General features: G+C 62.9%; 91 protein-coding genes, 1 tRNA gene and 1 pseudogene (1 of these 93 running past the window's edge). 52 read left to right on the top strand and 41 right to left on the bottom strand.

Going from position 1 to position 88,179, the window contains the following annotated elements; translation table 11 throughout:
* Window positions 1–430, bottom strand: a 430-nt coding sequence (locus NKH98_RS08795) for a DUF2628 domain-containing protein (protein WP_352897686.1), incomplete at its 3' end; no start/stop codon positions are given.
* A gap of 4 nt (window positions 431–434) precedes the next feature.
* Complete coding sequence (gene hisB / locus NKH98_RS08790) at window positions 435–1,034, bottom strand: imidazoleglycerol-phosphate dehydratase HisB (protein ID WP_352647742.1); 600 nt, start codon at window positions 1,032–1,034, stop codon at window positions 435–437.
* Between the two features lie 223 nt (window positions 1,035–1,257).
* Between hisB and hslV the strand changes: the two genes are divergently transcribed.
* From hslV to NKH98_RS08765, 5 genes are all read left to right on the top strand, one after another.
* A complete protein-coding gene (hslV, locus tag NKH98_RS08785) occupies window positions 1,258–1,809 on the top strand; it encodes an ATP-dependent protease subunit HslV (RefSeq protein ID WP_254815927.1) in 552 nt (183 codons plus the stop codon).
* The gene (locus NKH98_RS08780; RefSeq protein ID WP_352477085.1) at window positions 1,799–2,341 is read left to right on the top strand and encodes a GNAT family N-acetyltransferase; all 543 of its coding nucleotides are present in this window, start codon (window positions 1,799–1,801) and stop codon (window positions 2,339–2,341) included. Before hslV ends, NKH98_RS08780 begins: the two co-directional genes overlap by 11 nt.
* 4 nt (window positions 2,342–2,345) lie before the next feature.
* Window positions 2,346–2,942 carry a DUF2585 domain-containing protein gene (locus tag NKH98_RS08775; protein ID WP_352897684.1) on the top strand — a complete coding sequence of 199 codons (597 nt, stop codon included), beginning with the start codon at window positions 2,346–2,348 and terminating at the stop codon, window positions 2,940–2,942.
* Window positions 2,943–2,946: 4 nt separating this feature from the next.
* Window positions 2,947–4,260: an ATP-dependent protease ATPase subunit HslU gene (hslU, locus tag NKH98_RS08770; RefSeq protein WP_352477083.1), complete on the top strand. Its 1,314-nt coding sequence runs from the start codon at window positions 2,947–2,949 to the stop codon at window positions 4,258–4,260.
* Between the two features lie 183 nt (window positions 4,261–4,443).
* Complete coding sequence (locus NKH98_RS08765) at window positions 4,444–5,403, top strand: DUF1402 family protein (RefSeq protein WP_352897682.1); 960 nt, start codon at window positions 4,444–4,446, stop codon at window positions 5,401–5,403.
* A gap of 35 nt (window positions 5,404–5,438) precedes the next feature.
* On the opposite strand, the gene NKH98_RS08760 is transcribed toward NKH98_RS08765, so the two are convergent.
* Genes NKH98_RS08760 through NKH98_RS08750 form a run of 3 tightly spaced genes read right to left on the bottom strand, consistent with a single transcriptional unit; the run spans window position 5,439 to window position 8,156 of the window.
* Window positions 5,439–6,668: an NAD(P)/FAD-dependent oxidoreductase gene (locus NKH98_RS08760; RefSeq protein WP_352897711.1), complete on the bottom strand. Its 1,230-nt coding sequence runs from the start codon at window positions 6,666–6,668 to the stop codon at window positions 5,439–5,441.
* A gap of 2 nt (window positions 6,669–6,670) precedes the next feature.
* Window positions 6,671–6,985: a MocE family 2Fe-2S type ferredoxin gene (locus NKH98_RS08755; RefSeq protein ID WP_352897680.1), complete on the bottom strand. Its 315-nt coding sequence runs from the start codon at window positions 6,983–6,985 to the stop codon at window positions 6,671–6,673.
* Between the two features lie 40 nt (window positions 6,986–7,025).
* Window positions 7,026–8,156: a fatty acid desaturase family protein gene (locus tag NKH98_RS08750; protein ID WP_352897709.1), complete on the bottom strand. Its 1,131-nt coding sequence runs from the start codon at window positions 8,154–8,156 to the stop codon at window positions 7,026–7,028.
* Window positions 8,157–8,287: 131 nt separating this feature from the next.
* Here NKH98_RS08750 and NKH98_RS08745 point away from each other — a divergent pair, with 131 nt between their 5' ends.
* The 7 genes from NKH98_RS08745 (at window position 8,288) to NKH98_RS08715 (ending at window position 16,066) form a co-directional block, all read left to right on the top strand.
* Window positions 8,288–9,319 (top strand): LacI family DNA-binding transcriptional regulator, encoded by a 1,032-nt coding sequence (locus NKH98_RS08745; protein ID WP_352897678.1) that lies wholly within the window; start codon window positions 8,288–8,290, stop codon window positions 9,317–9,319.
* A 308-nt stretch (window positions 9,320–9,627) separates the two neighbouring features.
* Window positions 9,628–10,569, top strand: coding sequence for a sugar ABC transporter substrate-binding protein (locus tag NKH98_RS08740; protein ID WP_352897676.1), 942 nt, complete (start codon window positions 9,628–9,630; stop codon window positions 10,567–10,569).
* 95 nt (window positions 10,570–10,664) lie between these two features.
* Window positions 10,665–11,741 (top strand): ABC transporter permease, encoded by a 1,077-nt coding sequence (locus NKH98_RS08735; RefSeq protein ID WP_292655972.1) that lies wholly within the window; start codon window positions 10,665–10,667, stop codon window positions 11,739–11,741.
* A gap of 2 nt (window positions 11,742–11,743) precedes the next feature.
* Entirely contained in the window at window positions 11,744–12,511 is a 768-nt protein-coding gene (locus NKH98_RS08730) for an ATP-binding cassette domain-containing protein (RefSeq protein ID WP_254815918.1), read from the top strand.
* A 65-nt stretch (window positions 12,512–12,576) separates the two neighbouring features.
* Window positions 12,577–13,578, top strand: coding sequence for an inositol 2-dehydrogenase (iolG, locus tag NKH98_RS08725; RefSeq protein ID WP_352897674.1), 1,002 nt, complete (start codon window positions 12,577–12,579; stop codon window positions 13,576–13,578).
* Window positions 13,579–13,601: 23 nt separating this feature from the next.
* Window positions 13,602–14,396, top strand: coding sequence for an SDR family oxidoreductase (locus NKH98_RS08720; RefSeq protein ID WP_352897672.1), 795 nt, complete (start codon window positions 13,602–13,604; stop codon window positions 14,394–14,396).
* Window positions 14,397–14,974: 578 nt separating this feature from the next.
* Entirely contained in the window at window positions 14,975–16,066 is a 1,092-nt protein-coding gene (locus NKH98_RS08715; protein WP_352897670.1) for a 3-deoxy-7-phosphoheptulonate synthase, read from the top strand.
* Between the two features lie 46 nt (window positions 16,067–16,112).
* On the opposite strand, the gene NKH98_RS08710 is transcribed toward NKH98_RS08715, so the two are convergent.
* Window positions 16,113–16,748, bottom strand: a complete 636-nt coding sequence (locus NKH98_RS08710) for a LysE family translocator (RefSeq protein ID WP_352897669.1) — start codon at window positions 16,746–16,748, stop codon at window positions 16,113–16,115.
* 127 nt (window positions 16,749–16,875) lie between these two features.
* On the opposite strand from NKH98_RS08710, the gene NKH98_RS08705 reads away from it, so the two are divergent.
* The 3 genes from NKH98_RS08705 to NKH98_RS08695 all read left to right on the top strand — a co-directional run bounded on the left by NKH98_RS08705 (window position 16,876) and on the right by NKH98_RS08695 (window position 19,720).
* The gene (locus NKH98_RS08705) at window positions 16,876–17,511 is read left to right on the top strand and encodes a helix-turn-helix transcriptional regulator (protein WP_502894216.1); all 636 of its coding nucleotides are present in this window, start codon (window positions 16,876–16,878) and stop codon (window positions 17,509–17,511) included.
* Entirely contained in the window at window positions 17,393–18,763 is a 1,371-nt protein-coding gene (locus tag NKH98_RS32985; RefSeq protein WP_502894217.1) for a hypothetical protein, read from the top strand. The genes NKH98_RS08705 and NKH98_RS32985 overlap by 119 nt, the downstream gene beginning before the upstream one ends.
* Before the next feature lie 111 nt (window positions 18,764–18,874).
* On the top strand, window positions 18,875–19,720 hold the full coding sequence (locus NKH98_RS08695; protein ID WP_352897707.1) for a MurR/RpiR family transcriptional regulator: 846 nt from the start codon (window positions 18,875–18,877) through the stop codon (window positions 19,718–19,720).
* On the opposite strand, the gene NKH98_RS08690 is transcribed toward NKH98_RS08695, so the two are convergent.
* Window positions 19,717–20,607: an AraC family transcriptional regulator gene (locus tag NKH98_RS08690; RefSeq protein WP_352897665.1), complete on the bottom strand. Its 891-nt coding sequence runs from the start codon at window positions 20,605–20,607 to the stop codon at window positions 19,717–19,719. The two genes, NKH98_RS08695 and NKH98_RS08690, sit on opposite strands and share 4 nt — an antisense overlap.
* Window positions 20,608–20,743: 136 nt before the next feature.
* On the opposite strand from NKH98_RS08690, the gene NKH98_RS08685 reads away from it, so the two are divergent.
* The 9 genes from NKH98_RS08685 to phnN all read left to right on the top strand — a co-directional run bounded on the left by NKH98_RS08685 (window position 20,744) and on the right by phnN (window position 30,223).
* Window positions 20,744–21,472: an SDR family oxidoreductase gene (locus NKH98_RS08685; RefSeq protein WP_352808088.1), complete on the top strand. Its 729-nt coding sequence runs from the start codon at window positions 20,744–20,746 to the stop codon at window positions 21,470–21,472.
* A 199-nt stretch (window positions 21,473–21,671) separates the two neighbouring features.
* Window positions 21,672–23,606, top strand: a complete 1,935-nt coding sequence (locus NKH98_RS08680) for a bifunctional 5-dehydro-2-deoxygluconokinase/5-dehydro-2-deoxyphosphogluconate aldolase (protein WP_352808089.1) — start codon at window positions 21,672–21,674, stop codon at window positions 23,604–23,606.
* 34 nt (window positions 23,607–23,640) lie between these two features.
* Window positions 23,641–25,485, top strand: coding sequence for a 3D-(3,5/4)-trihydroxycyclohexane-1,2-dione acylhydrolase (decyclizing) (gene iolD / locus NKH98_RS08675; RefSeq protein ID WP_352808090.1), 1,845 nt, complete (start codon window positions 23,641–23,643; stop codon window positions 25,483–25,485).
* A 46-nt stretch (window positions 25,486–25,531) separates the two neighbouring features.
* Window positions 25,532–26,449, top strand: a complete 918-nt coding sequence (gene iolE, locus NKH98_RS08670) for a myo-inosose-2 dehydratase (RefSeq protein ID WP_352808091.1) — start codon at window positions 25,532–25,534, stop codon at window positions 26,447–26,449.
* Window positions 26,450–26,490: 41 nt separating this feature from the next.
* Entirely contained in the window at window positions 26,491–26,709 is a 219-nt protein-coding gene (locus tag NKH98_RS08665) for a DUF3329 domain-containing protein (RefSeq protein ID WP_254815905.1), read from the top strand.
* A 2-nt stretch (window positions 26,710–26,711) separates the two neighbouring features.
* Complete coding sequence (gene iolB / locus NKH98_RS08660) at window positions 26,712–27,524, top strand: 5-deoxy-glucuronate isomerase (RefSeq protein WP_352897663.1); 813 nt, start codon at window positions 26,712–26,714, stop codon at window positions 27,522–27,524.
* A 147-nt stretch (window positions 27,525–27,671) separates the two neighbouring features.
* Window positions 27,672–28,379 (top strand): DUF1045 domain-containing protein, encoded by a 708-nt coding sequence (locus tag NKH98_RS08655; protein ID WP_352477065.1) that lies wholly within the window; start codon window positions 27,672–27,674, stop codon window positions 28,377–28,379.
* 78 nt (window positions 28,380–28,457) lie between these two features.
* A complete protein-coding gene (locus NKH98_RS08650; protein WP_352477064.1) occupies window positions 28,458–29,597 on the top strand; it encodes an alpha-D-ribose 1-methylphosphonate 5-triphosphate diphosphatase in 1,140 nt (379 codons plus the stop codon).
* Window positions 29,594–30,223: a phosphonate metabolism protein/1,5-bisphosphokinase (PRPP-forming) PhnN gene (gene phnN / locus NKH98_RS08645; RefSeq protein ID WP_352477063.1), complete on the top strand. Its 630-nt coding sequence runs from the start codon at window positions 29,594–29,596 to the stop codon at window positions 30,221–30,223. The genes NKH98_RS08650 and phnN overlap by 4 nt, the downstream gene beginning before the upstream one ends.
* Before the next feature lie 89 nt (window positions 30,224–30,312).
* Here the strand turns inward: phnN and NKH98_RS08640 are convergent, their stop codons facing one another.
* The 4 genes from NKH98_RS08640 to NKH98_RS08625 all read right to left on the bottom strand — a co-directional run bounded on the left by NKH98_RS08640 (window position 30,313) and on the right by NKH98_RS08625 (window position 34,633).
* Window positions 30,313–30,843 (bottom strand): DUF2231 domain-containing protein, encoded by a 531-nt coding sequence (locus NKH98_RS08640; protein WP_352647785.1) that lies wholly within the window; start codon window positions 30,841–30,843, stop codon window positions 30,313–30,315.
* A 151-nt stretch (window positions 30,844–30,994) separates the two neighbouring features.
* The gene (locus NKH98_RS08635; RefSeq protein WP_254815901.1) at window positions 30,995–31,990 is read right to left on the bottom strand and encodes an ABC transporter permease; all 996 of its coding nucleotides are present in this window, start codon (window positions 31,988–31,990) and stop codon (window positions 30,995–30,997) included.
* Window positions 31,991–32,013: 23 nt separating this feature from the next.
* Window positions 32,014–33,558, bottom strand: coding sequence for a sugar ABC transporter ATP-binding protein (locus NKH98_RS08630; RefSeq protein WP_352477104.1), 1,545 nt, complete (start codon window positions 33,556–33,558; stop codon window positions 32,014–32,016).
* A gap of 112 nt (window positions 33,559–33,670) precedes the next feature.
* Window positions 33,671–34,633 (bottom strand): sugar-binding protein, encoded by a 963-nt coding sequence (locus tag NKH98_RS08625; RefSeq protein WP_352477060.1) that lies wholly within the window; start codon window positions 34,631–34,633, stop codon window positions 33,671–33,673.
* A gap of 544 nt (window positions 34,634–35,177) precedes the next feature.
* On the opposite strand from NKH98_RS08625, the gene NKH98_RS08620 reads away from it, so the two are divergent.
* On the top strand, window positions 35,178–36,200 hold the full coding sequence (locus NKH98_RS08620; RefSeq protein WP_502894215.1) for a LacI family DNA-binding transcriptional regulator: 1,023 nt from the start codon (window positions 35,178–35,180) through the stop codon (window positions 36,198–36,200).
* Between the two features lie 61 nt (window positions 36,201–36,261).
* Window positions 36,262–37,403, top strand: a pseudogene (locus NKH98_RS08615) (alpha-hydroxy acid oxidase).
* 197 nt (window positions 37,404–37,600) lie between these two features.
* Here NKH98_RS08615 and NKH98_RS08610 read toward each other — a convergent pair.
* The 3 genes from NKH98_RS08610 to NKH98_RS08600 all read right to left on the bottom strand — a co-directional run bounded on the left by NKH98_RS08610 (window position 37,601) and on the right by NKH98_RS08600 (window position 39,877).
* Entirely contained in the window at window positions 37,601–37,756 is a 156-nt protein-coding gene (locus NKH98_RS08610; protein WP_352897659.1) for a hypothetical protein, read from the bottom strand.
* 249 nt (window positions 37,757–38,005) lie between these two features.
* Window positions 38,006–38,082, bottom strand: a tRNA-Arg gene (locus tag NKH98_RS08605).
* Window positions 38,083–38,389: 307 nt separating this feature from the next.
* A complete protein-coding gene (locus NKH98_RS08600; RefSeq protein ID WP_023677495.1) occupies window positions 38,390–39,877 on the bottom strand; it encodes an ATP-binding protein in 1,488 nt (495 codons plus the stop codon).
* 335 nt (window positions 39,878–40,212) lie between these two features.
* On the opposite strand from NKH98_RS08600, the gene rpmH reads away from it, so the two are divergent.
* The 5 genes from rpmH (at window position 40,213) to yihA (ending at window position 44,000) form a co-directional block, all read left to right on the top strand.
* Window positions 40,213–40,347, top strand: coding sequence for a 50S ribosomal protein L34 (gene rpmH / locus NKH98_RS08595; protein ID WP_008833937.1), 135 nt, complete (start codon window positions 40,213–40,215; stop codon window positions 40,345–40,347).
* A gap of 23 nt (window positions 40,348–40,370) precedes the next feature.
* Entirely contained in the window at window positions 40,371–40,724 is a 354-nt protein-coding gene (gene rnpA / locus NKH98_RS08590) for a ribonuclease P protein component (protein WP_352897657.1), read from the top strand.
* 13 nt (window positions 40,725–40,737) lie between these two features.
* Window positions 40,738–42,561, top strand: a complete 1,824-nt coding sequence (gene yidC, locus NKH98_RS08585) for a membrane protein insertase YidC (RefSeq protein WP_352897655.1) — start codon at window positions 40,738–40,740, stop codon at window positions 42,559–42,561.
* Between the two features lie 144 nt (window positions 42,562–42,705).
* Window positions 42,706–43,344 carry a CatB-related O-acetyltransferase gene (locus NKH98_RS08580; RefSeq protein ID WP_352897653.1) on the top strand — a complete coding sequence of 213 codons (639 nt, stop codon included), beginning with the start codon at window positions 42,706–42,708 and terminating at the stop codon, window positions 43,342–43,344.
* A complete protein-coding gene (gene yihA, locus NKH98_RS08575) occupies window positions 43,341–44,000 on the top strand; it encodes a ribosome biogenesis GTP-binding protein YihA/YsxC (protein WP_352472343.1) in 660 nt (219 codons plus the stop codon). The genes NKH98_RS08580 and yihA overlap by 4 nt, the downstream gene beginning before the upstream one ends.
* Before the next feature lie 21 nt (window positions 44,001–44,021).
* On the opposite strand, the gene NKH98_RS08570 is transcribed toward yihA, so the two are convergent.
* Window positions 44,022–44,771 carry a TetR/AcrR family transcriptional regulator gene (locus tag NKH98_RS08570; RefSeq protein ID WP_352897652.1) on the bottom strand — a complete coding sequence of 250 codons (750 nt, stop codon included), beginning with the start codon at window positions 44,769–44,771 and terminating at the stop codon, window positions 44,022–44,024.
* Window positions 44,772–44,914: 143 nt separating this feature from the next.
* Here NKH98_RS08570 and NKH98_RS08565 point away from each other — a divergent pair, with 143 nt between their 5' ends.
* Window positions 44,915–46,093: an HlyD family secretion protein gene (locus tag NKH98_RS08565; protein WP_352897651.1), complete on the top strand. Its 1,179-nt coding sequence runs from the start codon at window positions 44,915–44,917 to the stop codon at window positions 46,091–46,093.
* 79 nt (window positions 46,094–46,172) lie between these two features.
* Window positions 46,173–47,705, top strand: coding sequence for a DHA2 family efflux MFS transporter permease subunit (locus NKH98_RS08560; protein ID WP_352897706.1), 1,533 nt, complete (start codon window positions 46,173–46,175; stop codon window positions 47,703–47,705).
* Window positions 47,706–47,897: 192 nt separating this feature from the next.
* Here NKH98_RS08560 and NKH98_RS08555 read toward each other — a convergent pair.
* The 5 genes from NKH98_RS08555 to NKH98_RS08535 form a co-directional block, all read right to left on the bottom strand.
* Window positions 47,898–48,841, bottom strand: a protein-coding gene (locus NKH98_RS08555) for an IS630 family transposase (protein WP_352897649.1) whose coding sequence is annotated in 2 segments (ribosomal slippage) — window positions 47,898–48,505 and window positions 48,505–48,841 — 945 coding nt in all. Because the reading frame shifts where the segments join, the coding sequence is not laid out codon by codon here.
* Between the two features lie 122 nt (window positions 48,842–48,963).
* A complete protein-coding gene (msrB, locus tag NKH98_RS08550; RefSeq protein ID WP_352477048.1) occupies window positions 48,964–49,464 on the bottom strand; it encodes a peptide-methionine (R)-S-oxide reductase MsrB in 501 nt (166 codons plus the stop codon).
* Window positions 49,465–49,636: 172 nt separating this feature from the next.
* A complete protein-coding gene (locus NKH98_RS08545) occupies window positions 49,637–50,194 on the bottom strand; it encodes a fasciclin domain-containing protein (protein ID WP_352897648.1) in 558 nt (185 codons plus the stop codon).
* Between the two features lie 204 nt (window positions 50,195–50,398).
* Window positions 50,399–51,103, bottom strand: coding sequence for an anti-sigma factor (locus tag NKH98_RS08540; RefSeq protein WP_352897705.1), 705 nt, complete (start codon window positions 51,101–51,103; stop codon window positions 50,399–50,401).
* Window positions 51,100–51,639 carry a sigma-70 family RNA polymerase sigma factor gene (locus NKH98_RS08535; RefSeq protein ID WP_352897646.1) on the bottom strand — a complete coding sequence of 180 codons (540 nt, stop codon included), beginning with the start codon at window positions 51,637–51,639 and terminating at the stop codon, window positions 51,100–51,102. The genes NKH98_RS08540 and NKH98_RS08535 overlap by 4 nt, the downstream gene beginning before the upstream one ends.
* Before the next feature lie 126 nt (window positions 51,640–51,765).
* Here NKH98_RS08535 and NKH98_RS08530 point away from each other — a divergent pair, with 126 nt between their 5' ends.
* Complete coding sequence (locus NKH98_RS08530; RefSeq protein ID WP_352897644.1) at window positions 51,766–53,262, top strand: amidase; 1,497 nt, start codon at window positions 51,766–51,768, stop codon at window positions 53,260–53,262.
* 156 nt (window positions 53,263–53,418) lie between these two features.
* The gene (gene argB / locus NKH98_RS08525; RefSeq protein WP_023677482.1) at window positions 53,419–54,312 is read left to right on the top strand and encodes an acetylglutamate kinase; all 894 of its coding nucleotides are present in this window, start codon (window positions 53,419–53,421) and stop codon (window positions 54,310–54,312) included.
* A 19-nt stretch (window positions 54,313–54,331) separates the two neighbouring features.
* On the opposite strand, the gene bchE is transcribed toward argB, so the two are convergent.
* Together bchE and NKH98_RS08515 are read right to left on the bottom strand one after the other, a co-directional pair.
* Complete coding sequence (gene bchE, locus NKH98_RS08520) at window positions 54,332–55,870, bottom strand: magnesium-protoporphyrin IX monomethyl ester anaerobic oxidative cyclase (protein WP_352897642.1); 1,539 nt, start codon at window positions 55,868–55,870, stop codon at window positions 54,332–54,334.
* A gap of 102 nt (window positions 55,871–55,972) precedes the next feature.
* A complete protein-coding gene (locus NKH98_RS08515; protein WP_352897641.1) occupies window positions 55,973–56,449 on the bottom strand; it encodes an Lrp/AsnC family transcriptional regulator in 477 nt (158 codons plus the stop codon).
* A gap of 140 nt (window positions 56,450–56,589) precedes the next feature.
* Between NKH98_RS08515 and phhA the strand changes: the two genes are divergently transcribed.
* The gene (phhA, locus tag NKH98_RS08510) at window positions 56,590–57,423 is read left to right on the top strand and encodes a phenylalanine 4-monooxygenase (RefSeq protein WP_352897639.1); all 834 of its coding nucleotides are present in this window, start codon (window positions 56,590–56,592) and stop codon (window positions 57,421–57,423) included.
* Here phhA and NKH98_RS08505 read toward each other — a convergent pair.
* Window positions 57,418–57,918: a MarR family winged helix-turn-helix transcriptional regulator gene (locus NKH98_RS08505; protein WP_352686442.1), complete on the bottom strand. Its 501-nt coding sequence runs from the start codon at window positions 57,916–57,918 to the stop codon at window positions 57,418–57,420. The genes phhA and NKH98_RS08505 overlap by 6 nt on opposite strands.
* Before the next feature lie 93 nt (window positions 57,919–58,011).
* Here NKH98_RS08505 and NKH98_RS08500 point away from each other — a divergent pair, with 93 nt between their 5' ends.
* Window positions 58,012–58,179, top strand: coding sequence for a hypothetical protein (locus NKH98_RS08500; protein ID WP_352897636.1), 168 nt, complete (start codon window positions 58,012–58,014; stop codon window positions 58,177–58,179).
* A gap of 69 nt (window positions 58,180–58,248) precedes the next feature.
* Here the strand turns inward: NKH98_RS08500 and NKH98_RS08495 are convergent, their stop codons facing one another.
* Window positions 58,249–59,010 carry a GGDEF domain-containing protein gene (locus tag NKH98_RS08495; protein WP_352897634.1) on the bottom strand — a complete coding sequence of 254 codons (762 nt, stop codon included), beginning with the start codon at window positions 59,008–59,010 and terminating at the stop codon, window positions 58,249–58,251.
* A gap of 161 nt (window positions 59,011–59,171) precedes the next feature.
* On the opposite strand from NKH98_RS08495, the gene NKH98_RS08490 reads away from it, so the two are divergent.
* Window positions 59,172–59,879: a pyrimidine 5'-nucleotidase gene (locus NKH98_RS08490; RefSeq protein ID WP_254815882.1), complete on the top strand. Its 708-nt coding sequence runs from the start codon at window positions 59,172–59,174 to the stop codon at window positions 59,877–59,879.
* Between the two features lie 33 nt (window positions 59,880–59,912).
* Here NKH98_RS08490 and NKH98_RS08485 read toward each other — a convergent pair whose 3' ends face one another.
* Window positions 59,913–60,752: an LOG family protein gene (locus tag NKH98_RS08485; RefSeq protein WP_352506025.1), complete on the bottom strand. Its 840-nt coding sequence runs from the start codon at window positions 60,750–60,752 to the stop codon at window positions 59,913–59,915.
* 145 nt (window positions 60,753–60,897) lie between these two features.
* Here NKH98_RS08485 and dapD point away from each other — a divergent pair, with 145 nt between their 5' ends.
* The 4 genes from dapD (at window position 60,898) to NKH98_RS08465 (ending at window position 64,304) form a co-directional block, all read left to right on the top strand.
* Complete coding sequence (gene dapD / locus NKH98_RS08480) at window positions 60,898–61,752, top strand: 2,3,4,5-tetrahydropyridine-2,6-dicarboxylate N-succinyltransferase (protein ID WP_352506026.1); 855 nt, start codon at window positions 60,898–60,900, stop codon at window positions 61,750–61,752.
* 30 nt (window positions 61,753–61,782) lie between these two features.
* Window positions 61,783–62,160, top strand: a complete 378-nt coding sequence (locus NKH98_RS08475) for a DUF805 domain-containing protein (protein ID WP_352455974.1) — start codon at window positions 61,783–61,785, stop codon at window positions 62,158–62,160.
* A gap of 21 nt (window positions 62,161–62,181) precedes the next feature.
* Window positions 62,182–62,970, top strand: coding sequence for a hypothetical protein (locus tag NKH98_RS08470; RefSeq protein WP_352897632.1), 789 nt, complete (start codon window positions 62,182–62,184; stop codon window positions 62,968–62,970).
* A gap of 233 nt (window positions 62,971–63,203) precedes the next feature.
* Window positions 63,204–64,304, top strand: coding sequence for a GGDEF domain-containing protein (locus NKH98_RS08465; RefSeq protein ID WP_352897630.1), 1,101 nt, complete (start codon window positions 63,204–63,206; stop codon window positions 64,302–64,304).
* Here the strand turns inward: NKH98_RS08465 and NKH98_RS08460 are convergent.
* Complete coding sequence (locus tag NKH98_RS08460) at window positions 64,274–64,525, bottom strand: hypothetical protein (RefSeq protein WP_352477031.1); 252 nt, start codon at window positions 64,523–64,525, stop codon at window positions 64,274–64,276. The genes NKH98_RS08465 and NKH98_RS08460 overlap by 31 nt on opposite strands.
* A 129-nt stretch (window positions 64,526–64,654) precedes the next feature.
* Here NKH98_RS08460 and dapE point away from each other — a divergent pair, with 129 nt between their 5' ends.
* Together dapE and NKH98_RS08450 are read left to right on the top strand one after the other, a co-directional pair.
* Complete coding sequence (gene dapE, locus NKH98_RS08455; protein WP_352800848.1) at window positions 64,655–65,854, top strand: succinyl-diaminopimelate desuccinylase; 1,200 nt, start codon at window positions 64,655–64,657, stop codon at window positions 65,852–65,854.
* Between the two features lie 2 nt (window positions 65,855–65,856).
* Complete coding sequence (locus NKH98_RS08450; protein WP_254815875.1) at window positions 65,857–66,465, top strand: transporter; 609 nt, start codon at window positions 65,857–65,859, stop codon at window positions 66,463–66,465.
* Here the strand turns inward: NKH98_RS08450 and truA are convergent.
* From truA to def, 4 genes are read right to left on the bottom strand one after another with little or no spacing between them, the layout of a single operon-like run.
* Entirely contained in the window at window positions 66,447–67,202 is a 756-nt protein-coding gene (gene truA / locus NKH98_RS08445; RefSeq protein WP_352897627.1) for a tRNA pseudouridine(38-40) synthase TruA, read from the bottom strand. The two genes, NKH98_RS08450 and truA, sit on opposite strands and share 19 nt — an antisense overlap.
* Window positions 67,203–67,220: 18 nt before the next feature.
* Window positions 67,221–67,730: a GNAT family N-acetyltransferase gene (locus NKH98_RS08440; protein ID WP_254815873.1), complete on the bottom strand. Its 510-nt coding sequence runs from the start codon at window positions 67,728–67,730 to the stop codon at window positions 67,221–67,223.
* Window positions 67,727–68,656: a methionyl-tRNA formyltransferase gene (gene fmt / locus NKH98_RS08435; protein WP_352897703.1), complete on the bottom strand. Its 930-nt coding sequence runs from the start codon at window positions 68,654–68,656 to the stop codon at window positions 67,727–67,729. Before fmt ends, NKH98_RS08440 begins: the two co-directional genes overlap by 4 nt.
* Window positions 68,657–68,672: 16 nt before the next feature.
* Window positions 68,673–69,203: a peptide deformylase gene (gene def, locus NKH98_RS08430; protein WP_352477028.1), complete on the bottom strand. Its 531-nt coding sequence runs from the start codon at window positions 69,201–69,203 to the stop codon at window positions 68,673–68,675.
* A 103-nt stretch (window positions 69,204–69,306) separates the two neighbouring features.
* Here def and NKH98_RS08425 point away from each other — a divergent pair, with 103 nt between their 5' ends.
* Window positions 69,307–70,569 (top strand): DNA recombination protein RmuC, encoded by a 1,263-nt coding sequence (locus NKH98_RS08425; RefSeq protein ID WP_352897625.1) that lies wholly within the window; start codon window positions 69,307–69,309, stop codon window positions 70,567–70,569.
* Between the two features lie 39 nt (window positions 70,570–70,608).
* Here the strand turns inward: NKH98_RS08425 and NKH98_RS08420 are convergent, their stop codons facing one another.
* The 3 genes from NKH98_RS08420 to NKH98_RS08410 all read right to left on the bottom strand — a co-directional run bounded on the left by NKH98_RS08420 (window position 70,609) and on the right by NKH98_RS08410 (window position 72,990).
* The gene (locus NKH98_RS08420; protein WP_352897624.1) at window positions 70,609–71,013 is read right to left on the bottom strand and encodes a GFA family protein; all 405 of its coding nucleotides are present in this window, start codon (window positions 71,011–71,013) and stop codon (window positions 70,609–70,611) included.
* Window positions 71,014–71,092: 79 nt separating this feature from the next.
* Window positions 71,093–72,058 carry a cation diffusion facilitator family transporter gene (locus NKH98_RS08415; RefSeq protein ID WP_352897622.1) on the bottom strand — a complete coding sequence of 322 codons (966 nt, stop codon included), beginning with the start codon at window positions 72,056–72,058 and terminating at the stop codon, window positions 71,093–71,095.
* 122 nt (window positions 72,059–72,180) lie between these two features.
* The gene (locus NKH98_RS08410; protein WP_254815869.1) at window positions 72,181–72,990 is read right to left on the bottom strand and encodes a transglutaminase-like domain-containing protein; all 810 of its coding nucleotides are present in this window, start codon (window positions 72,988–72,990) and stop codon (window positions 72,181–72,183) included.
* Between the two features lie 215 nt (window positions 72,991–73,205).
* Here NKH98_RS08410 and NKH98_RS08405 point away from each other — a divergent pair, with 215 nt between their 5' ends.
* Window positions 73,206–73,331: a hypothetical protein gene (locus NKH98_RS08405; protein WP_013528464.1), complete on the top strand. Its 126-nt coding sequence runs from the start codon at window positions 73,206–73,208 to the stop codon at window positions 73,329–73,331.
* A 178-nt stretch (window positions 73,332–73,509) separates the two neighbouring features.
* Here NKH98_RS08405 and NKH98_RS08400 read toward each other — a convergent pair whose 3' ends face one another.
* Window positions 73,510–73,938 carry a DUF6481 family protein gene (locus tag NKH98_RS08400; protein ID WP_023718183.1) on the bottom strand — a complete coding sequence of 143 codons (429 nt, stop codon included), beginning with the start codon at window positions 73,936–73,938 and terminating at the stop codon, window positions 73,510–73,512.
* A gap of 229 nt (window positions 73,939–74,167) precedes the next feature.
* Here NKH98_RS08400 and NKH98_RS08395 point away from each other — a divergent pair, with 229 nt between their 5' ends.
* From NKH98_RS08395 to NKH98_RS08385, 3 genes are all read left to right on the top strand, one after another.
* The gene (locus NKH98_RS08395) at window positions 74,168–75,229 is read left to right on the top strand and encodes an LLM class flavin-dependent oxidoreductase (protein WP_352897621.1); all 1,062 of its coding nucleotides are present in this window, start codon (window positions 74,168–74,170) and stop codon (window positions 75,227–75,229) included.
* Between the two features lie 133 nt (window positions 75,230–75,362).
* Window positions 75,363–76,523: an AI-2E family transporter gene (locus NKH98_RS08390; RefSeq protein WP_352477022.1), complete on the top strand. Its 1,161-nt coding sequence runs from the start codon at window positions 75,363–75,365 to the stop codon at window positions 76,521–76,523.
* A gap of 155 nt (window positions 76,524–76,678) precedes the next feature.
* Complete coding sequence (locus tag NKH98_RS08385; RefSeq protein WP_254815866.1) at window positions 76,679–77,680, top strand: LLM class flavin-dependent oxidoreductase; 1,002 nt, start codon at window positions 76,679–76,681, stop codon at window positions 77,678–77,680.
* 155 nt (window positions 77,681–77,835) lie between these two features.
* Here NKH98_RS08385 and NKH98_RS08380 read toward each other — a convergent pair whose 3' ends face one another.
* Window positions 77,836–78,459 carry a L,D-transpeptidase gene (locus NKH98_RS08380; protein WP_352897619.1) on the bottom strand — a complete coding sequence of 208 codons (624 nt, stop codon included), beginning with the start codon at window positions 78,457–78,459 and terminating at the stop codon, window positions 77,836–77,838.
* Between the two features lie 247 nt (window positions 78,460–78,706).
* Complete coding sequence (locus tag NKH98_RS08375) at window positions 78,707–79,726, bottom strand: LacI family DNA-binding transcriptional regulator (protein WP_352897701.1); 1,020 nt, start codon at window positions 79,724–79,726, stop codon at window positions 78,707–78,709.
* Window positions 79,727–79,943: 217 nt separating this feature from the next.
* Between NKH98_RS08375 and NKH98_RS08370 the strand changes: the two genes are divergently transcribed.
* From NKH98_RS08370 to NKH98_RS08360, 3 genes are read left to right on the top strand one after another with little or no spacing between them, the layout of a single operon-like run.
* Window positions 79,944–81,527, top strand: coding sequence for a sugar ABC transporter ATP-binding protein (locus NKH98_RS08370; protein WP_352897699.1), 1,584 nt, complete (start codon window positions 79,944–79,946; stop codon window positions 81,525–81,527).
* On the top strand, window positions 81,524–82,837 hold the full coding sequence (locus NKH98_RS08365; protein ID WP_352477019.1) for an ABC transporter permease: 1,314 nt from the start codon (window positions 81,524–81,526) through the stop codon (window positions 82,835–82,837). The genes NKH98_RS08370 and NKH98_RS08365 overlap by 4 nt, the downstream gene beginning before the upstream one ends.
* Window positions 82,834–83,799 (top strand): substrate-binding domain-containing protein, encoded by a 966-nt coding sequence (locus NKH98_RS08360; RefSeq protein WP_254815861.1) that lies wholly within the window; start codon window positions 82,834–82,836, stop codon window positions 83,797–83,799. The genes NKH98_RS08365 and NKH98_RS08360 overlap by 4 nt, the downstream gene beginning before the upstream one ends.
* Window positions 83,800–83,867: 68 nt before the next feature.
* Here the strand turns inward: NKH98_RS08360 and NKH98_RS08355 are convergent, their stop codons facing one another.
* The 5 genes in view from NKH98_RS08355 to NKH98_RS08335 are tightly spaced (each overlapping or abutting the next) and all read right to left on the bottom strand, a layout consistent with a single transcriptional unit that may run on beyond the window.
* Window positions 83,868–84,344, bottom strand: a complete 477-nt coding sequence (locus NKH98_RS08355) for a MarR family winged helix-turn-helix transcriptional regulator (protein ID WP_502894214.1) — start codon at window positions 84,342–84,344, stop codon at window positions 83,868–83,870.
* The gene (locus NKH98_RS08350; RefSeq protein WP_352467809.1) at window positions 84,326–84,910 is read right to left on the bottom strand and encodes an amino acid synthesis family protein; all 585 of its coding nucleotides are present in this window, start codon (window positions 84,908–84,910) and stop codon (window positions 84,326–84,328) included. The genes NKH98_RS08355 and NKH98_RS08350 overlap by 19 nt, the downstream gene beginning before the upstream one ends.
* Window positions 84,903–85,778: a UPF0280 family protein gene (locus NKH98_RS08345; protein WP_352897618.1), complete on the bottom strand. Its 876-nt coding sequence runs from the start codon at window positions 85,776–85,778 to the stop codon at window positions 84,903–84,905. The genes NKH98_RS08350 and NKH98_RS08345 overlap by 8 nt, the downstream gene beginning before the upstream one ends.
* On the bottom strand, window positions 85,775–87,319 hold the full coding sequence (locus NKH98_RS08340) for a 6-hydroxynicotinate reductase (RefSeq protein ID WP_352647835.1): 1,545 nt from the start codon (window positions 87,317–87,319) through the stop codon (window positions 85,775–85,777). The genes NKH98_RS08345 and NKH98_RS08340 overlap by 4 nt, the downstream gene beginning before the upstream one ends.
* Window positions 87,316–88,179, bottom strand: partial view of a molybdopterin-dependent oxidoreductase gene (locus NKH98_RS08335; protein ID WP_352897616.1) — the final stretch only. It continues 1,890 nt past the right edge of the window; the window shows 864 of its 2,754 coding nt (coding positions 1,891–2,754); its start codon lies off the right edge, out of view — the gene reads right to left on this strand; its stop codon occupies window positions 87,316–87,318. Before NKH98_RS08335 ends, NKH98_RS08340 begins: the two co-directional genes overlap by 4 nt.

Raw genomic sequence — 88,179 nt, 5'->3', positions numbered from 1 at the left:
GGGGGCGGGGGTGTTTTGTGGGTGTGGGTGTACCATCCGGGCTGGTTGTTTTGCGTACCCCACCCCCGCCGGGCACAAAAACCCTTCGGGTGCGGGGGGGGCCGGCGGGGCGGGCGCCCCCCCCCCCGCCCCATTCATGCCAGCCGCGACGGCGCAGGGCTGCAATTCGCAAGCCTTGTCCCTCCAGCCCGACAAAGAGCATGACAAGGAAGGATAAAAGCGAGCCGGCTGTTTCCAGGTCCAGCCTTTCGCCCAGTATCGAGAGCAGGCCCATGGCGACAAACGCCAATGCCGCCTCGACCCACAGCCGGTGCCAGGCCAGCCACAGCGGCGGCACCAGGAAGCCGAGCCAGGCAAAGCCGTCACGGATAAAGGTGGTGTCCACGCTTTCACCGCGGCCTGGCGGCTCCATCACGACATAGATGGCCATGGCGTTACCCTTTCAGGGATCCCTTGGTGGAGGGAACCGCGTCCGGCTGGCGCAGGTCGCGCTCAAGTGCCGAACGCAACACACGCGCCACGGCCTTGAAGCAGGTCTCGGCGATGTGGTGGTTGTTGGCGCCGTAATGATTGGTGATATGCAGCGTGATGCCGGCATTCTGCGCCAGCGCGTGGAAGAATTCGCGCACCAGCTCGGTGTCGAACGTACCGATCTTCGGCGACGAGAACGAAACATTCCAGACCAGAAAAGGCCGGCCGGAGACATCGATTGCCGCCCGCGTCAGTGTCTCGTCCATGGCGAGGTCGATCGAGGCGTAGCGCATGATGCCGCGCCGCTCGCCCAATGCCTTGGCCAGCGCCTGGCCGAGCGCGATGCCCGTATCCTCGACGGTGTGGTGGTCGTCTATATGCAGGTCGCCCTTGGCCTTCACGGTCATGTCGATCAGCGAATGGCGCGACAACTGGTCCAGCATATGGTCGAAGAAGCCGACGCCCGTCGAAATGTCGGATTTGCCCGAGCCGTCGACTTGAACCGACACGGAGATGTCGGTTTCCCTGGTCTTGCGGCTTATCTCGGCGGAACGGGGCGCCATGACCTCATCCTTGTTTCAGATTTGCACGTCAGGCGTTCACAGGCCTGAAAACGAAAGCCTTCTAGCAGCATGATCCGGCGATTGCCAGTTACCGCTGCGGAGCACTATCCGGCCCGGCGGATGGCCGGTTTGCAATCGTCCGGCCTATGCATACATATGGCCGATCAAGTCACTCGTAACGCACCGATCGCCTCGATGGGATCGGTGCTTGTCGGAGCAGGAAATGTCGAATGAACTCACCATGCATGCCACGACCATCCTGACCGTGCGCAAGGGCGGCAAGGTGGTGATCGCCGGCGACGGCCAGGTCAGCCTCGGCCAGACGATCATGAAAGGCAACGCCAAGAAGGTGCGCCGCATCGGCAAGGGCGGCAACGTCATCGCCGGTTTCGCTGGCGCCACCGCCGATGCCTTCACTCTGCTCGAGCGGCTCGAAGCCAAGCTCGAACAATATCCCGACCAGCTGACACGCGCCTGCGTCGAGCTTGCCAAGGACTGGCGCACCGACCGCTATTTGCGGCGGCTGGAAGCGATGATGCTGGTGGCCGACAAGTCGGTGTCGCTGGCGCTGACCGGCACCGGCGACGTGCTGGAGCCCGAATTTGGCGTCATGGCCATCGGCTCCGGCGGCAATTACGCGCTGGCAGCGGCACGCGCGCTGATGGACAGCGACAAGGGCGCAGAGGAGATCGCCCGCAAGGCGATGCAGATCGCGTCAGACATTTGCGTCTACACAAACAACAACTTCGTCGTCGAAACCCTCGATGCCGCCTGAGCGGAGCCTCCGCTATGGTTTTCGGCCGGTGACCCAGAGGGACCTGCCGATGATCGCCGGCTGGCTTGCCGAGCCGCATGTCGCCGAGTGGTGGGACGACCCAGAGACCGAGATTGCGGAGATCCGCGAGCATATCGACAGCATTTCGGTCGAGCCGCTGATCATCGAGCTGGACGGAAAGCCCATCGGCTATTTGCAGAGCTACGATCCGCATCTGGAGGACGGCCATCCCTATAGCGACCAGCCGTTCGGCACGCTCGGCATCGATCTGTCGATCGGCGTGCCCGAGCTTGTCGGGGTCGGCCACGGCTCCGCGATCGTCCGGCAGTTCGTCGAGCAGCTTTTCGAGGAAGGTACGCCGCGCGTCATCATCGACCCGGACCCCGCCAATGCACGGGCTATCCGTGCCTATGAAAAGGCCGGTTTTACGGCTATCGATCGCAGGAAGTCGGAATATGGCGATGCCGTGCTGATGGCCATTGATGCCCCAGAGGGTGATGCCGGACAGGGTGACGCAGAAGAGGGGCAATAGCAGCATGAGCGTATCCAGCGACAAAACCGTCTCGGCCTACGAAGACAGTTGGCGAATGGGGCTCCTGCTGGTTCTCGGCCTGGTCATCTTCCAGGCCGGGTTCCTCTACGGCATGGGGCGGACGCCGATCTGTACCTGCGGCTATGTCAAGCTGTGGCACGGCATCGTGCAAAGCTCCGAGAATTCCCAGCATATTTCCGACTGGTACAGCTTCTCGCACATCATTCACGGCTTCCTGTTCTATGCGCTGGCGTGGTTCCTTTTCCCGCGCTCGCCGATCGGGCTCAGGCTGGCGTTTGCGGTCGTCATCGAGGGCGGCTGGGAGCTGCTCGAGAACAGTCCTTTCATCATCGACCGCTACCGCGCTGGCACGATCTCGCTCGATTATTATGGAGACAGCATTGTCAATTCGGTGTCGGACACGCTGGCCATGGTGCTGGGGTTTGTCATGGCGCGAAGGCTTCCTATATGGGTGATCGTCACCCTCGCCCTCATCTTCGAATTCGGTGTCGGCTATCTCATCCGGGACAATCTGACACTCAACGTGATCATGCTGCTGCATCCATTCGAGTCCATTCGGCAGTGGCAAAGTGGAATTTAGTGATATGAGCACCTTCTCTCCCCGCGAAATCGTTTCGGAACTCGACCGCTTCATCATCGGCCAGAAAGATGCCAAGCGTGCGGTGGCGATTGCCTTGCGCAACCGTTGGCGCCGCCAGCAGCTCGAGGGCCAGATGCGCGAAGAGGTGATGCCGAAGAATATCCTGATGATCGGCCCGACCGGTGTCGGCAAGACCGAGATTTCACGCCGCCTGGCGCGCCTTGCCGGTGCGCCTTTCGTTAAGGTCGAGGCCACCAAGTTCACCGAGGTCGGTTACGTCGGCCGCGACGTCGAGCAGATCATCCGCGATCTGGTCGAGATCGCCATCGGGCTGGTGCGCGAGAAGATGCGCGAGGACGTCAAGGCGCGTGCCCACGTCAACGCCGAGGAACGGGTGCTCGAAGCGCTCGTCGGCAAGACGGCGAGCCCGGCCACCCGCGACAGTTTCCGCAAGAAGCTGCGCGACGGCGAGCTCGACGACAAGGAGATCGAGATCGAAGTGGCCGATACCGGCAATGGCGGCATGCCTGGCTTCGAGATCCCCGGCATGCCGGGCGCCAATATCGGCGTGCTCAACATCAACGACATGCTGTCGAAGGCGATGGGCGGCAAGAAGACCAAGTTGCGCAAGACGACCGTCAAGGAGTCCTACGGGCTGTTGATCAGCGACGAGTCCGACAAGCTGCTCGATCAGGACGAAGTGGTGCGCAGGGCTCTCGAATCGACCGAGAATGACGGCATCGTCTTCCTTGACGAGATCGACAAGATCGCCTCGCGCGAAGGCGGCATCGGTGCTGGTGTTTCGCGTGAAGGTGTGCAGCGAGACCTGCTGCCGCTGGTCGAAGGCACCACGGTTGCGACCAAATATGGACCGGTGAAGACCGACCATATCCTGTTCATCGCCTCGGGCGCGTTCCACGTCGCCAAGCCCTCCGACCTGCTGCCGGAATTGCAGGGCCGCCTGCCGATCCGCGTCGAGCTGCGGGCGCTGGAGAAGGACGATTTCGTCCGCATCCTCACCGAGACCGAAGCCAGCCTGATCAAGCAATATATCGCGCTGATGAAGACCGAAGGCGTCGACCTGGTCTTCACCGATGACGCGATCGATTCGTTGGCCGGCATCGCCGTCGACCTTAACGCCAGCGTCGAGAATATCGGCGCCAGGCGGCTGCAGACGGTGATGGAACGGGTGCTGGACGACATCTCCTATGACGCGCCGGACCGTAACGGCACCTCGGTGACAATCGATGCCGCCTATGTCGAGAAGCATGTCGGCGACCTCTCCAGAAACACGGACTTGTCGCGTTTCATCTTGTAGGAGACTCTTGATTCTCCAAGAGGCCGGGGAATTACTCCCGGCCTCCGTCAAATTCAGCCCGGCATTCCGGAGGTGTGGCCAAATGGAAGCATCCGGCAAGCTTTCGTGCCGTCCGGTGCAGGCGTCTCTCGACTCCCGGTGGAGCATTACCTAGTTTGCCGCCGATTATTTGGGCGGTGGCGCATGAAAAAACTGATCCTCGTCATTTTGGGGCTGACGCTGGCGACAGCCATGTTCGCCGCGCAAGCGGCAACGATGGTGCCGCCGGGCAACCGCAACACCGAGCAGCCTGACATACCGGGCGCATCGAGCCGGCGCACCCAGGCGACCAACACCACCTTCCAGGCGAAATACCGCAAAGTCTTTGCGCTGCTCCAGAACGATGCCGCGCTGCGCGGCAAGATCAAGCAGGCAGCCGCGGCCTATGGCATCGACCCAATGCATATCGTCGGCGCCATCGTCGGCGAGCACACCTACAATGTCGATGCCTACGACCGGCTGCAGACCTACTACGTCAAGGCGATCTCGTATTTATCGAGCAAGCTCTCCTTCGCCTATGACGGCGAGGACATCACCGATTTCGTGCTGCGGCCGCAATTCGCCAAATGCGCCGGGAAGTCCGATAGCTACGACCTATGGGAGTGCCGCGAGCAGGTGTGGAACCGGTCGTTCCGCGGCAAGACCGTCAACGGCGAGAGCTTCCCCGACGACCGCTTCGGTGCCACTTTCTTCCAACCTTATTATGCCGGCCAGACTTTTGGCCTTGGCCAGCTCAATCCGTTGACGGCGCTGGAAATGAGCGACCTCGTGCACAAGGTTTCCGGCCTGCCGGAACTCGACGTCAGCGACCCCAACGCGGTCTACAAGACCATCATGGATCCTGACCTGACACTGCCTTATGTCGCAGCAACGATCCGGAAATCGATCGACGCCTATAGAAGCATTGCCGGCTTCGACATCTCAGGCAATCCCGGCCTCACGTCGACGCTCTACAATGTCGGCAGCCCCGAACAGCGCGCCTATGCGCTGAAGGCCGAGAACGACAAGCGCCGCGCTGCGGGCGAGCCGGAAAAACTGCCTGAGGAAAATTACTATGGCTGGCTGATCAACGACAAGCTGCCGGAGCTGAAAGCGCTGTTTTAGCCAAACGCGTTCGGCCAACTATCCACGCCCTCAGCTCACGCCGCCAGCAGCGACTTCAGCTTGACCGTTTGCGAGCCTAGCGCTTCCGGCGCCGGCTTTGCCTGCTTTGCAATCAGCATCTCTGCCAGCCTGATGTCGCGGGCGACCGCGTTGCCGGGGCCGATGCCGCTTGCCGCAACCAGCCTGCCGTCCTCGGCCAGATGAAACAGGATGAAGGCGCCGTCGCCAACGTCGCGGCGAACGATGCTGCGGCCTTCGTCCGACAGGCCGGCGATCTGCAGGGTCAATCCGTACTGATCTGACCAGAACCAAGGCACCGCCGAATGCGCCTCGCCGGCGCCAAGCATGTTCCTTGCGGCGAGTGCGCCCTGCTCCTGCGCATTGCGCCAGGCTTCCAGCCGCACGCGCCGGCCGCCATAGATAGCGAGCGGAAACGAACAGCAATCGCCGGCTGCAAAGATATCCCGGTCGCTGGTGCGAAGCTCGGCGTCGACGGCGACACCATTGTCGATGGTCAGCCCCGCCTCCGCGGCAAGTCCGGTCACCGGCACGGCGCCGATACCGATCACGGCAAGATCGGCGACAATGTCGTGCCCACCGGCAAGCGCGATGCGCACTTCGGCGCCGTCATCGGCAATGGCCGCGATGCCCTCGCCGCACAGGATTTTTACGCCTTCGGCTTCATGCGCCTGATGGATGACCTGCGCGATCTCGGCCGGCACGCCCCGCATCAGAATGCGCGGCTGCGCCTCGATGACGGTGACCGCGGCACCCAGCCTGCGCGCCGCCGCGGCGAGCTCGAGCCCGATGAAGCCGCCGCCGACTATGGTGATGCGATTGCCGGCGTTGAGATGGGCACGAATGGCCAGCGCGTCGTTGAAGGTTCGGAGGTAGACGCAGCGCCCGCCAAGGCCCGGCATAGGTAGTTTGCGCGGCACCGAACCGGTCGCCAGCAGGAGCTTGTCGTAGGCCAGGGCGGAACCGTCTGACAGGCGCACGACATGCGCCGTGCGGTCGATCGCCACAGCCAGAACCGAATGGATATGCCGGATAGAGCGCTCGGCGAGGATCGCGTCGCTGGCGATCGCCTTGATCAGGGGCGCGTCGGCGACCATCGCGTCTTTCGACAGTGGTGGGCGCTCATAGGGAAGATGCGGCTCGTCGCCGACCAAGGTTACGGGGCCATTATAGCCGAGCTCGCGCAGCGCAAGGGCGGCGCGCCCGCCGCATTCGCCGGCGCCGATGACGACCATTCCCTTCGTCATCATCAACCGATCCGGACAAGGACTTTGCCGGCGTCGACTTTGACCGGATAAGTTCTTAGATCGACGCAGACCGGCGCGCCCCTGGCGGTCCCTGTCTTGTAGTTGAAGCGGCCATTGTGCTTCGGGCACTCGATGATGTCGTCCATGACCAGCCCGTCGGCCAGATGCACCTTCTCATGCGTGCAAAGCCCGTCGGTGGCGAAATACTCGTCGTCGGGGCTGCGATAGATAGCAAAGGTGCGGCCGCCATGGTCGAAGCGCATCACGTCCTCTTCGTCGATGTCCTCGGCGTCACAGGCCTCGACCCAGTCGGTCATTTACGGGTCCCTCGATTTTTGGTGCCTCGGCATGGGCTTGTCATTCGGCAGCCACCGCAGCGGTAGCGTTGTCGTTGTGGAAGTCCTCGCGATAGGGCCTCGCCGTCGGCGGCAGTTCGCGCTTGATGAAATAATCCTCATTGCGCAGCTGCCGCAGGAAGGTCGGTATCATCTCGCGGTAGCCGGCCAGGATGGACGGTGTCGGCGCCGGCAGATCGTGCTTGATCAGCTCATGCAGCCTGGGCAGCGCATGATAGGGCACCATGGGAAACATGTGATGCTCGACGTGGTAGTTCATGTTCCAGTAAATGAAGCGGCTTATCGGGTTCATGTAGACGGTGCGGCTGTTGAGCCGGTGATCGGTGACGTTTTCGGCCAGGCCGCCATGTTGCAGCAGGCCGACCATGACATGGTGCCACGCGCCGTAAAGCCTGGGCAGCCCGACCAGCATCAGCGGCAGGAACGAGCCCGTGTAGAGCGCCAGCGCAATGGTCGCGGCATAGACTGTCGTCCAGATGCGGGCAATGCGAATTGCCTTCGGCTGCTCCTGGTCGGGAATGAAGGTTCTTTCGGCCGGACTGACGATACCGGCTGCATTGCGCAGCATGTCGCTCATCGCATGCCAGGCGTCGAGAATGCCGACGAAGTTGAGCACGACGCGCAGCAGATCGGGCGGACGCATCACGGAGATCTCCGGATCGCGGCCGACGATGATGGTATCGGTATGGTGGCGCGTATGGCTCCAGCGCCAGGTCACCGGGTTGCGCATGATCATGAAGCAGGCGATCTGATAGATCACGTCGTTCATCCACTGCGTCCTGAAGGCGGTGCCGTGGCCGCATTCGTGCCAGCGTGAATCGGTGGAGGAGCCGTAGAGGACGCCGTAGACGAAGAAGAACGGCACGCACCACCAGCTGCCCCAGAACCAGACGCCGCCGGCTCCGCTCAGGATTAAGGCGCCGAGCCAGATGACCGTATCGCGGATCGCCGGGCCGTCGGAGCGCTGCATCAGCTCCTTCATCTGCTTGCGTGGCACGTCCGTGTGATACCACTCGGCCGCCGCCAGCCCGCTCTCGATGGCGAGCTTCGCGTCGCGGCCGATCAGGCTGTAGTCACGCCGGGACGCTGCTGTGGCGATCGTGTTCCCGGTTCGGAGTCCAATATCCACCATGGCGGAGGCCTCGATCATAGTCGGTCCGCATTCAAATAACGCCGAAGCCTGATAGGCTCAATATCACAAAGATAGTTTCTATCATTTTCCATCATAATAGTGTAAAAGCCGGACAATAGAGCGAGGCAGCGATGGCGAAACGGCCGACGATTACCGACCTGGCACGCATTTCGGGGGTTAGCGTTGCCACCGTCGACCGGGTGCTGAACAACCGGTTGCCGGTGCGCGAGGAAACCGCGCGACGCGTCTATGAAGCGGCGACCAGCATTGGCTATCACGCAGCCGGGCTGATCAAGCAGCGGATGCGCCATGAATTGCCGGAGTATCGGCTCGGGTTCCTGCTGTTGCGGCGGGAGGACGTCTTCTACAGCGAATTTGCCCGCGAGCTTGAACTGGCGGTGTCGCAGTCGCCGCGCTTTCGCGGCGTGGCGACCATCGACTTCGCCGGCTCGCTGGCGCCGGACGAGATCGTCGAGCGGATGCGCAAGCTGGCCGCCAAATCCAGGGCCGTCGCCCTGGTCGGGCCTGATCACCCGACGCTGACGGTCGCCGTCGAGGCTCTCAAGGCCAATGGCCTACCGGTGTTCTCCCTGCTTTCCGACTTTGCGTCCGGCATTCGCGAGGGCTATGTCGGCCTGGACAATCGCAAGGTCGGCCGCACCGCTGCCTGGATGATCTCGAAGGCTGCGAAGAGGCCTGGCAAGGTTGCCCTCTTCGTCGGCAGCCATCGCTTCCATGGCCATGAGCTTCGCGAGATCGGTTTTCGCTCCTTCTTTCGCGAGCAGGCGCCGGAATTCACTCTGCTCGAGACGTTGGTCAATCTGGAAGCCAACCAGATCACGCATGATGCAATGATCGAGCTTCTAGCCCGCCACCCTGATCTCGTCGGCTGCTATGTCGCCGGTGGCGGTATGGAAGGCGCGATCTCGGCACTCAGGGAGGCAAAGCCGATAGAGGTGCCGGCGGTCGTCTGCAACGAGATCACGCCCGACTCCCGCTCGGCGCTGGCGGATAATTTCCTGACGATGGTGATCTCGACGCCACTGGCAGCGCTTTGCCGCGAGCTTGTCGGGCTGATGGCGCATGCCATCGAGACCGGCGCTGCGAATGCGCCGGGCCAGACCTTTCTGCCCTTCGACATCTATCTGCCGGAAAACATCTGACGTCGCGGTCATTGGCGGCAGACATGATGTAATCTATCAGAACGCTTTCAGGCTTGGCTTGCCTGAGCGTCCGTCCAAAAGCGCTTGAAATGCCGAAAATCCATCCTTCATGGCGAAATCTCGCTTGACGCCCACGCGAAATGGAATAAATATTTCACCAACTGAGCATTTTGGTTCTTTCGTTCCGGAAGATCTGTTTCAGGCAAATGCCTCCGGAACTAAAACGGCAATCGGGAGAGAATTCCCTGCGAGATCGGGGATTCCGGGTAGATCGGTGCAGCCGGACACCAATGTGGAGGAGAAATAAAATGAAAAAACTGCTTTTGGGCGTCGCGTTCGCGGCGCTGATGAGTTCGTCCGCCTTCGCTGCCAAGATCGGCGTGTCGATGGCGTTGTTCGACGACAATTTTCTCACCGTGCTGCGCAACGGCATGATCGAGCAGGCCAAGGGCATGGACGGCGTCGAACTGCAGGTGGAGGATGCGCAGAACGACGTCGCCAAGCAACTCGACCAGATCAAGAACTTCGCCGCCTCGGGCGTCGACGCCATCATCGTCAACCCGGTCGACACCTCGGCGACCCAGGCGATGTCGGACGCAGCCGCCGCTGCCAAGATTCCACTGGTCTATGTCAATCGCGAGCCGGTCAACGTCGACACGCTGCCCGAAAACCAAGCCTTCGTCGCTTCGAACGAAGCCGATTCCGGCACGCTCGAGACCAAGGAGGTCTGCCGCCTGTTCAAGGAGGCCGGCAAGACTGAAGCCAACGTCTATGTGATCATGGGCGAGCTGTCGAACCAGGCAGCAGTGCAGCGCACCAAGGACATTGACGACGTGATCGCCACGCCGGAGTGCAGCTTCATCAAGATCATCGATAAGCAGACGTCGAACTGGAAGCGCGAAGAAGCGCAGAACCTGATGACCAACTGGCTGTCGACCGGCAAGCCGTTCGACGGCGTCATCGCCAACAATGACGAAAGCGCGATCGGCGCCATTCAGGCGATGAAGGCCGCCAACATCGACATGAAGTCGGTTGTCGTCGGCGGCGTCGACGCTACCCAGGACGCGCTTGCGGCGATGCAGGCGGGCGATCTCGATGTGACGGTGTTCCAGGACGCGGCCGGCCAGGGCGCCGGCGCGCTTGACGCGGCGCTCAAGCTGGCGAAGGGCGAAAAGGTCGAGCACAAGGTCTACATCCCGTTCCAATTGGTCACACCGACGAATATCGACAAGTTCCTGAAGAAGAACTGAGGCAGCGGACCGGAGCGGCGCACCAGCGCCGCTCCTCCTTCTCTCTCGGCCTGAAGAGCGGCCGAAAGAGACCGTGGCTGACGGAGGAAGCACGATTGGCACAGACATCTCACGGCGTCGGCGGGCTCAGCTATGATGCGAAGCGGCGCGCATGGCCGGCCGAATTCAACGTCTTCCTGGCACTCGTCATCCTGGTCGGCGCTTTCGAGCTGATCGGCCGGGTCTTCCTGGGCGACAGCTTCCTGTTCAATACCCGCGACAATATCGATGCGATCTTCAACGAAGCGCGCCTGCAGATCATCATCCTGCAGGTGTCGATCGTCGGCATCATTGCCATCGGCGTGACGCAGGTGATCATTACCGGCGGCATCGACCTGTCCTCAGGTTCGATCGTCGGCGCCACGGCAATGATCGCCATGAGCTTCGCCCAGGTGGCGACCGTCAACGGCAACCCGAACCCCAAGGCGATGTTCATCGCCCAGGGCTGGACCGACCTGCCGGTGATCGTGCCGGTGCTGGTCGCGATCGGCTGCGGACTGCTGGCCGGCCTGGTCAACGGTGCATTGATCGCCTACACCCGCATTCCGCCGTTCATCGCCACGCTCGGCATGATGGTCACCGCGCGCGGCATCGCCAAATGGTGGTCGAAGGGACAGCCGATCTCGTTTCCGACCGAGAGTTTCGCCGCCATCGGCAAGGGGCTGATGCCGGTCATCATCTTCATATCGCTCGCGGTGCTGTTTCAGCTGATCCTGAGCTACACCAAATATGGCAAGCACTGCTATGCAATCGGCTCCAATGAGGACGCCGCGCGCATGTCCGGCATCAACATCGCCAACCACAAGATCCTCGTCTACGTCATTGCCGGCGTCCTCGCCGCGCTCGCCGCCGTGGTGCTGAGCTCGAAGAATCTCACCGCCCAGGCCGGCATGGGTGTGATGTACGAGCTCGACGCGATCGCCATGGCGGTTATCGGCGGCGTCTCGCTGTCGGGCGGCCGCGGCTCGATTATTGGGACGGTGATCGGCTCGCTGATCTTCGGCGTCATCATCTCCGGCTTCACCTTTCTGCGCCTCGACGCCTATTATCAGGAGATGGTCAAAGGCGTGATCATCGTCGGCGCAGTCGTTCTCGACCAGTGGCGCCAACGCCTGCGGGCAATGAGGGCTTGATCATGTCGGACATCGTCCTGAAGACCGAAAACCTGACCAAGTATTATGGCGGCGTCCATGCGCTGGAGGGTGCCAACTTCGAGCTGCGCAAGGGCGAGCATGTCGCTATCATGGGCGACAACGGCGCTGGCAAATCGACCTTCGTACGCCAGATCACCGGAGTCGAGCAGCGCACCAGCGGCAGGATGTGGTTCGACGGCAAGGAAGTGAATTTTGCCGGTCCGATCGAAGCCCGCGAGGCGGGCATCGAGACGGTGTTCCAGAACCTGGCGCTCGCCGACGACCTCGACGTGCCGTCGAACCTGTTCCTCGGCCGCGAGCGGGTGCTGTTCAATCTAGGACCCTTCTCGATCCTCGATCGCAAGTTCATGCGCAAGGCGACCGAGGCAGCCTTGGTCCGCACGGCGGTCAAGATCCCCAATCTTTCCAACACCATCCGCCATATGTCGGGCGGCCAGCGCCAGTGCGTGGCAATTGCCAGAACCGCGACCTTTGCTTCCAAACTCATCATCATGGATGAGCCGACGGCGGCACTCGGCGTGCAAGAGACGATGCAGGTCGAAAACATCATCCGCACGCTGAAGGAAAATGGCGAACCGCTGATCCTGATCTCTCACAACATGCGCCAGGTGTTCGACCTGGTCGACCGCATCGTCGTTTTCCGGCGCGGCCGCATCGTCGCCAATTTGCGCAAGCAAGACACCGACGGCAACGATATCGTCTCCTACATCACCGGTGCCAAGACCGGGCAGGCGGAGCTTGCGGCGTAACGGCAACGAGGCCACAGGCGCTGACACGCCTTCCCTTCCCAACCATCCTCAAAGGAAAATTCTTCATGCCTCTTCGCTTTGCTCTTCTCGGTGCCGGCCGTATCGGCAAGGTCCATGCTCGCGCCGTTGGTTCCAATCCGCAGGCCAGGCTGGTTGCAGTTGCCGACGCCTTCGAGAAGGCGGCGACCGATCTGGCCGCTGCCTATGGCGCCGAAGTGCGCAGCATTGATGCGATCGAGAAGGCCGGCGATATCGATGCGGTCGTTATCTGCACGCCGACCGACACTCATGCCGATCTGATCGAGCGCTTCGCCAAAGCGGGTAAAGCGATTTTCTGCGAGAAGCCGATCGACCTCGACGCCGCCAGGGTGGAACGTTGCCTGGCCGTCGTCGACAAGGCCGGCGCCACCCTGATGGTCGGCTTCAACCGCCGCTTCGATCCGCATTTTGCCGCCGTGCGCAAGGCGATCGACGACGGCGCCATCGGCACCGTCGAAATGGTGACGATCACCTCGCGCGATCCCGGCCCGCCGCCGCTCGACTATATCGGCCGCTCGGGCGGCATCTTCCGCGACATGACCATTCATGATTTCGACATGGCGCGCTTCCTGCTCGGCGAGGAGCCGGTGGCGGTCAGCGCGCACGCTTCGGTGCTGGTCGACAAGAAGATCGGGGAAGCCGGCGACTTCGACAGCGTCAGCGTCATCCTCGAAACCGCCTCCGGCAAGCAATGCGTCATCTCCAACTCGCGCCGCGCCACCTATGGCTACGACCAGCGCATCGAGGTGCATGGCTCGAAAGGCATGATCGCGGCCGAAAACCAGCGGCCGGTGTCGATCGAACTGGCCAACGAGAAAGGTTATACGCGGCCGCCGCTGCACGATTTCTTCATGACCCGTTATCTCGACGCCTATGCCAACGAGATCGCCGCCTTCATCGCGGCAGCGACGTCGGGCAAGAAGGCGGCGCCGAGCGGCCAGGATGGCCTGGTGGCGCTCAGGCTGGCAGATGCGGCGCTGAAATCGGCCAAGGAAGGCAAGACCGTCCGCCTCGACAAAACAATCTGACTATCAAACACAGGAGCAAGGCGATGAACGGTTCAGCTGGTCGCAATTCCGAAACATGCGCCATCGTCACCGGCGGCGCACAAGGCATCGGCTTTGCCGTCGCCGAAGCGCTGGCCGATGAGGGCTGCCGGGCGCTGGCGCTGATCGGCCGCTCGCAAGAGAAAGGCGACAAAGCTGTCGCCACTCTCAAGCGGGCAGGCGTCGATGCCATCTTCATCAGCGCCGATGTCTCAGAGGTGGCCGACTGCAAGCGTGCGGTCGAAATGGCGATTGGCCATTTCGGTACGGTCAACGCGCTGGTCAACGCCGCTGCCACCTCGGCTCGCGGCTCGCTGGTCGAGACCTCCGAGGATCTCTTCGACCAGATATTCCAGACCAATGTGCGCGGTCCGTTTTTCCTGATGCAGGGCGTGGTGGCGCATTTGCTGGCGCGCAAGGCACCGGGCTCGATCGTCAACGTGCTGTCGATGTCGGCGCATTGCGGCCAGTCGTTCCTGGCACCCTATTCGTCGAGCAAGGGTGCGCTGGCGACACTGACCAAGAATGTCGCGAATGCCTATCGCGGCAATCGCATCCGTTGCAATGCGGTGCTGCCCGGCTGGATGGACACCGAGGGCGAAGCGATCGTGCAGAAAAAATGGCACGACGCGCCGGACGACTGGCTGGAAAGGGCCGAGGCCGCACAGCCGATGGGTCAATTGGTGAAACCGGCACAGCTTGCCCGATTGATCAGCTATATGATCAGCCCGCAGTCCGGCGTCATGACCGGATCGCTGGTCGACTACGACCAGAGCATTGCGGGGGCGTCGCCGGAATAGTGTCGCGGCGCACCCTGACGCTCTGGTCAATGGGCAGAACGCCCATCGCTTCGTCATCCTGGGGCGGAGCAAGGAGCGAAGCGACGCGGCGCAGACCCCAGGATCCATGCCGCGCCTTCAGAGCGCCGCAACGGTGCAGAATTCTGCTCCGCTGCACCCCTCGGCCAACGTTACGGCATGGATCCCAGGGTCTTCGCGACGGAGCTTCGCTCCTGCTTCGCCCTGGGATGACGAAGTTGCGGAGGCTTCGACCAATCCCGAATTGGCTGCCAACAGGCCTCCAACCCCTCGGATCCCGTGCGCAGCGCTACTACGCAGCCTCATCACCCACGTGACAAGCGCCCCGGCATCGATTATATGAACCCCATGATCAACCTGACCGCCACGTATTGGTACTTTAGCAGCTCGCTGGCGGCGGGAGGATTGCGCTCGATCTGAAGATTGCAGCATCAAAAATCCGACAGCCGCCAGACCTGGCGGCTTTTTTGTTTGCCGGCAGGTCTCCTAAAGCATGATCCCGAAAAGTGGCATCCGGTTTTCGGAAGAGATCATGCTCCAACAAACAGGAGCAGAAAGCCGTGTTGACGACCACAGACGATCTTCGGGTCAAAGAAATAAGGGAATTGAGCACGCCGGACGAGGTGATGCGGGAGATACCGCGCACGCTGACGGCGACGCGCACCGTTGCCGCATCACGCAACGCGATCCACGCCGTGCTGACCGGCGCCGATGACCGGCTGGTGGTTGTCGTCGGCCCCTGTTCGATCCACGACCCGGCGGCTGCCGTGGACTATGCCAGTCGTCTGGCGACGCTGCGCGAAAGCCTGTCGGACCGGCTGGAGATCGTGATGCGGGTGTATTTCGAGAAGCCGCGCACGACGGTCGGTTGGAAAGGCCTGATCAACGATCCCGATCTCGACGGCAGCTTCAACATCGACAAGGGGTTGCGGATGGCCCGCAACGTGCTCTCCGCGGTCAACAATCTCGGCCTTCCGGCGGCCACCGAATTCCTCGACATGGCCACCCCGCAATATATTGCCGACCTCGTCGCCTGGGGCGCGATCGGCGCGCGCACGACCGAGAGCCAGATCCATCGCGAACTGGCGTCAGGCCTGTCCTGCCCGGTCGGCTTCAAGAACGGCACCGACGGCAATTTGCGGATCGCCGCCGAAGCCGTGAAATCCGCCGCCCAGCCGCATCATTTCATGGCGGTGACGAAAGGTGGGCGCAGCGCCATCGCTACGACCACCGGCAACGAGGACTGCCACGTCATCCTGCGCGGCGGTATTGTGCCGAATTATGACGCGGCAAGCATTGCTGCTGCCTGCGCGGAACTCGGCCGGATCGGCGTGGCGCCGCGGCTGATGATCGATGTCAGCCACGCCAACAGCAGCAAGAAGCCGGAAAACCAGCCAGGGGTGGCAGCCGAGGTGGCGTGCCAGGTCGCGGCGGGCGACGAGCGCATCATCGGCGTTATGATCGAGAGCAACCTTGTAGCCGGCCGGCAGGATGTCGTGCCCGGCAAGCCGCTTGTCTATGGCCAGAGCATCACCGATGGCTGCATCGACTGGGCAACCACCGAGACGGTGCTTTACGGCCTTGCCGACGCGGTCGAGCGGCGCCGGTCGGTGCGACGCGCCATGATGTTAAGCCGTCCGGGAGCCGCGTGACCCGGCCGGCGCCGCTGCCACGAACGTTGCCCTTCAGGCTCGGAATTCACGCCGCCTTCAAGCCTTCCCAGGCGGTGAGCGCCGAAACCGCAACGAGAAGCAGTCCGGCCGCCCGGCCGGCAAGAGCGGTTGCCCTTGGATTGGCGACCAGCAGATCCCGGCTGCGACCGGCGGTAATTGCGAGTCCGCCATAGACAGCGAACTGCGTGGCGATCGTCATCAGCCCCATGATGATCGCCTGCATCCAGATCGGACCGTAATCCGGCCTCAGAAACTGCGGATAGACGGCAAGAATAAAGAGATAGGCCTTTGGATTGATCAGGCAGGTCATGATCCCCTGGCGAAAGGCCTTCCATGCGGAGCGGCTGGCGGCAGGGCCGTCATGGCCGACGGTGATGGAGCTGCGCATCAGCGTGATGCCGATAAAGGCCATGTAGGCGGCGCCGGCAATCAGCAGCGGATTGAAGAGGATCGGCAAGAAATGCATGAGCAGGCCGACGCCGAGCGCGCCGTTCAGCGTATGCACCACGCCGCCCAGCATGATGCCGCCGGTCGCCGCAAGCCCTCTGCTGCTGCCGCCGGTCAGCGCATTGGCAAGCACGAAAAGCATGTCCATGCCGGGCACGATGATGATGCCGACAAGGAGGAGAAAGAAGAGCCAGAGGTTTGCCGCGTAGTCCATGTCAGTTGCCTGTCGCCTCATGCAGGCGAGCTGCAGAGGAACTTGTTGATTTTCAATTCGATAGGCGATCCTATAGGTCAGTCCAACTGACGAGGTGTTGTCAGTTGCCTTCGGGCCGAGTGAGGGAATGCGCAAGGCGTCGCGTCTGTTCGAGATCATCCAGATCCTGCGGCTGGCGAGGAAACCGGTGACGGCGGCAATGATCGCCGAGCGGCTGGAGGTGACGGTGCGCTCGGTCTATCGTGACATTGCCGCGCTGCAGGCGATGCGCGTGCCGATCGAGGGCGGGCGCGGCATCGGCTACATATTGCGTCCTGGCTTCGACTTGCCGCCGTTGATGTTTTCGATCGAGGAGATGGAGGCGATCGTACTGTCTCTCGCGCTGCTCGAACGCACGGGCGACAGCGAGCTCAAGCAGGCGGCCAAGCGCGTCAGCGCCAAGATCGCCGGCGCGGTGCCGCCGCCTTTGCGCCAAACGCTCGACGCCAATCAGTTGCATGCATGGGGTTTTGCCGCGCCATCGGCCTCCGCGGTCGATCTGGCGTTGGTGCGCCGTGCCATCCGCGACGAGGCCAAGCTGGACCTTTCCTACCGCGACGAACTGGGGCCGAGCCACCGAGCGCATCATCTGTCCGATCGCCCTCATCTACTACTCCGAAACCGCCAACATCGTTGCCTGGTGCGAGCTGCGCCAGGCAATCCGCAATTTCCGCAGCGACCGGATCGAGGATTGCCAGGCGACGGGACTATGGTTCAAGGGTGAAGGCGACGGTTTGCGGCAGGTCTGGGTGAACGGTGGGAAACGGACACCTCGGCCGCAGGCGGCTGACGCGGCCACTGTGAAGCGGATACCGGGCGAGGGGCTACCTCACGTCCTCCCAGCGGCTCTCACTGAACGACCTGGCCATCGCGTGCACGGTGCGCTCGATCTCCAGGCCTTCGTCGAAGTCGATGATGCGCGCCGGCTTGCCGGCCAGCCGCGTCAAAAGTTCCCTGCATTCGATGATCTTGAGGTCGTTGAAGCCAAGCCCGTGGCCGGGTGCCGGCAGGAAGGCGTCGTAGGGCTTGTGGTGCGGCGCCACCAGGATGGTGCGATAGCCTTGCTCGGTCGGCCGGTCGGCTGTCAGATAGAGCTGGAACTCATTCATCCGCTCCTGGTCGTACAGGATCGAGCCCTTCGAGCCAAAAATCTGGATGGCGATCCGGCCTTTGCGGCCCCAGGCCGAACGGTTGACGAGCAGCGTGCCGGCGATGCCGTTTTCGAGATGCATCAGGATACTGGCGATGTCGTAGGTTTCGACCGCGCGGCGCCCGCCAGAGACGACGCGGCGTTCGGCATAGGGTTTGGCCATGTCGCACATGACGCGGGCAACGCGGCCGAACAGCACGGCGATGAGCGAAAGCGGATGCACGGCGAAATCGTCGAGCGCGCCGTAACCGGACGCCGCCTCGTGCTTCCAGAAGAACAGCGCCTCCGGATCGGCCATGAAGTCCTCGTCCATCTCGATGCGCAGATGGTTGACCTCGCCGATGATCTTCTCGTCGAGCAGCGCGCCGATATGGCGGATTGCGGGGTTCTGGATGTAGTTATAGCCGAGCGCGGCGACTTTGCCGGACTTTTGGGCTGCCGCAGCCATTGCTTGCGCCTCCGCAAAACTCGGCGCCATCGGTTTTTCACACCACAGATGCTTCCCGGCTTCGAGGATGGCGATGGCCATTTCCGGGTGGAACTGGTTCGGCGTGGTCAGCGAGATGACATCGACGTCGGGATCGTCGACCACCGCGCGCCAGTCACCGGAGGCCCTGGCGAAGCCGAATTCGCTGGCACGGCGTTTGGCAAGGTCCTCGTTGACCTCGCCCAGATGAACCAGCCTTGGCTTGTCCACATCGGGAAAGACGGTACCAACCGCGTTCCAGGCAATGGCGTGGCACTTGCCCATGAAGCCCGTGCCGATAAGACCTACCCCGACCATCCGCTTGCCTCCCTGTGTGCAAAGTTTGTGTGGATGAATTAGTCCATTTTGTCTGCAGATGGAACGCTTGTCTCATTTTTTATGGTGTTCTTGCACAGGCCCGCTATGATGGGGCACAGAGGGAACCAGACGATGGGCCTGGGCGGAGCGACGATGGACGAACGGGTGCCGCGCGATTTCGAGACGCTGCGGGCGACGATCCTGGAGCGGCGCCAGAGCCTGCCGAAACGTATCGCCCAGATCGCCGCCTATGCGCTCGACAACCCAGACGATATCGCCTTCGGCACCGCCGCCAGCATCGCCGCTTCCGCCGGTGTCCAGCCTTCGACGCTGATCCGCTTTGCCCAGCAGCTTGGTTTTGATGGTTTCACCAGCCTGCAGTTGGTGTTTCGCGAGCGTCTGCGCGAGCGCAACTCGTCCTATGATGAAAGGCTGGCGGCATTGCGCGCCAAGGCCGAGGAAGGCGCCGGCCACCGCGCGATTTTCGACGGTTTTGTTGCCGCAGCCAGCACCTCGCTCAACGACATTTCGCGCACGCTGAATGAAGACCATTTCGAAGATGCGATCGCCGTGCTGGCCAAGGCCGAAACCATTTACGTGCTGGCCAAGCGGCGCTCCTACCCGGTCGCCTGCTACATCGCCTACGCATTGGGCAAGCTCAAGATCCGCAACCAGCTGATCGAATCGGCCGCCGGCCTCAATGCGGAGATGATCGGCTTTGCCTCTCCAAGGGACGCGGTCATCGCCATAAGCTTTTCACCCTATGCCCCGGCCACCATCGAGGAGGCGCGCGTCATTTCGGAGCAAGGCGTGCCGATCGTGGCGATTACCGACTCCTCCTTTTCGCCGCTCGCCCAGTTCGCCAGGGTCTGGTTCGAGGTCGCCGAGGCCGATTTCGCCGGCTTCCGCTCGCTGTCGGCGACGATGGCCTTGGCCATGGCGCTGACCGTCGCGGTCGGCGAGAAGCGGCGCGACAGCGGCAGGAAGCGCAAGCCTTAGATCACCTCTATTGCCGTTTCGCCTCCTGCCAAAAGCCGCGCTGCGTCGCGGGCAGGCGGCGATCCGAACTGGCGGGCATACTCCCGGCTGAACTGGGAAGCACTCTCATAGCCGACAGCGAAGGCGACACGCGCCACGTTGCCCGGCTGGGCAATCAGCAGATGGCGGGCTTCCAGCAAGCGGATTTGCTTTTGATACTGGATTGGGCTCATGGCCGTCGCCGCCTTGAAGTGACGATAAAACGCAGCACTGCTCATATGGGCGATTTCGGCCAGATCCCCGACCCGAACCGGCTGATGGGGATGCGAGCGGATCCGGGCGATCGCCTGGCCAATCCGGGACAGATGGCCGTCGGCGCGCGCAAGTTCACGAAGCTTTCCGCCTTGCGGGCCTTGCAGGAGCCGAAACAGCATCTCCCGCTCGAGCATGGCCGCGAGCACGGGAATCTCCGCTGGCCGGTCAAGCAGCCGCAGCATTCGACGCAACGCGTCGAGCAGGTCGTCATCAACGGGAGAGGTGGAGAACCTGTCGCCGCCGAGGATCGGCCCGTGCTCAACGAGGAGCGCGGCGACAGCCTGCAGGTCAAGGGTCAAGCCAATGGCCAGATAAGGACGTGCGGCGCTCGCTTCGACTATCTGGCTGATGCTGGGCGTCTCGACAGTGTAGATAAAATAGCTGGCCGGGTCGTAACGAAGAGCCCGGTCGCCGATCAGAACCGTCTTCGCGCCCTGCAATACGAATAAGACCCCCGACCCCCACACACCCGGCAATGGCGCCGTCGCGACTTCGCTGCGGCCGATCGAAACGCGGGGAATCGCCGTTCTTATTCTTCGCCCGCGCGCATGGCGGCCGGCGATTTCGATCAACTCCTGCAGCGCCTCGCTCATTGCGCCAGCATCGCGCATTCGCACCGGCCGCGCAACAGCGTGAGAGGATTAGGCAAGAGCTGGAGAGTTTCCGGCGCGCGGCGCCCGCTGCCTCGCGCCATTTGTGGGTCTTCCACAGCAAACATGGAGATACGATATGACGACATCGAAAACTGCGCTGGTGACCGGCGCCAACAAGGGTATAGGCCGTGAAATCGCCCGGCGAATGGCGACCATGGGCTTCAAGGTCTGGCTCGGCGCCAGGAGCGCCGAACGCGGCATGGCGGCGGCGCAGGCATTGCGCGCCGAAGGCCACGACGTGGAGTGGCTTGAGCTGGACGTCACGAGGGATGACAGTGTGAAGGCGGCAGCCGAGGCGTTCAGGCAGGCCAGCCCCCGCCTTGACGTGCTGGTGAACAACGCCGGCGTCGCCATCAACTACGACCTGCCGCCGAGCCAGCAGCGGATCGCCGATATCCAGGCCACCTACGACGTCAATGTCTTCGGCCCGATCCGCGTGACCCAGGCATTCCTGCCGCTGCTGCTGGCAGCACCTGCTGCCCGGATCGTGATGGTGAGCAGCTCCACCGGCTCCATCGGCCGGGCGCTGGATCCCGCCACCGCGAACCACGCCGTCAATATGATGAGCTACGGCAGCTCCAAGACAGCGTTAAACGCCATCACGGTGGCCTTCGCCAGGGAGCTCGCACCGCAAGGCATCAAGGTCAACGCCGCCGCGCCTGGCTACACTGCCACCGATCTCAACGGGTATAAAGGTCACCGTACGGTGCAGCAGGCGGCGGAGATCGTCATTCACCTGGCGACCTTGGACGCCGATGGCCCGACCGCCGGCTACTTCAACGATGATGGCCCACTTCCTTGGTAAATCAGCTGGTCTCAGTGGTAGACACTTGACGTTCGTCTGACTTCAAAGTTTCTGAACGCGCGAGCTTTGCACAGCACTTTTCAGCTTGGGAATGCTCGTTCCATATTGACTATGGATTGGAATTATTATTTCATATTGCTGGCGCCACGCTGCCGCTCGCGCGTGTTACCCAAGACAACAAAGCCGATGGGAGGTTCGAATGGGCGAGGCCGTGGAAGCGAAATATTCGCCGCTCGACATCATCACGATCGGCCGCGCTTCCGTCGATCTCTACGGCCAGCAGATCGGCTCGCGCCTTGAGGACATTACTTCCTTTGCCAAGTCGGTCGGCGGCTGTCCGGCCAATATCGCAGTCGGCACTGCCAGACTAGGCCTGCGCTCGGCGCTGCTCACCCGCGTCGGCAATGAGCAGATGGGCCGCTTCATCCGCGAGCAGCTGACCCGCGAGGGCGTTTCGGTCCAAGGCCTCAAGGCCGATCCGGAGCGGCTGACCGCCCTGGTGCTGCTGTCGGTCGAGGATGAAGGCGTCTCGCCGATGATCTTCTATCGCAGCGATTGCGCCGACATGGCGCTTTCGCAAGACGACATCGATGAGGCGTTCATCGCTTCAGCACGCGCGATCGTCGTCACCGGCACGCATTTTTCACGACCCAACAGCGACGCCGCCCAGCGCAAGGCGATCCGTGTCACGAAAGCCAAAGGCGGCAAGGTGGTGTTCGACATCGACTACCGCCCCAACCTCTGGGGTCTCGCCGGCCACGCCGAAGGCTTTGAGCGCTATGTGAAATCCGACCGCGTGTCGGCGCGGCTGAAGACGGTGCTGCCCGACTGCGATCTCATCGTCGGCACCGAAGAGGAAATCATGATCGCGTCGGGCGCAGATGATTGCCTGAGCGCGCTGAAAACCATCCGCTCGCTGTCGGCGGCAACGATCGTGCTGAAGCGCGGCGCCATGGGCTGCATCGTCTATGACGGGCCGATCAGTGACGATCTCGAGGACGGTATCGTCGGCAAGGGGTTTCCTATCGAGGTCTACAATGTGCTTGGCGCCGGCGACGCCTTCATGTCGGGCTTCCTGCGCGGCTGGCTCGGCGAGGAAAGCCTGGCGACGGCGGCGACCTGGGCCAATGCCTGCGGGGCATTTGCCGTGTCGCGGCTCCTCTGCGCACCTGAATACCCGACTTTCGAGGAATTGCAGTTCTTCCTGAAAAACGGCAGCAAGCACCTGGCGCTGCGCAAGGACGAGGCGATCAACCACATCCATTGGGCTACCACGCGCCGGCGCGACATCCCCTCGCTGATGGCGTTCGCCTGCGACCACCGCGTCCAGCTGGAGGACGTCGCGGCAAAAGCCGGCGCCGATCCGTCGCGGATCCCGGCTTTCAAGGTGCTGACCGTCAAGGCTGCGGCCAAAGTCGCGGCCGGCCGCGCCGGCTATGGCATGCTGCTCGACGAAAAATACGGACGCGAGGCGATGTTCGAATTCGCCCACCATTCCTTCACCTGGCTCGGCCGGCCGGTCGAGTTGCCGGGTTCGCGGCCGCTTCGCTTCGAGTTCTCGCAAGACATTGGTTCGCAACTGACCGAATGGCCGGTCGACCACTGCATCAAGTGCCTGTGCTTCTATCATCCCGATGATCCGGCGGAGCTGAAGACCGAACAGCAGCAGAAACTGCGCGCTTTGTTCGAGGCCGCGCGGAAAGTGGGCAGAGAACTTCTGGTGGAGATCATCGCCGGCAAGCATGGCAAGCTCGACGACATGACCATCCCGCGCGCGCTCGAGGAACTCTACGCACTCGGCATCAAGCCCGATTGGTGGAAGCTCGAACCGCAGGCATCGCACGGCGCATGGGCAAAGATCGAGGCGGTGATCCTGAAAAACGATCCGTGGTGCCGCGGGATTGTACTGCTCGGTTTGGAAGCGCCGCAGGACGAGCTGGAAGCGGCCTTTGCCGCCACCGCCAAGGCGCCCATCGTCAAGGGCTTTGCCGTCGGCCGCACCATCTTCATCAACGCGGCCGAACAATGGCTTGCCGGCAAGATGTCGGACGATGAAGCGGTTGCCGACATGGCATCTCGCTTCGAGAGACTGACCGAGGCGTGGCTTGCCGCGCGCGGCCGCAAAGCAGCATAAGAAGGCGCGGCATAAGGACTGCGGAGGAACCGACATGACCAAGACAATCCGCCTGACGATGGCGCAGGCTCTGACCCGCTTTCTTGCTCGACAGATGACCGAGATGGACGGGAAGAAGGTGCCGATCTTCGGCGGTGTCTGGGCGATCTTCGGCCACGGCAATGTCGCCGGCGTCGGCGAGGCGCTGTACCAGGTTCGCGACGAGCTGCCGACCTTCCGTGCCCATAACGAGCAGGCAATGGCGCATGCGGCGATCGCCTATGCCAAAGCCAATTTCCGCCGCCGCTTCATGGCTGCGACCAGTTCGATCGGCCCCGGCGCGCTCAACATGGTGACCGCTGCGGCGCTTGCGCATGTAAACAGGTTGCCTGTCCTGTTTCTGCCCGGCGACGTCTTTGCCAATCGCATTCCCGACCCCGTCCTGCAGCAGGCCGAGGATTTCTCCGACGGCACGGCGACCGTCAATGACTGCCTCCGGCCGGTGTCGCGCTATTTCGACCGCATCACCCGGCCGGAGCAGATCATGCCGGCGCTCAACCGCGCCATGCAGGTGCTGACCGATCCCGCCGAATGCGGCCCGGTGACGCTGGCGCTGTGCCAGGACGTGCAGGCAGAAGCGTATGACTACCCCGAGAGCTTCTTTGCCGAACGAATCTGGCATCAGCGGCGACCACGTCCGGATCGCCAGGAGCTGGCCGCCGCGGTGGCAGCACTTAAAGCGGCGAAGAAGCCATTGGTGATTGCCGGCGGCGGCGTACTCTATTCGCAGGCCTCGGGTGAACTGGCCAGACTGGTGCAGGACGCCGGCGTTCCGGTCTGCGAGACGCAAGGCGGCAAATCCTCGCTGCCCGACGATCATCCGCTGAACATGGCGGCGGTCGGCGTCACCGGCACTTCGGCTGCCAACAGGCTGGCCGAAGAGGCCGACGTCGTGCTTGCCGTCGGCACCAGGCTGCAGGACTTCACTACCGGCTCCTGGGCACTGTTCAAGAACGCCGGCAGGACCATGATCGGACTCAACGTCCAGCCCTTCGACGCCGGAAAGCACCAGGCGCTGACGCTGGTCGCCGATGCGGCGGAAGGGCTCGCCGAACTCGGCGAGGCGCTGAAGGGCTGGAAGGCGCCTGCCGCCTGGACCGACAATGCGATCAAGGGCAAAAAGGAGTGGCAGGCGGAGGCGGGCAAGGTGACTGCGTCGACCAATGCCGCCTATCCGTCCGACGCGCAGGTGATCGGCGCCGTACAGCGCGCCATGGGCTCCGGCGTGGTACTGCTCCATGCCGCCGGCGGCTTGCCCGGCGAGTTGCACAAGCTCTGGCAGGCGGGTGCGCCCGGCTCCTACCACGCAGAATACGGGTTCTCGACAATGGGCTATGAAATCGCCGGCGGACTCGGCGTCAAGATGGCCAAGCCGGACCAAGAGGTAGTCGTGATGATCGGCGACGGCTCCTACCTGATGCTCAATTCCGAGATCGCGACCTCTGTGATGCTCGGCCTCAAGCTGACCATCGTGCTGCTCGACAACCGCGGCTATGGCTGCATCAACCGGCTGCAGATGGCGACCGGCGGCGCCAACTTCAACAATCTGCTGAAGGACGCCCGTCACGAAACCTTGCCCGAGATCGACTTCGCCGCACATGCTGCGAGCATGGGTGCGATTGCCGAAAAAGTGCCATCGATCGCCGGGCTGGAAACGGCGCTGGCGCAAGCGAAGAAGAACACGCGAACGACCGTGCTGGTCATCGACACCGACCCGCTGGTTTCGACCGAGGCCGGTGGAAGCTGGTGGGATGTCGCAGTGCCGGAAGTCTCGGCACGGCCGCAAGTGAATGCGGCGCGCAAGAAATACGAGGAAGCGCTGAGCGGGCGGGTTCTTTGAGCCATCCGCGAACGCGCCTCGAAATGTCCGAAACTGGAGTGACGACTTGAAAGCCAAACTGGGCATGTCCCCCATTGCATGGTGGAACGACGATCTTGCCGAACTCAGCGATGATGTGTCGCTGGAGGAGTGCCTGGGCCAGTCGCGCTCGGCTGGCTTTACCGGCATGGAAATGGGCCGCCGCTTTCCCAACGATCCGCAAATCATGCTGCCGATCCTGAAAGAGGCCGACGTGACACTTTGCGGCGGCTGGTTCTCGGGGACGCTGGTCAATGAAGACATGGCGAAAAACAAGGATCGTATCCAGCCGATGATCGATCTGTTCAAGGCGGTGAATGCGCCCTGCATCGTCTATGGCGAAGTCGGCCGCTCCATCCAGGGCGACCGCTCGAAACCCCTCGCCAGCAAGCCCAGGCTTTCGGACGATGAGATGAAAGCCTACGCGAAGCAGCTCACGCAGTTCGGCGAATGGTGTGCCGAGCAAGGCATGCCGCTCTCCTATCACCATCACATGGCGGCGGTGGTCGAGACCGAGCCAGAGCTCGACGCCTTCATGCGCTATTCGGGAGAAGGCATTCCACTGCTGCTCGACGCGGGTCACCTGGCCTTTGCCGGGGGCGATGTGCTGCGCGCTATTGATAACCACCACCGGCGCATCAACCACGTGCATGTGAAAGACGTGCGCATGGAGGTGATCAACAAGCTGGATCGTAGCAGGCAATCCTTTCTCGATGCGGTGGCGCTTGGTGCCTTCACCGTGCCGGGAGATGGCTCGCTGGACTTTGGCGCCATCGTCCAGAGGCTCGCCGACCATGGCTATGAAGGCTGGTTCGTGGTCGAGGCCGAGCAGGATCCGAAGAAGAACCCGCCGCTCAAAATGGCGCAGGTCGGCTACAAGGAATTGATGCGGGTGATGACAGCGGCCGGCTATACGGTGGAGACACAGGGCTTTCCCAATGCTTGAGGCTCGCGAGGAAGGGCTGATCCGATGCCGGGGGTGATCCGATGAAAGACTCCGAGCACCCGTTTTTCCGGCCGCTGTGGCGGCGCGTTGCCGTTGTCGCGGTCTGCCTGGTCTGGTCGGTGATCGAATTCGCCACCGGCACGCCGTTCTGGGGCGTGATCGCGCTCGGCTTCGCCGGCTATGCCGTCTGGCAATTCTTCTATCTCTACAAGCCGGCTGACGAGGACAAGCCATCGGCGGACGCCAAACCGAAGGAATGACCATGTCTAAGCTGCTCATCAAAGCCAATAAGGGCCACGGCCGCGTCGCTCATGTGACGCCGCAAAACGCCGGCTGGACCTATGTCGGCTTCGATCTGCATCGGCTGAGGCCCGGCGAGAGCGCTTCCGGGCAAACCGCGGATCGTGAGGTCTGCCTGGTGTTCGTCACCGGCAAGGGCAAGGCCAAAGCCGGCGGCAAGGATCTCGGCCTGCTGGGCGAACGCATGTCGCCGTTCGAAGGCAAGCCTTGGTCGGTCTATGTGCCGCAGGGGTCGGAGTGGTCGGTGAGCGCCGATATCGATCTCGAACTTGCCGTCTGCTCGGCGCCAGGACTGGGCGGCGGTCTGCCGGTCCGTGTCATCGGGCCCGACGATCTCGGCCAGGAGGTTCGCGGCAAAGGCACCAACACGCGCTACGTCACCAACATCCTGCCGGAGGGCAAGCCGGCCGATTCCTTGCTGGTGGTCGAGGTCATCACACCCGGCGGCCACACATCGAGCTATCCGCCGCACAAGCACGACCAGGACAATCTGCCGGCTGAATCCTATCTGGAGGAGACCTATTACCACCGTCTCAACCCGCCACAGGGCTTTGCTTTCCAGCGCGTCTACACCGATGCCGACCAGAACGGTGCTCGTTCGCTCGACGAGGCGATGGCGATCGAGGACGGCGACGTCGTGCTGGTCCCCAAGGGTTATCACCCCTGCGCAGCCTGCCACGGCTATGATCTCTATTATCTCAACGTCATGGCCGGACCGAAGCGGACGTGGAAATTCCACAACGCGCCCGAGCACGAATGGCTGATGAAGGCCTGACCACTTCCCTTCGCCCCAACCGCTGGTCCAAGCGAAAAATCGTCGGCTAACGACCCGGCTGTGTGGTTTTGTTACCGAAAACGCCGCAAAGCTTCGTCAATTCGTCATGGAAATCACCTATGGCAGCGGGGCTGACAAGGACTTTCGATGCGCTACGCGATCTATTTCACCCCCCGACAGGACGAACCGCTGGCACGGATCGCCGCCAACTGGCTCGGCCGCGACCCATTCGGTGCCGCCACAAAGCCGGTCGAGGCAGTAGGCGAGTTGTCGGCGGCAGAAGTTGCCTTCCATACCGCTTCGGCGCGCCGCTATGGCTTTCATGCGACGCTGAAGGCGCCCTTTCGACTGGCCTCCAATGAGACGGAAACCTCGCTTCGCGCGGCACTCGACGATTTTGCCGAGGCGACGCCGGTGGTTACGATCCCGCGCCTCGTCGTCAGCCAGATCGACGGCTTCTTCGCGCTGGTGCCGGAAGCACCGCTGCCGTCGCTCAACCGCTTCGCCGATGATGTGGTGCGCGACTTCGACCGCTTTCGCGCGCCGTTGACGGAAGCCGAGATCGAACGGCGCAGCCCCGATTCGCTGAAGCCCGACGAGTTCCGCAATCTCTGCCAATGGGGTTATCCCTATGTGTTCGAGACGTTTCGCTTCCACATGACGCTGTCCGGCCGGGTCTCGTCACAGGAAAGCCCTCGTCTTCGCTTAGCAATCGACAGCCTGTTTGCGGGCGTGCTGCAAAGGCCGGTGCCGGTGGACGCGCTGACGCTGTTTGTGGAAACTGAACCTGGCGCGCCGTTCATGGTGCTGTCCCATCACGCGCTCGGGCGCCGCCCGGCCAGAAGAACTGCCTAATGACTATTTGCTCTAACCGCGTTTGTGCGACGCCAATTGGTTCCAGTTGGCTGCAAAATCCTGCAAGGACTGCTTGAAATGACCGCCGAGACTGTTCTTGACAACGCCCGGATCGTGCTAGCCGACCAGATCGTCCAAGGGTCGATCGTGCTGCGCGACGGCGTGATAGCCGACATTGCTCCCGGCGCTGGCCGAACCGGCGAGGACATGGGCGGCGACTTCATCATCCCTGGCCTGGTCGAACTCCACACCGATCATCTCGAAGGCCATTACGCGCCACGGCCGAAAGTGCGCTGGAACCCGATCGCCGCGGTGCTCGCCCATGACGCGCAGGTGGCGACCGCCGGCATCACCACCGTGCTCGACGCCTTGCGCGTCGGCATGGACGAGGATGCGGACCTGACGGCTGCCGACATACGCAAGCTGGCCGACGCGATCGAGGACAGTGTCCAGCAGGACCGGCTCAGGGCCGACCATTTCATCCATCTGCGCTGCGAGGTTTCGGCGCCGGACTGCCTTCCAGCCTTCGCCAATTTCGACGGTGACGAGCGGGTCAGGCTGGCGTCGCTGATGGACCATGCGCCGGGACAGCGGCAATTCGTCGATCTCGAGACCTACGCCTACTACTATCAGCGCAAGCTGAAGCTTACGGATCGCGATTTCCAGAAATTCTGCGAAAAGCGGATGGCTGAATCGGCGAGGAACTCGAGCCCGAACCGCAGCTTCATCGCCGCGGCTTGTCATGAGCGCGGCATCGTGCTCGCCAGCCATGACGACGCGACCGTCGGCCATGTCGACGAAGCGATCGAGCAAGGTGTGCGCGTCGCCGAGTTCCCGACCACCGAGGAGGCAGCAAGGGCTTCGAAAAAGGCAGGGCTCGGCGTATTGATGGGCGCGCCGAACGTCATGCGCGGCGCTTCGCATTCGGGCAATGTCTCGGCCCGCACGCTGGCCGGCGACGGCCTGCTCGATATACTGTCATCGGACTACATTCCGTTCAGCCTGATCCAGTCGGCCTTCTTCCTCGGCGACGTGGTCGAAGGTATCTCGCTGCCGCAGGCTGTGGCCATGGTTTCGAAGAACCCGGCCGAGGCGGTCGGCCTCACCGATCGCGGTGTCATCGAGCCCGGCCGGCGCGCCGATCTGGTTCGCGTGCGCGTCGACGACCATGTCCCGGTCGTCCGCACGGTCTGGCGGCAGGGACGCCGGGTCGCATGATGGTGTCGGCATCGGTCGAGCGTGAATTGTCCGCCGCGGGATTTCCGATCCGCGACGGTGTCTTCGTCGCCGTCGTCGGGCCGAGCGGTGCCGGCAAGGACACGGTGATCGGCTATGCGCGCGCGGTGTTTGCCGGCGAGAGCCGGCTGGAGTTCGTGCGCCGGGTGATCACCCGGCCGAGCGATGCGGCCACCGAGGATCACGATACGCTCGCCGATGCTGCCTTTGTCGAGGCCGAAGCGGATGGCGCCTTCGCCATTTCCTGGGAGGCGCATGGCCTGCACTACGGCATCCCGGCCGAAGTCGACTGGTCGGTCTCCAACGGCCGTGTCGCGATCGCCAACGTCTCGCGCGCGATCATCCCGGCGCTGCGGGAGCGCTACGCCAATCTGGCTGTCGTCGAGATCACGGCTACACCGGATATCCTGGCCGAGCGGCTGGCATTGCGCGGTCGCGAGTCGCGCGGCGAAGTGCTGGCACGGCTGGCGCGCAGTGCCAATGTGGCGCTGTCCGGACCGGGTGTCACCTCGATCGACAATAGCGGCCCTCGTGAAGCCGCCGGCGAGCGCTTCGCCGAGGTGCTGCGCAAGGCCATGGCCTTCTCCGACATGTCGGGCCTTATCTAAAGTAGCGCCCATCCGATGCATTCGGTATGGGCGCTACTTGTCTAACCAATATCTTTGGAAGCCGGTACCCCCTTTTCGGGATTATGGCCTCATGCGGCGTGCCGGTCCCGACCAGCGTGACGAGTATCGGTGGCAGTGGTTGTCGAAGGCTTCACTGGCGCATCCGCTGGTGTATCCAGAACTGCAACGTGATGGCGATACACCATTTCCCAGCCCTTCCAGCCGGTGAACAGCAGTATGCAGACCACTATGAACGACAAGAGCGCACCCCATGGTCGGACCGCGGCTTCGGCGCCTTGGGCATAGCGAAGATAAAAATTGATCAGTGCCACAACGACCGCGGTCAGGTTGCCCAGCATGTGGTACCAGGCGTCCGACAAGGCGCGAATGCGCGGCTCGTTGAGGAAGTCGATAAAACCGGCTGTCGCGGCGAGAAGGGCCATTACGATGGCTGCCCCGATCAGCCACATCGATGCCCGTGCCCAGAAAGCATCGGCAGTTCCCCAGAAAACCAGGTCGGTGACAAAGGCACCGACAAGAAACGCGACAGGAAAAGGTATCAACATCGGGTGGAGAGGGTGAGTTCCGACCTTTGCGGTACTTACTGGATTCGTGGGCATGGGACGCCTCCGCATAGCAAAGCTTAAATAAACGCTTCGATACGGGTTTCGTTCCAAATGGAGATTAATCTGAACTGCTGTCGCGAAGCTCAGGCCAACTTTTTGATGCCTGCCAATGGCAGTCGGCGCATTTCATCCAGCTATTTTTGCGTCATTCCGCGGCAGCACCCGCCACGCCCTTACGGGTAGCTTCCAGCATCCGCCGCCGCGCCCTGAACACGCCCCATTGCTGGTCGACCAGCACGCCGATGAGGATCACCCCGCCCATGACGGCGAAGTTGAGCGAGGACGGGATGCCGAGCAGGTTGACGAGGTTCTGCAGCTCCTGCAGCAGCACCGTGCCGAGCAGGACGCCGATCAGCGAGCCTTCGCCGCCGCGCAGCGAGAAGCCGCCGAGCACCGCTGCCGCGATGGCGTAGAGTTCGTAGAACTGGCCGTGGCTCGCCGGCGAGATCGAGCGTGTGTACATGGCGAAATAGATAGCCGACAGCGCCGTCAGCACGCCGCAGATGACATAGGCGGCTATGACGATTCGGCCGGTGCGGATGCCGGAATATTTTGCCGCTTCCTCGTTCTTGCCGATGGCGTAGAGATAGCGCCCGAATACCGAACGGTGCAGCACCACCCACATGACGACGGCGATGACGATCAGCGCGATGAAACTGTTCGGCACGCCCCAGGACCGCCCCGCCGTCAGGAATTCGAGTTCCGGGAAGTTCTGCCCAAAGGCAAAGCCGGCGGTGCCGTCGGCAGTGTAGAAGCGCGCCACGCCGCGATAGATCAGCAGGCCGCAGAGAGTGACGACAAACGGCTGCAACTTCAGCCGGGTGATCAGCCAGCCATGCATCAGGCCGATGATGGCGCCGAGCGCGATGATCAGCACGAAGGCGAGAGGCCACTCCATCTCCCGCACGGCGATGAAATCGATGAACAGCGTACCGAGTAGCGCAACCACCGAGCCGACCGACAATTCGATGCCGCCGGTGATGATGACGAAGGCTTGGCCGATCGACAGGATGCCGAACAGCCCGATCAGGTTCGAGGTGTTGGCGAGATTGATCGGCAGCAGGAAGCGCGGGTTGATGATCGCCACCACCGCGCCGACCACCAGGATCAGGATCAGCAGGCCGAGATCTTTCTTGCTCATCGTCTTCTCCCAACGCCTGCGAATTACTTCGGCTGCTTGCCGACCGCCAGCAGCAGCACGTTTTCCTGGCTGAACCGGTCCTTGTCGAGAATGCCGGAGATCTGGCCCTCATGCATGACGGCAATGCGGTCGGAAACGCCGATCACCTCCTCCATGTCGCTGGAGATCATCAGCACGGCGACCCCGGCATCGGCCAGCGCCCGCATCAGCCCGTAGATCTCGGCCTTGGCGCCTATATCGATACCGCGTGTCGGCTCATCGAGGATCATCACCTTCGGCTTCATCGCCAGCCATTTGGCCAGCACGACCTTTTGCTGGTTGCCGCCCGACAGCGTGCCGGTGCGCGTCTGCACGGAGGGCGCCCTGATGCCGAGATCGGTCTTCTGTTTTTCGGCGGTGGCGGTCTCGGCGCTGGCCGAGACCAGCGAGCGCCGCGAATGCGCCGGCAGATTGGGCAGCGAGATGTTCTGGGCAATCGACAGGTCGAGCAGGATGCCGGTCAGCTTGCGGTCTTCCGGGACGAGGAAAATCCCGTTGGCCACTGCGTCGGCGGCCGAACCAAGAACCAGGTCTTTTCCGTCAAGCTGGAACGAGCCGCCAAAGCTCCTGTCGATGCCGAACAGCACGCGCGCCAGTTCCGTCCGGCCGGAGCCGACGAGGCCGGCCAGGCCGAGGATCTCGCCATGCCTCACATCGAGGTCGACGGGCCGGTCAGGATAGGCGGCGGTGCGAATGGCCTTGACCGACAGCGCGACGGAGCCCGGCGGGCGCGCCGATTCTGCGGCCTTCTCGCGCTCCTTCAGCATGCGGCCGATCATCAGCTTGACCATCTGGTCATGATTGATGGCGCTCTTCGGCAAGGTTCCGGCGAGCATTCCGTCCCTGAGCACGACGACGCGATCGGCGACGCGCTCGACCTCGTGAAGGCGGTGCGAGATGAAAATGACACCGATGCCGTCTGCCTTCAGCGCCTTGATGACACCGAGCAGCTTGTCGGTTTCGGCGATCGGCAGGCTGGACGTCGGTTCGTCGAGGATAACCAACCGTGCCTTGATCGACAGCGCCTTGGCGATCTCGACCATTTGCTGCTGCGCCAGCGACAGCGCCGACACCGGCGTATCGGCCGAGAAATTGGCGCCCACGCGTTTGAGCAGCGGCGCCGCCTGCGCTCGCAGCCTGGCGCGGTCGACGAGCTTGAGCGGCCCGGCGCGCAGCGGTTCGCGGCCGAAGAAGATATTGGCGGCCACGTCGAGGTTTTCGAACAGGTTGAGTTCCTGGTGGACGAAAGCGATGCCCGAGCCGATGCTGGCCTCGACAGTCAGCCCGTCATGGGCGACGCCATCGACGGTGATGGTGCCGGTGTCCGGCCTGGTCACGCCACCGAGGATCTTCATCAGCGTCGATTTGCCGGCGCCGTTTTCGCCGACCAGGCCAATGACCTCGCCGGGCCTGACCTCCATCGAGAATCCGTCCAGCGCAACGACGCCGGGATAGGTCTTGCGCACACCGTTGAGGCTCAGGAACGGAGCGTCCGCAGATGCAACGATGGATGGGTCGGAATAATTCATCACGCCTGACAGCAGCCGGTGAGCCATTTGGCCTCAGACTGACGAGCCGCGCGAGGCCCGTCAATAGAACGCCGGCTCAAGGCGAACCTTGAGCCGGCGCAACCTAATTCGCTCAGTTTCCAGACATCGCCTTGAGGCTGGCGGCGTAGGCGTCGACATCGTCCTTGCCGATGATCTTGGTCGGGATGATGATCAGGCCATCGGCGGGAATGCCCGACTTGTCGCCCTCGAGATAGGCAGCCATCAGCTTCATGCCCTGATAGGCCCATTCGAAGGGCTGCTGCACGACGGTGGCGGCGACGGTGCCTTCCTTGACGCCGCCCAGTGTAATCGGATCGTCGTCGAAGCCGACGACGGTGATCTGGCCGAGCTTGCCGGCATCGCGCAGCGCTTCATAGATGCGCGGCGTGTTGTAGGAATAGAAGCCGACCATGCAGGTGACGTCGGGGCTGGCGACCAGCGCGTCCTCGACGTTCTTCTTGGCGCGAGCCTGATCGATGTCGTCGCCACGCACGTCGACCAATTCGATCTTGGTGCCGGCGAGACCTTCCTTCATGCCCTGGATGCGCTCCTTGGCGTTGTCGGCGCCGAGCAGGCCGACGAAGCCGAGGCACTTGCCGCCGTCAGGCATTGCCTTCTTGGCGATCTCCGCCGCCTGCTTGCCGGCATCGACATTGGACGAGCCGATATAGGCGACACGCTTGGTCTGCGGCGCGTCGCTGTCGGTGGTGAACAACGCCGTTTCCGAGGCGATCTTGTTCAGCCCGTCGGTCGACGTCTTGGGATCGACGGCCGAGACCATGATCGCCTTCACGCCGGCCGTCACCAGATCGTCCATCAGGCGCTGCTGGATGGCGACCGAGGACTGCTCCGGATATTTGAGTTCCAGTTTGTAGTTGGGCAGTTCGCCTTGAGCCTTCTTTACGCCGGCTTCCGCCGCCTTCCAGAAATCGGAAGCGCCGTTGACGACGAAGGCCAGTGTCGGCTTGTCGTCGGCCCGCGCAATTGCGCCGGCGGACAGGCCGAGCAGCAGGGCCGCAGCGGCGACGGACGCATTTCGTATCACAGATTTCATATTCAACCTCCCATTTTGACTCAGTAATTTTCGCTGATGATGAACGTGCCGGCGCGGCTTGGACGCCCTCCTCCTCAAGGGTTTCCGGCAGCGAAGAACGACGCCATTCCAGCCGCGATCGTCGACTTTAGAGACTCATTCGCCGTTCGTAAATAGTCCGATTTGTCTGACATTTCCCAGAGCGGCAGGCAAGCTTCGGCTGACGGGAACCGTCCGATACCAGGCTGGCTTGCGTTCCGAACATGCGCGGTCCGACATCGTCCGGGCATGATGGATTGACGTTATAGGGATGCCGGATATTAGTAAAGAGTATTAGTTTGGTCGAGATTCTCGCCACAAAGGAGAGAGGCCTCCCCAGTCGCAACCGTTTTGAACCGGGGACTACATCGCCCAAGAAGGGTCGATTATATCTATTAGTAGCGCTTCGCCCTATAAACGCGAGATTCGAGGTACCAACGACATGAACGAACCACTGCGTGATCCCGTCCTTGAGGGTACCAGGCGGCGCAAGCCGTCCGGGAAAAACCCCAAGGGCCGCGTTACCATGACCGACATCGCCAGGGTCGCCGGCTGTTCGCAGGCGACGGTTTCGTTCGTGCTCAACAACACGCCGGGCATCAGGCTGTCGCAGCAAACCCGAGAGCGGGTGATCGAGACCGCGCGAACGCTGGGCTATTCGCCGCCGGTGTTTTCTGCCTTGCGAGCCCCGGTTGCCGCATTCGACGGGCTGGATGGCGTGATCGGCTTCGCCGTCGACCAGTTGGCGACCAGCCCGGAGGCGGTCGTCGCCATTGAAGGGGCGCGGCAAGCCTCGTGGAACGCCGGCAATGTCGTGTTGGTGGCGCAGACCATGGGCGACGAGGTGATGGAGCCCCGGGCCATCGCGGCACTGACCAAGCGGGGCATTTCGGCGCTGATCTACATGACCATCTTCACCCGCGAGATCGTCGCGCCGGACTATCTCTACGGCCTCGACATTCCGGTCATCCTGCTCAACTGCTACACCGCCGACCATGCCTTCCCCGCCGTGGTGCCGAGCGAGATCGCCGGCGGCCAGAGCTCGACCCGGCACCTGATCAGCTATGGCCATCGCCGTATCGCCACCATCACCGGCGAGCCCTGGATGCAGGCGGCGCAGGACCGGTTGAAGGGTTACCGCCGGGCGCTGGCGACAGCCGACATCCCGTTCGACCCGGCGCTGGTCGTCGAAGGCGATTGGTCGGCGAGCGCCGGCTATGCCGCGACCGTCAAGCTCTTGGCGCTGAAGGACCGGCCGACCGCCATCTTCTGCCAGAACGACCGCACCGCGATCGGCTGCTACGAGGCGCTGAAGGAGGCTGGCCTGCACATCCCCGGAGATATTTCGGTGGTCGGCTATGACGACGAGGAGATCGCGCGACATCTGTTCCCGCCCCTGACGACGTCGATCCTGCCGCATATGGCGATGGGACAATGGGCGATCGAGCAGCTCGAAGTCCCCGCTGCTCCCGGTCGCGGCCGCTATCCCATCACCAAGCTCGAATGCCCGCTGGTGGAGCGGGAGTCGGTTGGCGCTGTGGCGGGCTGAGCCCGGCGATCGACAATGGCACAGGCTTGACATCAGGCCCGGCATATACCCGATTGATTTCATGCGATTGCAAAGCTGCTACAATTTTCAGGACTTCCGCCGGCTGGCAAAACAGCGCCTGCCAGGCCCGATCTTCACTATATCGATGGCGGCGCGGACGACGAGACGACGCTGCGGCGCAACACGGCGGCTTTCGAGGACTGCGATCTCGTCCCTAACGTCCTTGCCGGCGTTGGACAGGTCGACATGTCGGTCACCGTCATGGGCCAGAAGCTGGCGATGCCGGTCTATTGTTCGCCGACGGCTCTCCAGCGGCTGTGTCACCATAGCGGCGAGCGCGCCGTCGCCGCGGCGGCGGAGAAGTTCGGCACGATGTTCGGCGTCTCGTCGCTCGGCACGGTCAGCCTGGAGGAAGTGCGCAAGCACAGGACGCCGCAAGTCTATCAGTTCTATTTCCACAGGGATCGCGGCCTGAACCGCGCCATGATGGAGCGCGCCAAGGCGTCCGGCGTCGAGGTGATGATGCTGACGGTTGACAGCGTCACCGGCGGAAACCGCGAGCGTGACCTGCGAACCGGCTTTTCCATCCCCTTTCGGCTTACGCTCGGCGGCATGGTGCAGTTCGCGATCAAGCCGAGATGGGCTATCGACTATTTGACCCACGAAAAGTTCAGCCTGCCGCAGTTGGACGGCCATATCGATCTCGGTGGCGGAGCGCTTTCCATCAGCCGCTATTTCACGGAGATCCTCGACCCGTCGCTGGATTGGAAGGACGTCGAAGACATGGTCCGCTTCTGGAACGGCCAGTTCTGCCTGAAGGGGATCATGAGCGTTGCCGATGCCAGAAAGGCCGTCGACATCGGCTGCACCGGCATCGTTCTGTCAAATCATGGCGGCAGGCAGCTGGACGGCTCGCGCAGCCCCTTCGACCAGTTGTTGGAGATCGTCGACGCGGTGGGCGACAAGATAGACGTGATCATCGACAGCGGCGTCCAGCGCGGCACGCATGTGCTGAAAGCCCTGTCGTTGGGCGCCAAGGCCGTCGGCGTCGGGCGGTATTATCTGTTCCCGTTGGCAGCCGCCGGACAGGCCGGCGTCGAACGGGCGCTCGGCTTGATGCGAACCGAGATCGAACGCGGCATGCGGCTGATGGGATGCAGGTCGGTGGCAGAGCTTTCCAGGGAAAATGTGCGGTTTAGGTGAGGGAGCCGGGACGCACAGCATAAGCTTTTCGAAGTGCGAACCCTATACCGACCTGCCGCCCGTTTCGAAGACGGCCTCGCCGGAACAGCGTCCGTATGTCCGCCCTCAAGCTGCCGCTGCGTGTAACGCGCCGTTAACGCCGTTCGGGAGTGACAGGATGTTGGCCGCAGTTCGAAGGTATAGTCTGCGTCTCGCTGTCAGGTGCGGAGGCGAAAATGAATTTGCTTCGGATTGCGCTCTTGTGCACGGCCATGATCGACCTTGGAATGCCAGCCGTTCGCGCCGAGGATCGGCCTGTGCCGCCGAACAATAATGCCGCAACAGCGCAGCCGCCCGTTCATTGTGAAGGCCAAAATTGTCTCCCGCCGGCGCAAGATCCCGTGCAGGAATGCACTGGTCAGGATTGCACGCCAGCTCCGCCGACTGAACCGGGCCCGGAGATCAAGCAGGCCGACTGAGCAGCATTAGCTGACGATCCCCTTTTTGGCATGGGCAGCGCTCACGTCTCGCGACCTTCCGACGACCGGCGCCGGTTATTGTCGGACGGCTGTGAGCGCACCGCGCCCGCGAGGTCGCCTGAGGCGGGCCGTGCATTGGATTGATGGCGCGCCCGAAGAGATTCGAACTCCTGACCCCCAGATTCGTAGTCTGGTGCTCTATCCAGCTGAGCTACGGGCGCGCAACAGGCCATGCTTGGCATAGCCCCGCGATCCGATCCTGGCGACCGGCCGCGATGTGAGCTGTTCCCTAGCGACTGAATTTGCGAAAAGCAAGCCGATCCTGGCCAAAAGTTTTGCAGTCATGCTTTGCCCTCATGCGCCGGCAGGCGAAGGCAAGACCGCGTCACGCAGCGGCCGAGCCGACAAGTCGTGGTCTTGGATCGGTCATTCGTAACGAAACGAGCCGTTGCACGGCGGCCGAGCCGATGGCTCGTAGTCTCGGACCAACCCTTTGTGAATTGAAACGATCCGTAACGAAACGGTTCGTTACGCCGGGCGGCGCAGCCCGTTGCGGGCCTGGTCGAGCCGGACCGGCTGGTCGGGAATGGTGACCGCGAATGTGGTGCGGCCGCCGATCGATTCGACCAGCTCCACCGTGCCGCCATGGGCGCGGATCAATTCATGGGCGATCGCCAGGCCAAGGCCGGTGCCGCCGCTGCGGGCCGAGCCGCGAAATGCCGCGAACAGGTTTTCTCGCGCCTTTGGCGGCAGGCCGGGGCCGGTGTCGGTGACGACGATGCGGCTGACGCTGCCGATGCGCTCGGCCGATATGGTCAGGCGGCGCACCACGGCGCTCTCGGTGTCCGCCGCCATCGCCTGCACGGCGTTGCGGCTAAGATTGGTGAGCACGCGGAACAGCTGGTCGGAATCGGCATCGACCTCGAGCACCGGATCGACGGCATTGACGAATTCGATGCCGCATTCGATGTCGAGCAGGCCCTGGACGTCCTCGACCAGCTGGCGCAGCCGCAGCCTGCGGCGCGACGGCGGCGGCTCCTGGGTGCGGCCATAGGCCAGCACGCCCTCCGAATAGGACACCGCACGGTCGAGCGCGCGCAGCAGTTTTGGCGCGAAGGCCTGCACGGTCGGGTCCTTGACCTGGCGCAGGCGGTCCGACATCAGCTGCGCCGAGGCGAGGATGTTGCGCATGTCGTGGTTGATCTTCGACACGGCCAGGCCGAGATCGGCCAGGTGCTTCTGCTCGGTCAGCATCTTCTGCAGCCGCTCCTGCATCTGCGACAGTTCGCGTTCGGCGACGCCGATCTCGTCGGCCCGGGCGGCGGGGTGAATGATGCGGCCGGGATCGTCGGGCGCCTCGGAAAAGGACAGCATCGAGCGTGTCATCGTCCTGATCGGGCCGATCATGATCAGGTCTATCGCGGCATAGACCAGCATGGCGGTGAACAGCGAGATCAGCAGCGAGACGAAGGCGACGTTGCGCGAATAGATCAGCATGGCATTGCGCAGGCGGTGGTCGGGCATGATCAGCTCGAATTCCTTGTCGCTGTCGCCAACCGGCCCGAAAACGCGCAGCATCCGCTTGCCGCCGAAAAACAGCGTGTCCAGCGCGCCGGTCATGCCCTTGATCATGCCGACATTGGCGATATCGATATGCTCGTCGACCTGCGGCGGCATTTCGGCCACGACCAGAAGCCGCGAGACGCCGCCGTCGCGCACGGCGATCGCCTTGGCGCCGATCGCCATCAGTACGTCGTTCTGGGCGGCACGCGACAGCGAGGCAGGTTCGCCCTGCACCAGGACGATGGAAACCGCGGCGGCGGTGCTCAGCCTCTCCTTCAGCCAGCTCAGCCTGTAGCTGGCGATCCAGGGCACGAAGATGAGGATTTCGGCCAAGAGCACGAAAACGATGGTGAGCAGCAGCAGCTTGGTCGACAGGCCGCGCGCCAGCGGCACCCTGCGGGTGGCGGCCTTCGCCTGGGCGATGCTTTCGTCGGTTGCTGGGACTTCACTCATGCTCGTCGTCACGGCTGTTTGTCATCACGGCTGCTTGTCTTAAGGACTGCTCGTCTTCACGATCGCTTGATCGGGCAAGATTAGGCGATTGCGGCTTTTTTGCCAAATTCATCCTTGGTCGAAGCCGGACAAAGGGCCGCAAGGACCTCCCTGCCAGTCCGACAACGCCGGCCCGACAGGCTGGATTGACTTCCAAAACCCTTCTTTCTATAAGCCCGCTCACGCTCGGGCCATTCGTCCCGGCGCGGTTTCGATCGCGCCAAAACCGGCCCGGCAAAGCTCCTGTTACAAAGTGACAGAATCAAGAAGGGCCGCACCCCGCGGTATTTAAACAAATGAAGCGTACTTACCAGCCGTCCAAACTCGTCCGCAAACGCAGGCACGGTTTCCGCGCCCGCATGGCAACCAAAGGTGGCCGCGGCGTCGTCGCAGCCCGCCGCAACCGCGGCCGCAAGCGTCTCAGCGCCTGAGCACCAAGCGAGAGACAAGATCGTTGCCCGCAACCGGCAAGCCAACGGGTGCCCATCCCAAGCGGCTTCTGAAGCGCGCGGAATTCCTGGCCGTCCGTCGTGGCGAAAAGCGCCGCGGGCGGCTTTTCCTCGTCGAGGTCCTGGGCCGCGGCGACAGCGAGGCGCCGCGCGTCGGCTATACCGTCACCAAGAAGGTCGGCAACGCCGTCGTTCGCAACCGCATCCGGCGGCGGCTCAGAGAGGCCGTGCGCACGCATGCCGCGGATGACATGGTGCCCGGCAATGATTATGTCATCGTCGGGCGCGAAGACGTGCTTACGACTCCGTTCGGCCAGTTGAAGGCCGAACTCTCCCGCAGATTGCGTGGAACACGATAGGCCAAGGGCTTCGATGGAAAACAACCGCAACTTCTTCATCACCATCGCACTGTCGGTGCTGATCCTGGCGCTTTGGCAATATTTCTACGTGATGCCGCGCAGCGAGATGCAGCGCGAAGCCGCCCGCATCGAAGAACAGCGCGTGGCGGAGCAGAAGAAGGCTGCCCAAGGCACCGCTCCCGGCGCGAGCGAAACGCCGGTGCAGCCGGGCGCCATTCCGAACGCGCCCGGCGGCGACGCGGTGACGCCGGCCGGCCGCGAGCAGGCGATTGCCTCGACCAAGCGCGTCAAGATCGACACGCCGAGCCTCGAAGGCTCGATCAACCTCACCGGCGCGCGCCTCGACGATCTCCGGCTCAAGCATTACAGGGAGACGGTCGACAAGACCTCGCCCGAGATTGCGTTGCTCAACCCGGCGTCCCTGCCAAACGGCTATTTCGCCGAGATCGGCTTTTCCGGCACGCCGGATGTGGGCAGGCTGCCCGGCCCCGACACGGTCTGGCAGACCGACGGCAATGCGACGCTGACACCAGCGACGCCGGTCACGCTGACCTTCACCAACGACAAGGGCCTTGTTTTCAAGCGCACCTTCTCGGTCGACAGCCAATATATGTTCACCGTGTCCGACACGGTCCAGAACGGCGGCTCGGCACCCGCGACGTTGTCGAACTATGGCCGCGTCACCCGCTTCGACAAGCCGGCTATCGCCAGCACCTATGTGCTGCACGAGGGCCTGATCGGCGTTACCGGAAGCGAGGGCCTGCAGGAATACAAATACTCCAGCGTCGAATCGGACAAGGAGTACAAACCAGGCAAGTCGAGCGACGGCTGGCTCGGCATCACCGATAAATACTGGGCGGTGACCCTGGTGCCGCCGAGCGGCCGCGAATTTCAGCCCAAATTCTCTTATTTCGAGTTCAAAAGCGGACCCCACCCGCATAGCTACCAGTCCGATTTCCTGTCCGATCCGGTCACAATCGCTCCAGGGCAATCGACGACCGTGGAGTCGGAGATATTCGCCGGCGCCAAGGAAGTTTCGACGATCAACGCCTATGAAAAGGACCGTCATATTCGCCAGTTCGACCTGCTGATCGACTGGGGCTGGTTCTATTTCATCACCAAGCCGATGTTCTGGCTGATCGACACGCTCTACAAATTCTTCGGCAATTTCGGCCTGGCGATCCTCGCCACCACCGTCATCGTCAAAGCCATCTTCTTCCCGCTCGCCAACAAGTCCTATGCGTCGATGGCGAACATGAAGAAGGTGCAGCCCAAGATGCTCGAGATCCGCGAGAAATACGCGGACGACAAGATGAAGCAGCAGCAGGCGATGATGGAGCTCTACAAGACCGAGAAGATCAATCCGCTCGCCGGCTGCTGGCCGGTGGCGTTGCAGATCCCGGTCTTCTTCTCGCTCTACAAGGTGCTCTACATCACCATCGAGATGCGGCACGCGCCGTTCTTCGGCTGGATCCAGGACCTGGCGGCGCCGGACCCGACATCGATCTTCAACCTGTTCGGGCTGATCCCGATCACCTTGCCGCACATGCTGATGATCGGCGTCTGGCCGCTGATCATGGGCGTGACGATGTTCCTGCAGATGCGCATGAACCCGACGCCGCCGGACCCGACGCAGGCGGCGATCTTCACCTGGATGCCCGTGATCTTCACCTTCATGATGGCGGGTTTTCCGGCCGGTCTCGTTATCTACTGGGCCTGGAACAACACGCTGTCGATCCTCCAGCAGGGCGTGATCATGAAGCGGCAGGGCGCCAAGATCGAATTGTGGGACAATCTGGTCGCGCTGTTCCGCAAGAAACCGTCGCCGGCGGAATAGCCGGCGCTCCGATGATGCGACATCACAAAGCCCCGGTTCGTCCGGGGCTTTTTGCACAGGCTGGCGGTCTGGATTAAGCGATTGGTACTGCCGGGCGGATCGCGCTATTTTGACCGGGCTGGCAGTTGCCCGACGGAGCTCGATATGACCGGACCCAATCCATCGATCAAGCATCCGATCCCGTTGCACACGCGCATCGGCTTTCTTAAACCGCTGGTGACGGCGCCGAACATCGAGATCGGCGATTTCACCTACTATGACGATCCTGACGGGCCCGACAAATTCGCCGAAAAATGCGTGCTGCATCATTACCCGTTCATCGGCGACAGGCTGATCATCGGCAAGTACTGCGCCATTGCCGAAGGCGCGCGTTTCATCATGAACGGCGCCAATCACGCCATGTCCGGCTTTTCGACCTATCCGTTCAACATCTTCGGTCACGGCTGGGAGGAGGGTTTCGACCCGGCGACATGGTCGAAGGAGGTGCGTGGCGACACAATCGTCGGCCACGACGTCTGGATCGGCATGGAAGCGGTGATGCTGCCTGGCGTGAAGATCGGCGACGGCGCCATTGTCGCGGCAAAGTCGGTGGTGACGCACGATGTGCCGGCCTATGCGATCGTCGCCGGCAATCCGGCCAAGGTGGTGAAGATGCGCTTCGACGACAGGACCATCCGGCGGCTGCTGGCGCTGGCGTGGTGGCACTGGCCGGTGGAAAAGATCAGCCGCAATCTCGATGCCATTCGTGGCAGCAACATTTTTCTTCTGGAGGCAGCGGTTTGAACGCGTTGAACAAGACCACGATTGGCATCGAATTGTTCACGCGAGCCTGGATATTCATCCGCGGCGTGCCGGCGATGAAATTCCTGCCGCCGGAGGGTCCGCCCGAGATCGCCTTTGCCGGCCGCTCCAATGTCGGCAAATCGTCGCTGATCAACGCGCTGGTCAACCAGAAGGGGCTGGCGCGCACCTCCAACACACCGGGCCGCACGCAAGAACTCAACTATTTCGTGCCGGGCGGATTTTCGGGAGAAGGCGCCGACCTGCCGCCGATGGCCCTGGTCGACATGCCGGGCTATGGCTACGCCACGGCGCCGAAGGAAAAGGTCGACGAGTGGACGAAGCTCGTGTTCGACTATCTGAAGGGCCGGGTGACGCTGAAGCGCGTCTACGTGCTGATCGATGCCCGCCATGGCATCAAGGCCAAGGACGACGAGGTGCTGTCGCTGCTCGACAAGGCGGCGGTGTCGTATCAGATCGTGCTGACCAAGACCGACAAGATCAAGGCGGCGGGGGTACCGCGACTGGTCGAGGAAACGCTGCAGAAGATCAAGAAACGCCCGGCGGCATTTCCCTTCGTGCTCGCCACGTCGTCGGAAAAGAGCGAGGGCCTCGAGGAACTGCGTGCGGCGATCGTGCTCGCCGCCAATGGCGGATAGGCAACGGACTCCGACGGCTGCTCAGGCGGGGCTGGAGGCCCGTTCCTGCTCTGCAAGCTGTTCTGTGCCGTAGGCCTTCAGGAACACGTCGACGCCCGATCTGACGATATGTTCGATCTCGGCCACACTTGGCGCCTTGGTGCGATAGGCGAATATACACTGGCGGAAAAGACCGGCCAGGCACAGCTCGGTGAACTGATAGGCGGCAAGCTCGACGTCGTCGATCTTCAGCAGACCGCGTTCGATAGCCATGTTGAGGAAAACGACAACCCTGTCATGGCCGCGCTTCGGCCCGCGTTCGTAAAATCGCGCGCCAAGCTCCGGAATCCGTTCCGACGCACCGATCACCGTCCGCTGCGCCAGGATGACCCTAGCCGAAGTGATCTTCATGGATAGCACGATGCCGAACTTCACCAGCGTCTGGCGAAGGTCGCCGATCTGGTCGAGCACCTCATACATGTTCTTGAAGATCGTGCCGCGTTCTTCCTCGATCAGCGCTTCGAACAGCTCTTCCTTGTTGGCGAAGTAGACATAGATCGTGCCCTTGGACACGCCGGCCTCGCGCGTAATGTCGTTTATCGACGCGGCTTCGAAGCCCTTGTCGATGAAGACACGGCGCGCACCCTCGATGATCTGGCTGCGCTTGACCGGGTCTTGCCCCGCGGCCGGGCGGCCGCGCGGCAGACTGTCCAGCAGATCGCACTGCTCCTTGCCAGCGCTGGATAATGGGCCTGAATCAGACAAAGGAGCGGCCTTGGGGGCTTCGGCCATAATGTCACACCTCGTAAAATAATTCGAACCATCCGGTTCGATTGCTCTTGATATGGGCCTGTTTAAGCGCTAAGTCAACGTCGATATCGAACCGAACGGTTCAGTCTGACAACATTCAGCGCCAATTAATTTAGAGAGATATCATGTCCTCGAACGCGCCCACCAGTGCCGAAGTCCGCCCTTTCCCCAGCGCCAAGGTCCAACCTGCGATCGAAGCGCCGGAAGCCCCTCTCAAGCCCGCCGACATCACCCCGCTGGCTCCCGCCAAAAAGAAGCGCTCTATGCGCTCGATGTTGTTGCCCATCATCGGCTTGGCCCTGCTGGGCGCCGGCGCATGGTATGGCTATGACTACTGGACCGACGGGCGCTTCATGATCTCGACCGACGACGCCTATGTCCAGGCCGACACGGCGTTCATCTCGCCAAAAATCTCAGGCTATGTCGATCAGGTCAAAGTGACTGAGAACCAGCAGGTGAAGGCCGGCGACCCGCTGCTGATCGTCGATGACGGTGACTACAAGATAGCCGTTGCCCAGGCCGAGGCGCAGATCGCCACGTTGAGCAAGACGCTCGACCGCATCGATGCCCAGACCGAAGCCGCCCGCGCCTCGCTCAAGCAGGCGCAGGCGCAGAAGACCGCCGACCAGGCCGCGGCAGACAATGCGAAGCGGGTTCAGGTCCGCGCCGCCCAGTTGCTCAAGACCCGCGTCGGTACTCAGGCCCAGTTGGACGATGCCCAGACGGCGGTCGAGCAAGCCAATGCCGCTCTAGCCGGCGCCGACGCGCAGATCGCGGCGGCTCAGGCCAATATCGGCGTGCTCGAGGCGCAGCGGGCGGAATCGGCCAGCACGCTGGCCTCGCTGCAGCTTGCCCACGACAAGACGGTGCGGGATCTGTCTTTCACCGTGCTGCGCGCACCCTATGACGGCGTGGTCGGCAACCGCTCGGTCGAGCAGGGTGACCTGATCAGCCCCGGACAGAAGCTCGCCGTCATCGTGCCAATGGACAAGCTCTACATCGTCGCCAATTTCAAGGAGACGCAACTTGCCCGGCTAGTGCCTGGTGAAAAGGTCAGGGTGTCGGTCGACGCGATCGATGGCCAAGACTTCGAGGGTACCGTGTCGTCGCTGGCGCCGGCTTCGGGAGCAGTGTTCTCGCTGCTGCCGCCGGAGAACGCCACAGGCAATTTCACCAAGGTGGTGCAGCGCGTTCCGGTTCGCATCGACGTGCCCGCGGATGTGCTGAAGACGGGCAAACTGCGCGCCGGCCTGAGCGTCGTCGTCGTCGTCGACAGCCGCACGGCGCCTTCGGCATCGAAGTAAAGCGGAACCGGGAGCAAGGGTCATGGCGACCGCAACCATTACCGGATCGGTGTCGGCCATCCCGGCCCAGACAGATCACATGCCGATCCGCCGCGTCATCGCCTTCCTGGCGATGGTGTTCGGCATGTTCATGGCGATCCTGGACATCCAGATCGTCTCAGCCTCGCTGGCCGAGATCCAGGCGGGCTTAAGCGCCAGCTCGGACGAGATCCCGTGGGTGCAGACGGCCTATCTGATTGCCGAGGTCGTGATGATCCCGCTGTCCGGCTTCCTCAGCCGGATGCTGTCGACGCGCGTGCTGTTCACAATCTCGGCGGCGGGCTTCACCGCGGCCAGCGCGCTGGCGGCAACCGCAACCAATATCGACCAGATGATTGTTTACCGCGCCGTGCAGGGCTTCATCGGCGGCGGCATGATCCCGAGCGTCTTTGCAGCCGCCTTCACCATCTTCCCGCCGTCCCGCCGCGCCGTCGTCTCTCCGATGATCGGCCTGGTGGCGACGCTGGCGCCGACCATCGGCCCGACCGTCGGCGGCTATATCAGCCATGCCATGTCCTGGCACTGGCTGTTCCTGGTCAACGTCGTGCCCGGCATTCTGGTGACGACGGCCGCCTGGTCGCTGATCGACTTCGACAAACCCAATCTCAAGCTGTTCAGCAAGTTCGACTGGTGGGGGCTTGCCGGCATGGCCGCCTTCCTGGGCTGCATGGAATATGTGCTGGAGGAAGGTCCCAACAACGACTGGCTGCAGGATCAGGCGGTGTTCGTCTGCGCCGTCATCATGACCTTCGGCGCGGTGCTGTTCTTCTGGCGCGTGTTCACCGCCGAGGAGCCGATTGTCGATCTGAGGGCTTTCAGCAATATCAATTTTGCGTTCGGCTCGCTGTTCTCCTTCGTGGTCGGCATCGGCCTCTACGGTCTGACCTATCTTTATCCCGTGTTCCTGGGGCGCATCCGCGGCTACGATTCGATGATGATCGGCGAGGCGCTGTTCGTCAGCGGCCTGGCCATGTTCTTCACCGCGCCGATCTCCGGCATCTTGTCGAACAAGATGGACCCGCGCATCATGATGATGATCGGCTTCTTCGGCTTCGCCACGGGAACCTGGTGGATGACGCATCTCACCGCCGACTGGGATTTCTATGAACTGCTGATCCCGCAGATCCTGCGCGGCTGCTCGATGATGCTGTGCATGGTGCCGATCAACAACATTGCGCTCGGAACCTTGCCGCCGGAGCGGCTAAAGAATGCGTCTGGCCTGTTCAACCTGACCCGCAATCTCGGCGGCGCCGTCGGCCTGGCCGTCATCAACACCGTGCTGATCGACCGCAATGCCTTCCACTACGCCAGGCTCTCCGAGCACGTGCAATGGGGAAGTGCCGCTGCGCAACAGAAGCTGCAGAACATGACGCTCAACTTCGAGCAGACCGCCGGGCTCGACGCCTCCAAGGCGGCCATCTCCAAACTGTCAGGCATGGTCCAGCAGCAGGCGTCGCTGCTGTCGTTCATGGACGTATTCTTCATGCTGACGGTTTTGTTCGCGACGCTTGGGCTCTTCACCCTGGTGATCCGCAAGCCAGCCCCTCAGGGCGGCGGTGGCGGAGGCCATTGAGGCGCGCTGGATCCCCCGCCTGGCGCCCTCGCGCATGACCCCGAAAAGCGATTTTCGGGGTCATGCGCAAAATCAACCATTACGAAGTCTTGGAGCGGCGGACACTCCACCGCTCCAACTTTTTGTTTGAGCATCGGATTTTCCCAAAACCGCTTCGCACTTTTGGGTCCGATGCTCTAGAGCACGTCCTGTTTAATCAGGTTCATATCCTGCGGCTTTGAAGTAGTTGGCGCATTCGGCTGGGGTGAAGAGGTCGACGATCGCGCCGACCGCGTCCCAGAGAGCCTTGATGGTTTTCTCGGCCTTTGCTCGCAGCAGCGCCTTGAGTTTGGCGAAGGCGTTCTCAATCGGATTGAAGTCGGGACTGTAGGGCGGCAAGTAGAGCAGGCTCGCGCCTGCGGCCTCAATCGCGTCGCGCACGCCGGTGGCCTTGTGGGCGGGCAGGTTGTCCATAACGACTACGTCGCCCTCCGACAATGTAGGGACCAGCACCTGCTCGACATAGGCCAGGAACACGTTGCCGTTCATGGCGCCGTCGTAGACGAAGGGCGCAGTCATGCCCGTCAGCCGCAGCGCTCCGGTGAAGGTCGTGGTCTTCCAGTGGCCATGCGGCACGCCGGCCCGGCAGCGCTCGCCGCGCGGCGCTCTTCCACGCAGGCGGGCCATCTTTGTGGAGAGGCCGGTCTCATCGATGAACACGAGCTTCGCCGGATCAAGATCGAGCTGGCCGTCGAACCAGTCCCGGCGCCGCTTCAGGATGTCGAGGCGACCCTGCTCCAGTGCGTGCGCGGACTTTTTTTGAATGTCCAGCCGTGACCGCGAAGCCAGGCGCTCAAGGCGCTGCGGCTGATCCGCACTGACTGCTCGGCGACGAGCCGCTCCACCATCTCGTTCAGCGTGATGTCCTTGCGCTCCTCGATCAGCCCGACGATGAAGGCTTCATGCGCATCGAGGCTGGAGGCGCGGCGGCGGCCCTGCGGGCGTGGCGCCAGTTCGCCGATCTTCGCCCGCGCAATCCAGCGGATCGCGCTGGACACTCCCACGCCGAATCGCGCCGCCGCTTGCCGCGCCGACATGCCCTCGTCCGAAGCCTTCAAGACCCGCGACCGAAGATCACCGCTCAATGCTCTTCCCATCGTCCACCTCCATCGAGGTGGATGTTGAATCAGCACAAAACGCAGCCGTCACATCACAATCGATTCATCGATCACAGGACGTGCTCTAGCGCGCTCCGACAAAGTAAGGGGCGCGGCCATCCTCACGCCGTCGCCGGCTTGAAGGTCAAGGCGACGCCATTGATGCAGTGCCGCAACCCGGTCGGCGGCGGACCGTCGTCGAAGACGTGACCGAGATGGCCGCCGCAGCGGCGACAATGGACCTCGGTGCGGGTCATGCCCAACGACCTGTCCACGGTCTTGCCGATGGAATTCGGGATTTCCTGCCAGAAGCTCGGCCAGCCTGTGCCGGAATCGAACTTGGTCTCAGACGAATAGACCGGCAGGCCGCAGCCGGCGCAAGCGAAGATGCCTTTGCGGTGCTCGTTGAGCAGCGGACTGGTGCCCGGATATTCGGTGCCCTCCTTGCGCAGCACATTGAAGGCCGCGTCGGACAGGATGGCGCGCCACTCGGCCTCGGTCTTGGTAACCTCGAATGTCTCGGCCGCGCGTGCATCCTGGGCTCCGCCCATGCGCAGCGCGGTGGCGCCTGCGACAACGCCAATGGCTGCCGCACCACTCAAAAGAAGCTCGCGACGGTTCATGGCCATTCCTCCTGTTACTGCTTGTGCCAAATTCGACCGCCACACGGAAATCAAAAGCCGGTGACGATCGCTGTCCTCAAAGCGGGACTCCGCGCCTATCCATCTTGCGTGAACGGCGCGGAGTGTGCGCAGGGAGGCCCCTGGGGATATCTTCGCCGGCAGCGTGCGTTTGTTACATCTTCGGCAGGAGAACCTTATCGACGACGTGGATGACGCCGTTGGACTGTTCGACATCGGCGATCGTCACATTGGCGACGTTGCCGTTTTCGTCGGTCACGGTGACCTTGCCGCCGTCGGTCTTGAGCGACAGTTCGCAACCACCGACCGTCTTGACCTTGTGCGTGCCGCCGTCGTGCTTGACCATCTTGGCGACGTCGGCGGCCATCGCTTTGGCGCCGATGACATGGCAGGTCAGGATCTTGACCAGCCTGTCCTTGTTTTCAGGCTTGAGCAGCGTCTCCACCGTGCCGGCTGGAAGTGCCGCAAAGGCCTCGTTGGTCGGCGCGAACACGGTGAAGGGGCCGGCGCCTTGCAGCGTATCGACCAGGCCGCCCGCCTTGACGGCAGCGACCAGCGTCGTGTGGTCCTTCGAGTTGACCGCATTTTCGACGATGTTTTTCTGGGCATACATGGCGGCGCCGCCGACCATTGGATTTTGGGCATAGGCAATGGTGGCGAGCGCAGAAATGGCGACCGTGCCGGCAAGCAAAAGGGTGGCGAATTTACGCATAATTTCAATCTCCTCGGGTTATCATTCCCCTCATTCGGGAACGCAAGGAGATACGCGATGGAAAATCCTGAGTTTCGTCCTCTCCGCAAAAAATTGTGCCACTGAAATTTTCCCGGCGCGGATCGACAACCACCAACAAGCTTTGCAGGCGTTTAAATCGCGGAAGATAGATTTTCAGGTCTGCTTCCGGGAGATGAGAAGCGGTCAGATGCTCTTCAGATCGCCCGCTGCGACCACCGGTCCAGTCGGCTGGCCGGTCGGTGAACCGCCGGCAGGCTCAACGCTGACCGCAAGCACGGCGCCTTGCGCCAACTTCTCCTGAACGGCGGGCGGGATGGCCAAATGCGCGGTCGCACCGGCCGGGATGACGCCCATCGACACCGGCGCCTTCTTGCCTTCGATCATCCACAATTCGAAGTCCTTGCCGGCGGCCCGCTCGCCGGAAACGTGGGAAAGACCGACCTCGTGACGGGCGGCATCGTAGACAACGAGATATTTGACGTCGCTGCCTTCGGCCGCCAGCGAGGCGACAAGCCGCGTCTGCGGCGGTTCGGTGGGCGGGCGGAAGTAAGGCACGGCGATGTAGATCGCCAGCGCCGCAACGGCGGCAGCGGCGAGACCGCGCCAGAAGCCAAGGCTCGACCAGAGGCCGGCGCGCGGCTCTGCAGCGAACAGCCGGCGGTCCAATGCTTCCTTGACCCTGATCGGAGGCTCTGTCTCCGGATAGGCGGCGGCCATCGGCGAAAGATGCGCCTCCCAGCTATCGACAAGGCGCGCGAAGGCGGCGTCCGCATCGATGCGGCGCGACGCGATCTCGCGTTCATCGGCGGCCAGAACGCCAAGAACGTATTCGGCGGCGAACAGGCCATCGCCCCCACGTTCCGGTCCATTGTCGTCAGCCAGCGTCATCTTTCCAGGCATTCTCTCAGTTTCAACAGGCTGCGACGCAGCCAGGTCCGCATCGTGTTCAGCGGTACGCCATAGCGCTCCGCCAGCTCGGCATAGCTTTTGCCGTCCAGATACGCGCCCCGGACGGCCGCCGCCCGGTCCTTCTCCAACTCCTCGAGACAATGGTAGATGCGTCCGGACTCACCGCCCGCCACGGCCATGGCCTCCGGCCCCGGCGCCGGATCGGCCACGTCGAGCGCGGCATCGATATAGGCGGCAGGCTCTCGCCGCGCCCTGATCCGATCGATCGCATGATTGCGCGCAATGGCCACCAGCCAGGAGATCGGGCTCAGATCCGAAACGGCAAAACGGTCCGCCTTCGTCCATATTTTGACGAAGATCTCTTGAAGCGCCTCTTCTGCATCTCCCCGATCCTTCAATACACGAAGGCAGACGCCGAAAAGTTTCGCGCTGGTCTGCCGGTAGAGCAGATCGAACGCAGCCCGGTCCTTCATCGAAGTCCGGACAATCAGGTTGCTGATGTCCTGCGGCGTCATCGGCCGCCAAATTAGGCGATTGCAATGTGTTTGCAACGACTGAAATGGTCTTGCGCACCGGCAGCGCCAGCCTCGATTGCCAATGGAATCGCCTCCCGCTAGCTTGCCATCAGCGGGAGGGTGACCATGTCGATCGAGCGGGTTCTGTGGGAGCATGACGCAACCGGCCAGGCCGCACTCGTGCACAAGGGAGAGCTCACACCGCAAGATCTCGTCGATGCGGCGATCGCCCGGGCCGAGGCCAACCGGCCGGAGATCAATGCCATTGCCGAACCGCTTTTTGAGGCGGCGCGGGCGCGAGCGAAAACCGTCGACCACAAGCTGCCGCTTGCCGGAGTGCCCTTTGCGCTGAAGGACCTCGGAATCGCCATGAAGGGCGTGCCGACGCATGGCGGTAGCCGCATCCCAGCTTTCACCCCCGATTTCAACTCGGTCATGACGGAACGCTATCTGGCCGCCGGCCTGATCCCGATCGCCACCAGCACCGCACCCGAACACGGACTGAGGCTGGTGACCGAGTCGGTGGCTTACGGCGTCACCCGCAATCCATGGGACACCGCGCACACGACCGGCGGTTCCTCGGGCGGTGCGGCTGCCCTGGTCGCGGCCGGCGTCGTGCCGGTGGCGCACGCCTCGGACGGCGGCGGCTCGATCAGGGTGCCTGCCGCTTGTACCGGGCTGGTCGGGCTGAAAACCTCGCGCGGCCGCGTGCCCTTGACACCGCTCGTCACCGAAAGCTGGTACGGCTTCGTCGTCGACCATGCGTTGGCCCGCTCAGTGCGCGATACGGCGCTGCTGCTCGACCTGACCCACGGGGCTGACCCGCTGTCGCCCTACGCGGCACCGTCGCCGACCGGCAGTTTTGCTGCGGCGGCCGGGCGCGATCCGGGCAAGCTCAACCTCGCCTTCTATCGAAAATCGCCGCTCGGCCTGCCGATATCGGAAGAGACGTTGAAAGCTCTGGATGCGGCGATCGCGCTGGCGCGCGAAGGCGGGCACAGCGTCGAGGAGATCGACCTGCCCTATATCGATCGCGATTTCATCGCCGATTTCGCCAGAACCGTCGCCGCGGCGGTGGCCGGCACGATGCGGGGCGAGGCCTTGCGCGTCGGCCGCTCCATCTCAGGCGATATCGAACGCGCTACGCGCGTGATGAGCCGGTTCGGTGAAATCCTCTCGGCCGGCGAAATCTACGCCGGCCTGCAGCGGCTGCACGCCGCCTCGCGCCGGCTTATCACCGAAACCGCGCACTATGATGCGGTGCTGATGCCTGTCATCGCGCACCCGCCGCTCGCCTGCGGCACCATGGACCCGAAAGGCGTCGACGAATTCATCGAGAATGTCCTGGACAGGCTGCGCCTCGCCGGCCTGCTGAAGTTCAAGCCGCTATTCGGCCAGCTGATGGACAAGAGCCTCTGGTTCACCCACTGGCCGGCGATCCAGAACGTCAGCGGGCAACCGTCGATCACGCTTCCGGTCTACGTCACCGATACCGGCCTGCCGCTCGGCGTCCAGGCCGCCGGCCGCCCCGGCGACGAGGAAACGCTTCTGTCGTTCGCCGCGCAGATGGAAAAGATCTCGGGCTGGCTGGGACGGCGGGCGCCGCTGCAGGTGCCGGCATAGACCATGATCCCGAAAGGTGGGAACCGGTTTTCGGACAAGATCATGGTCAAACAAATAGTAGTACCGATTTGATCGATCGTGACAGCAAAGCCGTTTGCCCCCTCGTCCAATTCCCGCTAAGACGCCGCCGTTCATGCCAAGCTGGGAACCACGCCGATGACGGATGTCGCCGCCACCGCCGAAATGCAGGCCGCGCTGCTTTCAAGGGCGCTGCCCTATATGCAGCGCTACGAGAACAAGACGGTCGTGGTGAAATATGGCGGCCACGCGATGGGCGACATCGCGCTCGGCAAGGCCTTCGCCCGCGACATCGCACTGCTCAAGCAATCCGGCGTCAACCCGATCGTCGTGCATGGCGGTGGGCCGCAGATCGGCGCCATGCTCAGCAAGATGGGCATCGAATCCAAATTCGAGGGCGGCTTGCGCGTCACCGACCAGAAGACCGTCGAGATTGTCGAGATGGTGCTGGCCGGGTCGATCAACAAGGAGATCGTCGCGCTGATCAATGCCGAGGGCGAGTGGGCGATCGGCCTGTGCGGCAAGGACGGCAACATGGTGTTTGCCGAAAAAGCGCGCAAGACCATGATCGATCCGGATTCCAACATCGAGCGGGTACTCGACCTGGGCTTCGTTGGTGAGCCTGTCGAGGTCGACCGCACATTGCTCGACCTCCTGGCGCGGTCCGAAATGATCCCGGTGCTGGCGCCGGTAGCGCCCGGCCGCGACGGCCATACCTACAACATCAACGCCGACACTTTTGCCGGCGCCATCGCCGGCGCCTGCCAGGCGACGCGCCTGCTGTTCCTTACCGACGTGCCCGGCGTGCTCGACAAGGACAAGAAGCTGATCGACGAGCTGACCGTGGCCGAGGCCAAGGCCCTGATCAAGGACGGCACGGTCTCGGGCGGCATGATCCCCAAAGTCGAGACCTGCATCGAGGCAATCGAGCGCGGCGTCGCAGGCGTCGTCATCCTTAACGGCAAGACGCCGCATGCGGTGCTGCTCGAGCTGTTCACCGAACACGGCGCCGGCACGCTAATCGTGCCGTGAGGCCGGGTGTCTGAGGGGCTCAAGCGTTTGGCGAAATAGCGGTCACGGACTGACGCGGCAGGCGTTCGACAACCATCGATTCCTCGTCCTCGTCTTGCGGCGAGCCCCAGAATTCGGCGAGCGTCGGGCCATGTTTCAGGCGGCGGTCGCGGACCAGAAAGCCCCAGACTTCGCGGAACCAGACGCGGCGGCCCATTTTGGTGTACCAGCGCATCGAATGCCGTTGCTCCGGATCCTTGTGGAACAGGATACGCGCCAACGCCTTGGGCCGCGACTGCACCGCCAGTTCGATCAGCTTGACGGCGAAGAACAACATCCACGGCTTGAGGCGGGTCATCTGCAGCACCTGATGCTTGTAGTCCCACAGGCGGGCGTCCAGCTGGATCACCTTGCGGTCCTTGGCAATCCTGAAGAACGGCGTCCAGCGATGCGGCGTCACATAGAGCGCCTGGATCTGGTCGGGGTCATAAGCGATCAGTTGGCGGAAGCCGCGCCAGAGGTCGCGCAAGCTTTCGTCCTCGAAACCGGCCACCCAGGTCGCCATCGACAAGATGCCGTTGAGGCGCAGCAGCCGTATCGCCTCGCGGTCGGATGAGGTGCTGCCGCCCTTGCGGATCAATGCAAGCGTCTGCTCGTCGGTATTTTCCATGCCAAGCAGCCAGCGAATGACGCCGGCCTGGCGATAAAGATGCAGGCTGTCGGCGTCGCGGACGATGTCGTCGGCGCGGGTGGAGCCGACGATCAGCACCGGCACATTCTCGGCGATCATCGCGTCGAGAAAGGCGAGCCAGGCCTTTTTGGACGACGTCGGGTTCTCGTCGGCAAGGTTGATCAGCTCGACGCCGTGCTCGCGGTAGAGCCAGGCAATCTCCCGCGCGAACTTCATGGGGTCGCGGTGCCGCCAGCGCGTCCAGAAGCCGCGCTGGCCGCAATAGTTGCACAGATGCGGACAGCCTCGCGAGAACTGCATGACCACCGCGCGCTTGCCTCCCCAATAGCTGTAGCGACTGAAGTCGATCAGTTCCCAGCCGATGCGGTAGTCGTCTAGGTTGATGATCGTTCTTGCCGGCCGGGTTGCAAAGGGCTGGCGCAAATCGTCAGGAAAGGCGATGCCCGCCACATCCGACAGCGGCTTGCGTTTCTCAAGCGCTTCGACCAGCGCGACGATGGTCGCCTCGCCCTCGCCGCGCACGATGAAGTCGAAAACATTCGTTTCAGCCAGTATGTCGCGCCAATGATAGGTCGGAAACACGCCGCCATAGATCAGGATTGTCGCTGGCTGGATGTCCTTGACCATGCCGGCGATCAGCAGGGCTGTCGGATGCGCAGAGGTCGAGCCGGAATGGCCGATCAGAATGCAGTCGGGATGGTCGCTCAAGGCGTCCCGGACCAGCGTGGCAAGCGCCATCGGCCCGAATTCGGCGTCCACAAGCCGCACTTGATGTCCCGCGTCGATCAGCGGACCGCCCAGTGCCAGCAAACCGAGCGGCGGCAGATGGTCGTCCGGCACACGGCTGCCGATGGCGGTATGCGGCGGGTTGATCAGGACGATTTTCATGGCGGGCCTTATGCGATGGCGGTCCGCATGTCGTAGTCGGCGATCTAGTTCCGGAGATTGGCTCGCTTCAGCAATTTGTGTGCAGCTTTTCCGCAGAAATGCCTATCGTCTGAGATGTGCCAGCGGCACATGGCCGGGTCCCTTGATGTTCTGCAGCACAAGCTGCGTGTGGACGTCGCGCACGCCTTCGAGTCGCATCAGCCGGTGCATAACGAAGGCATTGAGTTGGTCGACCGACGGCACCATGACATGCAGCAGGAAATCGTAGTCTCCAGTCATCGTCCAGCACGACGACACCTCGTCCATGCGCTGCACGGCGGCGATAAAGGTTTCGGGCGAGCCGTCGCTGTGGGTCACGAGGCGCACCTGGATGAACACTTCGACCATCAGACCGACGGCGCGGCGGCTGAGTACCGCGGCGAAGCCTTTTATGATGCCCGCCTGCTGAAGAGCCTCGAAGCGCCGCGCGCAAGGTGTCGTCGACAGGCCAATCTGCTGCGCCAATTCCGATACCGGCTTGCGCCCGTCGCGCTGCAGGATGTCGAGCATCTTGATCTCGAATTCGTCAAATTGAGGCATTTTCACTCTCCCAAAGCTCGATCGTGGAGTCTTTTACCTCCAACCCTGCATTTGAGCCACCATCAAAGCTGATTTGCCTCGCGCGATCCGGCTAGAATTTCCGGCAATTCGCTGGTCATGATTTCCAGGGAGAGCAAGCCATGACAATGAACGTTGCCGACTATGCCCGCGAATGCGCGGCGCGAGGCCTTCGCGGCGATTATTCCGTCTGCCGTGCCGATTTCACCGTGGCGCAGGGCTACAATTATAGCGACGAAGAACAGGCGGTGTGGCGCACGCTGTGCGACCGCCAGACGAAGCTGACCAGGAAGCTGGCCCACCACTCCTACCTCGACGGCGTCGCGGCACTCGGCCTTCTCGACAAGATCCCGGATTTCGGTGCGGTCAGCGAGAAGCTGCGCAAGTTCACCGGCTGGGAGATCGTCGCCGTGCCGGGGCTCATCCCCGCCCAGCCGTTCTTCGACCATCTCGCCAACCGCCGCTTCCCGGTCACCAACTGGCTGCGAACCCAAAAGGAACTCGACTACATTGTCGAGCCCGACATGTTCCACGATTTCTTCGGTCACGTGCCGATCCTGACGCAGCCGGTCTTTGCCGACTTCATGCAGATGTATGGCAAGAAGGCCGATAGCGTGATTGCGCTCGGCGGCGACGAGATGATCACCAGGCTTTACTGGTACACCGTCGAATACGGCCTGATACGCGAGCCGGGCCAGCCGCTGAAGGCTTTCGGCGCTGGGCTGATGTCATCCTTCACAGAGCTTCAGTTCGCGGTCGAAGGCGGCGAGGCGCACCATGTTCCCTTCGACCTGGAAACCGTAATGCGCACCGGCTACGAGATCGACAAGTTCCAGCGCGCCTATTTCGTGCTGCCGTCGTTCGACGCCCTGCGTGATGCTTTCGAGACAGCCGATCTTGCGGCGATCGTGGCGCGCCGCAAAGGCGAGCCAGCGATCGACCCGGCGAGCCTATAGGCTGTCGGTTGTTTCCAACGCCTCGGCCTTCAGCCGGGCCAGCTGGTCGCGCTGAAGGTCGAGGGATGCCGTGACGAAGCGCAGGATCGTGGCGAGTTCAATGTCGCTGAATGTGGCGATCACCTTTTCCCCCTCCTGCGCGATCGCGCCATAATAGCGCGTCGATAGTTCTCGCGTGAGTTCCGTCGCCTCTATGACCACCTTGCGCCTGTCCTCGAGGCTGCGCGTTCGTGTCAGCAGGCCGCGCGCCTCCAGCCGGTCGATCAGCGCGGTGACCGCAGCCGGCGTCAACCCTGTTGCGGCCGCGACCTCGCCAGCCGATCGCGGGCCGCCATAGAGCAGCGCCAGGCAATGGCGTTCCGCCATGCTCAGCCCAAGCCTATCGCCCACTGCCTCGTCATAAGCCTGCGTCGCGTCCTGCCAGCCCATAATGGCAAGGCTGATAGCGGTCTTCATGTCTGCCCGATTCATGCTTGACGAATTTATTTCGATCATCTAACTATCAATCTGTCTAACATTATGGCTATTATAGTAATGTGCTGCATCGGGCACAAGGCAAGGCCTATGCAGCCTGCAAGGAGTGAAAAAATGAATCAGACCCCGACGCGCGGCCCACTCACACCGGCTGAGGAGTTCAAATACGCCAAGCTGGCGGTGGAGTGGTATGGCTGGGGCTCTCCCATTGGCCTTGGCATCGCTCTGGTCGCGCTGGCGGCCGCCGCCCTGCTGTTCCGCATCGCCATACTCGGATTTTGACAGTCTGGCCACGGCGCGGTTGAATGCAGACAGGGTGGAACTCTCCCAGCGGAAGGCTCAGGGCCGAGCTCAGGCGGCTTCGGAAATATCGCGGTCGATGATCGACAGATTGCGGCCGCGATGCTTGGCCTCGTAAAGCCGCTGGTCGGCGGCGCGCATCAGCTCCGACACTGCGGCGTCCCTGCCGCAGGTGATGCCGCCAATACTGACTGTCAGCGGAACCGATCGTTCGTCGATGGGCCGGAAACGGATACGCTCGACCTCACGGCGGATGCGCTCAGCGACGCGCCTGGCCTCGTGTTCGGTGGCACCAATCAGAAGGGCGCAGAATTCCTCGCCGCCGATACGCCCAAGCACGTCGCCGCTGCGCACGCCACGCTCTATCGCCTTTGCGATCAGGAGCAGCGCATCGTCGCCGATCAGATGGCCGTAGCTGTCGTTGATGGTCTTGAAATGGTCGGCATCGACGATCAGCAATGCCCCGCGATCGGATTTACGCCGAGAGCCGTCGAGGGCGGCAAAGAAACTTTCGCGGTTGAGCATGCCGGTCATGTCGTCGCGGCTCGCCTTGTCCGCCAGACGCCGGTGCGCGGCGGCGAGTCGGGCATGGGCGCGGGCGAGCTCGCGATGCGCGGTCTGCAACCTTTCGCCCTGCCAGAACGTATAGGCGCCGACGCCCCAGGCAAGCGCGAGCGGGCAGACGGTGGATGTCAGCCAGATGGTGCGATTGGTCGGAAACCCCATTGCCGGCACGACGATCAGCGTCAGCAAAAGCGAGACCGCTACAGAGGCGAAAGCGATGGCGGCAGACTTTAGAATTATGCGATTCATCGCTGGCTCCCACTGGTCCGTCTTGGTCCCAGCAAGCGCTGAATGTCACCTTTCGGCGATGCTTAAAATTTTAATCGTTTCGCCATTTTCACCATCCTTAGCGCGCATAGGTGGTGGATAAACCTCCTGTTAGAAAGATCGTTTCGTGCCATAAGGACGGTATGACCACACTTCCCGACCCCGCCCGCTTTGCCCATGTCACCGACTGGGTGTTCGATCTCGACAACACGCTTTATCCGCACCATTCGAATCTGTTCTCGCAGATCGATGTGAAGATGACCGCCTACGTCGGAGAATTGCTGACGCTGCCGCGCGCGGAAGCACGCAAGCTGCAAAAGGAGCTCTACCGTGAATACGGCACGACACTGAACGGATTGATGACGCGCCACGGCATCGACCCCGACGATTTTCTCGAGAAAGTGCACGACATCGATTATTCCTGGCTGGTGCCCGATCCCGTCCTCGGCACCGCCATTCGCCAGCTTCCCGGCCGTAAATTCATCTTCACCAATGGCGATCGCCGGCATGCCGAACGCACCGCGCGGCAGCTTGGCATTCTCGAGCATTTCGACGATATTTTCGATATCGTCGCAGCCGGACTGAACCCCAAGCCAGCGCGGCAATCCTATGAAAGATTTGCCGAGCTCCACGCCGTTACCGGGCAAAATGCGGTGATGTTCGAAGATCTCGCCCGCAACTTGTCGGTACCGAAATCGCTGGGCATGACCACGGTGCTGGTGGTGCCGCGCAATTTCGAGCCGACCTTCTCGGAAATTTGGGAACGCGACCCGGCCAACGAGGACGATGTGGACTTCGTCACCGACGATCTCGCCGGCTTTCTCACGGCAATCGTCGAAGTCCCTGCTTGAGGCAGCCGGCGCGCTTCAAGTCCTGCTTGCATGTCAAAGTTTATAGAAGCGGCTGACGATCCCCCAGGCCTCGTCGGCGGTCTCGACGAAATCGATGATATCCTGGTCGCCGGGAGTGATCGTGCCTTGCTCGGCGAGGAAATCAAGGTCGATTGCCCTTGCCCAGAAAGCCTTGCCGAACAGAATGACCGGCACGCGTTCCATGCGGCCGGTCTGGATCAGGGTCAGCGTTTCGAAGAACTCGTCCATCGTGCCGAAGCCGCCGGGAAATACCGCAACGGCCTTGGCACGCATGACAAAATGCATCTTGCGGACCGCGAAATAGTGGAAGTTGAAGCAGAGTTCCGGCGTCACGTAGGCGTTTGGCGCCTGCTCGTGCGGCAGCACGATGTTGAGACCGATCGACGGCGCGCCAACATCGTCGGCGCCACGATTGCCGGCCTCCATGACGCCCGGCCCGCCGCCGGTCACCACGACGAATTCGCGATAGTACGAGGTGGCCGACTGCTGTGAGCAGAGGCGGGCGAATTTGCGCGCCTCCTCGTAATATTTGCTGTTTTGCTCGAGGTTCTTCTTCTGCGTCTCGTTCTTGGCCGCCCAGGCTTCGCCGCCGGGCTCGGGAATGCGGGCGCCGCCGAACAGGATGACGGTCGATTGGATGCCGCGCTCGGCCAGGATCATCTCCGGTTTCAGCAGTTCGAGCTGCAGCCTGACCGCGCGCAACTCGCGCCGCGTCATGAAATCGGGGTCGTTCCAGGCCAGCCGATATGTCTCCGCGCGCGTTTGCGGCGTGTCCGGCACGCTTCTCGACCGCTCCAGATCCTCGTCCGAATGCGGCAGCGGCGTCCATCCCGCCTTTTCCATGGGAGTCATATTTGCTTTACCCGTCCAATCATTCACTTGCGCCGTCCCGTGACGCTGCCGCGATTGACCCTCCCCAAGCCTTCACATAGGGTCCGCGCGACTTTCAAACAGGTTAAGGCGCCGGCCCTTAACAGCTTGGTAATGGAGCGAATTCATGTCGAAGCACGATCTCGCGAGCCTCGAGGAGATCATCGAGAACGCCTTCGAGGAACGCGACACGATTTCGACCGCAACCCGCGGCGAGACGCGCGAGGCCATCCAATCGGCGCTCGACCTGCTCGACCGGGGCGTCGCCCGCGTCGCCGAGCGGCAGGCCGACGGCAAATGGCACGTCAACCAGTGGCTGAAGAAAGCGGTGCTGCTGTCCTTCCGGCTCAACCCGATGGAGATCATCAAGGGTGGTCCTGGTCAGGCGGTTTGGTGGGACAAGGTGCCCTCGAAGTTCGACGGCTGGAGCGCCGTCGATTTCGAGAAGGCCGGCTTCCGCGCCGTGCCGTCGTCGATCGTGCGCCGCTCCGCCTATGTCGCGCCGGGCGCCGTGCTGATGCCGTCCTTCGTCAATGTCGGCGCCTATGTCGACAGCGGCACCATGGTCGACACCTGGGCTTCGGTCGGCTCCTGCGCCCAGATCGGCAAGAATGTGCATCTGTCGGGCGGTGTCGGCATCGGCGGTGTGCTGGAGCCGATGCAGGCGGGTCCCACCATCATCGAGGACAACTGTTTCATCGGCGCCCGTTCCGAAGTGGTCGAAGGCTGCATTGTGCGCGAAGGCTCGGTGCTCGGCATGGGCGTCTTCATCGGCCAGTCGACCAAGATCGTCGACCGCGCCACCGGCGAGATCTTCTACGGCGAGGTGCCGCCTAATTCCGTCGTCGTCGCCGGCTCGCTGCCCGGCAAGCCTTTTCCAAACAACGAGCCCGGCCCCAGCCTCTACTGCGCCGTCATCGTCAAGCGGGTCGACGCCAGGACCCGTTCCAAGACCTCGATCAACGAATTGCTGCGCGATTGATCTTTCTCAACGAATACGGACGGAATTCGCTTGCCTGATAGATCAGACCTCATCTGGCTTTTCTTCAAAGCTTCGGGCCGCGTCAGCCGCGCGGCCTATTTTCTTGGAGGATTGCTGGTGGCCATCATACAGGCCTTCCCGCTCTACCGTTTCACGCTGGTGCCGGAAGGCACCACCGAGAGCAACATGTGGTCGTTTATTTTCTTCATCGCCTTCATTGCCTCGCTTTGGTCGAACGTGGTGCTGGCGGTCAAGCGGTTGCACGACCTCGACAAGCCGGGCGTTGCGGCGCTGGTGCTTTTCGTGCCGGTTGTCTCGATCATCGCTTTCCTGGTGCTTTGCCTGTTTCCAGGGCAACCCGGCCCCAACCGCTACGGCAAGCGCACCAATGCCCCGGCTGAACCCTGAGCGCCGATCGGACATTTCGTCATGCGCTACCGCTCGCTTGATCCGAAACTGATCCTCGAAACCGCCGAACGGCTGGAAGGGCGCATCGCCGAGCGCTTTCCCGATGCAGGCTTGCGCGGCGTCGCCGCCGAGCTGGTGTCGCTGTCGCGCGATCTGGCAAAGGCAGCCAAGGCGCTGGAGGCGCCGATCTGGTGGCTGCGCGGCCTCATCATCGCCGCCTTCGTCGCCGGAGCGCTGATGTTCCTGTTCGTCGGCACAATCCTGCCGCTTGGCCGCATCTCGGGAAACCACGATGCCTTCCAGTCGGTGCAAGGAATCGAAGCCTCCCTCAACGTGATCATCCTCGCGGTGCTGGGCTTCCTGGCCCTGATTCGCTCCGAGGAGCGGATCAAGCGCAAGCGGGTGTTTCGCCAGCTCCACGGGTTGCGGTCGCTGATCCATGTCATCGACATGCACCAGCTGACCAAGGATCCGGCCGCACTTTCACCCAGTTTCAAGCCGACTGCCCATTCGCCAGCCCGCATCACCAACGCCGCCGACCTTGCCCGCTATCTCGACTACTGCTCCGAAATGCTGTCGATCACCGGCAAGATCGCCGCGCTGTTCGCGCAATCGGTGAATGACGCCGTGGTCATCGACGGCGTCAACGACATCGAGAACCTGGCTTCGAACCTCTCGCGAAAGATCTGGCAGAAGATCACGCTGATCGAAACCCCTCATGGGCAGCCGGCACGTGCGGCGAAGACCGATCCCGAGCCGGGTCCGCCGCGTCGGCCTGCAATCCGCAGACGACCGGGGCCGGCAAGCTAAAACCGGCGACCCGGCGGCAGATCCGCTAGAGCGGCAGAGCGGGGAGTTCCGAAAGCCCGGTTTTGCGCCGGATGCTCTAAGCGAATGTTAATCACCCTGGCCCAGCATGCCGGCGAAGACTGTGTCGACCGGCACGGAGCGCTCGACTGGCAAGCGACCTATCCCTGATCACCAAGGAGCCGCGCAAAACGTGGAGCGCCGCCGCTCGCCTGTTTGCCTGGTTCTCTTCGCCAATGAAATTGGAACCGGAAGCTGTCCGCGCCCGGCTTCTCGACACCACCTTCGACCGCAAATTCGCAGTCCTGTTCGGCACCATCAGCGTTCTGTTGGTTGCGGTCAGCGCCGCTCTCGCCACCGGGGATTGGTGGCCCTACGCCTGGATTGCCGCCGACCTGATGCTTTTCACCGTCCGCGTTCTGCTGATGCGGGAATGCGAGCAGGCCCGCACGCGCGGCTCGAAAGGGCCGCTGGCGGGCCTGATGGCAGCCAGCGGCGTCTGGTCGGTCGTCTTCGGCCTCGGCTGCTATGGCTGTGTTGCCAGCAGGAATATGGCGCTTTCCGTACTTGCCGCCTTGAATGTCGCAGGCGTCGTCGGCGTGGTGTCGTCACGCAATGCGGCGACCCCGCGCTTCGCCATATTCGTCATGTTGGCCGTAAGCCTGCCTTACGTGGTCGGTGCATTGTTTTCTGCGGCGCCCGGAATGCCGATCGTCGGAATTCAAACGCCGTTCTATGTGGCCGGCGTCATCATCGTGCTGCTTCAGAACCACGCAATCAATGCCCGCATGATCCGCGCCGAACTGGACAATCGCGACCTGGCCATCAAGGACGCGCTGACCGGCCTGCCAAACCGCATCTTCCTGCAGGAGAAATTGCGCGACATGTGCCGCGAGCTTGCGGCGCCGGCCGCCAATGGCGGCAAGCCGTTTGCAGTGCTCAGTATGGATCTCGACGGTTTCAAACAGGTCAACGACCGTTTTGGCCACGCCGTCGGCGACGTGCTGCTGCGCAAGGTGGCCGAACGATTGAAGCGCGGCTTCCGTCCGGGGGACGTTGTCTTCCGCATTGGTGGCGATGAATTTGTCATCCTTTTGCCCGCAACCTCGGAGATCGAGGCCACCTACCTGGCAAAGCGGGCCATCGAAAAGGTCTCGGTGCCTTTCGACCTCGGGGTCGGTTCCGCCATCCATGTCGGCCTGAGCGTCGGCAGCGCCTTCGCACCCGCCGACGGCGGCGATCCGGAAATCCTGCTCACCTGTTCCGACCATGCGCTCTACGAAGCCAAGCGCACCGGCAAGGGCCGTTACTGGGCACCTGTGCGGGCTACCATCTGACGGCGACGGCTTCCGGCGACAGGCAGGGCGATCCGCTTCTCTCCTGCCCGGCCGGCCATGCCTTGCATCGCGCCGCTCTTGACCGTTGCTTGCAGCGCCTTCTCGATGCGCGGCCGCGCCAGCAAAACCATTTTTCGCCCGGCAAGTATCGGGCAGCCGCCGGCGTAGCAGCCGATACTGCCGGCACCGGCGATTACGATTGTCTTGCCATGCGTGATCATGCGATGGCCCTGCCCTGGTCGAGAGGCCTTGCCGCAATCATACGACGTGAAAACCATAATGTCGGCGGCATGTCTGGCCCTTATGTCTGGCCGTGACAGTCCCTGCGCTTTCGACTATCGCTTTTGCCCATGACGCTGCCTACCGATCCGACCAGAAATCTGGCTGCTCTCATCCGCTGCGCTTCCGTGACGCCCGCCGAAGGCGGTGCGCTGAGCGCGCTGGAAGAAATGTTGAAGCCGCTCGGCTTTGCCGTCGAGCGCCCGGTGTTTTCCGAATCCGGCACACCTGACATAGAGAACCTTTACGCGCGGCGTTCCGGCAACGGCCCGCATCTGATGTTTGCCGGCCATACCGATGTCGTGCCGGTGGGCGATGAAACAGCCTGGACGCACCCGCCCTTTGCCGCCGACATCGCCCATGGCGAGATGTTCGGCCGCGGCGCCGTCGACATGAAGGGCGGCATTGCTTGTTTCGTCGCGGCGGTAGCGCGACACATCGCGCAGAAGGGCGGCCCGAAGGGGTCGGTCTCGCTGCTGATAACCGGCGATGAGGAAGGTCCGGCGATCAACGGCACGACGAAACTGCTCGAATGGGCGGCCGCCAAAGGCGAGAAATGGCATGCTGCGATCGTCGGCGAGCCGACCAATCCCGACGTGCTCGGCGACATGATCAAGATCGGCCGGCGCGGCTCGCTATCGGGCACGGTCGTCGTCAACGGCCGCCAGGGACACGCCGCCTATCCGCAACTGGCCGACAACCCGGTGCGCGGCCTGGTGACGCTGGTCGACGCCTTGCTTCACCCCGTCTTCGACAACGGAACAGGGGATTTCCAGCCGACCAATCTTGAGGTGACCTCCATCGATGTCGGCAATCCTGCCACCAACGTCATCCCGGCGAAGGCGGCGGCTACCTTCAATATTCGCTTCAACGACACATGGACCGCCGAGACGATCCAGGCCGAGATCCACAACCGCCTCGACCGGGCGGCGAAACGCAAGAAATACCGCGCCGGCAGGACGACGCCCGTCGACTACGAGATCGCTTGGCGCGACGGACCGAGCCACGTTTTTCTGACACGCGACGACAGGTTGATCGAGACGCTTGGCGGCTCGATCAAGGCGGTGACCGGCAGGAAGCCGGCGCTGTCCACCTCCGGCGGCACCTCCGATGCCCGCTTCATCAAGGATTATTGTCCGGTGGTCGAATTCGGCCTTGTCGGCAAGACCATGCACATGGTCGACGAACGCGTGGCGATTGCCGACCTCGAGACGCTGACGCAGATTTATCTGCGCTTCGTTGAAGACTGGTTTGCGCAGGACATATCCTAGTGATGCTTTCAGCGGATGAAACCTACGCTTCGCTTGCCGGTGCCTGGCGGCTGATGCTCGGCAAGGCCGACGGATTTCGCCTGCTCGACCTTTCGGCGGACGGATTCTGGAACTCCTTTTTTGCCATCGTCGTCGCGGCGCCGGCACTGATCGTCGGCTGGGTCGGTATTGCCAACGAGATCGGCGACCCCAACGCATTCGTCGGCCGTTTCAGCATGTTGATCCGCCTGGCCACCGTCGATATCGGCGCCTGGGTGCTGCCGCTCATAGGCCTCGCCTTGGTGGCGCCGCGGGTCGGCGTCGGCGGCCGTTTCGTCCATTATGTCGTGGCCAGCAACTGGGCCTCGGCGATCATCGCCTGGATGATGCTGCCATCGGCGTTGATCCGGCTTTTCCTGACGTCGGCCAACGAAGTCTCCGGACTCGTGTCGCTGCTGTTGTTCGCGCTGTCGATGGTCTTGACCTGGCGGATGACCAACGTTGCGATCGGCAGGGGTGCGGCCGTCGGCAGCGCCGTTTTTGCCGGCATGTTCGTGGCGTCGCTGATTGTCCTGTTCGGACTGCAGGCGCTGCTCGGGATCAGCGTTCCGGATCAGCCAGGCGTCGGATAATCGACGCCGACGAGAAACAGCCCGTCGGGCGGCGCCACCTGACCGCAGGCTGCACGGTCGCGCGCCTCAAGCGCCGCCTTGAGGTCGGCAACAGTCCAGCCGCCTTCGCCGACGCGTTTGAGCGAGCCGACCATAGAGCGCACCTGGTTGTGCAGGAATGAGCGCGCCGAAGCGCGGACCTCAATGAAATCGCCCGTCCGGCTGACATCCAGCCGGTCGAGTGTGCGGACCGGGCTGGAGGCTTGGCACTGGGTCGAGCGGAAGGTGGTGAAATCATGCCGGCCAAGCAGCACCTTTGCCGCTTCGTGCATGGCCCCGGCATCGAGTTGCTTCGGTACCCACCAGATCTTGCCCTTGTCGAGCGCCGCCGGCGCGCGGCGATTGACGATGCGGTAGAGGTAATGGCGGCCGATCGCCGAGAAGCGCGCATCGAAACCATCCGGCACGGAGGCGGCCTTCAGGATGGCGATGCGCACCTTGGCCGCCTGCAGATGCGCGTTGACGGCGTCGCGCACCTTGTCGCCGGGCCATGCCTTGATCAGATCGACATGCGCCACCTGAGCGGTCGCATGGACGCCGGCATCGGTGCGGCCGGCGGCGCGCACCGAAACCTGCTCACCGCAGAACTTCTCGATCGCCTGCTCGATCGCTTGCTGCACCGAAGGCTGGTTGGCCTGGCGCTGCCAGCCGGCGAAGAGACTGCCGTCATATTCGATGTCGAGGCGAAAACGCGGCATTCCCGGATCGAGGCGAAATCAGGCGGCGAGGGCTGAGCCGAAGGCCGAGGCGTAGACCAGCCTGCCGGTCTCCGGCGCCTCGCCCCAGGCAAGCGCCTGCAAAGCCTCGCTTTGGTACTCGCTCTCGAATTTCGCTGCACGGGCGCGGCTGTAACCGAAACGTCCATAGTAAGCGGGATCGCCGAGCACCACGGCGAGCGTCTCGCCAGCAGCCTTCAGGCGGATATGCGCCTCGCGGACCAGCGCACCGCCGATGCCGGTGCCGTGGAACGACGGCTCGACCGCCAAAGGAGCCAAAGCCACCGCCGGGAAGCTCTTGCCGCCATTCTGCACGAAAAGCCGTGAAAACAGGATGTGCCCGACCACTTGCCCGTCTTCGTCCGCCACCAGTTCGACGACGGCATCACCGCCGGTGACCAGCGCGTCGACCAGTCCGGCCTCCGTCTGCTGGCCGAATGCGTGTTCTTCGACAAGGCGGATCGCCTCGCGGTCCCGCGGCGTCGCCGCGCGTATGGACATCATGCTCATGACAATTTCATTCCTTTTTCGAGCTTGGCCCCGCGCAGAAACTCCTGCGCGGCAATGGGCCTTGCGCCCGCACGTTGAACTTCGACCAGCCTGATCGCGCCTGACCCGCAGGCTACCGTCAGCCGGTCATCGAGAATTCCTCCCGGTTCGCCGGCGCCTTGCGAGAGCGTCGAGCGAAGCAGTTTCAGCCGTTCTACGCGGCCGCCGATTTCGGCCTCACACCATGCGCCGGGAAAGGGCGACAGACCGCGAATCTGGTTGTGCACGTCGCCGGCAGGTCGCAGCCAGTCTATGCGAGTCTCCGATTTATCGATTTTCTTGGCGTAGGTCACCCCCACCTCCGCCTGTGTGGTAAATGTCAGCGTATTCCGCTCCAACCGTTCCAGCGCTTGCACCATCAGCGCAGCACTGAGGACCATCAGCCGGTCGTGCAGATCGCCGGCCGTCATGTCGGGTCCAATCGGACATTTTTCAACCATTGCCACTGGCCCGGTGTCGAGGCCTTCCTCCATCCGCATCACCATCATGCCCGTTTCGGTGTCGCCGGCGATGATGGCGCGCTGGATAGGGGCAGCGCCGCGCCAGCGCGGCAGTAGCGATGCGTGGCCGTTGAGGCAACCGAGCCGCGGCGCCTGGAGAATGGGTTTGGGCAGAAGCAGGCCGTAGGCGACGACCACGGCGACGTCGGCGCGCAAGGCGCGGAACGCCTCCTGCTCCGCCTCGCCCTTCAGCGACACCGGCGTCCGCACCTCGACGCCCAACCGATCCGCCTCGCGCTGCACCGGCGACGGCGTCAGTTCGAGCCCGCGCCGGCCGCCGGCGCGCGGCGGCTGCGTGTAGACGGCGGTCAACCCGTGCCCGGCCCCGGCAATCGCCCGCAGCGTCGGCACGGAGAATTCGGGCGTACCCATGAAGATGACACGCAGGGGCATTCGTCGACCCCTATCCCACCATCTTGCCCGGCGCCTTGTCCCTGGCGAGCTTTTTGAACTTCTTGACCACCATGTCCCGCTTCAGTTTTGAGATGTGGTCGATGAACAGCACGCCGTTGAGATGGTCGATCTCGTGCTGCAGGCAGGTCGCCATCAGCCCCTCGGCCTCGATCTCCTGCAGCTTGCCGTCGCGATCGAGATACTTCACCCGCACCGCGGCGGGGCGCTCGACTTCGGCATAGTAATCGGGGATCGACAGGCAGCCTTCCTCATAGACCGAACGCTGGTCGGAGCTTTCAAGGATTTCGGGATTGATGAAGACGTGCGGTGCCGGCGTCTCGTCCTCCTTGGCGAGGTCGATCACCAGCATGCGCAAGGGTTCGCCGACCTGGATCGCTGCGAGGCCGATGCCGGGCGCGTCATACATAGTGTCCAGCATGTCGCCGGCCAGTTTGCGCAAATCGCCATCGACACGCTCGACCGGTTTTGAAACCTGGCGCAGGACGGGATCGGGGAGGATGATAAGAGGCTTGATCGACATGGCGTCTCACCTAAGACCTCGCAGGAAAAGCGTCAACCGGGACGGCTTCGGGTCGTTCACGTTTTGATCTGTGCCGGCAGACCGAATCATCTATGCTGTCGGCATGAACGATCTGGCCACCATCCTGTCCGAACCTGTCGCCCGCCTCGGCGCCACCACGCTCACGCTCGGCCAAGCCCTGGGTTTCGGCGCAATGCTGTTCCTTGGACTGTTCGTGGCGCTCGTCGTTGCGCTCTGGCGATCGGCCAAGGCGCGTGCAGTGGCGGCCGCCGAAGCCGCCGACCACGCCCGTGACGCCGAGGTGCGGATGGCCGGCATCTTGGCAAGCCAGGCGGAAATGCAGGGCCGCATGGGCGCCATCGCCGAAGTGTTCGGGGCGCGCCAGGCGGAACTGACCCAGTCGATCGGCCAGCGCCTCGATGCCATGACCGGCCGCCTGGGCCAGACCATGACCGAGCAGACGAGATCGACGCATGAGAGCCTCGCCAAGCTGCAGGAACGGCTGGCGGTTATCGATATCGCGCAAGGCAATATCCAGTCGCTGGCCGGCCAGGTCGTGCAATTGCAGGCGATCCTTTCCAACAAGCAGACGCGCGGCGCCTTCGGCCAGTCGCGCATGGAGGCCATCGTCGCCGACGGATTGCCGCACGGCGCCTATGAATTCCAGGCGACCTTGTCGAATGGCAGCCGGCCCGACTGCCTGGTGAAGATGCCGAACGGCGCGCCGTCACTTGCCATCGACGCAAAGTTTCCGCTCGAGGCGTGGAATGCCATCCGTGCCGCCGAAGGCGCCGACCTGCAGAAGTCGGCCGCACAGGCTTTCCGGCGCGACATCGAGGTGCATGTCCGCGATATTTCCGAAAAATACCTGATCCAGGGCGAGACGCAGGACACCGCCTTCATGTTCGTGCCCTCGGAATCGGTGTTCGCCGAAATCCATGAGAATTTCGAGGCCGTTGTCCAAAAGGCGCATCGATCGCGGATCGTCATCGTCTCGCCATCGCTTTTGATGCTGTCGATCCAGGTCATTCAGGCAATCCTCAAGGATGCCCGCATGCGCGAGCAGGCACACCTGATCCAGGGCGAGGTCATCCGGCTGATGGAAGACGTCTCCCGGCTCGACGAGCGGGTGCGCAAATTGCAGACGCATTTCGGTCAATCGGCCAAGGATATCGACGACATTCTGGTCTCGACATCGAAGGTGACCCGGCGCGGACAAAAGATCGAGGCGCTGGAGTTTGGCGTGCAGCCGGCGGAGGATACCGCTGGTTCGAATGGCAGCGGAGCAAAAGCGGAAAGCAGCGCGCGTGTCGCCGATTCGAAAACCGGGCAGTTGAGGCTAAGGGTCGTCGAAGGCGACGATTGAGAGCTACGCCGGAACCGGAGGCTTCACCCGGATCTGGCGCTACTGCTCCTCGATGATGATCGTGCCTTCGAATTCCGGCAGCCAATGCAGCGCCGAGCGGTGCCAGATCTGCTTTCTCGGCACCAGTTGCTCGCGCTGCCGTGCCGTGCCGACCCTGATGCCGTAAACCTTCGGTCCCTCGCCCGCCGACGTGGCGTAGAGATGCGAGCCGCACTCACCGCAAAACGCCTGGGCGCGCTTGGCGCCGCTCGAACCGGTCTTGATGTAGATTTTCGGCTTGCCCTTGGTGATCCTGTAATTGTCCTCGGACGCCGGCACGGTGACGCGAAAGGCCGTTCCGGTTAGCTTCTGACAATCGATGCAGTGACAAATGGTGGTCTTTTCCGGATCGACCTCGGCCTCGTAAGTGATGGCGCCGCAATGACACCCGCCGTCGATTTTCATCTTCGTTCCTCCCGAGCTTTTGCCTGCGATCATAGCCGGGACTGCCCGACGGCGCATCGATTTCCTCAAGCCATTTTCCTTAGGCCGGTTCTTGTCCGGATGCCCCCGCCAAGGCCTTGCTCCGGCGTTCCCAGGTGCCGGTGGTCTGAGGCTTGACGAACAGCCGCGTCACCTCCGGCATCTCCGCTTTCAGCCGCGTCTCAAGGCGTTCGACGCAGGTCTCTATCTCGGGCGCCGACAAGTGGTCCTCGAACTCGATGCTCAGAGCGGCGACGATCTCCTGCGGACCCATATGCAGCGTCAGCGCGCCATTCGCCCGCTGCACCGCCGGGTCCTGCTGGACGATGTCCAATACTTTCCTTTGCACCTCGGGCGAAGCCGGCTCGCCGAGCAGCAGGCTTTTGCTTTCGCGCGCCAGGAAGATCGCGGTTGCGCCTAGGATCAGCGCGATGCCGATCGACGCGGCGCCGTCGAGCTTCGGCATGTCCAGCAGTTCCGCCGCCGATATGCCGGCGAAGGCGACAACGAGGCCGAGAAGTGCCGCGCTGTCCTCGAAGAGTACGGTGTAGACGCTCGGATCCTTGCTGAGCTGCACCGCCTCGAGCCAGCCGTGGCTGCCTTTTTGGTGGCGGAACTCCTTCAGCGCCACCAGCCAAGAGGTGCCTTCGAAGAGAAAGGAAAGGCCAAGGACAGCGTAGTTCACCTTGGCGTTGGCAATCGGCTCCGGCGTCATGATGTGCGTCACGCCTTCGTAGAACGATATGCCGGCGCCCAGTGCAAAAACGAGGAGCGCAACGATGAAGCTCCAGAAGTACAGCTCGCGGCCATGGCCGAGCGGATGCGTACGGTCGGCCGGGCGCGCGGCGCGGTGCATGCCGTAAAGCAGCAGGCTGCCATTGCCGGTATCGACGAGCGAGTGGACGCCTTCCGAGAGCATTGCCGAGCTGCCCGTGAACAAGGCAGCGGCGAATTTGGTCAGTGCGATCGCAAGATTTCCGGCGAGCGCCGCATAGATCACTTTTTTCGACCCGCCATGCGCCGCCACGGTGTGCTGCCTTGGTTGATGCACCGAGATTGGCGGAGCGCCCGCCCACGCTCCACAGCTCTCACAACGCCTGAAGCGCCGAGTTGTTCACGAGGTCAGTTATCCAAAAGGGCGGCGCGGGGCTATTCGACGACCTCGTCCGTCCAGACCTTGAAGCCAGCCAGCGCGCCCGGCCCGAAAATGTGGGTCAGCGGCACATCAGCGGCATCGCGCCCGGAAGCAATCAGGATGCGGCCGATGCGCGGCGCGTTGTTGCGCGGGTCGAACGCGTGCCAGCGGCCGCCGAGATAGACCTCCATCCAGGCGGCGAAATCCATGTCCGACCACGGCTTTGGCAGGCCGATGTCACTGATATAGCCGGTGCAGTAGCGGGTTGGAATATTCAGGGCGCGGCAGAAGGCAACAGCGAGGTGAGCAAAGTCGCGGCACACACCACTCTGCTCGCGATAGGCCTCGGCGGCGGTGCGTGTCGGCCGTGCATTGAAATAGTTGAAGACGATGTGGTTATGGACGAAGTCGCAGACCGCCTGGACGCGCGGAATGCCGAGCGGGGTGCTGCCGAACAGCCGCCACGCTTCATTCGACAGCACGTCGCTCTCGCAATAACGGCTGGGCAGCAGGAACAGCAGCGTCTCCGACGGCAGATCGCGCACCTCGTGCTGCCACGCCGTCAGCTCGCGCGTCTCGAAGGAGCCGGGGTCGCGGATGACCGCGTCGGTGCCGAAGGCAAAGCGCCCGGCCGGCGCAACGAGACGGTTGCACCAATTGCCGAAACTGTCGCGGTAGCTCTCGATCGGCACCGGCGGGTTCGACGTCAGGAAGTCCGGCCGCTCAAGATCGGATGCGCGCGAATAATGGACATTTAGCATCGCGATCAGCGGTGTTTCCTGCGGGAAGTCGAAGCTCATCTGGCAACCGATGTGGATCCGCATTGTCGTCCTGACCGGCCTGCCTGATCATCAGCCGGCGAAACGCGAGGGCTGATGCTGCAGTGCGAAGAAGATCATGGCACGGACCGCTGCGGTTTACGAGGGAATTAGAAACCGGTTGACAGCCATCGGTCAGGGCGACTGCCCGGCAGCGGCCTCTTGCAGTCGAGCGTTTTCTCTTGTTTCACTTCGCCAGACATCAACTGGAGGAACGAATCATGGCTAAGGGTGCGATGAAGGCAGGCAAGGAAGCCCGCAAGCCGAAGAAGGACGCGAAGAAACCAGCTCCGGCGCCGGCCCTGAAGGCACCGCCGGTGAAGGCGATGAAGCTGAAGGACAAGTAGGGCCGAAGCTACCGTTTCGGCTTATTTCGACCGGCCGCAAACGCGGCCGGCATGATTGTTCATTAAGCTCGCGCGCATCCCCTATCGATGCGGCGAAGACAGATTTCACGCATTCAAGAAATCGGCCGAAAGCCATCGAAACGGAGCGTTCCGATGGCTTGAATCAGTGCCGGAGGCGTTATCGCGCGGAGAAGCCGGGCGGCGTCCTGCCGGTGCGCTGCTTGCGCGCGGCATAGCGTGCGTCACGCTTGGCCTTGCGTTCGGCCTCGTCGGCAAGAAAACGGGCGATGCGCTCGTTCTCTTCAGCTTCCCGGATCTTCGCTTCGGCCTGTGCAGCCTCTTCGGCGGCGATGCGTGCCGCTTCGGCGGCTGCCTCGCGCTCGGCCTTTTCGGCCGCTTCGCGCGCCAGCTTTTCCTGCTTCAGCCTGGCCTTTTCGGCCTCGCGTATCGCGCGGGCCTCGAGGATCGCCTTGCGCTCGGCCTGTCGTGCCAGCACCGCTGGATCATCTGCCGCCGGCTTTGCCTTAAAGCGCTCCAGAAGCGCCTTCTTTGCCTCGTTCGCGGCATTGCGCCGCTCGAAAACGTCTTTTTCCCTATAGATAGCCAAGTCCACTTCCCTGAAGTCAATTTGCGAGGCTTACATACGCGTGAAAACCGAGAGTTCAAGCGCCAAAACGGTATGCCAGCCATGAAATTCTGATCTGTTGCAGCCGGGAGACGCCATTTCGATTGAATTCGGCTGAAAGGCACCCGCACTGTTCACCATCCAGGCATCTGGCGGGGCGGCGGACTGATCGCTACCTGTAGCGCCAGGACAAACGCTGGGATGACACACTATGGAACTCGGTCTCTACACTTTCGCCGACGTCAGCCCGGAACCGGGTCCCGGTGCGATCGGTGCGCACGAGCGGCTGCGCAATTTGATCGAGGAGATCGAGCTCGCCGACCAGGTCGGGCTGGACGTCTTTGGTCTCGGCGAGCACCACCGTCCCGACTACGCTGCCTCCGCTCCGGTGGTGGCACTGGCGGCGGCCGCCGAACGAACCAGGCGCATAAGGCTGACCAGCGCTGTCACCGTGCTGTCGTCCGACGATCCGGTGCGCGTCTTCCAGCAGTTTGCCACCCTCGACCTTCTGTCCGGCGGCCGGGCGGAGATCATGGCCGGGCGCGGCTCGTTCATCGAGTCCTTTCCGCTGTTCGGCTACAATCTCGAAGATTATGACGAGCTCTTTGCCGAGAAGCTCGACCTGCTGCTCGCCATCCGCGATCATGTCAAGGTGACCTGGTCGGGCAGTCTGCGCGCTCCGATCAATGATCGCGGCGTCTATCCCCGGCCCTTGCAGGACAAATTGCCGATCTGGATCGCCGTCGGTGGAACACCGCAATCCGTCGCCCGCGCCGGCGTGCTCGGGTTGCCGCTGGCACTGGCGATCATCGGTGGCGAGCCGGCGCGGTTCGCACCGCTGTTCGACATCTACAGGGATGCAGCCAGACGCGCCGGCAACGATCCGGCAAGCCTTGCCACCAGTCTCAACGTGCACGGCTTCATCGCCGAGACCACGGACCAGGCAGCCGACGATTTTTACGGGCCGCAGGCCGAGGTGATGAACCGTATCGGCCGCGAGCGCGGCTGGGGGCCGACATCGCGGGCGCATTTCGACCAATCGCGCGGCCCGAACGGCGCGCTGTTCGTCGGCAATCCAGAACAGGTGGCCGAGAAGATCATTGCCCAGCACAGGATATTCGGCAACGACCGCTTCCTGCTGCAATTGGCGATCGGCACCATGCCGCACGCCAAGGTGATGAAGGCCATCGAACTCTACGGCACCAAGGTGGCGCCGGTCGTGCGCCGGGAAACTGCGAGGGCCGTTCCCGCCGTGGCGGCGCCGGTTGCCTGATTCCCAGTCACCTGATTCATTGCCAAGGCCGCGAGGCGGCCTTGCCGGTGACGCCGGCTAACGGAACCTTGAAGCGACAGAGGCGTTTTCGCCAACGGTCTGCACCAATCGCGGTGTGCCGCCGAGGGTCAGAATGAAAGCCGAACCCGCCGCTTCGGGCGCAAGCGCTGCCGAAAGCCCGGATCCGCGCGTCGAGGCGCGGGCGGATGCGCATCTGATGCGTTCGCTGCTCGTCGGCATCTTCATCCTTATGGCGATCTACGCGCTTTACTTCGCCCGTGCCTTCTTCATGCCGGTCATTCTGGCTTTCCTGCTGGCGCTGACGCTGACGCCGATCGTTCGCTTCCTGCGCAAGCATGGCATGCCCGATGTCATTTCGGCGACACTGCTGGTGCTGCTTTCGTTCTGCCTCGTCGCCGTCGCGGGATATCTGCTCAGCGGCCCGGTCATCGACCTCATCAACAACACCTCGACGATCGGCCAGCAGCTTACCGAACGTCTGGCACAATTGCGCCGTCCGTTCGAACGGATCGTGGAGATTTCGCGCCAGATCGAGGGCCTGACACAGACATCCCAGGAGCCGGGCGTTCAGAGGGTGGCGATGGCGCCATCCGGTATTCTCTCGCAGGCGGCCGGCAATGTGCTGTCGGCTGGCGTCAGCGTTACCATCGTCTTCGTCCTGTCGCTGTTCCTGCTCGCCTCGGGCACGATGTTCTATGAAAAGATCGTCCAGTCCTTCCCCAGTCTCAGCGAAAAGAAGCGGGCGCTGCGCGTCGTCTACGACGTCGAACGTGAAATCTCGCATTATCTGCTTACCGTCACGGTCATCAATACATGTCTCGGCATTGTCATCGGGCTCGGCCTTTGGGCGCTCGGCGTGCCCAACGCGCAGGTCTGGGGCGCGGCAGCGGCTCTGCTCAATTTCCTGCCTTATATCGGGGCGCTGACCACCATCACGCTGGTCACGATCATCGCGCTGATCAGCTTCGACACGATTTCCTATGCGCTGCTGGCGCCGGCCTTCGTCCTTATGTGCGATGTCGTCGAAGGCCAGTTCGTGACGCCGACGGTCGTCGGCCGCCGTCTCGAGATCAACGCAGTGGCGATCCTCATCGCCATCGCCTTCTGGTCCTGGCTGTGGGGTTTCGTCGGCGCCTTGCTGGCGGTGCCGCTGCTGGTCGTCATCAAGGTGTTCTGCGATCATTTCGACGGCCTCAGTCATGTCGGCAATTTCCTCGCGGCGCAGCATACGGCGGTGATCGAGGACGAAGAAATTCACGAGGCGAAAAAGTAGCGGCTTAAGGTCAAAAACGTCCCCCGATTGGGGCGGATCACGACCTTGCATCGGTGGCACGTCCGTTGTGCCTGCAGTGCTCAATCAACATTTTGAATTTGCCGCCTCGGCAACGGCTTCCTACATCCGTCCGGCCCACAGGAAACCCCGCGCCGATGACCGCTCTTTCCGTTCTCGACCTGTCGCCGATCGTCGAAGGCAGCAACGCTTCGCAGTCACTCGCCAATTCGCTCGATCTCGCCCGCCATGCCGAGCGGCTGGGATATAAGCGCTACTGGCTGGCTGAGCATCACAACATGCCGGGCATCGCCAGCGCCGCCACCTCGGTGGTCATTGCCCATGTGGCCGGCGGCACCAAGACGATACGCGTCGGCGCCGGCGGCATCATGCTGCCCAATCATTCGCCGCTGGTCATCGCCGAGCAATTCGGCACGCTCAACGCTCTGCATCCCGGTCGCATCGATCTCGGCCTCGGGCGGGCGCCCGGCACCGACATGGCCACGGCACGGGCGCTGCGCCGCAACCTCGATGCTGGCGCCGACAATTTCCCGCAGGACGTCGTCGAGCTGATGGGTTACTTCCAGCCGGCCGAAGACGGCCAACGCATCCGCGCGGTGCCCGGCGAGGGCGAAAAGGTGCCGATCTGGATTCTCGGTTCCAGCCTCTACGGCGCGCAGCTTGCCGCCATGCTCGGCCTGCCCTACGCCTTCGCTTCGCATTTTGCGCCGGCCGAGCTCGACCATGCGCTGGAGATCTACCGCTCGCGTTTCCAGCCTTCGGAGCAGCTCGACAGGCCCTACGTGATGCTCGGCCTCAATGTCTTCGCCGCTCCTTCCGATGCCGAGGCGCGGCTGCTGTTCACCTCGCTGCAGCAGGCCTTCGTCAATCTGCGCACCGGCCGGCCCGGCCGATTGCCGCCGCCAGTCGAAGGATATGAGCGCGACCTCGATCCAATGGCCAAGACCATGCTCGGCCAAGCGCTTTCCTGCGCCGTCGTCGGCTCTCCCGAAACGGTCAGGCAAGGCATCGAGGCCTTCGTGCGCCGCACCGGCGCGGACGAGCTGATGGTCACAGCGCAGATTTTCGACCATGCGGCGCGGGTGCGCTCGTTCGAGATCCTGGCCGACGCTCACAAATCGCTGTCGGAAGCTGCCTGAGAGTTGGTTCGCCACTTGCCACAGTTGCGGGCGAGGCCGGCCTTGGGCAGGGAACCTCGCGAACAGGTGTGCGAAGACACAGCGAACATTTCGCGCGCTTTACGCGGAGGTTTTCGATCCTCATGCTCGTCCGTTTGCGGGAAACGCGGCGTCCATTAAATGACGATCACCTTGGTGCCGATTGTGGCGCGGTCATAGAGATCGATGATGTCCTGGTTCATGAGGCGAATGCAGCCCGCCGACACAGCTTTGCCGATGGACCACCATTCAGGGCTACCGTGCAGGCGATATCCAGTGTCACCTTTCTCGTTGAAAAGATAGAGCGCCCGCGCCCCGAGCGGGTTCATGAGTCCGCCCTCCATATGGGCCGGTATGATGCGGCCTCGCTTCTGCTCGCGCACGATCATCGCAGACGGCGCGCTCCAATCCGGCCATTCGCGCTTCCTCGCAACGTGAGCAGTCCCATGCCACTCGAAGCCCGCCTTGCCAACGCCGATTCCGTAGCGCAGCGCCTGACCGTCTCCCAACACGTAGTAGAGGAACTTCGCTCCTGTATCGACAATGATGGTGCCCGGCGCCTCTTCAGTCGCATAAGGTACTATCTGCCGATGGAACTTTGGGTCAACCTTGTAGATCGGAACCGGCGGAACGCGAAAACCGGCGTCGGTGAGGCCGCCATAGGCCGAGGGGAAAGTCTTTAATGCGCCGCCGGTAGTGCAGCCGAAGAATACGGCCATCCCGGCAAGAACCAGCCCGATTAGGATCGATTTCACGCGCATGACTCAAGCCGGCGCCCGTGTGAACGATCAGCCGCATCTCGTGATATTCCTAACCCGACATGCTTCGATTGCCAAGATTTTCCTGACTGTCGGCTGGCCGACCGTTGGCCACTTGGCTCGATCGGCGCCGCGGCTTCCATTGCTCGGTTTTCGAACGACGAACGCCCGTAGTGGCTGCGAAGGCCCGGGTCGGCAGGACAGAGGGAGCGCTGGTCCGTCCGGCATTGCAAAGTTTCTGAACAGAGCCCTACGCGCTGACGCTCTGCGCAGTCGCACCTAGCGGACGGCATGAATTGCGGATCATCAGGCGTCCCTTGAGCGTCAGCTTGCGCGGCGGCGCATCCCTGTTTCCGGCGAGCCGGTCGAGCAGCAGATTGGCCGCCTGTTCGCCAATCGCCTGCACCGGCTGTGCGACCGTGGTCAATTGCGGCCGGAACACATCCGACCACGGAAAGTCGTCGAAGCAGGCGACCGAAACATCCTCCGGACAGGACAGGCCGATATCGCGAATGGCCTTCATCGTGCCGATCACCATCGGGTTGTTGGCCGAAAAGATGGCGCTCGGCCGGTCGTGCAGCGAAAGCAGCTGCATGGTGGCGTTGTAGCCGTCGACTTCATGGAAGTTGCCGAAGCGGACGAGCTCGGGCTCGGCCGGCAGGCCGGCGGCCTGGAGGGCCTCGCGGTATCCCGCCATGCGGTCGTGCATCGGCGAGATATCGAAAGAGCCGGAGATGTAGCCGATGCGCCGATGGCCGAGATCGATCAGGTAGGTGATGGCGTCGAACACCGCGCGCTGATTGTCGAGAACGACGGCATCGGTATCGACACCCTGGCAAACACGGTCGAGCAGCACGACCGGCACATTGGCGTCGTCGACAATCCGTTTGAGGATCGCGCCGTCGCCGACACGCGCGACGATCAGCCCATCGACCATGCGGTCGAGCAGCAGCCTGATCTGCTCGTCCTGCGTGTTCAGGTGCTCGTCGGTGCAGCACAGCATGACGGCGTAGCCGGCCCTGTCGAAAGCCTGCTGGATGACCGAAACCACGTCGGTGAAGAACGGATTGGTGATGTGGGGGACGGTGAGCCCGATGGTGCGTGTGGTGCCCATCTTCAGGCTGCGGGCGATGGCGTTGCGCTTATAGCCGATGTCGCGGATCGCCTGTTCGATGCGCTGGCTGAGCTCGGGGCTGACGGTCGCGGTGCCGTTGATCAGCGCCGATACGGTGGCCACGGAAACACGCGCGGCCTCGGCCACGTGAAGCATGGTCGGAGCAGTGAACTTGCGCTGCTTTTTTCGTCCTGACACTGTCATTTTCGAAACGTTTCACCACTCCACGGCAGCAATACGTACGGAATCTTACGATTTTGTGCAAGAATTGAAATGGATCAATCTCGGACTCCAGATATTGCCTTGACATGATCGAAACGTTTAGATTAGCGTTTGAGGTGTTCGGTGACGGCGGAGGGAGGCCGTCCTTGTGATGCAGCACGGCAATTCCATCCCTGCGCAAGGCGTTATGGCGGACGGCTCGGCTATCGTGCTGAGCGCCGAGCACATCTCCAAGTCCTTCGGTGGCATCGCCGCGCTTGTCGATGTCGATTTCGAACTGCGGCGCGGCGAGGTCCATGCGCTGATGGGCGAGAACGGCGCCGGCAAGTCGACGCTGATGAAGATCCTGTCCGGCGTCTATACGGACTATAACGGAACGGTCAGTATCGATGGCGATGCGGTGCGCTTTGCCGGCGTCCGCGAAGCCGAGCGCGCCGGCATCGCCATCATCCACCAGGAGCTGAATCTCGTCCCCGAACTCAGCGTCGCCGACAATATCTTTCTCGGCCGCGAGAAGCTGATCGCCGGGCTGATCGTCGACCGCAAGGCGAGCAGCCGCGCTGCCGGCGCGCTGCTGCAAAGGCTCGGCATCGAGCTCGATCCGGATGCGCGCGTCGGTGCCTTGCGCGTCGGCGAACAGCAACTGGTCGAGATCGCCAAGGCGCTGTCGATGTCGGCACGCATTCTGATCATGGACGAGCCGACCTCGGCGCTTTCGCCAGCCGAATGCCAGCGGCTGTTCCGCATCATCCGCCAGCTCGCCGACAGCGGCGTGGCGATCGTCTACATTTCGCACCGCATCGACGAAGTCATGCATCTGGCCAGCCGGGTCACCGTGCTCCGCGATGGACGCCACGTCCTGACGCGGGCGATGGACCAGCTCGACGAAGACGCCATAATTTCGGCGATGGTCGGGCGAAACCTGCTTGCTTCCTCCCAGGAGCACCGCGTCCCCGGTGTCAACACCGTCCTTTCCGTAAGCGAGCTGTCGCTGTCGAAACCCAATCGCCATGGCTGGCGCACTGTGCTCGACGGCGTCAGTTTCGATCTTGCCGCAGGTGAAATCCTGGGTATCGGCGGGCTGCTGGGCTCGGGCCGGACCGAAATCCTGGAAACCATCTTCGGGTCCAGCGGCGGACGTGCCGGCGGTGAGATCAGGCTCGATGGCGAGATGGTAGAAATCCGTTCGCCGCGCGATGCGCGCCGGCTCGGCATCGCCCTGGTCACGGAAGACCGCAAGACGCAAGGCCTGCATCTCGAGGCCTCGATCACCGACAATGTCGCGCTGCCGCTGGTCGGTGCGCTGGCGCGGTTCGGCCTGCGCTCGCTGGCTGGTGAGCAAGGGCTGGCACGGGACGCCGTCAAGGCGCTCGGCATTCGCTGCGAGACCGTCGAGCAGCCGGCCGGCACGCTGTCCGGTGGCAACCAGCAGAAGGTCGTCATTGGCAAATGGCTGGCGACGAGGCCGCGGGTGCTGCTGCTCGACGAGCCGACGCGCGGCATCGATGTCGGCGCCAAGCGGGAAATCTACGATCTCATCGTCAAGCTGGCGCGAGACGGGCTGGCGATCGCGGTCATCAGCTCGGAATTGCCGGAGCTGCTGCATCTTTCCGACCGTATCCTGGTCATGGCCGACGGCCGCCAGACGGGAATCCTGTCCCGCGCGCAAGCCAGCGAGGAGGCCATCATGCGGCTTGCGGCGCCGCGACGGACGATGACGAGGCCTGCCGCATGAGCATTTTGCATATCCTGTCCCGGACGAAGCTCTATTGGGGCCTGATCGCCATCTTCCTGATCGGCGTGCTCGGCTCGCCGATCAGCTCCAAGGGCAACAACATTTTCCTGTCCTACGGCAACCTGCTCGACGTGCTGCGCCAGGTGTCGACCACGGGCCTGATTGCCACCGGCATGACGGCCGTGATCATTACCGGCGGTATCGACCTTTCCGTCGGCTCGCTGATGGCGATCTGTACGGTGGTCTGTGCCATGCTGCTGACGGTCCCCGGCGTGACGCCGGCGGTGGTGCTTGGGGTGCCGACAGTTGCCGTGGCAGCCCTTTGCCTCGGCATTCTCGTCACTCGTTTCATCCTGCTGAACGTCGAAAAATCCCGTGCCGGCGCGCAGGCGACGCACGACATCAGGCTGGACAGCGTTCGCGGGCTGGTGACGCCCGGCATTGTCGGGGTGATCCTGTGCAGTCTGGTGCTGTGGTTCCTGCTGCCGCAGGTAGGCTCAAAATTCGGCGTGCTCGGCGTGCTGCTGGTGGCGCCTTGCGTCGGCCTGCTGTTCGGGGCGCTCAACGGCTTCATCATCGTCGCGGGGCGGCTGCAGCCCTTCATCGTGACGCTGGCGATGATGGTTACTGCGCTCGGCATCGCCCGGCTGACAGCCGGCCAGAACAATGCGGTGCTGCCGGTCTATACCGGCTCGAACGCCACGGCCGATTTCGAAATGCTGCGCTCGCTGGTATTCGGCGTGATCCCGATGCCGGGCCTGTTCTTCCTCGGCGCCATCCTGATCTACGGCGCCGTGCTGCGCTTCACCCCGTTCGGCCGCTATGTCTATGCAATCGGCGGCAATGAGGAGGCGGCGCGGCTGTCGGGCATCGCCGCAGGCCGCGTGAAGATCGCCACCTATGCCGTGTCAGGGCTGCTGGCCGGCATCGCGGCGGTGCTCTATGTCGCGCAGTACCGGCAAGGCAAGCCGGACGCCGGCGCCGGCCTGGAGCTCGACGCGATTGCCGCCGTGGTCATCGGCGGCACCAGCCTGATGGGCGGACGCGGCAGCCTCACCGGGACGTTCTGCGGCGTGCTGATCTTCGGGCTGCTCTCCAACATCCTGCAGCTGCACAACATCAATTCGAACCTTCAGCTGGTGCTGAAGGGGATGATCATCATCGGTACCGTGCTCGTACAGGAGCGCAATGCCGGTGATCTTCTCTTCTATCTGCGGCTGCCCGGTGGGCAAGCGCACAAGGAAACGGCCGCGGCAAAGCGGCCGTCGCAAGAGACCGCGTCTCTGAATATTGGAGGAAACAAGAAATGAAACGACGTGAATTGTTGAAGCTCGCCGGGCTGACAGCGGCACTCCTGACCACGACCGCCATGCTTGCCGGCGGCGCCCATGCGCAGGACAAGAAGTGGAAGATCGGCTTCTCGCAGGTGACGACCATCGAACCCTGGCGGGCTCAGTTCAACAAGGACATCCTGGCCGAAGCGGCCAAGCATCCGGAAGTCGAACTGATCATCACCGACGGCGAGGACAAGACCGAGAAGCAGGTGGCCGACGTCGAGAACCTGATCCGTCAGGAGGTCGATGCGCTCTTGGTATCGCCGAAGGAATCCGCCGGTCTGACGGGTGTCGTGCAGCAGGCGATCGATGCCAAGATCCCGGTCTTCGTGCTCGACCGCAACGTCGAAACCAATGACTACACGCAGTTCGTCGGTGGCGACAACAAGCTGATCGGCCGGGCTGCCGGTGAATATGCCGTCGAGCTGCTTGGCGGCAAGGGCAAGGCCGCCGGCAACGTCGTCGAGATCTGGGGCGGCATGGGCACCCAGCCGGCACACGATCGCCATGACGGCTTCCATGAATTCACCGACAAGGAGCCGGGCATAAAATACCTGCTCGACCAGCAGTCGGGCGACTGGAAGCAGGACCAGGCCTACAACATCATGGCGACCGCGTTGCGCAACAACGAGAAGATCGATCTCGTCTACGGCCATAATGATCCGATGGCCTATGGCGCCTATCTTGCCGCCAAGGACGTCGGACGTGAGAAGGACATCAAGTTCATCGGCATCGACGGCCTGCCCAATGAAGGCGTGCAGCTGGTCGCCAATGGCGAGCTGACGGCGACGTTCACTTATGTGACGCCGGGCGCCGAAGGGCTGCGGCAGGCGATCAAGTTCCTGAACGGGGAGAAGGTGGAAAAGACCATCACCCTGCCGACGCAGAAGATCACCAAGGAAAATGCCGCCCAGATCCTGAAGGACAACGGCCTCTGAGACGAGGCTTTCCTGCCGGGCGTTCAGCGCCCGGCAGGAACAACAATCAAACGCCGGCAGGCAGCAGATTAAGCCAGCTTGGCCAGCAGCTTCATGAAAATGGCCGCCTCCTTGGCGGAAAGCGGCGCCAGCGTTTCCTGCGTGATCTCGCGGGCAAGCGGGATCAGCCGCTCGATCGCGTCGCGCCCCTCGGCCGTCAGATTGACCAGCAGGCGCCGTTTGTCGACTTCGTGTTTGCTAAGTTCGACAAAGCCACGCGCTTTCAGCCGGTCGATGACGCCCTTCACGGTCGCCGCATCCATGGCGATCAGGCTGCCAAGCTGGTTCTGCGAGGTCTCGCCGACGTCGCGCAATTTGGCCAAAGCGGCAAATTGCGGCGGCGTCAGATCGGCGATGTGTGCGGCGAAGATCGAGACATGGCGCTGATGCGCCTTGCGCAGGATGAAGCCGACCTGCTCCTGCAAGCGATAGTCGTTCTCGTCAGGTTCCTCGGCCTCGACCAGCTTGAGCAGATTGTCTTCGGGGCTCACCGCAGCCCGTCCCATGCCTTGATATCCTTGGCCGCCAGCCCGCCCATGCGGTCATGCACACGCGGGCCGCAGGTCATTGCGAGGCAGAACAGGATCTCGTCGGGACGCGGGCCATCGCTGATGCCGATTTCCATGGCATCGAAATGGCTGCGCACATAGGCGGCGTTGATGTGGCCGAGCGGCACATCGAGCCGCGCGCCGAAAGCGCCGACCTTCTTTGCCGACGGCACGATCGCCTTGGCGTCGCCGAGCCGTTCGCGCATGGCATAGCCGCCCGGCACATGCCACAGCGCGCCATGCTCCAGCTCGCCCGCCATGCCGACGATGGCGCCCTTGCCGTAACCGTCGATCTGTTTCACGTCGCCGCCCAATGCGGCAATAAGCCTGTCGGAGAGCAGCAGCCCGAGCGGCTTCAAATCCTCCATGGCGCTCTGCAGTTCCTCGACGTAACGGCCGGCGAACGGGTTCTTGACCACAGCCATGGCCGCCGCGCGGCGCCGCGGCACCTTCGCCACCGGCCCGCCCTCGTGAAAAATCTCTTCGGTCAGCACGGCGATCTTGCGGATCGGAAACTCAGGCATGAGCAATTTCCCTCTCTAAAGCTTTATTGGCGAGCCTCATCGGACCTGCGACGCGTGCCTGACCGCCGAGGAAAAGCGCCGCGGCGGCAATCAGGCCGCGCCGCCGAAACTCCTCGGCAACGGCAAATCCACCTTCCAGTGCAATAGCGATTTCAGCGGCGGAAAGCGGCCCCACGCCCTGCGTCACCAAACGGTCGCCGAGATCGCTGTCAGGCGCGAGATCGCGCGCCCGTACGCGCCTAACGGCTGGATGACCGGGCAGGTCGACGGCGTTGGCGATCAAGGTCGCGGCGGCATCGGCTGCAGCACCCGTTCGCGCCAGCACCGTGACCGCGTCGGCGATGCCCAGCGAAAAGGAGCGGCCGCGCCAGCCGCTGGTCGCGACGCCGCGGATCCCGTCTTCGGCGCGGATCGTGAGACGATCTGCCAACCCATGACCTGTCCCGGCAATGGCAAGCGTCATCGACTGCCCGTTGCCGAGATGGATCGCGCTGTCGCCGCCATTATTGACATAGGCGCGCTCGAGCCGGCGGCCGGCAAGCAGGGCCCCGAGCACTTCGTCGGCTACCGAGCCGGCGACGGCCGCCATCGGCGTGATGAATTGTTTCGTTAGCGGAACGACCGCCGCTTCCATGCGGCGCGCCGTCGGGCCAGCGAAAGCACGTGACCGCGAGCTGGCCGGGCGCCGCAGTTCGGGCAACTCTTCGACCAGTTCAACCAGGATTGTCTGGAAGCGCGCCACTGCCTGATGATATGCGGCGCTGCATTCACTCGCCTCGCCGAAGGCCTCGACGATCAGGTCGATCGGCCCATGATTGAGGTGAAGCCTCCGGCCGTCCTCGAGCCAATGCGCCTGCGGGCCGTTCATCGCCCAGCCCCGTTTGCGGCCGCGCGACGCAACTGAGCCAGCGGCGGCCAGGGATTGTCAAGGGGTGCGGCCGTGCCGCGGCGCGGATTGAGATATTCGCCGCCCTTGGCCAGGATATCGTCGACGCTGCGGATTTCGGCTTCGTAGCCGCCAAGCCTGACATAATCGTCGCGGCGCATGGTGAACTCGATCGGCGCCACCAGCGCCGGCGTTGGCACATAGCCGAAGGCGCCTTCCGGCACGCGGGTGACGTCGACCATCAGCGTGATGCCGCCGCCCGGCCAGACATAGACCGGCGCGCCGCCGACCGTCACATAGGTCTTGAGGCCCTGCACCGAGCGGGTCAGATTGACCGGGTTCTCGGTGACGCCGGCGCGCAGCGACCCGCCGGCGCCGCCGACGAAAAGCACGGTGCAGAGCGCCGGCTCGCAATTGTCCTCAATCAGTTCAACCGACTTCCGCAGCCGCTCCGGGAACGGTTTCTGCACAGGCTTCAATTCGTCGTCGAGCTCGTAATAGGCGAATTGCTCGCCGGTGGTCGAGACCATCAGCAGCGACATGCCGGGGCGCGCACCCTTTTTGGCGTTCCATTCACCAAGGATCGACAGCGGGTCGGAAATACTGGTGCCGCCCCAGCCGAGGCCGGGCTCCGACACCTTGAAATAACGGCCCGGCGTCGAACGGCGGCCGATGATCTTGATGCCGGTATCCTGCCAGCCAAGCACCTTGCCGGCCTGATGCTCGGAGACGACGCCGGTGATGTGGTCATCGACCACCACCACCTCGTCAACAAGGCCGCGCCATTGGGTCGCGAACATGCCTATGGTGGCCGAACCGCAGCCGACGCGCATGCGCTGTTCGAGCTTGCCGTCGATGACCGGCGGCTTGCCGGCTTCGACGATGACGGTGGCGCCGCCGTCGATGACGAGTTCGACCGGTTTGCGGTTGCACAGGGCGAGCATGGCGTCACAGGTGGCGCGCCCTTCAGCCTTCGAGCCGCCGGTCAAATGATGTACGCCGCCCAGCGACAGCATCTGCGAGCCGTATTCGCCGGTGGTGACATGGCCGATCGCCTCGCCTTGGGCACGGACCGTCGCCGTTTCGGGGCCGATATGACGATCGGTGTCGATCTTCACCTTGACGCCGCAATAGGAGAAGATGCCCTCGGTGACGACGGTGACCAGATCGACGCCCTCGACCTCCTGGCTGACGATGAAAGGCGCCGGCTTGTAATCGGGATAGGTGGTGCCGGCGCCGATGGCGGTGACGAAGCGGCGGCCGGTGTTGACCAGTTCGCCGTCCCATGCCTCGCCTTCCTCGGCAAAGGGTACGATTGCGGCGCCGGTCTCGGCCGCGTGGTCGAGGATGGTCAGCGGATCCATCCGCACGATCCTGCCGCCAACATTGCCGTAGCGATCGCAGGCGCCGGTGCGGCCATCGGCGATGTAGCACATGACCGGACAGGCATCGCAGCGGATCTTCTCGGCCACCAGCTTCTCGCCGGGATCATGTGTCTCGAAACGTTCGGCAAGCTCGCTCATCGGCGCGCCTCCTTGTCGAGGATGGCGGCGCGGATGCGGGTCGGCGTCGCCGGAATTTTGGTGACCAGCACACCTGTTGCATGGCGGATGGCGTTGAGGATCGCCGGCGCCGTCGGGATCAGCACATGCTCGCCCAAGCCCTTGGCTCCGAACGGTCCTTCCGGATCCGGAACTTCTATCAGGATGGTCTCGATCGGCGGCACGTCGCCGATCGTCGGGATCAGATAGTCGTGCAGGTTTTCGGTGCGGCCGGGGATATACTCTTCCATCAGCGCCATGCCGATGCCCTGGGCGATGCCACCCTCAATCTGGCCCTCGGCAAGCAAGGGATTGATGGCCTTGCCGACATCGTGGGCGGCGGTGATTTTTACCAGCTTCACGGTGCCGAGCTTGAGGTCGACCTCCAGTTCGGCGATCTGAGCGCCATAACCATAGACGGCGTAAGGCTTGCCCTGACCTTTTGCATCGAGCGGCTGCGTCGGCGGGTCGTAGCTTTCCTCGGCCCGGAAGACAAAACCTTCGGCGTCTGCCTTCAGCGAGGAAAGATCGATGCGGCGCGTCGCTTCGCCTTCCCTGATGCTCAGGCTTGTGCCGTCCAGCGCAATCGCCGCCTTTTGCGAGACATTGGCGAAACGCAAGATCTCCTCGCGCAAGGCGCGGCCGGCCTTTTCGGCGGCCTTGCCGGTGACGAAAGTCTGGCGCGAGGCCGAGGTCTTGCCGGCATCGGGGGTGATCGCCGTATCGGCGCCTTTCAGCCGCAACATCTCCAATGGCAGACCCAACGCGTCGGCGCAGATCTGCGCGATGACGGTGTTGGAGCCTTGCCCGATATCGACCGCCCCCTGATGCAGGACGACTTC

It is taken from the genome of Mesorhizobium sp. M0833, assembly GCF_040319905.1.
GTDB lineage: Bacteria > Pseudomonadota > Alphaproteobacteria > Rhizobiales > Rhizobiaceae > Mesorhizobium.
The sequence above is the reverse complement of the archived record's forward strand: the minus strand, read 5'-3'. Positions and strand labels throughout refer to the sequence as shown.

What these genes read in the sequence shown, in the direction of transcription:
- hisB (WP_352647742.1), bottom strand. Translation starts at nt 1,034, where the DNA reads ATGGCGCCCCGTTCCGCCGAGATAAGCCGCAAGACCAGGGAAACCGAC.
- hslV (WP_254815927.1), top strand. Translation starts at nt 1,258, where the DNA reads ATGTCGAATGAACTCACCATGCATGCCACGACCATCCTGACCGTGCGC.
- NKH98_RS08780 (WP_352477085.1), top strand. Translation starts at nt 1,799, where the DNA reads ATGCCGCCTGAGCGGAGCCTCCGCTATGGTTTTCGGCCGGTGACCCAG.
- NKH98_RS08775 (WP_352897684.1), top strand. Translation starts at nt 2,346, where the DNA reads ATGAGCGTATCCAGCGACAAAACCGTCTCGGCCTACGAAGACAGTTGG.
- hslU (WP_352477083.1), top strand. Translation starts at nt 2,947, where the DNA reads ATGAGCACCTTCTCTCCCCGCGAAATCGTTTCGGAACTCGACCGCTTC.
- NKH98_RS08765 (WP_352897682.1), top strand. Translation starts at nt 4,444, where the DNA reads ATGAAAAAACTGATCCTCGTCATTTTGGGGCTGACGCTGGCGACAGCC.
- NKH98_RS08760 (WP_352897711.1), bottom strand. Translation starts at nt 6,668, where the DNA reads ATGACGAAGGGAATGGTCGTCATCGGCGCCGGCGAATGCGGCGGGCGC.
- NKH98_RS08755 (WP_352897680.1), bottom strand. Translation starts at nt 6,985, where the DNA reads ATGACCGACTGGGTCGAGGCCTGTGACGCCGAGGACATCGACGAAGAG.
- NKH98_RS08750 (WP_352897709.1), bottom strand. Translation starts at nt 8,156, where the DNA reads ATGGTGGATATTGGACTCCGAACCGGGAACACGATCGCCACAGCAGCG.
- NKH98_RS08745 (WP_352897678.1), top strand. Translation starts at nt 8,288, where the DNA reads ATGGCGAAACGGCCGACGATTACCGACCTGGCACGCATTTCGGGGGTT.
- NKH98_RS08740 (WP_352897676.1), top strand. Translation starts at nt 9,628, where the DNA reads ATGAAAAAACTGCTTTTGGGCGTCGCGTTCGCGGCGCTGATGAGTTCG.
- NKH98_RS08730 (WP_254815918.1), top strand. Translation starts at nt 11,744, where the DNA reads ATGTCGGACATCGTCCTGAAGACCGAAAACCTGACCAAGTATTATGGC.
- iolG (WP_352897674.1), top strand. Translation starts at nt 12,577, where the DNA reads ATGCCTCTTCGCTTTGCTCTTCTCGGTGCCGGCCGTATCGGCAAGGTC.
- NKH98_RS08720 (WP_352897672.1), top strand. Translation starts at nt 13,602, where the DNA reads ATGAACGGTTCAGCTGGTCGCAATTCCGAAACATGCGCCATCGTCACC.
- NKH98_RS08710 (WP_352897669.1), bottom strand. Translation starts at nt 16,748, where the DNA reads ATGGACTACGCGGCAAACCTCTGGCTCTTCTTTCTCCTCCTTGTCGGC.
- NKH98_RS08705 (WP_502894216.1), top strand. Translation starts at nt 16,876, where the DNA reads ATGCGCAAGGCGTCGCGTCTGTTCGAGATCATCCAGATCCTGCGGCTG.
- NKH98_RS08695 (WP_352897707.1), top strand. Translation starts at nt 18,875, where the DNA reads ATGGACGAACGGGTGCCGCGCGATTTCGAGACGCTGCGGGCGACGATC.
- NKH98_RS08690 (WP_352897665.1), bottom strand. Translation starts at nt 20,607, where the DNA reads ATGAGCGAGGCGCTGCAGGAGTTGATCGAAATCGCCGGCCGCCATGCG.
- NKH98_RS08685 (WP_352808088.1), top strand. Translation starts at nt 20,744, where the DNA reads ATGACGACATCGAAAACTGCGCTGGTGACCGGCGCCAACAAGGGTATA.
- NKH98_RS08680 (WP_352808089.1), top strand. Translation starts at nt 21,672, where the DNA reads ATGGGCGAGGCCGTGGAAGCGAAATATTCGCCGCTCGACATCATCACG.
- iolD (WP_352808090.1), top strand. Translation starts at nt 23,641, where the DNA reads ATGACCAAGACAATCCGCCTGACGATGGCGCAGGCTCTGACCCGCTTT.
- NKH98_RS08665 (WP_254815905.1), top strand. Translation starts at nt 26,491, where the DNA reads ATGAAAGACTCCGAGCACCCGTTTTTCCGGCCGCTGTGGCGGCGCGTT.
- iolB (WP_352897663.1), top strand. Translation starts at nt 26,712, where the DNA reads ATGTCTAAGCTGCTCATCAAAGCCAATAAGGGCCACGGCCGCGTCGCT.
- NKH98_RS08655 (WP_352477065.1), top strand. Translation starts at nt 27,672, where the DNA reads ATGCGCTACGCGATCTATTTCACCCCCCGACAGGACGAACCGCTGGCA.
- NKH98_RS08650 (WP_352477064.1), top strand. Translation starts at nt 28,458, where the DNA reads ATGACCGCCGAGACTGTTCTTGACAACGCCCGGATCGTGCTAGCCGAC.
- phnN (WP_352477063.1), top strand. Translation starts at nt 29,594, where the DNA reads ATGATGGTGTCGGCATCGGTCGAGCGTGAATTGTCCGCCGCGGGATTT.
- NKH98_RS08640 (WP_352647785.1), bottom strand. Translation starts at nt 30,843, where the DNA reads ATGCCCACGAATCCAGTAAGTACCGCAAAGGTCGGAACTCACCCTCTC.
- NKH98_RS08635 (WP_254815901.1), bottom strand. Translation starts at nt 31,990, where the DNA reads ATGAGCAAGAAAGATCTCGGCCTGCTGATCCTGATCCTGGTGGTCGGC.
- NKH98_RS08630 (WP_352477104.1), bottom strand. Translation starts at nt 33,558, where the DNA reads ATGAATTATTCCGACCCATCCATCGTTGCATCTGCGGACGCTCCGTTC.
- NKH98_RS08625 (WP_352477060.1), bottom strand. Translation starts at nt 34,633, where the DNA reads ATGAAATCTGTGATACGAAATGCGTCCGTCGCCGCTGCGGCCCTGCTG.
- NKH98_RS08620 (WP_502894215.1), top strand. Translation starts at nt 35,178, where the DNA reads ATGACCGACATCGCCAGGGTCGCCGGCTGTTCGCAGGCGACGGTTTCG.
- NKH98_RS08600 (WP_023677495.1), bottom strand. Translation starts at nt 39,877, where the DNA reads ATGAGTGAAGTCCCAGCAACCGACGAAAGCATCGCCCAGGCGAAGGCC.
- rpmH (WP_008833937.1), top strand. Translation starts at nt 40,213, where the DNA reads ATGAAGCGTACTTACCAGCCGTCCAAACTCGTCCGCAAACGCAGGCAC.
- yidC (WP_352897655.1), top strand. Translation starts at nt 40,738, where the DNA reads ATGGAAAACAACCGCAACTTCTTCATCACCATCGCACTGTCGGTGCTG.
- NKH98_RS08580 (WP_352897653.1), top strand. Translation starts at nt 42,706, where the DNA reads ATGACCGGACCCAATCCATCGATCAAGCATCCGATCCCGTTGCACACG.
- NKH98_RS08570 (WP_352897652.1), bottom strand. Translation starts at nt 44,771, where the DNA reads ATGGCCGAAGCCCCCAAGGCCGCTCCTTTGTCTGATTCAGGCCCATTA.
- NKH98_RS08565 (WP_352897651.1), top strand. Translation starts at nt 44,915, where the DNA reads ATGTCCTCGAACGCGCCCACCAGTGCCGAAGTCCGCCCTTTCCCCAGC.
- NKH98_RS08560 (WP_352897706.1), top strand. Translation starts at nt 46,173, where the DNA reads ATGCCGATCCGCCGCGTCATCGCCTTCCTGGCGATGGTGTTCGGCATG.
- msrB (WP_352477048.1), bottom strand. Translation starts at nt 49,464, where the DNA reads ATGAACCGTCGCGAGCTTCTTTTGAGTGGTGCGGCAGCCATTGGCGTT.
- NKH98_RS08545 (WP_352897648.1), bottom strand. Translation starts at nt 50,194, where the DNA reads ATGCGTAAATTCGCCACCCTTTTGCTTGCCGGCACGGTCGCCATTTCT.
- NKH98_RS08540 (WP_352897705.1), bottom strand. Translation starts at nt 51,103, where the DNA reads ATGACGCTGGCTGACGACAATGGACCGGAACGTGGGGGCGATGGCCTG.
- NKH98_RS08535 (WP_352897646.1), bottom strand. Translation starts at nt 51,639, where the DNA reads ATGACGCCGCAGGACATCAGCAACCTGATTGTCCGGACTTCGATGAAG.
- NKH98_RS08530 (WP_352897644.1), top strand. Translation starts at nt 51,766, where the DNA reads ATGTCGATCGAGCGGGTTCTGTGGGAGCATGACGCAACCGGCCAGGCC.
- argB (WP_023677482.1), top strand. Translation starts at nt 53,419, where the DNA reads ATGACGGATGTCGCCGCCACCGCCGAAATGCAGGCCGCGCTGCTTTCA.
- bchE (WP_352897642.1), bottom strand. Translation starts at nt 55,870, where the DNA reads ATGAAAATCGTCCTGATCAACCCGCCGCATACCGCCATCGGCAGCCGT.
- NKH98_RS08515 (WP_352897641.1), bottom strand. Translation starts at nt 56,449, where the DNA reads ATGCCTCAATTTGACGAATTCGAGATCAAGATGCTCGACATCCTGCAG.
- phhA (WP_352897639.1), top strand. Translation starts at nt 56,590, where the DNA reads ATGACAATGAACGTTGCCGACTATGCCCGCGAATGCGCGGCGCGAGGC.
- NKH98_RS08505 (WP_352686442.1), bottom strand. Translation starts at nt 57,918, where the DNA reads ATGATCGAAATAAATTCGTCAAGCATGAATCGGGCAGACATGAAGACC.
- NKH98_RS08500 (WP_352897636.1), top strand. Translation starts at nt 58,012, where the DNA reads ATGAATCAGACCCCGACGCGCGGCCCACTCACACCGGCTGAGGAGTTC.
- NKH98_RS08495 (WP_352897634.1), bottom strand. Translation starts at nt 59,010, where the DNA reads ATGAATCGCATAATTCTAAAGTCTGCCGCCATCGCTTTCGCCTCTGTA.
- NKH98_RS08490 (WP_254815882.1), top strand. Translation starts at nt 59,172, where the DNA reads ATGACCACACTTCCCGACCCCGCCCGCTTTGCCCATGTCACCGACTGG.
- NKH98_RS08485 (WP_352506025.1), bottom strand. Translation starts at nt 60,752, where the DNA reads ATGACTCCCATGGAAAAGGCGGGATGGACGCCGCTGCCGCATTCGGAC.
- dapD (WP_352506026.1), top strand. Translation starts at nt 60,898, where the DNA reads ATGTCGAAGCACGATCTCGCGAGCCTCGAGGAGATCATCGAGAACGCC.
- NKH98_RS08470 (WP_352897632.1), top strand. Translation starts at nt 62,182, where the DNA reads ATGCGCTACCGCTCGCTTGATCCGAAACTGATCCTCGAAACCGCCGAA.
- NKH98_RS08465 (WP_352897630.1), top strand. Translation starts at nt 63,204, where the DNA reads ATGAAATTGGAACCGGAAGCTGTCCGCGCCCGGCTTCTCGACACCACC.
- NKH98_RS08460 (WP_352477031.1), bottom strand. Translation starts at nt 64,525, where the DNA reads ATGATCACGCATGGCAAGACAATCGTAATCGCCGGTGCCGGCAGTATC.
- dapE (WP_352800848.1), top strand. Translation starts at nt 64,655, where the DNA reads ATGACGCTGCCTACCGATCCGACCAGAAATCTGGCTGCTCTCATCCGC.
- NKH98_RS08450 (WP_254815875.1), top strand. Translation starts at nt 65,857, where the DNA reads ATGCTTTCAGCGGATGAAACCTACGCTTCGCTTGCCGGTGCCTGGCGG.
- truA (WP_352897627.1), bottom strand. Translation starts at nt 67,202, where the DNA reads ATGCCGCGTTTTCGCCTCGACATCGAATATGACGGCAGTCTCTTCGCC.
- NKH98_RS08440 (WP_254815873.1), bottom strand. Translation starts at nt 67,730, where the DNA reads ATGAGCATGATGTCCATACGCGCGGCGACGCCGCGGGACCGCGAGGCG.
- def (WP_352477028.1), bottom strand. Translation starts at nt 69,203, where the DNA reads ATGTCGATCAAGCCTCTTATCATCCTCCCCGATCCCGTCCTGCGCCAG.
- NKH98_RS08425 (WP_352897625.1), top strand. Translation starts at nt 69,307, where the DNA reads ATGAACGATCTGGCCACCATCCTGTCCGAACCTGTCGCCCGCCTCGGC.
- NKH98_RS08420 (WP_352897624.1), bottom strand. Translation starts at nt 71,013, where the DNA reads ATGAAAATCGACGGCGGGTGTCATTGCGGCGCCATCACTTACGAGGCC.
- NKH98_RS08410 (WP_254815869.1), bottom strand. Translation starts at nt 72,990, where the DNA reads ATGCGGATCCACATCGGTTGCCAGATGAGCTTCGACTTCCCGCAGGAA.
- NKH98_RS08405 (WP_013528464.1), top strand. Translation starts at nt 73,206, where the DNA reads ATGGCTAAGGGTGCGATGAAGGCAGGCAAGGAAGCCCGCAAGCCGAAG.
- NKH98_RS08395 (WP_352897621.1), top strand. Translation starts at nt 74,168, where the DNA reads ATGGAACTCGGTCTCTACACTTTCGCCGACGTCAGCCCGGAACCGGGT.
- NKH98_RS08390 (WP_352477022.1), top strand. Translation starts at nt 75,363, where the DNA reads ATGAAAGCCGAACCCGCCGCTTCGGGCGCAAGCGCTGCCGAAAGCCCG.
- NKH98_RS08385 (WP_254815866.1), top strand. Translation starts at nt 76,679, where the DNA reads ATGACCGCTCTTTCCGTTCTCGACCTGTCGCCGATCGTCGAAGGCAGC.
- NKH98_RS08380 (WP_352897619.1), bottom strand. Translation starts at nt 78,459, where the DNA reads ATGCGCGTGAAATCGATCCTAATCGGGCTGGTTCTTGCCGGGATGGCC.
- NKH98_RS08375 (WP_352897701.1), bottom strand. Translation starts at nt 79,726, where the DNA reads ATGCTTCACGTGGCCGAGGCCGCGCGTGTTTCCGTGGCCACCGTATCG.
- NKH98_RS08370 (WP_352897699.1), top strand. Translation starts at nt 79,944, where the DNA reads ATGCAGCACGGCAATTCCATCCCTGCGCAAGGCGTTATGGCGGACGGC.
- NKH98_RS08365 (WP_352477019.1), top strand. Translation starts at nt 81,524, where the DNA reads ATGAGCATTTTGCATATCCTGTCCCGGACGAAGCTCTATTGGGGCCTG.
- NKH98_RS08360 (WP_254815861.1), top strand. Translation starts at nt 82,834, where the DNA reads ATGAAACGACGTGAATTGTTGAAGCTCGCCGGGCTGACAGCGGCACTC.
- NKH98_RS08355 (WP_502894214.1), bottom strand. Translation starts at nt 84,344, where the DNA reads ATGGGACGGGCTGCGGTGAGCCCCGAAGACAATCTGCTCAAGCTGGTC.
- NKH98_RS08350 (WP_352467809.1), bottom strand. Translation starts at nt 84,910, where the DNA reads ATGCCTGAGTTTCCGATCCGCAAGATCGCCGTGCTGACCGAAGAGATT.
- NKH98_RS08345 (WP_352897618.1), bottom strand. Translation starts at nt 85,778, where the DNA reads ATGAACGGCCCGCAGGCGCATTGGCTCGAGGACGGCCGGAGGCTTCAC.
- NKH98_RS08340 (WP_352647835.1), bottom strand. Translation starts at nt 87,319, where the DNA reads ATGAGCGAGCTTGCCGAACGTTTCGAGACACATGATCCCGGCGAGAAG.